Origin of the sequence: Veillonella dispar, from assembly GCF_900637515.1 — a bacterium.
GTDB classification, from domain to species: domain Bacteria; phylum Bacillota; class Negativicutes; order Veillonellales; family Veillonellaceae; genus Veillonella; species Veillonella dispar.
Genome location: NZ_LR134375.1, coordinates 1,901,029 through 2,016,371 on the forward strand (window position 1 = coordinate 1,901,029; position 115,343 = coordinate 2,016,371).

100 protein-coding genes, 2 tRNA genes, 2 pseudogenes and 1 riboswitch (2 of these 105 only partly in view) are annotated in these 115,343 nt (G+C 39.8%); of the genes and pseudogenes, 17 read left to right on the top strand and 87 right to left on the bottom strand.

The window, feature by feature from the left end:
* A protein-coding gene (locus EL171_RS08950) for a class II fumarate hydratase (protein WP_039968886.1) crosses the window boundary here: on the top strand, positions 1–158 show its final stretch. It extends 1,198 nt beyond the left edge of the window; the window shows 158 of its 1,356 coding nt (coding positions 1,199–1,356); its start codon lies beyond the left edge, outside the window; it ends in the stop codon at positions 156–158.
* A 260-nt stretch (positions 159–418) separates the two neighbouring features.
* Here EL171_RS08950 and EL171_RS08955 read toward each other — a convergent pair whose 3' ends face one another.
* From EL171_RS08955 to EL171_RS08980, 4 genes are all read right to left on the bottom strand, one after another.
* On the bottom strand, positions 419–859 hold the full coding sequence (locus EL171_RS08955) for a hypothetical protein (protein ID WP_005385180.1): 441 nt from the start codon (positions 857–859) through the stop codon (positions 419–421).
* 1,543 nt (positions 860–2,402) lie between these two features.
* Entirely contained in the window at positions 2,403–3,584 is a 1,182-nt protein-coding gene (locus tag EL171_RS08970; protein ID WP_005385173.1) for a metallophosphoesterase, read from the bottom strand.
* Positions 3,585–3,600: 16 nt separating this feature from the next.
* Complete coding sequence (gene mutY, locus EL171_RS08975) at positions 3,601–4,698, bottom strand: A/G-specific adenine glycosylase (protein ID WP_005385172.1); 1,098 nt, start codon at positions 4,696–4,698, stop codon at positions 3,601–3,603.
* Positions 4,699–4,756: 58 nt separating this feature from the next.
* Entirely contained in the window at positions 4,757–5,278 is a 522-nt protein-coding gene (locus EL171_RS08980; RefSeq protein ID WP_005385170.1) for an 8-oxo-dGTP diphosphatase, read from the bottom strand.
* A gap of 117 nt (positions 5,279–5,395) precedes the next feature.
* Here EL171_RS08980 and EL171_RS08985 point away from each other — a divergent pair, with 117 nt between their 5' ends.
* From EL171_RS08985 to EL171_RS08995, 3 genes are read left to right on the top strand one after another with little or no spacing between them, the layout of a single operon-like run.
* Positions 5,396–6,169: a DUF4931 domain-containing protein gene (locus EL171_RS08985; RefSeq protein WP_024066537.1), complete on the top strand. Its 774-nt coding sequence runs from the start codon at positions 5,396–5,398 to the stop codon at positions 6,167–6,169.
* A 54-nt stretch (positions 6,170–6,223) separates the two neighbouring features.
* Positions 6,224–7,036: a metallophosphoesterase gene (locus EL171_RS08990; protein ID WP_039968882.1), complete on the top strand. Its 813-nt coding sequence runs from the start codon at positions 6,224–6,226 to the stop codon at positions 7,034–7,036.
* Between the two features lie 9 nt (positions 7,037–7,045).
* Positions 7,046–7,276, top strand: coding sequence for a hypothetical protein (locus tag EL171_RS08995; RefSeq protein WP_005385164.1), 231 nt, complete (start codon positions 7,046–7,048; stop codon positions 7,274–7,276).
* Between the two features lie 89 nt (positions 7,277–7,365).
* On the opposite strand, the gene EL171_RS09000 is transcribed toward EL171_RS08995, so the two are convergent.
* Together EL171_RS09000 and crcB are read right to left on the bottom strand one after the other, a co-directional pair.
* Positions 7,366–8,346 carry a molybdopterin-binding protein gene (locus EL171_RS09000; protein ID WP_005385162.1) on the bottom strand — a complete coding sequence of 327 codons (981 nt, stop codon included), beginning with the start codon at positions 8,344–8,346 and terminating at the stop codon, positions 7,366–7,368.
* A 265-nt stretch (positions 8,347–8,611) separates the two neighbouring features.
* Positions 8,612–8,992, bottom strand: coding sequence for a fluoride efflux transporter CrcB (gene crcB, locus EL171_RS09005; protein WP_005385160.1), 381 nt, complete (start codon positions 8,990–8,992; stop codon positions 8,612–8,614).
* Positions 8,993–9,144: 152 nt separating this feature from the next.
* Between crcB and EL171_RS09010 the strand changes: the two genes are divergently transcribed.
* Entirely contained in the window at positions 9,145–9,534 is a 390-nt protein-coding gene (locus EL171_RS09010) for a helix-turn-helix domain-containing protein (protein WP_005385158.1), read from the top strand.
* Between the two features lie 85 nt (positions 9,535–9,619).
* Here EL171_RS09010 and EL171_RS09015 read toward each other — a convergent pair whose 3' ends face one another.
* Positions 9,620–10,327, bottom strand: coding sequence for a GntR family transcriptional regulator (locus EL171_RS09015; protein ID WP_005385157.1), 708 nt, complete (start codon positions 10,325–10,327; stop codon positions 9,620–9,622).
* Between the two features lie 216 nt (positions 10,328–10,543).
* On the opposite strand from EL171_RS09015, the gene EL171_RS09020 reads away from it, so the two are divergent.
* Positions 10,544–11,485: a diacylglycerol/lipid kinase family protein gene (locus EL171_RS09020; RefSeq protein ID WP_005385155.1), complete on the top strand. Its 942-nt coding sequence runs from the start codon at positions 10,544–10,546 to the stop codon at positions 11,483–11,485.
* Between the two features lie 116 nt (positions 11,486–11,601).
* Here the strand turns inward: EL171_RS09020 and addA are convergent, their stop codons facing one another.
* Together addA and EL171_RS09030 are read right to left on the bottom strand one after the other, a co-directional pair.
* A complete protein-coding gene (gene addA, locus EL171_RS09025; RefSeq protein ID WP_005385153.1) occupies positions 11,602–15,402 on the bottom strand; it encodes a helicase-exonuclease AddAB subunit AddA in 3,801 nt (1,266 codons plus the stop codon).
* Entirely contained in the window at positions 15,392–18,868 is a 3,477-nt protein-coding gene (locus EL171_RS09030) for a PD-(D/E)XK nuclease family protein (protein ID WP_005385151.1), read from the bottom strand. Before EL171_RS09030 ends, addA begins: the two co-directional genes overlap by 11 nt.
* 334 nt (positions 18,869–19,202) lie before the next feature.
* Between EL171_RS09030 and EL171_RS09035 the strand changes: the two genes are divergently transcribed.
* Entirely contained in the window at positions 19,203–20,180 is a 978-nt protein-coding gene (locus EL171_RS09035; RefSeq protein WP_005385149.1) for a hypothetical protein, read from the top strand.
* Positions 20,181–20,423: 243 nt separating this feature from the next.
* On the opposite strand, the gene EL171_RS09040 is transcribed toward EL171_RS09035, so the two are convergent.
* Entirely contained in the window at positions 20,424–20,972 is a 549-nt protein-coding gene (locus EL171_RS09040; RefSeq protein ID WP_005385148.1) for an SGNH/GDSL hydrolase family protein, read from the bottom strand.
* 143 nt (positions 20,973–21,115) lie between these two features.
* Between EL171_RS09040 and EL171_RS09045 the strand changes: the two genes are divergently transcribed.
* Positions 21,116–21,913, top strand: a complete 798-nt coding sequence (locus EL171_RS09045) for a hypothetical protein (protein ID WP_005385146.1) — start codon at positions 21,116–21,118, stop codon at positions 21,911–21,913.
* 138 nt (positions 21,914–22,051) lie between these two features.
* On the opposite strand, the gene EL171_RS09050 is transcribed toward EL171_RS09045, so the two are convergent.
* From EL171_RS09050 to EL171_RS09175, 26 genes are all read right to left on the bottom strand, one after another.
* On the bottom strand, positions 22,052–23,275 hold the full coding sequence (locus EL171_RS09050; protein WP_039968878.1) for an MFS transporter: 1,224 nt from the start codon (positions 23,273–23,275) through the stop codon (positions 22,052–22,054).
* Positions 23,276–23,408: 133 nt separating this feature from the next.
* Positions 23,409–23,497, bottom strand: a tRNA-Ser gene (locus tag EL171_RS09055).
* A gap of 160 nt (positions 23,498–23,657) precedes the next feature.
* Positions 23,658–24,611 (bottom strand): magnesium transporter CorA family protein, encoded by a 954-nt coding sequence (locus EL171_RS09060; RefSeq protein ID WP_005385143.1) that lies wholly within the window; start codon positions 24,609–24,611, stop codon positions 23,658–23,660.
* A 301-nt stretch (positions 24,612–24,912) separates the two neighbouring features.
* The gene (locus EL171_RS09065; RefSeq protein ID WP_005385140.1) at positions 24,913–27,045 is read right to left on the bottom strand and encodes a heavy metal translocating P-type ATPase; all 2,133 of its coding nucleotides are present in this window, start codon (positions 27,043–27,045) and stop codon (positions 24,913–24,915) included.
* Positions 27,046–27,302: 257 nt separating this feature from the next.
* The gene (locus EL171_RS09070; protein ID WP_005385138.1) at positions 27,303–28,835 is read right to left on the bottom strand and encodes an ABC transporter permease/substrate-binding protein; all 1,533 of its coding nucleotides are present in this window, start codon (positions 28,833–28,835) and stop codon (positions 27,303–27,305) included.
* Positions 28,836–29,115: 280 nt separating this feature from the next.
* Entirely contained in the window at positions 29,116–29,448 is a 333-nt protein-coding gene (locus tag EL171_RS09075; RefSeq protein ID WP_039969300.1) for a YolD-like family protein, read from the bottom strand.
* Between the two features lie 4 nt (positions 29,449–29,452).
* Positions 29,453–30,736 carry a Y-family DNA polymerase gene (locus EL171_RS09080; RefSeq protein ID WP_005385135.1) on the bottom strand — a complete coding sequence of 428 codons (1,284 nt, stop codon included), beginning with the start codon at positions 30,734–30,736 and terminating at the stop codon, positions 29,453–29,455.
* A 204-nt stretch (positions 30,737–30,940) separates the two neighbouring features.
* Positions 30,941–31,699: a DUF3969 family protein gene (locus EL171_RS09085; protein WP_005385134.1), complete on the bottom strand. Its 759-nt coding sequence runs from the start codon at positions 31,697–31,699 to the stop codon at positions 30,941–30,943.
* A gap of 338 nt (positions 31,700–32,037) precedes the next feature.
* A complete protein-coding gene (dnaB, locus tag EL171_RS09090) occupies positions 32,038–33,396 on the bottom strand; it encodes a replicative DNA helicase (RefSeq protein ID WP_039968875.1) in 1,359 nt (452 codons plus the stop codon).
* 69 nt (positions 33,397–33,465) lie between these two features.
* Complete coding sequence (rplI, locus tag EL171_RS09095; protein WP_004694699.1) at positions 33,466–33,912, bottom strand: 50S ribosomal protein L9; 447 nt, start codon at positions 33,910–33,912, stop codon at positions 33,466–33,468.
* On the bottom strand, positions 33,909–35,936 hold the full coding sequence (locus EL171_RS09100) for a DHH family phosphoesterase (protein WP_005385127.1): 2,028 nt from the start codon (positions 35,934–35,936) through the stop codon (positions 33,909–33,911). The genes rplI and EL171_RS09100 overlap by 4 nt, the downstream gene beginning before the upstream one ends.
* A 19-nt stretch (positions 35,937–35,955) precedes the next feature.
* Complete coding sequence (locus EL171_RS09105; protein WP_005385126.1) at positions 35,956–36,912, bottom strand: DUF2232 domain-containing protein; 957 nt, start codon at positions 36,910–36,912, stop codon at positions 35,956–35,958.
* A gap of 196 nt (positions 36,913–37,108) precedes the next feature.
* A complete protein-coding gene (locus EL171_RS09110) occupies positions 37,109–39,244 on the bottom strand; it encodes a ribonuclease J (protein WP_167774582.1) in 2,136 nt (711 codons plus the stop codon).
* A 390-nt stretch (positions 39,245–39,634) separates the two neighbouring features.
* Positions 39,635–40,714: a DUF805 domain-containing protein gene (locus tag EL171_RS09115; RefSeq protein ID WP_005385122.1), complete on the bottom strand. Its 1,080-nt coding sequence runs from the start codon at positions 40,712–40,714 to the stop codon at positions 39,635–39,637.
* Positions 40,715–40,881: 167 nt separating this feature from the next.
* Positions 40,882–41,673 (bottom strand): uracil-DNA glycosylase, encoded by a 792-nt coding sequence (locus tag EL171_RS09120; RefSeq protein ID WP_005385120.1) that lies wholly within the window; start codon positions 41,671–41,673, stop codon positions 40,882–40,884.
* A gap of 509 nt (positions 41,674–42,182) precedes the next feature.
* Positions 42,183–42,956, bottom strand: a complete 774-nt coding sequence (locus EL171_RS09125) for an ABC transporter ATP-binding protein (protein WP_005385119.1) — start codon at positions 42,954–42,956, stop codon at positions 42,183–42,185.
* Between the two features lie 11 nt (positions 42,957–42,967).
* The gene (locus tag EL171_RS09130; protein ID WP_005385117.1) at positions 42,968–43,720 is read right to left on the bottom strand and encodes an ABC transporter permease; all 753 of its coding nucleotides are present in this window, start codon (positions 43,718–43,720) and stop codon (positions 42,968–42,970) included.
* 10 nt (positions 43,721–43,730) lie between these two features.
* A complete protein-coding gene (locus EL171_RS09135; RefSeq protein ID WP_039968872.1) occupies positions 43,731–44,684 on the bottom strand; it encodes an ABC transporter substrate-binding protein in 954 nt (317 codons plus the stop codon).
* 446 nt (positions 44,685–45,130) lie between these two features.
* A complete protein-coding gene (locus tag EL171_RS09140) occupies positions 45,131–46,762 on the bottom strand; it encodes an ArnT family glycosyltransferase (RefSeq protein WP_005385106.1) in 1,632 nt (543 codons plus the stop codon).
* Positions 46,763–46,772: 10 nt separating this feature from the next.
* A complete protein-coding gene (locus EL171_RS09145) occupies positions 46,773–47,360 on the bottom strand; it encodes a DedA family protein (protein ID WP_039968871.1) in 588 nt (195 codons plus the stop codon).
* 161 nt (positions 47,361–47,521) lie between these two features.
* Positions 47,522–47,743, bottom strand: coding sequence for a DUF2922 domain-containing protein (locus tag EL171_RS09150; RefSeq protein ID WP_009352278.1), 222 nt, complete (start codon positions 47,741–47,743; stop codon positions 47,522–47,524).
* A gap of 236 nt (positions 47,744–47,979) precedes the next feature.
* Positions 47,980–48,186, bottom strand: coding sequence for a DUF1659 domain-containing protein (locus EL171_RS09155; protein WP_009352393.1), 207 nt, complete (start codon positions 48,184–48,186; stop codon positions 47,980–47,982).
* Between the two features lie 343 nt (positions 48,187–48,529).
* Positions 48,530–49,276 (bottom strand): BUD32 family EKC/KEOPS complex subunit, encoded by a 747-nt coding sequence (locus EL171_RS09160; RefSeq protein WP_005385100.1) that lies wholly within the window; start codon positions 49,274–49,276, stop codon positions 48,530–48,532.
* Between the two features lie 368 nt (positions 49,277–49,644).
* The gene (locus EL171_RS09165) at positions 49,645–50,520 is read right to left on the bottom strand and encodes a CoB--CoM heterodisulfide reductase iron-sulfur subunit B family protein (protein WP_005385098.1); all 876 of its coding nucleotides are present in this window, start codon (positions 50,518–50,520) and stop codon (positions 49,645–49,647) included.
* Positions 50,520–51,482 carry a succinate dehydrogenase/fumarate reductase iron-sulfur subunit gene (locus tag EL171_RS09170; RefSeq protein ID WP_005385096.1) on the bottom strand — a complete coding sequence of 321 codons (963 nt, stop codon included), beginning with the start codon at positions 51,480–51,482 and terminating at the stop codon, positions 50,520–50,522. Before EL171_RS09170 ends, EL171_RS09165 begins: the two co-directional genes overlap by 1 nt.
* Position 51,483: 1 nt before the next feature.
* Positions 51,484–53,202 carry an FAD-binding protein gene (locus tag EL171_RS09175; protein WP_005385094.1) on the bottom strand — a complete coding sequence of 573 codons (1,719 nt, stop codon included), beginning with the start codon at positions 53,200–53,202 and terminating at the stop codon, positions 51,484–51,486.
* Between the two features lie 885 nt (positions 53,203–54,087).
* Here EL171_RS09175 and EL171_RS09180 point away from each other — a divergent pair.
* Entirely contained in the window at positions 54,088–54,762 is a 675-nt protein-coding gene (locus tag EL171_RS09180) for a response regulator transcription factor (RefSeq protein WP_005385087.1), read from the top strand.
* A complete protein-coding gene (locus tag EL171_RS09185; RefSeq protein ID WP_005385085.1) occupies positions 54,740–56,155 on the top strand; it encodes a sensor histidine kinase in 1,416 nt (471 codons plus the stop codon). The genes EL171_RS09180 and EL171_RS09185 overlap by 23 nt, the downstream gene beginning before the upstream one ends.
* 67 nt (positions 56,156–56,222) lie before the next feature.
* On the opposite strand, the gene EL171_RS09190 is transcribed toward EL171_RS09185, so the two are convergent.
* The 8 genes and pseudogenes from EL171_RS09190 to EL171_RS09225 all read right to left on the bottom strand — a co-directional run bounded on the left by EL171_RS09190 (position 56,223) and on the right by EL171_RS09225 (position 64,222).
* The gene (locus EL171_RS09190) at positions 56,223–57,536 is read right to left on the bottom strand and encodes a DUF445 domain-containing protein (RefSeq protein ID WP_005385083.1); all 1,314 of its coding nucleotides are present in this window, start codon (positions 57,534–57,536) and stop codon (positions 56,223–56,225) included.
* Positions 57,533–58,768: a DUF445 family protein gene (locus EL171_RS09195; RefSeq protein WP_039968864.1), complete on the bottom strand. Its 1,236-nt coding sequence runs from the start codon at positions 58,766–58,768 to the stop codon at positions 57,533–57,535. The genes EL171_RS09190 and EL171_RS09195 overlap by 4 nt, the downstream gene beginning before the upstream one ends.
* Before the next feature lie 155 nt (positions 58,769–58,923).
* Positions 58,924–59,625: an MBL fold metallo-hydrolase gene (locus tag EL171_RS09200; RefSeq protein WP_005385079.1), complete on the bottom strand. Its 702-nt coding sequence runs from the start codon at positions 59,623–59,625 to the stop codon at positions 58,924–58,926.
* 134 nt (positions 59,626–59,759) lie between these two features.
* Positions 59,760–60,115, bottom strand: a pseudogene (locus EL171_RS09205) (winged helix-turn-helix transcriptional regulator).
* 261 nt (positions 60,116–60,376) lie between these two features.
* On the bottom strand, positions 60,377–60,919 hold the full coding sequence (locus tag EL171_RS09210) for a glutathione peroxidase (protein WP_005385076.1): 543 nt from the start codon (positions 60,917–60,919) through the stop codon (positions 60,377–60,379).
* A gap of 32 nt (positions 60,920–60,951) precedes the next feature.
* Positions 60,952–61,746, bottom strand: a complete 795-nt coding sequence (locus EL171_RS09215; RefSeq protein WP_039968862.1) for a hypothetical protein — start codon at positions 61,744–61,746, stop codon at positions 60,952–60,954.
* Positions 61,747–61,952: 206 nt separating this feature from the next.
* Positions 61,953–62,951 carry a phosphate acetyltransferase gene (gene pta, locus EL171_RS09220; protein WP_005385072.1) on the bottom strand — a complete coding sequence of 333 codons (999 nt, stop codon included), beginning with the start codon at positions 62,949–62,951 and terminating at the stop codon, positions 61,953–61,955.
* A 56-nt stretch (positions 62,952–63,007) separates the two neighbouring features.
* Positions 63,008–64,222 (bottom strand): ATP-binding protein, encoded by a 1,215-nt coding sequence (locus EL171_RS09225; RefSeq protein ID WP_039969295.1) that lies wholly within the window; start codon positions 64,220–64,222, stop codon positions 63,008–63,010.
* A 383-nt stretch (positions 64,223–64,605) separates the two neighbouring features.
* On the opposite strand from EL171_RS09225, the gene EL171_RS09230 reads away from it, so the two are divergent.
* Complete coding sequence (locus EL171_RS09230; protein WP_005385067.1) at positions 64,606–65,283, top strand: lactate utilization protein; 678 nt, start codon at positions 64,606–64,608, stop codon at positions 65,281–65,283.
* Here EL171_RS09230 and EL171_RS09235 read toward each other — a convergent pair.
* Positions 65,261–65,536 (bottom strand): helix-turn-helix domain-containing protein, encoded by a 276-nt coding sequence (locus tag EL171_RS09235; protein WP_039968859.1) that lies wholly within the window; start codon positions 65,534–65,536, stop codon positions 65,261–65,263. The two genes, EL171_RS09230 and EL171_RS09235, sit on opposite strands and share 23 nt — an antisense overlap.
* Positions 65,537–65,882: 346 nt before the next feature.
* Positions 65,883–67,235, bottom strand: a complete 1,353-nt coding sequence (locus tag EL171_RS09240) for an NAD(P)-dependent oxidoreductase (RefSeq protein ID WP_005385065.1) — start codon at positions 67,233–67,235, stop codon at positions 65,883–65,885.
* A gap of 451 nt (positions 67,236–67,686) precedes the next feature.
* Here EL171_RS09240 and EL171_RS09245 point away from each other — a divergent pair, with 451 nt between their 5' ends.
* Positions 67,687–68,880, top strand: a complete 1,194-nt coding sequence (locus tag EL171_RS09245; RefSeq protein WP_039968857.1) for a MalY/PatB family protein — start codon at positions 67,687–67,689, stop codon at positions 68,878–68,880.
* A 164-nt stretch (positions 68,881–69,044) separates the two neighbouring features.
* On the opposite strand, the gene EL171_RS09250 is transcribed toward EL171_RS09245, so the two are convergent.
* From EL171_RS09250 to EL171_RS09360, 25 genes and pseudogenes are all read right to left on the bottom strand, one after another.
* Positions 69,045–70,601, bottom strand: coding sequence for a DUF438 domain-containing protein (locus EL171_RS09250; protein WP_005385061.1), 1,557 nt, complete (start codon positions 70,599–70,601; stop codon positions 69,045–69,047).
* 320 nt (positions 70,602–70,921) lie between these two features.
* The gene (locus EL171_RS09255; RefSeq protein WP_005385060.1) at positions 70,922–71,278 is read right to left on the bottom strand and encodes a superoxide dismutase; all 357 of its coding nucleotides are present in this window, start codon (positions 71,276–71,278) and stop codon (positions 70,922–70,924) included.
* A pseudogene (locus EL171_RS10100) lies at positions 71,274–71,363 on the bottom strand (superoxide dismutase); the annotation flags it as partial. The gene EL171_RS09255 and the pseudogene EL171_RS10100, both read right to left, overlap by 5 nt.
* 242 nt (positions 71,364–71,605) lie before the next feature.
* A complete protein-coding gene (locus EL171_RS09260) occupies positions 71,606–72,145 on the bottom strand; it encodes a cysteine hydrolase family protein (protein WP_005385058.1) in 540 nt (179 codons plus the stop codon).
* 94 nt (positions 72,146–72,239) lie between these two features.
* The gene (locus tag EL171_RS09265; RefSeq protein ID WP_039968854.1) at positions 72,240–72,758 is read right to left on the bottom strand and encodes a phosphatidylglycerophosphatase A family protein; all 519 of its coding nucleotides are present in this window, start codon (positions 72,756–72,758) and stop codon (positions 72,240–72,242) included.
* 10 nt (positions 72,759–72,768) lie between these two features.
* Positions 72,769–73,164, bottom strand: a complete 396-nt coding sequence (locus EL171_RS09270) for a hypothetical protein (RefSeq protein WP_005385055.1) — start codon at positions 73,162–73,164, stop codon at positions 72,769–72,771.
* Between the two features lie 96 nt (positions 73,165–73,260).
* Complete coding sequence (locus EL171_RS09275) at positions 73,261–73,605, bottom strand: zinc ribbon domain-containing protein YjdM (protein WP_005385054.1); 345 nt, start codon at positions 73,603–73,605, stop codon at positions 73,261–73,263.
* 569 nt (positions 73,606–74,174) lie between these two features.
* The gene (locus EL171_RS09280; protein ID WP_005385053.1) at positions 74,175–74,672 is read right to left on the bottom strand and encodes an ECF transporter S component; all 498 of its coding nucleotides are present in this window, start codon (positions 74,670–74,672) and stop codon (positions 74,175–74,177) included.
* A gap of 112 nt (positions 74,673–74,784) precedes the next feature.
* Positions 74,785–75,078, bottom strand: a complete 294-nt coding sequence (locus tag EL171_RS09285; protein ID WP_005385052.1) for a DUF2695 domain-containing protein — start codon at positions 75,076–75,078, stop codon at positions 74,785–74,787.
* Positions 75,079–75,156: 78 nt separating this feature from the next.
* Positions 75,157–75,480 (bottom strand): hypothetical protein, encoded by a 324-nt coding sequence (locus tag EL171_RS10020; RefSeq protein ID WP_005385050.1) that lies wholly within the window; start codon positions 75,478–75,480, stop codon positions 75,157–75,159.
* A 144-nt stretch (positions 75,481–75,624) separates the two neighbouring features.
* Positions 75,625–75,900, bottom strand: a complete 276-nt coding sequence (locus EL171_RS10025) for a hypothetical protein (RefSeq protein WP_232013628.1) — start codon at positions 75,898–75,900, stop codon at positions 75,625–75,627.
* A 78-nt stretch (positions 75,901–75,978) separates the two neighbouring features.
* Positions 75,979–76,485: a YfbM family protein gene (locus tag EL171_RS09295; protein ID WP_005385046.1), complete on the bottom strand. Its 507-nt coding sequence runs from the start codon at positions 76,483–76,485 to the stop codon at positions 75,979–75,981.
* A gap of 31 nt (positions 76,486–76,516) precedes the next feature.
* The gene (locus EL171_RS09300) at positions 76,517–77,059 is read right to left on the bottom strand and encodes a hypothetical protein (protein ID WP_005385045.1); all 543 of its coding nucleotides are present in this window, start codon (positions 77,057–77,059) and stop codon (positions 76,517–76,519) included.
* Position 77,060: 1 nt separating this feature from the next.
* The gene (locus EL171_RS09305) at positions 77,061–77,657 is read right to left on the bottom strand and encodes a hypothetical protein (protein WP_039969293.1); all 597 of its coding nucleotides are present in this window, start codon (positions 77,655–77,657) and stop codon (positions 77,061–77,063) included.
* Between the two features lie 52 nt (positions 77,658–77,709).
* The gene (locus EL171_RS09310; RefSeq protein WP_005385041.1) at positions 77,710–78,516 is read right to left on the bottom strand and encodes a hypothetical protein; all 807 of its coding nucleotides are present in this window, start codon (positions 78,514–78,516) and stop codon (positions 77,710–77,712) included.
* A 26-nt stretch (positions 78,517–78,542) separates the two neighbouring features.
* The gene (locus EL171_RS09315) at positions 78,543–79,109 is read right to left on the bottom strand and encodes a hypothetical protein (RefSeq protein ID WP_232013629.1); all 567 of its coding nucleotides are present in this window, start codon (positions 79,107–79,109) and stop codon (positions 78,543–78,545) included.
* A 182-nt stretch (positions 79,110–79,291) separates the two neighbouring features.
* Positions 79,292–79,723: a hypothetical protein gene (locus tag EL171_RS09320; RefSeq protein WP_005385038.1), complete on the bottom strand. Its 432-nt coding sequence runs from the start codon at positions 79,721–79,723 to the stop codon at positions 79,292–79,294.
* A 20-nt stretch (positions 79,724–79,743) separates the two neighbouring features.
* Positions 79,744–80,559, bottom strand: coding sequence for a DUF2262 domain-containing protein (locus EL171_RS09325; protein ID WP_005385037.1), 816 nt, complete (start codon positions 80,557–80,559; stop codon positions 79,744–79,746).
* A gap of 119 nt (positions 80,560–80,678) precedes the next feature.
* Positions 80,679–81,509, bottom strand: coding sequence for a DUF6630 family protein (locus EL171_RS09330; protein WP_005385035.1), 831 nt, complete (start codon positions 81,507–81,509; stop codon positions 80,679–80,681).
* Between the two features lie 159 nt (positions 81,510–81,668).
* A complete protein-coding gene (locus tag EL171_RS09335) occupies positions 81,669–83,399 on the bottom strand; it encodes a YadA-like family protein (protein WP_005385034.1) in 1,731 nt (576 codons plus the stop codon).
* Between the two features lie 285 nt (positions 83,400–83,684).
* On the bottom strand, positions 83,685–86,831 hold the full coding sequence (locus tag EL171_RS09340) for a type I restriction endonuclease subunit R (protein ID WP_005385032.1): 3,147 nt from the start codon (positions 86,829–86,831) through the stop codon (positions 83,685–83,687).
* A 32-nt stretch (positions 86,832–86,863) separates the two neighbouring features.
* Entirely contained in the window at positions 86,864–88,081 is a 1,218-nt protein-coding gene (locus EL171_RS09345) for a restriction endonuclease subunit S (protein ID WP_039968853.1), read from the bottom strand.
* Between the two features lies 1 nt (position 88,082).
* Positions 88,083–90,827 (bottom strand): type I restriction-modification system subunit M, encoded by a 2,745-nt coding sequence (locus EL171_RS09350; RefSeq protein ID WP_005385028.1) that lies wholly within the window; start codon positions 90,825–90,827, stop codon positions 88,083–88,085.
* Positions 90,828–90,986: 159 nt separating this feature from the next.
* Positions 90,987–91,063 (bottom strand) — tRNA-Arg (locus tag EL171_RS09355).
* Between the two features lie 48 nt (positions 91,064–91,111).
* Entirely contained in the window at positions 91,112–92,089 is a 978-nt protein-coding gene (locus tag EL171_RS09360) for a 5'-nucleotidase, lipoprotein e(P4) family (RefSeq protein WP_005385026.1), read from the bottom strand.
* 269 nt (positions 92,090–92,358) lie between these two features.
* Between EL171_RS09360 and EL171_RS09365 the strand changes: the two genes are divergently transcribed.
* A complete protein-coding gene (locus EL171_RS09365; RefSeq protein WP_005385025.1) occupies positions 92,359–93,240 on the top strand; it encodes a hypothetical protein in 882 nt (293 codons plus the stop codon).
* Positions 93,241–93,488: 248 nt separating this feature from the next.
* On the opposite strand, the gene EL171_RS09370 is transcribed toward EL171_RS09365, so the two are convergent.
* The 7 genes from EL171_RS09370 to purB form a co-directional block, all read right to left on the bottom strand.
* The gene (locus EL171_RS09370) at positions 93,489–94,952 is read right to left on the bottom strand and encodes a catalase (protein WP_005385023.1); all 1,464 of its coding nucleotides are present in this window, start codon (positions 94,950–94,952) and stop codon (positions 93,489–93,491) included.
* A gap of 325 nt (positions 94,953–95,277) precedes the next feature.
* Entirely contained in the window at positions 95,278–95,562 is a 285-nt protein-coding gene (locus tag EL171_RS09375; RefSeq protein ID WP_039968851.1) for a hypothetical protein, read from the bottom strand.
* 109 nt (positions 95,563–95,671) lie between these two features.
* Positions 95,672–97,168, bottom strand: coding sequence for a DNA polymerase IV (gene dinB, locus EL171_RS09380; RefSeq protein ID WP_005385016.1), 1,497 nt, complete (start codon positions 97,166–97,168; stop codon positions 95,672–95,674).
* A 2-nt stretch (positions 97,169–97,170) separates the two neighbouring features.
* Entirely contained in the window at positions 97,171–97,515 is a 345-nt protein-coding gene (locus EL171_RS09385) for an ArsR/SmtB family transcription factor (protein ID WP_005385014.1), read from the bottom strand.
* Positions 97,516–98,057: 542 nt separating this feature from the next.
* A complete protein-coding gene (locus EL171_RS09390; RefSeq protein WP_039968849.1) occupies positions 98,058–99,341 on the bottom strand; it encodes an adenylosuccinate synthase in 1,284 nt (427 codons plus the stop codon).
* A gap of 115 nt (positions 99,342–99,456) precedes the next feature.
* Positions 99,457–100,605 (bottom strand): MFS transporter, encoded by a 1,149-nt coding sequence (locus tag EL171_RS09395; protein ID WP_005385010.1) that lies wholly within the window; start codon positions 100,603–100,605, stop codon positions 99,457–99,459.
* A gap of 210 nt (positions 100,606–100,815) precedes the next feature.
* A complete protein-coding gene (purB, locus tag EL171_RS09400; RefSeq protein WP_005385009.1) occupies positions 100,816–102,111 on the bottom strand; it encodes an adenylosuccinate lyase in 1,296 nt (431 codons plus the stop codon).
* Positions 102,112–102,457: 346 nt separating this feature from the next.
* Here purB and EL171_RS09405 point away from each other — a divergent pair, with 346 nt between their 5' ends.
* Positions 102,458–102,868: a hypothetical protein gene (locus EL171_RS09405; RefSeq protein ID WP_005385004.1), complete on the top strand. Its 411-nt coding sequence runs from the start codon at positions 102,458–102,460 to the stop codon at positions 102,866–102,868.
* A 58-nt stretch (positions 102,869–102,926) separates the two neighbouring features.
* Here the strand turns inward: EL171_RS09405 and EL171_RS09410 are convergent, their stop codons facing one another.
* The 8 genes from EL171_RS09410 to EL171_RS09445 form a co-directional block, all read right to left on the bottom strand.
* Positions 102,927–103,760: a hypothetical protein gene (locus tag EL171_RS09410; RefSeq protein WP_005385003.1), complete on the bottom strand. Its 834-nt coding sequence runs from the start codon at positions 103,758–103,760 to the stop codon at positions 102,927–102,929.
* Positions 103,761–103,764: 4 nt separating this feature from the next.
* Positions 103,765–104,169 (bottom strand): ExbD/TolR family protein, encoded by a 405-nt coding sequence (locus EL171_RS09415; protein ID WP_005385002.1) that lies wholly within the window; start codon positions 104,167–104,169, stop codon positions 103,765–103,767.
* Positions 104,166–104,771, bottom strand: coding sequence for a MotA/TolQ/ExbB proton channel family protein (locus EL171_RS09420; protein WP_005385001.1), 606 nt, complete (start codon positions 104,769–104,771; stop codon positions 104,166–104,168). The genes EL171_RS09415 and EL171_RS09420 overlap by 4 nt, the downstream gene beginning before the upstream one ends.
* A 201-nt stretch (positions 104,772–104,972) precedes the next feature.
* Positions 104,973–105,230 carry a hypothetical protein gene (locus EL171_RS09425; protein ID WP_005384999.1) on the bottom strand — a complete coding sequence of 86 codons (258 nt, stop codon included), beginning with the start codon at positions 105,228–105,230 and terminating at the stop codon, positions 104,973–104,975.
* A gap of 50 nt (positions 105,231–105,280) precedes the next feature.
* Positions 105,281–106,171, bottom strand: coding sequence for a DUF3829 domain-containing protein (locus tag EL171_RS09430; protein WP_005384998.1), 891 nt, complete (start codon positions 106,169–106,171; stop codon positions 105,281–105,283).
* A gap of 297 nt (positions 106,172–106,468) precedes the next feature.
* Entirely contained in the window at positions 106,469–107,713 is a 1,245-nt protein-coding gene (gene meaB, locus EL171_RS09435; RefSeq protein ID WP_005384994.1) for a methylmalonyl Co-A mutase-associated GTPase MeaB, read from the bottom strand.
* A complete protein-coding gene (gene scpA / locus EL171_RS09440; protein ID WP_005384992.1) occupies positions 107,706–109,895 on the bottom strand; it encodes a methylmalonyl-CoA mutase in 2,190 nt (729 codons plus the stop codon). The genes meaB and scpA overlap by 8 nt, the downstream gene beginning before the upstream one ends.
* A 4-nt stretch (positions 109,896–109,899) precedes the next feature.
* Entirely contained in the window at positions 109,900–112,062 is a 2,163-nt protein-coding gene (locus EL171_RS09445; protein ID WP_005384991.1) for a methylmalonyl-CoA mutase family protein, read from the bottom strand.
* Between the two features lie 294 nt (positions 112,063–112,356).
* Positions 112,357–112,532: riboswitch (cobalamin riboswitch) on the bottom strand.
* A 269-nt stretch (positions 112,533–112,801) separates the two neighbouring features.
* Here EL171_RS09445 and rarD point away from each other — a divergent pair.
* A complete protein-coding gene (rarD, locus tag EL171_RS09450) occupies positions 112,802–113,692 on the top strand; it encodes an EamA family transporter RarD (RefSeq protein ID WP_005384989.1) in 891 nt (296 codons plus the stop codon).
* A 237-nt stretch (positions 113,693–113,929) separates the two neighbouring features.
* On the opposite strand, the gene EL171_RS09455 is transcribed toward rarD, so the two are convergent.
* A complete protein-coding gene (locus EL171_RS09455; protein WP_005384987.1) occupies positions 113,930–114,832 on the bottom strand; it encodes a DUF3829 domain-containing protein in 903 nt (300 codons plus the stop codon).
* Between the two features lie 248 nt (positions 114,833–115,080).
* On the opposite strand from EL171_RS09455, the gene EL171_RS09460 reads away from it, so the two are divergent.
* A complete protein-coding gene (locus EL171_RS09460; RefSeq protein WP_005384986.1) occupies positions 115,081–115,257 on the top strand; it encodes a type II toxin-antitoxin system HicA family toxin in 177 nt (58 codons plus the stop codon).
* Between the two features lie 9 nt (positions 115,258–115,266).
* Positions 115,267–115,343, top strand: partial view of a type II toxin-antitoxin system HicB family antitoxin gene (locus EL171_RS09465; protein WP_005384984.1) — the start only. 301 nt of this gene lie beyond the right edge of the window; 77 of the gene's 378 nt are visible here — the first part of the coding sequence; its start codon is at positions 115,267–115,269; its stop codon lies beyond the right edge, outside the window.

Sequence of the window (115,343 nt, forward strand, 5' to 3'; positions counted from 1 at the left end):
TCATGATTGCTACATCCTTAACACCATATATCGGCTACGACAAGAGTGCTAAGGTTGTAAAAGAAGCATACAAACGCGGTTGTTCTATCAAAGAAATCATCTTGGAAGAAAAACTCATGACTGAAGACGAATTTGCTGAAGCAGTTCGCATGAAATAAAATCTCTCTCATCTCTATGACATATCTGTAACATCCTCTCATACCTCAAATGAACGGAAAATAAAAGGACGTAATAGTCTTGAAATCTTCAATAATACTTATTACTGAAGAATAGACTATTACGTCCTTTTTGTTTTATATGTCTTATAGCAATATTTAATTTAAACTAATGAAATTCTATAATAATGTACCTTTAAAAGCATCATTTTAAGCATAAAATATACTCCAATCAAAAAAATGCCTTATGCTATCCGCATTCATTATAATGATTTAAATATAATTCTATCCTCTTCACTAATTTGGCTCAGATCATCTTTTATAGATATAGATTTACCATAAATACGTTTTAAGTTATTAATGCTATCAATATCCTCTATTATACTAGCAGTATCATAAAATGAGTAATTGGGTATCTTTAAAATATCTGTACCTATTGGTGTTAATAAAACCCTAGTATAACCCGATTCCCCTTTTACATATAAATATGGAAATACCACCTTATGAGAAATTTTAGAAAATTCCAATCTAGTTTTATATGTGCTATCCTCTAGCATTCCACCAAACACAATTCGATAACGACCAAAACTATAAGAATCTACTAGTTCGGTATGTATCCCATAAAAATTTAAATAAATTATACTAAGTCCCACTAAAAAACATATGGCTAATATTTTATATATTGGAATCCTTATGTTATTCATTATATCTTACCTCATCTGTCTTAAACCCTAATACGATATAGTATCGGAACTTTTATTTATAAATTATGACTTCAATACATACTTAATAAAAAGAAAACCTAAAACATAAAATATTACTACACCAAGATATACATATGGTAATGAGCTTAGCAATTCATCAATTGGAATACCATTTAAAAGACGATATAAAATCTGAACTATAGGAAATAAAATAGCTACGATTATAATACTATAAAATAAAAACTTAAAAACACTTTTCACATTACTACTCCCACAAAACAAAAAACTCTATATAAATACTCTTTTATACTCCACTTTTTACTTCTCTAATATCTCATAAATTTTATAGCTATTAATACCATAAAAAATACAATTAGAAAAACATATTTCATATTAAATAGATTATTAATCTCTTTAAATCCATTTTTCTTAAATGCTTGTATTAACAGCTTTACTTGTTTACGACTTAATATATATAAAATTATATGCAATACTATCCCCGCTAGTATTGCTGCTTTTAGATTTCCTTCGTATCCACCAGTTATCATTGAGCAGATAAAAGCTATATCCATAAGAATAATTGGAATAGTACATATAATAACTCTGTAGATAAAAAATTTGCTATACATTAATCTACACCTATAAAATAGCCCTACAATATCAATGTTTCAATCTAATCAATCATTCAATTACATATCATCCACAATAATATAGCTGTTATGAAATATAAATAATACCGAAAAACCTTTGCATTAGAATAGCTTTTTGAGGATTTAAGTTTAAATGTTGCAATGATCTCAACAATAACTAAGATACCCATATTTACATAGAGTAAACTAAGATAATCAACTAAATCGGGAATAAAAAATGTCTGCACTATAAGAAAGAGGCTGATTGGAACCCCTAAACCTAAGAAAAGACCATATAGATTAGGGGATTTCAACTCCATATCACTTTTTAAAATATAGAGTCTAAACAACCTATATAAATAATAAGCCAAAAGACCTACAGGTAATCCGATTTTATAAATAGACAACGGAATCATTTATTAATACACTCTCTTCTTTAAGCAACACAACTAAAAATTTTAACTCTAATATATCACAATTATTATATAAGTTCATATAATAAAAAGAGGCATTGTATCTAAAATACAATGCCTCTTTTTATTTGTAACCTATGTTTTTCTAATATCTCACAAGTTTTATAGTCATTAACATGATCAAAGATATGATAAAAACCATCTGTTTCGTACTTAGCAGTTCATAGGTCTCGTTAAATGTATTATTCTCAAATGCTTGTATTATCAGTATTTCTTGCTTACTGAATTCTAGGTATATATCTAAATGGCATCCAATTGCCACTAGTATTGCTATTTTGAGATATCCCTTATATATATCCGCTGTCATTTCGTAGATTAAAGAGATATCAAATAGCATGAGCACAATAATACATATAAGGATTTTATAGATAAAGGATTTACTATACATGATTGTATCCCTATAATGAGCTCACTTTTATTCTAAGGAGCTCACCTTTACTTCTAAGCTACTCCGTCAAAGAATGTAATGACTGTAATTTCTCGTGGGCAGTTGATACGGATTGGGAACCAATGACCTGAGCCGTTATTAACATAGCACACGCTTTGTTCTTCTACGTAGCGACCTTTTGTATATGGTGTGCCTGTTGGTACCAACGGCATGCCCATGAAGACGATTTGACCACCGTGAGTATGACCAGAGAGGGTCAACGGAATTTTACGTTCAATGGCTTCTTCAAAGAATTCAGGGTGATGTGCCAATAGGATAACAAAGGCGTAGTCAGGAATACCAGATAAAGCCTTATCGATCATAGCTTCACGTTTTTCTTTTTCCCGATCATTGTCATACGCAACACCAGCAATGTATACAGGTTGCTTACCACCCATAATTTGAATATTGCTATTCACAAGGATGTTCATCGGTGTATTGTGTTTCAATTCGTCTAGTACCTTATTCACATCGTGATGGTACTCATGATTGCCCAAGATGAAATCGACACCGTCTGGAATTTGTTTTGCAAAGGTTGTCAGTCTTTCACAGACTTGTGGTAACCAAGCGATTTTATCGATTAAATCACCAGTGATGACAACGCGATTAGGCTTCTCTACAAGGGCTAGCTTTAAAATTTCATCAAGGTCATCTAAATCGATGCTTGGCCCAACGTGGATATCACTGAGTTGGACGATTTTATAGTCCTTTAAGCCAGGTGGTAAGTTCGTATACCCAAAGCTTTCATGAGTGACCTCAATCTCATGTTGCCCTACATAGGCTGCATAGCTAGAACCACCGATTGTTGCTAACGGCACCACTGTTGCTGCCGTTCTAAAGAAAGCACGACGGCCTGTTCTATTTTCCTCTGGCGTTTTGCTCCAAATCTTATTAACCGCCCAGTATAACAAGCTGAGAACGATGAATACAGGAATAGCCAAGAATAAGCCAAAGAGAAAACCGTAGCTTTCAGTACGGAACATATTCATCAACGGATAATACATCGTTCCATATAGATCTACTTGATTAAGTATATAGTATCGGATTGCGGCGAACCACGCACCGATAATGATTATATAGCCCACCCAGGCAGGCCATTTCTTTTTAGGCTTCCACAAGTTGAGAAATAGAGCCCAAAATCCTACCAATCCTATTACGAGGATAGCAGAAAAAATGATATTAAATAGAATTCTCATTCATTGCTCCTACAAATTATTTTGCAATCTCCGTCAATTTACCATGAGGACCTGCCCAAGCATAATCGGCGAACTCATCGCGCTTGATGAGCATCCAGTCCTTTGGCAATTGCTTTTGGATATCTCCGATCCTTATATTCTTAGCATCTCCTACGTACGTTAAATCGCCGCGGAATGCTTTCATGAACCATTTTCGATGAGAGAAAATATGTGTTATCTCTTTTACTAATACTGGTTGCAAGGACAGTTCAAAACCTAGGTCCTTAACTAACTCCTCAAGGCCTTGTTCCCCTTCGCCAAAGGCAGATACCATTTCCACAGATGGGAATTCCCACATGGACCGTAACAGTCCACGGTTAGGACGTTTGTGCAATAGATAATAGTCTTCGTATTGCAAGATCCCCACAAATAGAGGCACCTCTACTACCTTTGTTTTCTTGATACGTACTGGTAGTTTATCAGTATCTTTATGTTGGTATGCTTCGCACATGTTTACAATAGGACATTCTCCACAGCGTGGAGTTTTTGGAATGCACACGGCAGAGCCAAAGTCCATCAAGGCTTGGTTAAAGTCGCCAGGTCGATCGTGAGGCAATGTTTCCTCTACGATAGCAGTTATGGCCTTCTTGCCTTTCATGCTCAAAATATCGTCAAAGATGCGATATAAACGAGCATAGATGCGCAGTACATTGCCATCTACAGCCACCTCTGGTTCGTTGTACGCCATGGATAGAACAGCCCCAGCCGTATATGACCCTACCCCCTTCAAGGACTCCATAGTCTTGCGATCATGAGGCACGATACCACCGTAGTTTTCCACGACGTCCTTTACACCAAGGCGCAAGTTACGAGCCCGGCTATAATAGCCAAGCCCTTGCCAAGCGTGAACTACCTCATCTTCAGACGCCTTTGCCAAATCTTCTAAGGTTGGAAATAGTCGCATCCAGTTATCATAATAAGGCTTCATCGCCTCAATGCGGGTCTGTTGGCTCATCACCTCGGAAACCCAAACCTTATAAGGGTCTCCACAATCACGCCACGGCAAATCCCGCTTATTCACATCATACCACGCTAATAGCTGTGGCACCCACTTGGGGCTCTTTTTATCAGTCATATTACCTCAATATATTATAAATTTATTTACATTAGCTAATATATTCAATATCAATAAATTAACCATTAATATAGAGATCAATGCGCGCCAAGTGTTCACTTTCAAGAACGGTATCAACGGTGGTTAAATCCATTTTATCTACAGAGCTATTGTCTCGACCAAATACGATAGGTCCTTTTAATTTCTTACCTTCTAGCAGCATCGGCAACCATTGGCGATCACCATCCCACATGCGCTCGTAGGGAATTTCGTCTACTGTCAGCCAATGAGGCTCCATTTCGTCCGTTTCCTCTACATGGCCTGTGAAAGTACGCAAAAAATACACATAACCGACATGTGTTAAGCTTTCATCAAAAGGAAATTGAAAGTCAAAAGCCGCTACACATTCTAAATCTTCTGGGCGACCATGAAGGCCAGATTCCTCAAACAACTCACGGATGGCGCAGTCTCGGAAGCTTTCACCAGCCTCGAGTTTACCACCGAATCCATTATATTTATCAGCCCCGAAACCACGTTTTTTACGACCTAGCAATATACGATTTTGTTCATCAATAGGAAATACAAGCGTCGTCGGTTTCATAGAGCCTCCTTAATCATTTATATAATACCCTATTATTATACCATTATTTCATGTACGAATGGGCTAATTATGGTATGATTAAGAGTATAGATTTTCTTACGAGGAAGGAGGCACATGATGAATAAACCACTACGATTTAACATCGCACTAGGGCGTACTAAGCCTGTTAATATTCGGAACGAAGAAGTGCGCTGCCCCTTCTGTGATCGTTCAAAATTAACGGATATCCTAGATACATCGGGTCATATCATTTGGCTCATGAACAAATATCCTGTACTAGATAAAACATGGCCCACGGTTATTATCGAAACAGAAACGGATGAAGGTGAATTTTCCACCTTACCGGCTGATGAAGCAGCCCGTATTCTCCAATTCGGCCTTGATAAATGGCGTGAAACACGAGAACGTAAAGAGTTCAAATCCGTATTATTCTTTAAAAACCATGGTTATATGTCCGGTGGTTCCATTCGTCATCCTCACAGCCAAATCATAGGCCTTGAAGATTACGATTACCACGAAGATATTACAGCTCAAAATATGGAAGGCTGGCTCTTACACGAGGATCAAGATGTGCGCATCACCTTGTCCACGCAGCCCATCATTGGCTTTTTTGAGTACAATATACGCTTTAAACCAGATGCACCTGTGCGCTCCGTAGCGCTAAGATTACAGCAAGTATTGCGTTATGTATTGCGCAGCATCGCCAATTATAGCCAGTCCTATAACTATTTTGTATATAATCTTGAGGACGGCTACGACTATATCAAGGTTGTGGCCCGTTATGTAACAACACCACTCTATGTGGGCTACAAAATTCCTCAAACTTGCGACGAAGAGCGGGCTGCAAAAATCATCCAAGACATTGCGCCGTACTTCCACGCTTCAAAATAGTTTTGCTTATACATATTGTATCTAAATAATTTTGATATATTTGAAAGGATGTTTATGAAAGTATTTGCCATCGGCGATCTCCATCTATCTGGCAATCCTCCAACGAAGCCGATGGATATTTTTGGTCCCCATTGGGATAATCACTGGATCCGCATCAAAGAAGATTGGATGGCCCGTGTAACAGACGAAGATATAGTTTTTCTCGTAGGTGACATGAGTTGGGCCCTTCGACTAGATGAAGCAGCTTGCGATTTACAAGAAATTGCATCCATGCCGGGCAAGAAATATATGATCCGCGGCAACCACGATTACTGGTGGGCCTCTGCCAACAAGATGCGTAACCTCATGGGCGATGCGATCACCTTTTTACAAGGTCACGGTACAGCACAGATTATTCAAACAGAAGAAGGCCCTCGCATCATTGCTTTTGGTGGAACACGCGCCTACCTCTGTCCTGGAGACTCCCATTTCACTCCTGAAACAGACCAATCCATTTACGACAGAGAACTAATGCGCACCGAAGCAGCGCTGCAAGAAATGGATAAAGCTGTAGAAACACTAATGAAATCATTCAAATCAGAAATAAATGTAGATACTACAGACTCTGATAAAAACAATCTACCAACCATAGATATAAACAAGATACCAGTAACAAAAATCCTATTGTTACACTATCCTCCATTCAATGAATCCAATACACCCTCAGGCTTTACGGATCTCATGGAGACATACAATATAGATACGTGTATCTTTGGACATTTACACGATCAAATATCCTTTAAACGTATTCCAAAGGAGTTTGGCTTCACAAAATTAGAGCTAGTATCTGCAGACTATTTAGACTTTAGACTGAAAGAAATTATGTAAGGAGAGACCATGAGTCGCATTCATAAAGAACATTTACAAGCGGGCTATATTTTTGGTGATACTATTAACCAAGAATATATTTACTTGCCCTCTGGTGAGGTAGGCACCGACCATCCGTTAGCAGTTCTGGAAACACCGACAAAGCGTGAGGACATTACGTTGGACGAGGCAGTCCACATGATTGACACCCTTACGTTAAAACGTTGTAGCCATCCTACACTAGGGAAAAAATCATTTTAATACTATAATGGCACTAACAAATTAAGCGGGTAGATATCTACCCGCTTTTTGTATGGACTTATACAGTTTTTAGATGTTCTATAAAAGGATTATCCCAAGAAGCCACCATGGCCCATACGAATACAATCTTCTTTTGTGATTTCATCGTCTGCGACAAGGCGTGGCAAGATTTCATCAAAAGCAGTCGGTTTGCTGAATAATACGCCGCCTGGAACGCCGAGGATTGGCGTACCATCTGCGCAGTATGCAATACAAACCATGGATCCTGGCAATACAGGCAAACCATAAGTTACTACGCGGTCTGCATAGCGTTTAATGGCCCCTGGTGTTAAATCGTCAGGGTCAACGCTCATGCCACCAGTACAAAAAATAATATCAGCACCAGCTTGTTTTACCTTGTCTATAGCGGCCACGATGTCGTCTGTATTATCTGTTACGATTTCATGAGCTACCTTTTTTACGCCGAATTCAGCACAACGTTCTTCAATGATTGGTGTGAATGCATCTTTAATACGGCCTTCAAATACTTCGGAGCCAGTAGTAACGATACCCATTGTTTTGCGTACGAATGGTTTTACATTGAGTAAAGGATGACCATTAGCGATTTTCTTCGCATCCTCTACTTGTTGTTCCTCTAATAACAATGGAATACAACGCATGCCTGCTAATTTATCGCCTGCTTTCACAGGTGTATTGTTAAATCTCGTTACTATGGTAAGCTCGCCAATACTATTAATAGCATGTAAGCGATCTACATCAACTTTAAAGAGGCCGTCTACGTCTGCAATGGCTTCGATTTTGCCTTGCGCCATAGGTCCGTCATGCATATTTTCGCTACCTGCCATATTGTACAAGGCGCGTGCCACATCCTCTTCGTGTAAGAATCCTTCATCTTCAGGCTCCATCACAAAGATATGTTCTTTACCAAGGTCTAATAATTTTGGAATATCCTCTTCCGTAATAACATGGCCTCGGCGGAACGGTGTATCTTTCACCTCGCCGATAACAATACGTACTAAATCATGTATTAATGCATGCCCTACAGCATCTTGTGTTCTAATTGATTTCATTTCTTTCCCCTTTAATTCAAAATTTTATGTCATATATTGAATTCTAAATTCTATTCGAATATTAAATTCTAAATTCTACTAAAATGTAAAACTCTGAATTCTATACAATGTATGTTATAACAACAAAATGTATCTAATCCTATTCTGAATATCTTACAAATTAGTATATAAATATCTTCCGAATAAGACCTAAATAGTCTTATGTATTAATCATATAAAAACGGCTTTATATATGCTGTAACTCAAGTCACCTTATTGGCCAAGATCAGATCGCACAGAGTATACGCGCAAGTAATACACCAATCCAGCAAAGGATTAAGCCCCCTACAACTTGTACAAAGCCATAGAATAAAGCTTGTACATAGGACTCAGACATCATCAGTTGTAGCATTTCAAAAGCAAAAGTGGAGAATGTTGTAAATGCACCTAGCCCACCTACAACTAAGAAAAATCTCGCCAACTGTGGTAAGTCTGGCTTTTGCATGTATAGCCCTAGTACAAGGCCAATAATGAGGCAACCGATAAGGTTTACTACGACCGTTCCATACGGAAAAGAGCTCACCTTTGTCATAACCCATTCACCAAGAGCCATACGACATAACGCTCCAACGGCTCCACCGAGGGCAACTGCAATGTATTTTTCCATATTGCCTCCACTACTTACAGTACTATCCTACGATTTTCACAATACGTGTAATTATCTGAAATAACCGATAATTATCTAGTTTTCTATATTAGTCAATCACCAATAGTCTCAGTATACTATATTTAGAGAGCAGGGAAAAGGAAGGAATCCCTATGAAATCTGCATCGACACCTCTAACTGAGCTACGAATCAACACCTATGAAGATCCGGTCTTACAGCATCAGTATGTTTGTTTAGGCCATAAAATTGCCCATATTCGCATATCTCTAAACATGTCTCAATATGAGCTAGCACACCACGTGGGCATTAGCCGCAGTTATTTAAGCAAGCTAGAATGTGGTACAGGCATATCTGGCATGTCCTTAGAGATTCTATTTAAAATCGCTGAAGCATTCCAAATTGACGTAGCGCAACTCGTAAGGCTGCGCATCGTAGATTATAAAAGCTGTAATGCGCATCTTTCATCACACTACAAACGATTAGAGTTTCTAAATCATACGAGGAACAGTACACCAGCTAAAGCCGAGCCAAAACTAAGTTAAATTAATCAAATACTCTAAAATCGATCCTACAGAAAAAGCCCCGCCAACGGTGGAGCCTTTCATATAGTATGCCCAATTAAAGGCATTATACTTCATTAAGTTTTTTATGTTGTACCTCAGCATTTGCTTTTTTGAAGATAAATGCATTATTAATGTGCTGACGCATAGCATTTTCTGCTGCCACTTCATCATGACGCTCAATAGCATCTACGATATGATCATGTTCATCGTCGCAATCATGTGTACGCACTGCATTGAAGGAGCTGATGTACATATCGCGATTAACGCGTTCACGGAAGCTCGCAAGGTATTCTACAACGCGTTCATTACCAGAGTAATGAGCGATCATTGTATGGAATCGACTGTTTACTTCAACACGTTCTGTAGCATCTTCAATTTCATGCATTTCTTTACAAATCTCACGTAATTCTTTAATTTGTTCGTCTGTAGCATGACGTGCACAAAGTCTTGCACCAAGGCCTTCCATTACTTCACGCACTTGATACAACGCAACGATTTCCTCTGGAGTATCGGACTTTACAGTAACGCCCTTCCAAGGAACAATCACTACGAGATTATCCTTCGCCAATTTGCGGAATGCTTCACGCACAGGTGTAGCACTCACTTGCAATTGCTCTGCAATTTTTACTTCGTTAAGCTTTTCTTGCGGCATCAATTCGCCTGTTAAGATAGCTGTTTTTAATGTCAAATAAACTTGTTCACTGAGCGGCAAGCGTTCAATGGAATCCACTGCGGATAATTTATATTTATCTTTCGAATCTTGTTTTCCCATTACTATCCCCTAATCTTATATCCCGTTATATCTTTCATACTTTCAAAGAACGGCTAAAATGAGTATAATATATTGTACGATATATTTTTTATTTTGAATAAATATGTCATATATGATTTAGTGCATATAATACAATTATAGAGCCCATATCTAAGACTGTCAATTTAACGATAGATAATAGCTATATCTCATTTTTGAAAGTAAGGAAGTTATATCATGAGCCGTTGTTTGGTAATCATAAACCCTGTATCGGGTGGCGGTGCGGCGCGCCGATATGCCCTCGATTTACAATGGAAATTGAGCACCTTATTCGAAACGATTGAGGTCAAATTCACCACCGGTGAAGGAGATGCTACACGTTTTGCTAAGGATGCTTGCGAACGCGGATTCGATGCTGTATTCTGCATGGGTGGTGACGGCACCGTAAATGAAACCGTAAACGGTATTGCCCAAGGGGGCTTCAAATCTACCTTTGGTTTTATACCAGTAGGTACTGTTAACGATATGTCTCGTGCCCTTGGCATTCACCAAAATCCAACACAAGCGATCAAACGTATTAATATCAATCAAACTCGTACCATTGATATCGGTCGTTGCAATGATAAATATTTCTGCAACAACATCGCAGCCGGTGTTATTCCAAAGGTAATCGAAGAGGTTACTCCAAAGGAAAAAAGTATTTTAGGCCCACTCGCCTACTTCTTGCGCGCCGGCCAAGCATTGTTCACAACGAAGGACTATACCTATCGCATCCAAACAGAGAACGATGATTTTATTTGTAAATCCCCGCTCGTGTTAGCATTGCTTACCAATGTAGTATCTAGCTTTGAACGCTTTATGCCAGAAGCCTCTGTAGACGATGGCTATATGCGTATCATCATTTTCAAGGAATATTTCATTCTCGATATTCTCAGCGTACTACCACTCATCATTAGTGGCGCCATTTATAACTCCCGTTATACAACAACGCTAACCGTTAAAAAAGCTCATATTGAACTATTATCTAATATCGGTGATTTACCTACTAATATGGACGGCGATCAAGGTCCATCCATGCCGGTAGATATCGAAGTATTGCCGCGTGTACTAAAAGTATTTGCACCAGCAAAGCACAAAAAGAAAAAGGCTTTGAATTTGCCTATATTACCGCATATATAACACAAAAGCTCTCTATCAAAAGATAGAGAGCTTTTTTTATGTGTATTACATATCTAATTGCTACGACATATTACACACGAATAGAGAAATCCGCTAATCATATGTAGATGGCTAAATTAATCTACAACAATTGTATCATGCAAGCGGAAGCTATAGATATAGCATGCTTTCACTGGCATCCCCGTCAATCGCTGTAAGGCCTCTTTATAAAGGTCCATTTGGATTTTATAGCGCTTGATCAGATCTTCCCCAGATTTAACGCGGTCCGTCTTGTAATCTACGAGAACCCATTCGCCGTCCTCTTCAAAGGCAGTATCGATAATACCTTGAAGGAATAGATTTTCCCCATCTTCAAGCGTATCGTATACCCGTTTGCCTTCAAAGAGCATACTGAACGGCAGCTCTCGTTCAATGCGCTTAGCGTTGATAAGACGTTTCCCAAGATCAGAATTGAAGAATTTATATAAACTTGTATCACTTAATAAATTTCGTTCTTCCTCTGTGAAAGTCCCTTTCGTTACAAGTGCATCAAGTTCTTTTGTTAAAGAATCCTGCGTGTACTCAGCAAGAGGTAACCACTGCATAGCCTCATGCATTAAGGTACCCCATTGAGCCCCTGTTAACACATCCTCTTCGGACTGTAACGCCTGTGGTTTGCGACCGAATACAGAATTCGCTAAATCATCGGATTGACCTAAAATCGCACCTGAAACAGCTCGTTGAGAGCCAGCCTCTACCATATCTACTGCTTCAGTAGGTGTATTAAGAGTATCAATTGTCCCTGCTTCTAGTTCTCGTTCTTGGAATCGTCGTTTTAATTCACTAACAGAGATTTTAGCAGTCCGTCGTGTGGCATCGTTGTACGGATAGGTATAGTTAAAGCGGTCTACTATTTCCTGTGGTAATTCTACAGCATTAACAGCTTTTAACTCACGTACCTTGTTGATAGTGGTTTCGTCAATATCTGCTTTATAATCGAGATCACCATAAAGAGAGCCATCGTGAATTTCAACCTTGATACGACATTTCTTGTCTGGTAAGTCAAAATAGGTAGGCCCTTCGTACTCAATGGCTACACGCAATGGATTGCCGCCGTCTAAATGACGAGCAAAGCCCATAATGAGCCAATCTAAATACGTATTGGCTTGGGTAATAATATCTGTAGGTAGTTGTTGCCCCTCTACAGAGGCAGCATTTTTAATGAGTTCACCTAATGTGCTCAACCCACCCTTAGAATTTTTAAAGCCTTTCACAAAGCCCGTCATAAACAGCTTATCTCGTGCTCGTGTTAACGCTACATAAAGAATACGCTGTTCCTCGGCTTTCAGGGCCGCCTCTTTGACGTCTTTCACATAGAACCACGGCATAGTCGGGAAGGATACCCGAATATCTGTGAAGTATCCCTTTAAGCCAAGGCCTGCGTTCTTATCGATAAGAAGCTCAGAGCGAAGGTCCATCATATTGAATTTCTTTTGCATCCCAGACAGGAATACAACAGGGAACTCAAGGCCCTTACTCTTATGAATGGTCATGACGCGCACTACATTGTCCGCTTCACTGACCACATTGGCAAGTGGCATATCTTGATTGCTATCGCGCAAGCTTTCAACAAAGCGCAAGAATCTAAAGAGTCCACGGAAGCCAGAGGCTTCATACCCTTTAGCGCGGTCATATAAGGCGAGCACATTTGCTCGACGCACAAGACCATTCGGCATAGCCCCTACATAATTTACGTAATCTTGAGATTCGTAAATATCCCACAATAAATCGGTCACACCGTGACGACGCGACAAGGTACGCCAACGCTCCATATGTCCAATAAAGGATAATAAGCGCTCATCTTGAGCCTCTTCTGCATAAGCTGGCATGAGAGACCACAATGAACCCTCACCAGAGAGACGCAAAGCACCTAATTCGTTTGCATCAAGCCCAACTAATCCAGAGTGCAATACCGCTGCCATCGGCAAGTCTTGTTCAGGATTGTCTATGATGGATAGCAACGCTAGTAAAAGCTGAATTTCTTGGGCTTCAAAATACCCATCCCGTTCATTTACCACCGCAGGGATACCTGCTTGGCGCATGACCTCTACGGCACGGGTGCCCCACCCCGCCAAGGATCTGCGCAAAATCGCAAAGTCTCGCCACTCGATTTGACGGAATGTACCATCTGGATTTTGCACCTGCTTCTTAGCAGCGTGAATTTCCTTAATCTTTTGAATAATGAAATCTAGCTCGCGTTCGTTGTTCTCAGGGTCATCCCCTTCGTCTTCATCGCTTTCACTAGCACCGAGGGTATCCTTGCTCACATCTAAAAGCTGCAATTCAACATCGCCTCCAACCCAGTCCTCAGGCGCATTCTCTACGATACGGCCAGGAATGAGGGATTCAGCCTCAGTATAATTGAGCTCCGCCGCCTCTTCTGTCATAATTTGATAGAACAAGAAATTCGTGGCAGCCAAGATATTTTCGTGAGATCGGAAGTTCTTCGCCAAATCGATACGGCGTTCTACCGCATCATTACCACCGTAGGTGTTATATTTCTCCATAAATAGAGAGCTATCCGCCATACGGAAGCTATAAATGGCCTGCTTCACGTCACCTACGTAGAACCGATTGTCGACGCGAGAAATCAAGTTGATAATCGTCTCTTGCACACCGTTCGTATCTTGGTATTCGTCGACCATGATCTCTTTGAAAGTATCTTGCAGCTCCTTCGCCACGTCAGACGGCTGAGGATCATCCTCTGTACCAGGCTCAACGAGAAGGGCTAAACATAGATGCTCCAAGTCACTAAAGTCCATAATGCCTTGCTCTTGCTTCATGTCCCGATAGGCTTGGTGGAACGCAATGGTGAGCTCCACAAGACCTTCAATGATAGGATATTGAGCTTTGAACTGCTCTTGCAAGGTAGCTTCTGGCACTGTGAATACAGAAGCTTGCATGGCTTTTAGGTCATCCTTATTTTGAGCACCTAAGGATTTAAACTCAGCTACTAATATAGGGTCATAGGATTGAGCCTCTTTTGAACCCATGCGGAACTGATCTTTAATAAAGGTGTCTATATGCTTACACGCTTCGCCCATATCATCCCAGGTTTGAGCATTTGAAAGCATGCCTAGTGCAGCCAATTGGTTATCATATATGTTTTGCCATTTATGAGGCCCCACTGGATCTAGCAAGATTTGTTCCATCCGCTCTAAGCGCTCACGAATACGGTCTATAACAGCTATATGTTGATCCCACATATATTGGCCCCATAGCGTATCGCTTGGGTTTATTTCCATTGCCTCTTTATAAGGTGCTAATGCTTTACGTAGCCATCCATCAGGATTAGCAAGGGACATAGCGTAGTTATACAAAGACATAATCTTTGCCGTTAAGCCTGCATCAGATTTATCATCGCTGAAAAAGTCCGCCAATTCATAGATATTATAAAGGCCCTCTTCATAGGATTTAGTCAATAAATCGGCTAATACCTCTTGTTGTAAGAGTGCCATTTCTGCTTCGTTACCAATGCGAGCCGTTGGATTAATATCAAGCTTATAGAAATAGGAACGAATCACCCATTGGCAGAAAGAATGCAACGTAGAGATATGAGCAGATGGTAAGAGATTAAGCTGTCGTTCAAGACGCTGCTGCATAGCCTCATCATCAGTAGACTCCATGGCTTTTGCTAAGGCAAGCCCAATACGAGCACTCATCTCTTGTGCCGCCGCCTTTGTAAAGGTTACAACCATGAGCTCTTGCACAGATAAAGGATTATCCATATCTTTAAGACGCGTAATAATACGCTCTACGAGAACAGCAGTCTTACCCGAGCCAGCCGCCGCCGCTACGAGCAAGGTTTGATTATCTAAGGACGAATCCTTAGGCGCTATGATGGCAGACTCCTGCTCTGGCGTCCATTTAACACCCATGGTTTTCACCTCCTTCGTTAAGAACCTCTTTCATCCGTTCTAGTGCATCATCTTCGGATAATCTAGATAAGTAATTATATCGGTTACGGCTAGAGTCAAAACGGCATACAGTGTTGTAGTCACAATATGTACAAGGTCTGTTTTTATTTAACTGGTACGGCTGAATTGGGAATTGACCGTCCCCGATGTTGCGACCGATGTCAGCCATGACGTGGTTGGTATAACGGCACATTACATCAAACTCGCCGGTGTTCTTAACCTTATGTAAATCTCTGCTAGAAATCGTTTGATCCTTTTTCGTAGCAATCGGTACATATGGACCTCGTTTAGAACCGTAGGATAAGAACTTATTGTCTATATGCGTTAACAACTCAACATCATCAGAGAAGTATCCGCTATTTTGCCACGCATCGCTTTCTTTAGCCAAGGCTACTGCATCTTCATAAGATATAGGCGCGTCAGCAGGGATTTTAGGGTTCTTCACATAGGAATACACCACAGCTGCAGGAGTCATAGATTGTCCTTGCGTATTACCATAAGCGGATTCTAAGGCTAACAGATAGGTCATGAGCTGCAATTTAAGACCATAGTACACATCTTGGGCTGTTACATGAGCGCCACCCGATTTGTAGTCAATAACCATGCCGTAGGTTTGACCATCTCGAGTATATTCATCGATACGGTCAATTTGACCAATGAGGCGTAAATAACGATCTTCCCCAAGAGGCACCCGAATCGGATCCCAGCCGCCTTGACGGCCAAAATCTTGCTCCAAGTATTTTGTATCAAAATCACTGCGCTTGGACCACTCTACAAGGCGGTCTACCGTCACATGTAATGTTCGTTGTACACGCTGCTCGATAGCCTTTTGGTAGGCATCGCTCGTTTCCTCACCAGCCTGATTTTCTTGTAAAATCTCATCGGCCACAGAGCGACATAAATTTTGTTGCTCCTCTTCATTGAGATCACGCCATTGTTTATTATTTTCTAATAGATAATTGCCTAAACGCTCTAAATTAGCATGTAAAAATGTACCAATTTCAGGGGCTCCAAAGGAGCGTACACGACGTGGCTCCAGTTTCAAACCATATTGAGCATAGAACTTGAACGGACATTGTTGGTATCGCTCTAAACGCGTCACAGAACCAGACATGTAGCCTTTAGATAAGAACAATCCATTCACTAAATCCTTTGTAATGACCGGCACATCGTTATTATCTCGAATACCACGAGAAACCTCTGCTAAACGAGGACGGTAAGTATCGCTTTCACGAGCCCAGTTATAAAGCCCCCACCACAGTGGGTTAACTTCATGTCCACTAAAGAGAGCGCCCCAACGTTCAGATAACAAGGACAAACTTTGGAGAGGCCGCCATACATAATCAGCCTCAGTATCAGGCTCAATGGATAACGGAATATCTACAGCCTTACCGACGTAACCGAGGGACTCTAGTCGTTTCACCACGAGGGATGGCTCAAGACCGGTTCCATCCTCGCCAGAGCTTGCATAGGACAAGGTCAAGGAATCAGATGCCCGCGTCATAGCTAAATATAGTAGGAAGTTCTCGTTGAAAGCCTTCGGCAAAGCCCCTTCAGCCAAGGTAATGCCTGCATCGGCCAATTCTTGGCGTTCCTTATCCTTGATAAGTCCTTCATCGCCCATACTTTGTGGGAATACGCCTTGGTTGAGGCCCATGACAAATACCTTAGGCCACCATTGGCTGTAACCACGTTCGATGGTGGTAATCACTACATGGTCCAAGGACGGTGGAATCATGGAATAATTTACATCGCTCAAGCCTTCTTCGAGGAGCAACATCATCTCATCCAATGTCAACACTTCGTCCTTCATGACCATAGAAATTTCGTCGATGAAAGAAATAACAGCATTGTACATCTGTTCATGACTGGCTTTAGACTCTTGATCACCTACAGTTTCTGCGTCCTTCGCCCATTCATAGAGGCGCTGTGGCACTTGCAAGATTTCTAAGAGACCATAGAGTTGTTCGCCCCATTCTGCCCCCGTATGGCCTTCGCTATGAGCGGCAAAGTCAAACCACGGAGATAATATATCCATAATGGTCTGTCTTGCTTGATTAATACGGGCTCTACGAGGTGCATCTAAGTGACTTTCTTCATCTTGCCCCTCATGGAATCCTCGTAGATACGGCCAGCTTTCACGTTCCCATTTATAATGGTCGATACCAAACTCGAGCACATAGTTCTCTAATTCATCTACGGCCTCACGAGTAAGAGGCATCAAGTCCGTTTTCAGCAAAAGGAACATGCTGTCTCGGCTGTAACTATGGCGCACAATATCAAAGAGAGCCGTCAATAATTCGCCTAAGGGATGATTTTTCATAGGACGTTGGCGGTCGATAAAGTGCGGGATTCCGTAGCGAGTAAAGACCTTTTCCAAGGTATCTCCGTATGTTTCGGACTCGCGAAGCATAATACATACATCGCGGTAACGAGCCTCTGGAGAGGACTCCACATAGGCTAAAATACGGCGAGCCACCGCGTCAGCTTCCCGTTCTCTGTTATAGCCACGAATAAGCGGTATCGTAGTATCTGTAGAATTTTGCTTACTAGGGCTAGTAAAGTAGTTCGCCTCTAACTCTTGAACTATTTGAGGACCTCTCTTGCCGTTAAATCCGACCCAATTAATACGAGTACCATAACGAGCCACTAGGGTATCATAAATCTCCAAAGGACGACTAAAGAGATGTTCCCCTCGACGAGCGAGATTTAACGCCTTCGGAGCCATCGGTAAGTCAATGGTTATAACCGCTTCCTTAGCCAAATCAAACAAGGTATAGATCAACTCATAGTGTGTAGGTGTAAACCAATGGAATCCATCGATAAAGACATGGCTATTTTCCATCAGTGGAGACTGTGGCAAGGCCTCAACAATTTCCATGATAGGATCGATGTCACGCTCCCCATGACGGCTGATTTCCTCTTCATAGGCGGCCATACAAATGGCAAGTTCACGCAATTTCTTTTGTAATACTTTATTTTTTACGGACTCCGCCCCACGTTCTAGGTCAGTAGGACCTACGCGGAATGCGCGAAACTCAGAAAAGAGCTGTTGCAATACAGAGGAAAACTCAGGCCGTTTAGTAGCCTGTTCTAAGAGGCCTAATTCCTTTTGTTTTCGTTTCATAACAAGGCGCAACAACATAGACCGGCCAAAGCTAGATAAGCTTGATTGACCGGCCCCCTTAGAGCCTATGGATTGATATACTTGGTACCCCAAACGACCAAAGCCCACAACACGAACTGTGGTAAAGCCTTTTTCAGGCATAAACTCAGCAAGCTCCCGTTCTACCCGATAGGTCGCTGGTTCAGGAACGAGTAAGATTATCGGTTCCCCTGGACAATCGGTCATGACTTGACGTATCCGTTCATATACGGCACGTGTCTTACCAGATCCTGCTCGTCCATAATAGACGCTAATACTCATGAGACCTCCCTAGTGAAACTTTCACCATCTCAATTTATAGAAATCACAAACTTCATCTTATTTTTAAATTTCTTTTCCTCAGGTATAGATTTAAACTAATTTTTTCGATATAATATATTACTATACTACGTATTATTATATAGTAATATGATATTCTGTGCCTAATTATGGGGTAATTAAAGGCAAATTGTACAATATTTGACTCATTAGATTAAATTTGTTTATAATTAAGAAAATATTTTATATTTTATTTACAATTGACGGAATTTCATATATAATACAGATTAGTATTTGTGTTATTTGTAAAAAATCATGTATTTAGGAGTGAATTATTATGAACAAAAAACATTTAGCAGCTGCTTTCGCAGTATTCGCAGCTACAACTATGTCTTTCTCTGCTTTCGCAGCATCCGTTGATGCTAACGCACGCGCTTACGAACGTGCTGCAGCTGAACAATATACTTACGCTGCACCTCAAGCAGCTACACCAGCGTACCAATCTGGTTATGTAACAAGCGCACCACGCCCTGGTTACAAACCATTACCAGCAGTACCTTACACAGCAGGTGACATGGCTCAACAAATGCCTGTATCCAAAGAATTGGGCGACCCAATCTTTGTAGCACCTCAAACTACAGCTGTAGGTCTTCAAATCATGGATCCTATCGCTACTAACAACCAACCTGTATATCAAGAAACTGTAACTTCCGTAACAGCTAATGGCAACGGCAGTGCATATGTTTCCCGTTACAAAACTAACCAATTGAACGCATTCGACTTATTGTTGAACGGCAAATCCTATACATACGACTTGCCAGCATACACTAACGGCTACCAAGTAAAAACTGCTAGCTCCTACAACCGTGCTGGTGACGGCGTTGCAAACGTATTCTCTACAAACGTAATCACTGAAGCAGTTGTAAACAACAACTCCTTGCGTATCACTGTTAACATGACTCAACCAACAGCTGTAGCAGCTGCTAAATTGCGTTCCATGCAACAAACTGGTCAAGTAGCAGGTGGCGAAGTAGCTGCATTGTTCGCTTACAATGAAAGCTATGATGGTGTAAAACAAGCTGCTCATTACGATGTATTCAACAACGGCAACCGTTACATCGTTGTTAAATCCGGTGCTGTAACTGTTCCAAACGGTGCACAACACCCTTACGCAACTGCATTGTTCGCAGTAACTGACGACACTGTAGCTGCTGTAACAGTATCTGGCAACACTGCTGATGCTTACGATTTAGTTAAAGGTACTGCATACGCAATTGCACAATCTGCTCGCGTATCTAACGCACGTACTCGCTAATTTAAACTACAATTCGTTACGAATTAAATATAATAGTGAAAGCTACGAGCCTTCACACATAAAGACTATATAAATCACTAAATCCCCGAATGAGATATCTCATTCGGGGATTTTTTTTAGCTAGTTATAAAGCTCAGGATCTAAGGTCTAACCTTCATACCTAAGCAAATTAAGATGATGTATCTTACCAACTAGGTCCTTAACTTAATAAATTTATGAATTATTAGATTTATGATTCTTTAATTATAGTCTTGTAAATATCTCTAATGCCTTATAGGCCATCAAACGATAGCCACGCGCATTGGGATGTACTTCACCAGCAAAGACAATTTGGCCTATTTGATCTGCTTCATATAAAGTTGTATAGAAGTCTATAACCTTTAAGTCATGCTCTGTTGCATAGGCTTTTAATCGGTCGTTTACATCTCGCACAACAAGGTCTAACCCATCCATATCGCTATCGATTTGTGTTTCCAAACCAATTATTACCTTCCCCTTTGTGCTCGCTAATTCAATAGCTTTCACCAAGGTCTTGAACACATACGCACTATCTCGACCTTGTAAAATATCGTTGGTACCACACATTAAGAAGATGTGACGTGTTGGATCAGCTACCGCTGTAGCCCCCCATTCTTCAATATTATAAATCATGCCTTGCACAGAGCATCCATCTTCACCATAATTTGTAAAATGTACATTCTCTATAGATGCATCACAGATTTCAACCCACCCTTGGCCATAAGGCACATCATAACCACGGGTAATACTATCGCCAAAACAGATAATTTCCATATCAAGACCTCCTGTACTATGCAATAATCATATAACAAAAAGATGATTATACACAATATACATATTATGGAGTTTTATATGCATTTCTAATGGAATTACATGTATGACTATGGTATACTAATTCCACATAAGAGAGGTCTAACATGAGAAAACTTTATCCCTTTTTAATACTAGCATTGGCAACATTGCAATCTGCTAGTGCCATTTCACAATATGAATTAGAGAACAAGCCTACTCAATACCAAGTAGCTTATAATAGTCCTTCAGAGACTGTGTATATCGACTTAAGTACAATCAGTCTAGCACAGGCAGGTCCTACGTATAGCACGCTTCATGCTCGTACAATTAGTCTGTATAAAAATCAGAATATCATAGCCGATTATTCAACTAATTATACATATCATCGAGGTAATACATCTAAAGATATTTATCTTATGGATTGGCATGTGGCACCGGCGAAATTCTACCAAGTAAATGGTGCTCCTATAGGGGCTGCTAACAGTCAGCGTTCTGTTCTATCTACAGGTGCTCATGTCGCTACAAAGGGCTCTGCGGTGGCTGAAATAGGTCAATTTATTTTACATAATGCATTGGAAATGGAACGTATTACATATACTTCTACGAACCCCTATGTACCGCCTCGTCCATATAAGCCAATCAGTGCACCGGCTCCTACAGCAAGCAAGCCATTATTTGGTGTTCAACCACCACCAGGGGTATACAAACCGCTAAACCAATTAGAATCACCTTATACTTCTAATCAACCACGGTTAACACCATCTAAACTAGGTGTATATGGCCCTGTTCCACCACCTCCTCCACAAGGTCCAAGACCGAGTGACTGGATTCTTGATATCCAAAATCAAGATATGCCAGATCCTAATACACCTATGAGTGAATGGCGACCACAACCAGACTATCATGCACCACAAAAACCATAGTCATAAAATATAGTTACTCGTAACTTACAAAAAGAGACTGAACTGTCCCCTATTTAGGAGATCTAGTTCAGTCTCTTTTTTTCATATTTTATTTGTTTCGATACAATCAGATGAACGTATTATATTAATGCTTTCACATTATTTAAGACGTACAAAGAACAATGCGATAGCACCGATAACAGGAGCGATGGCAAGAGTCATCAATGCAGATTGATAGCTACCTGTAGCAGTTAACATGCTCCCTAAAATCATAGGTGCCAACATAACACCGATTTGGTTAAATAAGTTTACAAATCCTGCTGTGGTACCACGTAAATGAGGTGCTGCGGATTGAATTACGAGCGCATTTGTCAATGCACTATGCATGAAAGCACCGATACCAAGGATTGGACCTGTTATGAAGAGCATATCTGGATTTGTAGTGCTTGCAAAGAGGATCAATGCTGGTGCGAATAAGAACATAACAAGCGCTACTAAGTGGTTTTTCTTAATCGGTAAGATATCGGACAAAATACCGATGGTCGGCTTTGCAATAAGGGCTGCTAAACCAAAGGCGGACATTACATGACCTGCATAGATAGCATTAACACCGAGCTGTTTAACCATGTACAAATTTGACCATTGTGCCACAGCCCACGTAGCACCTGTAGCAAAGAAGCCTGCGAAGGCAAGACAACAAATATTGCGATTTTTCAAAACATGTAGCAAATTTTCCTTTAAGGAAGTCTTTTCGCCTATATGAGCAGATGCAGCACTCGCCTCTGCTTCTCGTTGTGCCAAGATTTCAGCACTTGGTTTACGAACCGTGAAATAGCTAAGAATGAAAACAAGGATTGGCAATACGGCTGTTAAAAGGAATGCATTTTGCCAACCATAATTAGTGGCTACATATGGTGCGTATAGATTTACAGTGGTCAAACCAAGAGATGTACAGGACATAAAGATACCCACTGCAGCACCACGTTGATTAGGACCAAAATAATCCCCAATAGCACTTAAGCAAGATGCTTGTACCGGACCAGATACGATACCTAATAAGAAGCGCAACACCCAACCATAGGTGTAATTATCGATGGTACTCATCAATGCCGTAATGAGCGCCATAGAAAGCAAGCTCACTAAAATAGTATAACGGTAGCCAATGCGATCCGCTAAGATACCACCTGGTAAAACCATGATGGCATAACCCATATAAAAGGCGGATAAATAAGCCGTACCCATTTGAGGAGTGAAACTCAACGCTTCATTAACAATAGGCATCAAGGATGCCCAAGATAGGCGCATAACAAAACTAATCAAAAATGTTAGCCATACGCTGACAAGAATTAAAATCTGAGTTCGTGAGAAACTAAGTCGATTCATACGAGCTCCTTTCTACAGAATAAAAACATATAAAGTAATCATACTATAAATACAGGGTATTTTACAAACTTCAAAGATTAACAAAATACAATAAAAAGCCCTCTAGGCATAACCTAAAGGGCTTTCTAAATTGTGGCGGAGAGGGTGGGATTCGAACCCACGGCCCCTTGCGGAGTCACTGGTTTTCAAGACCAGCTCCTTAAACCACTCGGACACCTCTCCATAACAGTATTATTATATCAGATTGGCCCAATAATAAGCAACAACGTAATATCGTACAAGAAAAAAGCTGGCTCAAAGCCAGCTTTTTCATGTGTATTTGTTGTTAAAGTAATGTTTCAACTACTTACTATTGAATTAAGTATTCACTAATTATCATAAATTAGAATAAATCTTTTTTCCACATACCGATAATGGCAATAATAGAGAATACTAATGCAACACCTATAACCTCATAGAATCCCTCTGGATCATCTTGGAATGGCAATGGCACGTTTGTCCCCCACAAGCTAAATACGATTGTTGGCACCGCCATAGCAATAGTAAGGGTCGCCAACATTTTCATAACCAAGTTAAGGTTGTTAGAAATAATGGATGTGAAGGCGTTCATCATGTTCATCAAGATATTGGAGTACATTTCAACCATCTCGATGGCCTGTTTATTCTCGATGATAACGTCCTCTAGTAAGTCCTCATCCTCTTCGTACATCTTGAGAAGATGTTTATAGGAACTATGACCACGCAAGCGCAATAGACGTTCCATAACGGTACCATTCGTGCGCAATGCAGATGTAAAGTATGTCATGGATTTCTGTAATTCCAACAATTGGAAGAAGTCTTTATTCTTTGTAGTATGACGCAATTGGACTTCAATATCGTCAGTACGGCGGTTGATTTGTTGCAAGTAGCGCAAGAACATAGTTGCTGTGCGATACAAGATTTGGAACAAGAAACGTGTCTTTTTGTATGTATAGAACGTAGAAATCTGATTAGAAATGAACGGATACAATACTTCAGATTCTTCGAGGCAGACCGTAATAAAGAAGTCTGGCGTCAAGAAGATACCCAGCGGCACTGTATCATACATATCGTTACCGCGGATAACCGGAATATTGATAACGATAAAGATGTAGTTATCCTCTAACTCCACGTGAGAACGTTCTTCCATATCGAGAGCGGTCTTTAAAACGTCCGTTGGGATTTCCGTCAAAATATTGATAAGGGATAACTCATCGGGGTCTGGGTTCACCAAATTTACCCAAGAACCTTTTGTGGCATCTGATACAGTGCTATCGGAAACTAACTCTTCTTCTATATGTTTATACACCGTAATCATGCTATCCCTCCTTCCAACGAACTTATAGTAATCATCTAATAAATTATATACTATTTTATAGCTATTATTCAATTCAATTGTGAAAGTTTTGTGTATCTAGAACATACATATGCAGTTTTATGTCTATTTATGATGTACAGATATATAGTAAAAGTATCGTAAATGTTTAATCCACGCAATAAAATAACCTCTAAGTTAGTCAGTTACTAACCTAGAGGTTATTTATATCAGTCCTAATCATTCAGATCAGGAGAATGTAATTTATTTCGTTCCTCTACAGAGCTATAAACTCTGCTTTCACCTAATTGCGGCGCAAGATACGAACAGAGTTCAAGATACAAAGGATGGATACGCCAGTATCACCAAATACTGCCCACCACATGGATGCATAGCCCATGAGGCCAAGCGCCATGATAAGGATTTTAACAGCAATAGCGAACACTACGTTTTGCCATGCTACGCGCAATGTCGCTTTAGACAAGTCAAGGATATGTGCAATAGCAGTCAAGGACGGACGCATGAATACAACGTCTGCCGCTTCGATAGCCGCATCAGCACCGCTACCCATCGCACCACCAACATCAGCACCAGCAAGTACCGGAGCATCGTTGATGCCATCCCCTACGAACATAGTTGGACCATATTCAGAGCGAATATCTTGTACTACGGACAATTTATCTTGTGGCAACAACTGAGCACGTACAGCACTTACGCCAGTTTCTTTAGCGATGTAATTTGCACTTGCTTCAGCATCACCTGTAAGCATAACAGTTTTAATATCTTGACCATTAAGATTAGCAATCGCTTCAGCAGAGTCTGGGCGAGCTTCATCGGCGATGATGATACGACCTAAGTATGTATTACCTTCTGCCACAAGAACTTCTGTGCCATATTCAGCAGCCTCTGTTGGATAGCCTTGAACATTATAGCGTTCCATAAGACGACGGTTACCAATAAGTACTTGTTGACCATCAGTCATACCCACCATACCTTCACCAGCTAACTCTTGAACGAAATCAGAAGGTTCCACTGTAAGGCCTTGATCTTTTGCTTCAGACACGATGCTTGTTGCGATTGGATGTGTAGAAACGGCTTCGATAGCTGCCGCCATGGATAACAATTGACTGGAACTTACATGAGAGCCTACAGTTTCTACGCTGTGAACTTTGAACTCACCAGATGTGATAGTACCAGTTTTATCAAGAGCTACTGCTTTCACATTAGCCAACGCCTCGATAACGCGACCACCTTTTAATAAGATACCGTGTTTAGACGCATTGCCGATACCGGAGAAGAATGCAAGTGGCACGCTAAGCACCAATGCACATGGGCAAGAAATAACGAGGAATGTTAAGGCTGTGTAGATCCATTTATGCCATTCACCAGTAATAAGGGACGGGATGATAGCAACAGCCAATGCAAGAGCTACAACGATTGGTGTGTATACGCGAGCAAAACGCGTAATGAAACGGTCGATTTTAGGTTTAGAAGATGCTGCATTTTCCACGGCATCAAGAATTTTAGTAACCATGGATTCTTCAAGAACCTTATCTACACGCATTGTAATGCGACCAGATTCGTTGATACAACCAGACATAAGTTGAGTGCCAGGTACGGCGCGAACAGGTACAGGTTCACCTGTTACAGGTGCTGTATTAACGCGTGTTTCACCTTCAAGCACTGTGCCGTCTAGAGGAATTAAATCGCCAGGACGAACTTCGATAGTCCAGCCTACTTCAACCTTTTCAGGAGCCATAACTACGATTTCACCACCGCAGTCTGTATCTACAACCCGCACCTCTTGAGGACGCATATCGACAGCGTTCATGATTTCTGTACGACTACGATCAGTTGCTTTTTCTTCGAAGAACTCACCGATACGGTAGAACAAGATAACGCCTACGGCTTCAGGCAATGCATCGATAGCAATAGCGCCCAATGTAGCGATAGACATCAAGAAGTTCTCATCGAACACTTGGCCTTTTAAGATATTTCGACCTGCGATACGCAATACAGGGAACGCAAGAAGAATATACGCAACATAGTAAATTGGAGTCTCAATACTCTCTGGCAAGCTGATGGATGGGACAAAGGATGACAAAACTTCATAAATCATGAATAACAAGCCTGCTACGATGACTGCAATTGTTACAGCATCACTACCACGATCCTGGTCAGGACCATGATCATCCATAGCCGCTTTAGATTTACGTTCATAATCTGCTACGGTTACGCCCTCTTCGATGGCATCACAAATGTCTTGAATGTCACGTTTAAGAGCTTCGCGGTCTTCCCAAGAGCCGGTTAATTTTAATTGATGTGTAGCAATTGTGAAATTTGCAGTCTCTACAACATCCATTTTACGGATGCGATCTTCAATTTTTGCTGCGCAGTTCGGACAGTTCAAATCCTTCAACAATAATGTTTCTTCCATAATATCTCCTTTTTGATAATAGTGAAAGTTTCTATCCTGTATTATAAGTTAATTTATTGTCTATTTCTAATACTTATTAGGCATATCTTGTTTCATATCTTGTTATATATGTTCCTAAACATTTTTCATCAGATATTTCTATTTATATGAATATCTGTTCATATTTTTATATTACATTAAAGGAGATTAAATGTCAATACAAAATCATATTTAACATATATTAAATTTTATTTACTTTAGTTCTAACTATATCCACCTTATATCAAATTTCGTTCTACCAGGAATTTATGTGCTACATCAGCTGGTAACTGATGCTCTGTTTCAACGGCGTAATTCATCTTTGCCATCTCTTGATCTGTAATTGTATGATTCAAACTTTCTAATACAGTCCGCAATTCAGGATGTGCGATTAATATTTCACTACGCACCACATTGCCAGCCATGTAGGATGGATATAGATGCTTATCATCTTGTAACACCGTAATCGGCGCCACACTGAGCTGACCATCTGTAGTAAATATAGGCATTACATCTACATCACCACGACTAATAGCCGCATACTTAAGACCGATATCCATATCTTTAGTCGCTTTAAATCTCATGTTATATACGCGTTGTAACCCTGCATAGCCATCTTCACGACCAAAGAAATCATATTCACCGCCTAATGTTAAAGATGGTGCTATGCGAGCAAGATCAGAATAGCTTTTTAGCCCATAGGTCTGCGCCAGTTCATTACGCACCCCGATGCCATAGGTATTATTAAATCCGTACATACCGACCCATTCGAAATTGTATTCCTCTTTGTATGCTTGTGAAAGCTCATTAAATAGACTTTCATCATAAGCATCAGTGCGTTTCAATACAGCAGACCATGCGGTCCCCGTATATTCAGGATATATATCAAACTGACCTGTACGCATAGCCGGCTGAATATTGGACGTACCACCACCTACTCCTTCTGTAACCTCTACAGTGAGATTGGTCTTATGCTCGATTAATTCTTTTAACACATTACCTAAAATGAGCTGCTCTGTCATAGGCTTTGTCGCAATATGGATAACATCAGCTTTCACATGACGACAATAGAGAGACCAACCACCAACAGCCATTGCAATTAAGGTCATGGTAGAAAGGAATATAATCGTATACCGTTTCATGTTAGGACTAATGCGCGTCACCCTTTCACCAAGAGAGAAGAGCGCATCCACGACAATCGCTAAGAGTGCAATCAACAAGCTGCCTGCAATAGTCAGTGCACTTTGATTCGTAGTGATTCCTCGATAAATCGCTACGCCTAGACCACCTGCGCCAATAAAGGACGCTATCCCTGTCAAGGCAATGGTCATAACGAGCATAGTCCGTATACCTGCCATAATCGTGGGCATCGCCAAAGGAATCTCTATATTCCACAACCGTTGAAGCCTCGTAAGGCCTAATGCTATGCCCGCTTCGCGCATATCCGATTTAATCTGATTGAGACCGGTAAAAGTATTGCGCACCATCGGCAGTAGTGCATAGATGACTAGTGCGATAACAGCCGTCGTATTGCCAACCCCCGACACATATAATAGGAGACCTAGCATCGATATGGAAGGGATGGTATACAGAAAATTAACGGCCAACATAACTGGCCCTGATAACCGCTTGTACTCATGTATAAGAACACCCAATAGTCCCCCTATAATAATAGCGATAATCGACGCCGATAAGGAAATCTCTATATGTTCCCATAACAACTGGAGAAAAAAATCTGAGCGATTAATTAATAATGATATTACTTCATGCATTACATACACCGCCTTTCTCTTGTACGTAATAAAAGCGATTGTATATGCGTCTTACGGCAAATCGCACCCTATAAAACACTCCATTAGAATACGATTAAATCATAGTCCATAATACCATTATATACTTAATTCCCTCCTAACTCTAGTTACAAAACATACCTAAAAGTAATTACTTAGTCAGGCATATCAAATAACTCTAAACATAAGCCATATTTCAACATAAGTACTTAGGTATCTATATCAGATAACCTAGCTAAGATATATATATAAACATAATTGCTTAGATATCCATATCATACAGGTTAATAGCCTTAATATCTCTAAATGAAATCTCAACCCCCTGTACAACTAGTATTTGTAAGCGCTTATTAATCACATCTACAGGACCGATGATTTCTGTATATTTGTGCTTGTCATAATAAACCACACGCACCCAATCTCCACAGCGTAAAAGCTGCAAGGCTTTATTTACTTCTTCGATTTGATCCTCCGATAGCTCTACTCGACTCTCCTTCGGCCGTGCTACAGCTGATAATAAAGCTTCAAAGCCCTTTAATGCCGCAAAGGGCATAAATTGTTTTGCCCGTTGTAAACGAGACATACGATGCTTCATTAATTTATTCTCCATTATGACCACCTACCAAGGTATTTCTAAAGCGCATTGTCCCTTCATCTTGCAAGCTAGAGGCACGTAAAATAGAGTTTTTACCGAACTGCTCCTTGATAGATAACATCGCCTCATGTACTTGCCGCTCCTTTTCCTCTTCCTCCGTCGCAAGAGAGCTAAATAAATCTACCTCTTGAGGTATAGCAGAGCGATTGACTAAATCCTCAAAGCTTACGCCTATACGCCGTATAAGTTCATTTTTATGGCAATGTTGTTCATATAATTTAATTACTGCCGTCGTTAATGCTTGCAATGAATCAGTGTACTGTTTAAGCTTTTTAGAACCCCCTGTGGAGCGCACCATATCATCTGCATAGCCGATATGAACGTGAATATGGTTCGTAACCCCTTTGATTTGTAAAAGCTCTAACACCAAGGACTCCACCATTTCTCGCATAGGCACGTATGCCTCTTCGTAAGTGTAGTTACGCAACAAAATCTGACTATGCGAGATAGAATGCTTGATAGGACGATACGCATGGATATCTGCAATCGTACACGGCTCACGACCCCAAGCATGGTCGATAATGAGCTCTGCATTAACGCCAAACTCCTTATACAACTTAGCCTCCGGCACCATGGTGATACCATGCAAATCATAAGCACCATATTTATGTAAGCGGTTAGCTATGCCTTTACCGATCTGCCAAATGTCAGTTAATGGCTGATGATACCAAATTTTCTCTTTAAAGAGGCTTTCATCAAGATATCCTATAAAATCAGGCGCATGTTTTGCCAGGATATCGAGAGCAATCTTGGCAAGGAACAAGTTTGTGCCAATCCCAACGGTGGCATAAATCTTGGTCGCCTCTAACACCGCATCAAGTAGCATCTGCGCTAGCTCTCGAGGCGTTTTCTTGTAGAGCGGTAAGTAAGGCGTAATATCAATAAAATACTCGTCGATAGAGTACACATGCACATCCTCAGGCGCCACATACTTGAGCAAAACCCCATAAATCTCAGCAGACACCTGCATATACCGCTTCATATGCGGCTTCACCGTCAAATACTCAATGTGCGGAGGAATCTCAAAAAGACGACTGCGATTCTTAACGCCTAACTTTTTTAAGGCCGGTGAAATAGCCAATGTAATAGCCCCTTTGCCACGAGACCCATCAGCCACCACCAAAGGCGTCGTAAACGGATCCAGCCCCAAATCGGCGCACTCCACAGACGCGTAAAAACTCTTCAAATCAATGCACATATACATTCGATCCGTATCAGCTGAACCCATACAAACACCTCCTTAAACCGCTAAATCACTAGATTTTACAAGAATCACAAGAAGAATAATTTCTATGATTAGTATAACAAAAATACTGAGTATTTTCAAACATATGTTTGTTATTATAGCGACAAATTTTGGACATAAAAATGAAAAAGTACCTACTATTAGACATCAAATCTAATAGTAGGTACTCTTAAGTACATGTATAACTTAATTCAATATGGTTTCTTTAGGCCTTCTATAATAAACTAATCCCTTCTCACTACGATACCTCATGCTAGACTCTTTAAGTCTAAAAAAGTGACCTCTAAGATCTATGGAAATCTTTCTTAACCACAATTGTTGTCGTTTATTGCTCAAAAAATCGTTCCCATTATCACAAGAGTCAAATAATTCAAGAGCTTCACTTAAAACCTCGGACTCGCCACGGTTTATGGCTCGAAGATTAGTAAGGTAGTTACGTTTAAAACTATCAAAGGCATCAGTGCAATACTCACCTAACTCAATCAAAAATACTGTATACCCTAGCATAAAAATCATCATGATTTGCTCAAAACTATAATGAGATACAAAAGAAATATAGAGATGCTCAACGCTATCAGTATTAGGTACATCAAACAAGGTGAAATCATTAATACAAGTATGATATGAGGGCTCCATTAATCTAGATATACAATCCAGTTCCAAGTAATCTATCGCATCACGCAAATGACTTTCCCAATCAAAGTCTTCAAACCACTCTGCTGCATCAACAATATCTTCCATGCCCATACCTTGGAAAACAATCTCCCTTAAGTCCTTTGACAACTGGTATTCATCAATTAAAACTATCATGGACAAATCATAATGCAGGCTCTCAAATACACCCAGACTAATATGCTTATATTTATAAGCCTCTGCAGCACCTAATCCAACCATCAACAAATAAAATTCAATATTTTGTTTTCCACTAATAGTTAAATTCATCATACACAGGATGGAAACCTTATATTCCATCTCACAATACTTACGTATTGTACGACACTATAAAATCTATCTAGCACTATTATACACTTTAATAAGACTTATTTTCTACTAACATAACCCAAAACTTCTCTTCCCAGTTCTCCAAACAATACACTGAAAACTATCTGGTGCCAATATATTGATGGGACACCTTCATATGTACAGTGATAAAAAGAAAGGACTATACTTATGCAGCGACATCAGGTCACGAGGAGCAAAGAAGTATAGTCCTTTCTTTTTAATTAAAATGTAGCTATGTTACGGGGCCCCATCAATATATAGGAACTAACCGATAGTTTTCATTATTGTTCCGGCCCCATGTCTCGGAATTCCACGTCTCTAAATTGGGTTAATTCCCCAATGAATTGGAGTTCCACGGTACCGACGGAACCATTACGGTGCTTACGAATGAGGACTTCTGCGTTGTCCCCTTTTTCGGAGTTTTCATCGTAATATTTATCGCGGTACAAGAAGATAACGATATCCGCATCTTGTTCGAGGGAACCAGATTCACGAAGGTCAGACAGTACAGGCCGTTTATCAGGTCTGCTTTCAACACTACGAGACAATTGAGACAAGGCGATGAGAGGCACATTGAACTCACGGGCGATTAATTTGAGGTTACGAGAGATTTCAGATACCTCTTGTTGACGGTTCTCGCTGCCCTTACCGGAGTTGCGGCCTTGCATCAACTGAATATAGTCGACGATAACGAGATCGAGACCATGTTCCACCTTAAGACGGCGCAATTTAGAGCGCATATCTTGCACGGTAAGGCCCGGCGTATCATCAATAAAGAGCTTAGATTTGCTCATGCGGTCCGCAGCGGCGATAACCTTTTCCCAGTCAGTAGGGTCCATGTTCGCACGGCGCAATTTTTCAGAACTCACACCTGCTACGGAGGATAGAATACGACCAACGAGCTGTTCCTTGCCCATTTCTAGGGAGAAGAACGCTACCGTCTTGTCGTACAACATCGTTACGTTTTGAGCAATATTCAAGGTGAAAGCCGTTTTCCCCATCGCAGGACGGGCTGCTACGAGGATGAGGTCAGATTTTTGTAGACCATTAAAGACATGGTCCACATCTTTAAAGCCTGTTGGAACACCTGTAATAGCACCATCATGCTGTTGCAATGCATTTAATTTATCTAAGTTAGATAATACAACCTCCCCAATAGGAGCAAATGATGATTCGGACTGTGTTTGACCACTTACGTCCAATACCATTTGTTCCGCCTTGTTAAGGATAGCCGTTGGCTCATCTTCGCCAGCGTACGTCATGCCTACGATTTTATTCCCTGCATCGATAAGGCGGCGCAACTGAGCTTTCTCACTAATGATTTTCGCATGTTCCTCTACATTGTAGGACACCGATTCATTAGCCAAAGATGTAATATATGCAAGACCGCCTACCGCATCGAGACGCTTACGACGATCTAGCTCTTCACCAACCGTGATAAAGTCCGCCGTCTTGTTAGCATGCACGATTTCTAAGATAGCATCATAAATAATACGATGCGCATCGCGGTAAAAGTCTTCAGATTTTAGAATACTCGTTACCGTATCGACAACGGCACCCGAGTTGGATCCATTCGTTAATAAAGCCCCCAAAACGGCTTTTTCCGCATCTAAATTATGCGGTGGAATGCGTACATCCATGATAATCCCCTTTATAAAACCACTATGGATAAAAGAATTCACCATACTCAAAGAGCATGGTGAACACTATTATTCAGCTACTACGTTAACCTTGATAGTACTTGTAATTTCAGGATGAACACGAACGAGTACATCATGTACGCCTAATGTTTTCAATGGTTCTTTGATTTCGATTTTCTTTTTATCGATATCTACTTTGTATTGCGCTTTAGCTGCATCGGAAATATCTTTTGCAGTAACGGAGCCGAATACACGACCTTCTTCGCCCATGCGAACTTTTACAGTTACTTCAACCTTAGTCAATTGAGCTGCCAAGATTTTAGCTTCGTCATTGGCAACAGCTTTATTGTGAGCGATGGATTCTTGCTTTTGTTTCGCATTATTTACGTTAGTTGCTGTACCTTCAAGGCCAAGACCTTTTTTGATTAATACATTACGGCCATATGCATCGCTAACTTCAACGATTTCGCCTTTTTTACCAACCTTTTTAACGTCTTCCAACAATACTACTTTCATTGTTCTTCCTCCTCTTTCTCTGCGGAATGAAGGGCTTCAAGAGCATGGTCTAAAATAGCCTTCTTCGCTTCCTCTATCGTCATACCTTGTAATTGGGCACCAGCCACGGTTCTGTGACCACCGCCACCCAAGGCTTCCATTACAACTTGTACGTTTACCTTGCCTTTGGATCGAGCGCTAACGCCGATACCGCCGTCATTCAAGGAATACAGTACAAAGGCTGCTTCAATATCTTCATTACTGATGAGCATATCCGCACTTTGCGCAGCTAATGCCATCATATCCTTCAAACCTTCAGGTGCTACGGAGATAGCAATCCCTTCGGTGCGATTGGCTTCAAATACTATTTTAGCACGCAATTGAACAGAATCGAAGGTTTCAATAAATAATTGTTTAACGCGTTCAATATCTGCCCCTGCACGGCGTAAGAATGCAGCCGCTTCAAAGGTACGTGCCCCAGTTTGTTGCACAAAGTTCTTCGTATCTAGAACGATACCTGCATAGATGCCTGTAGCTTCCGCTTTTGAAAGCTTCACAGAAACACCTGCATATTGTACGAGCTCTGTTACGAGCTCAGATGTAGACGATGCAGTAGGTTCCAAATAGGTAAGTAATGGATTTTCTACAAAGTCCGCTGCACGACGGTGATGGTCGATAACGATGCGTCGTTCAGAAATTTCAAGCGCCTCTGGGGCTGCTACCATTTCTTGACGATGCGTATCACATACGATAGTGAGCGTATTCGCATCCACCCACACCTTTGCACCTTCTATGGTGATAAAATGCTCTTGCCAGAACTCAGATTCATTGAGAACGGCCACCATTTTATCGATGGCACTCGTTTCTTTTGAAAGTACAACACGTACTTCTTTACCAAGTGCTCGAGCAATAGAGGTAACACCGATAATGCCACCTAACGCATCATAGTCTTCACGCTTATGACCCATCACAAGGATTTTATCGGAATCAAGCATAAGCTCATGTAAGGCTTGTGATACAACACGAGCACGAACACGGGTATTCTTCTCAATACCAGCTGTATTGCCCCCAAAGAATCGGGTACTTTCACCATCCATAATACACACTTGGTCACCACCGCGACCTAATGCGATATCTAAGGCGGCGCGAGCTCGGCTCGATACCTCTTTTACAGAGCCTACGTTCTCGCTAATCCCGATAGAAATCGTTGCAGGCACCTGACGCGGAGAAGGCAATTTACGGATTCTCTCAAGGATTTTAAACCCATCTTCCTCCATCTCATGAAGTGCACCACGAGAAATAGCAAAGGTATACATATCATCTTGGAAGTTACGAATGAAGCCTTCATGGCCGTCGATTTCATCTACGATGATATTGTTAATGTCAGACCAAACACTTGTATATTCCCGATCACTAAGACCTTTTGTCAATTCTTCGAGATTATCGATTTGAATCATGCCCCATACAGGTTGATCCTCTTCAGCCTTGATACGCGCCTTTTCTACTTCTGTAATATTTTTGAAGTATAGCGCCATCACTGCATGGTCAGCCAGTTCATCTTCACTATGAAGATCTGGACGTGTATCACGAGGATCAATGAATTTGTAAATAATTTGGAAGTACTTGTCTTCGTACTGCTCCGTCATAAATCCAGATTTTCCCCAGATTTTATCAATACGGAAGCCAGGCATAAGAGCAGACATTTTTTGAAGTTTATTCCAATCTACCTTAACCCAGTCTGCAAAGACACTATTATTCCATACGAGGGTACCTTGTTTATTAACAAGAGCAATCCCCATTGGCAAGTTTTGTAAAGCAAAGTTCGAAGCTTGTGTGACGTTTTTCATCATCGCCCCAAACTGTTCTCTTGCTAAACGACGCCGGTTATGAATGGTGTTATAGTTAACCAAATACGCCGCTACTACGATAATTAAAGCTAGAATTGCAATGGCCCAATTCAAGTAGGCCAACAATAATAACAATAATACGATAACGGTAATAATGGTAATTTCTAAACCTTCCCATTTCCGTTGAAAGGATTTCATAACGGCCTCCTTTCTATTACTATTGACGCGCTTTGTAACGTGTCCGTAAATCTAAAAACATATCTATGACACCAAATATAGCTAATGCTTGTCCAAAGAAAAAGGCATACACCCCAAGCAATATCCACTTCAATTTATTACTCATGCGGTAACTACTCATTAAATCTGCTAAAGCTGCAAAGCCATGAATAGAACACATAGAACTACCGAGGAGTAATACATTAGTACTAATGGCTATGACCCAGGAAGAGTCCATATTGATATGCGGCGTACCATATATACCAATAATACCTAAAGCGTATAGCCCTGCACTCCAGACAGGCATCCTCCATTCTTCAATTGGTAAAAATCGAGGTATGGAGATACGTAATCGCTTACCTAGCCATATAGATATCTGAATAGTTATATAACTGTATGATACTGCAGCTATAGCTACAGCCACAAAAAACGCATCCTTCAAACCAGTAGCAAGCTTATCTACATTTTTTACAAATAAATCAACTTGTTCCTGTGTGATATTAGGATTCGTCTGTAAGGCTTGATCAGCAATCATACGAGCTTGCTCGGTCATCTGTGTATCTATCATTGATAGAGTAATACCAGATACATATACTTGTGCCATTAAAGTTACTAATACAGCAACAAACATAGCAATACTAGGGAGTAGTAGTCGCTTAATCGTCCCTAAAGAAAGACGGTTACCTTCTCCTACCCCTACACCTACCGCAGCAAATAAGCCAACAGGTATACCATTCCATGGTCCAAACAAAACTACCGCTAAGAAAGTAGTAACAACAGCTGCCGATATACTATACTTGCGACCCCATTTTGTTCCAATTATGCCAATGGCTGCAGGTGTAACAAAAAATGATAAAAAAGCGAAAGCTGGTAAATACACACTAATAGCACTAAGGATGACACCTATAGCACTAACAAATCCTGTTTCTACCATCGCTCTAGTATTTGTTTGTTTCATAAATCTCCATTCTAAATAAAAGAAGATAGATTAATTGGTATCTTTTAATTATAACAGTTTAAAAAGGTAACTTCAAATACCCTATATAGTAGACAAATGCGATAGCACCGCTATTTATGGTAGATTTAAAAGGTTCCTTTTAACATGTTAAAAGTACCACACCTTGAGGTGCGGTACTTTTATATATTGTATTTGATTATACGTCTTGAATAATCGGCAAGATCATCGGACGACGGCGAGTTTTATCATAGAAGAATTTACCCAACGCGTCGCGTACGTTTTGCTTAATAGTAGTCCAATCTTTAATACGTTGCATTTCGCATTCTTCAAGGACTTGGTCTACACGATGTTCTGCAGCAATCATAAGTTCTTCTGCATCGCGTACGTATACGAAGCCACGAGATACGAGGTCTGGACCAGCTACGATTGTACCAGAAGCTTTATCCATCGCCATTACAACGATAACCATGCCTTCTTGTGCCAATTGTTGACGGTCACGGATAACGATGTTACCTACATCGCCAACGCCAAGTCCATCAACGAAGATAGCACCAGCTTGTACACGGCCACCTTTACGGCCACCATCTTTATCAAATTCAAAGATTTGACCATTGTCGCCGATAAGGACTTTCTTAGGATCTACGCCCATAGCAACGCCAAGTTCACCATGACGGCGCAACATGCGGTACTCACCATGAACTGGAATGAAGTATTCTGGGCGAACAAGGTTGAGCATCGTTTTAAGCTCTTCTTGGCTCGCATGACCAGATACGTGGATACCACGATCTTTACCATATACAACGTGACAACCTAATCGGAGCAAGTTATCGATAGTTCTACCTACAGCACCTTCGTTACCTGGAATTGGTGTAGCAGAGATGATAACTGTATCATTCGGCGCCAACTCTACAGTGCGGTGGTTGCTTGTAGCCATACGGGACAAGCCTGCCATCGGTTCACCTTGAGAACCCGTTGTTAAGATCATAATTTGGTCATCTGTGTAGTTGTGCATTACATCTACGTCGATGATTGTATTTGGTGGAATGTTCAAGTAACCGCGTTCTTGAGCGATTTCTGTAACATTTACCATACTGCGGCCCATAACGACAACCTTACGGTTGAACATAACTGCCGCATCAATAGCTTGTTGGATACGAGATACGTTAGATGCAAATGTAGCTAACACAACGCGGCCTTTTGCTTCTCCAACAGCTTGTTTAATAGCAGGGCCTACGGAACTTTCAGAACCTGTAGTACCTGGTTTTTCAACGTTTGTAGAGTCGGACATCAAGGCCAATACACCTTTATTACCGAGCTCAGCAAATTTGTGCATATCCATCAAACGACCATCAACTGGTGTTTGGTCGATTTTAAAGTCACCTGTATGAAGTACAGTACCGATTGGTGTATCGAAGTACACAGCACAGGAGTCAGGAATGGAGTGGTTTGTTTGGATAAAACCAACCTTCACTTGACCAATTTGAACTTCATCGCCTGCAGCAATAGTACGAAGACATTTTGGAGATACCTTATGTTCTTTAAACTTGCCTTCAATCAAACCACAAACGAGATTTGTTGCATATACTGGGCAGTTAATTTCTTTCATAAGGTATGCCAAGGAACCAATATGGTCCTCGTGACCATGGGTAATTACGACAGCTTTCACGCGATCCTTATTCTCAATGATATAGCTCATATCAGGAATAACGATATCTACGCCAAGCATATCTTCGCTAGGGAACGCAAGGCCAGAGTCGAGAACGATAATTTCGTCCTCATATTGGAAGATGGTCATGTTTTTACCGATTTCACCAAGACCGCCAAGAGGGATGATTTGGAATTTACCCTTATTAGCGCCATTTGGTGTACGACCTACTAATTCCACAGGAGCCTCTTGATTGTTGCGGTTTGTGGAGCGATTATTTGGACGGTTGTTATTACGGTTTTGACTATTGCGACCATTGTTAGAGCGCGTATTACGCGTATTTTCACTGCGTTCACCACGTGGTGCACGAGTTTGGCGAGGTTTACGTTCTGTACGTTCTTGACCTTCACCTTGCTCAGCATTGCGACGTGTATTTGTACGGCGAGTCGTGTTAGTACGACCACCATTTGCATTTGTACGAGTATTTGTACGGCGTTGGCGTGTTGTGCCTTCACCTTCACCAGTCGCGTGTTGACGAGTACGACCTTCGCCAGCAGGACGGCGTGTATTAGTACGGCGGCGAGTTTGTTTATGTTCGCCTTCAGCCGCAGCTGTACGAGTAGCAGTTTTCGCTACTGTTGGTTCTGCTTTCACTTGTGCAGTAACCTGATTATCTGTTGTATTCACAGTTCCTCCTAAAATTTTGTTCATTATTTTATTTAACATAGTTTCTTTTCTCACCTATCACTTGAATTGATCTATGCTATGGAGGCCACACAAAGAAAAAGGCGCTAAAATACTAGCGTCTCGTCAAATGGGCGCAAAAATGCGCTATCAATTTTTGCCGTTCCTAGTGTTGTTGTGACCATTTGCCATAGCAAATGAGTATATTGCCATCATTAGACATGTCAGCCGCGACGGGTACGTTCTCTTCGTTCCAATCTAATGAGTTTTGCAATATAATCCGATCGATTTTGATGAAAGCCTCGCTTTCATACGTTATGTCTATTGTAACATAAAAATAGCGTTAACAAAAGAGGGGAACCCCTATGTTAACGCCATTAAGCATATCCAACCCTATTTATCATCGTCTGGCATAGTTTTATAGAAGCCTTCGATACGCCAACTACCATTCTCTTCAATAACAGAAATATAGCGCTTCATCGGCGTAGATTCCACAAGACCGGCGCCTGTTGTTGTCGTTTGTAGGTTCGCCTCAAACACAATGCGTTTCAAATCTCCTGTGCGACTCACCCGTGTAGTACCTAAGGACACTACATCTACCTTTGGCGCTTGTTTCATAGATGCTAGCCATTTTTGTTTTTCTGTTGGATTTGTACTAGCTTGGCTAATGATATAGGTAAAAGCCTTATCATAATCCTTATTATTTACGGCATCAAAATAATTTTGTACAGCAGCTCGCGCCGCTTCCGCACTGCCTTCACCAACGATAGAGTTTGTAAGCCATCCATCAGGGAATACTTCATTAGCTGGGCCCATCGAACGTAAAGATATACCAAATACACAAATGACAACCACAAGTACACCTACAAGAACACGTGTTGTAAGAGCACTGCTCGTAGGAGATACTTTCATAATAGATGCCAATCGCTTGTCTATAACAAGATGCTGCAATGCACTACCATATTGATTGTCTTGAGGCTGACCTTTTAAGCATAATAAGCCTAATACGATCAGTGGCCCTACAAAGGGAATGAGAAATAGCAACAATGTAGCACTACTTTTACCCGTATCATGGAGACGTCGTACAGATAGCGCAATCAAAGGTATCAAAGAAACCAAACTAAGTATGGCAACGATAAGACCTACCAACCCGATTAGATACGGTCCCGTATGGAATATGGCTGTCAAACCATAAAACACCGCTAACAAGCCAATAATAGCAATATGCCACAATAATAGAAACTGGAAAAATTCCCTACGAGAGGCGCGTCCATCTGTATCCATGAACTTCGTGCCCATCACATAGAGGAATGTATCCTTATAGCTTAGCTGATAATGAGACAACGGATAGATGACATCGCCTTCTGGTGCGATGCGCTCCACCTCTGTTGCCACCGTATACTGTCCACAAGTAGGACAAAACATAGCCGCCTCATCACAATAATGACGGCAAGCATCACAATACCGTTTCATAAACTTCTCTCCAAAACTCTCGAAAACATGCTCTTAAAAGCTCTCTCCAAAATGCTCTCTTAAAAGCTCAAGCTCTTGAATACGTAAAAACTTATCATGAAAAGATAATATTATCTCATTAATTTGTATAATATATCTTTTATTGAACCATTATGTACCAAACTATATTATCTCAAATACGTATCTACCGCCTCAGCGAACCCTTGTCGATAGAGATTAGCGCCACCGTTTGCAGGGTGGCGCAAACCAATAGCAGACAGCCCAAATTTACCCATTGTATCAGCAGATTTTTGTCCTACGGCGAGCACAAGGGGTTCTACACCGCCTAGTTCAAGATGTAAATCTAACAAGCGTTTTGTATACTCCCAACCTAGTTGTTGCTCTTTATCCGTAGGTGTGCGATTCGTCAGTGGATTTCCTTCCTTATGTGGGTGGAAGGGAAATATGTTCCACAACAATGTATCATAGGGATCGATACCCTTTTCAACAATAGCACTCCACACCACAGTATCAGTAGGTTCATTAAAACCATCCTTTTGCTGTGTTCCTTTTAGCAAAGAGCTAGTAGGTGAACTAGTACGTTCCAATTGAATCTGCGTGATATCCTTCGCACGAATGGTTTTATGCTTATCTAATAGCATTCTCTCACAAGTAATAGCAATACCTGTGAAGCGTCCCCCTTGGTACCCCACAGCCTCGGCTACTACAAAGACCTTAGCTCGACCTAAGCGAGGCAATAAATAGGCTACCAAATTATCTCGACGCACTTGGGCCGCATCAAAACCCTCTGCAACGATTTCTAAATCGGGATTTACCTCACCCCAAGGATTATGGACGAGACTACCTTGATACTGTGCGAGCCAATCTACAAAACCGCGTACCTTCGCTACTCTCTCTGCATCAAAGGACGCTATATATTCATCAAAAGACATGCTCTTCTCTAACTCAAATAAAGACATACAGCCTCCAGTTTAAATTTCATATGTTATTACCGATATATATCTACTATACATGATAATTACACGAATTGCATAAGAAATATATAGTTATATGTACTACAATCAAGATGTCACCATCTCTAATCCGAGAAGTACGGTGCAGTGAGGAGGTGACACTATGGAAGAAATCTTCTTACTCTTTATAATACCTATTATGACAAATGTAATTAGCTACTACACTTGTAAATTGCTCGATAGGTATTTTAAATGGTGATGAGCATCGGGTTATCTCCGTAATCAGATAAATAAAGAACCACCCAAGGACGTCGAAATACTTGGGTGGTTCTTTTAAGGTGTACACTAATGGAACTCCTTACTCTTTTAGCTACTTATAGTATACATTATTTTAGGATTTTGTCCATTATAATTAAAGAAACCATCTAGGTATGTCGCAGTCCCTAGATGGTTTCTTTTGTGCACTCAGTGGAGCACTTACAATCTTTAGCTTCTTATAGTATACACCATAACAATTAAATATAGAACTCGATTTTGTCTTCTTTTGCTAATTGGAATTGTTCAAAGATGTGGTTCCGTATATTAACAAAGTTAGCCGATGTACGGTCTGTCCTATCGATGATGTTTACAGGGATAATAGTTTGTACACGACCTGGGTTTGCCGCTAGTACTACAACGCGGTCCGCTAGAACTACGGCTTCTTCAATGTCGTGGGTAACGAATACAACCGTCTTGCCTTCTTCACGGCAGATACGAGAGATTTCGTCTTGCAAGTTGATACGTGTCAGTGCATCAAGTGCGCCTAGTGGTTCATCCATGAAGATAATATCTGGATCAACAGCTAGTGCACGAGCGATGGATACACGTTGTTGCATGCCCCCAGATAGTTCTGCAGGGTAGCGATTACGGGCATGGTCGAGACCTACCATCTTAACGTATTTGTCGATAATAGCAGGACGCTCTTCTTTAGGTACCTTTTTACTTTCAAGGCCAAGCTCAATATTGCTTTCCACCGTACGCCACGGCAACAAGCCATAGTTTTGGAATACCGTTACATATCTGAGTTGAGGCGCTTTCACCTCTTCACCGTCGATAGTAATGGAACCAGATGTAACGAGCTCAAAGCCTGCTATAGCGTTTAATAGCGTACTTTTACCGGAACCAGAAGGGCCTAAGAGACAGATAAACTCGCCCTTTTCAATATCTAGATTAACATCTTCAAGAATGGTGAGTGGTTCCCCATCTTTCATAAATTCCTTGTGTGCATTGCGCACCGAAATGTAACCCATGAGGCCACCTCCTATTTCTCAATACCCCAACGTTTGTAAATCCATTTTTCGATGAGGGATACGCCCCAATCGAGTAAAAGCCCAACGAAACCGATGGTCAAAATGGCTACCATCAAGAGATCGTTACGCAAGTTATTTCTCATATCGATAATGAGGAAGCCAAGGCCTGTTTGGGAACCTACCATTTCCCCTGTTACAAGGAAGATCCACGCTGTACCGAGGGCGATGTGAAGACCAGATGCAATGCCTGGGAATACGGCAGGCAACACGATTTTGAATAATAGTTCTGGCTGTTTAATGCCAAAGTTACGGGCTACCTTGATGTACACTGGGTCAATATTTTGAATAGCAGACACGGTGGACAATAATACAGGGAAGAATGCTGCGATAAAGATGATAACGATAGCTGGTGCTTGACCGATACCGAAAAATAAAACGATGAATGGCAACCATGCTACTGGAGAGATTGGTCTAATGACTTGAACGATTGGATTGATGTAGTTCCAAATCCCTTTGTACCAACCCAAGATAAGGCCAAAGAATACGCCAGCTACAACAGAAATAAGATAGCCCATAAAGAACCGTACTAAACTGTCTGCAATATCCTTAAATAGAACGCCATCTCCGATGAGCTCTCCAAACCCAAGCAATACCTTATATGGCGTTGGCAATAGCGCTTCGTTGAAACCACCGAGGCGAACGATTAATTCCCAAATCAACCAAGCCGCAATAAACGAACCTGGCACATATGTATATTTCTTCATAGTCCCCCTCCTATGGTAACAATGATTGATCTACAAACTCTGAATAGGTCGGCACTTTTTTGATTAAATCAATATGTGTCATGTGATGCACGAGCGCATTATAACGGTCCTCTGTAAGGGCTAAATCTTTAAACCCAATCACTTTGAGGGAACGTTCAATAACTGGATCATTAAATTTCATGTACTTTAAGGAAATCTCCTCTTGTGCCTTTGGATGCTCATCTAGGTATTTACCTGCATCGAGATAGGCTTTTGTAAAAGCTTTCGCCAAATCATGATGTTCATCGACGAATTGACCATTAAACACAAGAGCACAGCAAATATTATCATGCCAAAGATGGTCAGGATCTTCGAAGACCTTCCCATTTCCCATTTCAAGAGCTAGAGAGCCAAATGGTTCGGCCACACTATACCCAGCAATTTGTCCTACCGATAAAGCAGAAGGCATTTCTGGAGGGCTCATTTCTACGATTTGTACATCTTTTTCAGAAAGCCCCGCTTGTTCAAGCATGAGGTCTACGAGAATTTTTTGAGTAGACTGTTTATGAGGGATAGCAAAAGATTTACCTTTTAAGTCTTGAACAGAGTTAATATCCTTATTTACGATGATAATATTACCCTCTGTATGACCAAGTGCAGCAGCACGAACATCAATACCTTGTTCACGAGCCTTTACACCAAGCTCAACGAGAACTGACGCAGCGTCTACCTTACCTGTGTTGAGTGCATCCATAAGCTCTGGCCAAGATCCATACTTAACAAGCTCTACATGAACAGATCCATCTGCTGTTTCTAGTTCTTTTGTAGCAAATACCGGCAATGCATGGGTAATTGGTAAATAGGCTACGCGTACAGTCTTTAATTCTTGGGCCGTTTTTGGTTTATTGTGTTCATGATAGCCATATACTATTCCACCAATAACCAAGAGAACCACCGCAATGATTAGATACCAAGTTTTCTTCATAACTTCCCCTCTTTCTACCTCATAACAAGGGGCGTTTTTGACACATGTCATTTTTCGCACTTTTCTAAAACCTAGATGAAGTCTGGCTTTAGAATACCTCGTCTTCTAAACTTATTTATACCCTACTATAACAATATGCATTAATTCTGTCAATAAAACACAGTAATATTGTAGGTATTATTGCTTAGGTGCGAAAAGTATCAATATAGGCAGTCCACTACACATATAACAATAAGCATACTAGCTAATAGCTAATAGCTAGTAGCTACTAGCACAACAAACAAAAGATACTCACGAAATACAAAACAGGTAGTATCCATCAGATACTACCTGTTTCTATATGCGCGTTATTCACACATTGTATTAAGTTATTTCATATATATTTAGTTATACTCTATATATTTAGTTATACTCTATATATTTACTGATATCGCATATGTATATATTTACTTGAAGAAAGACTTTTTATTTAATACATATACCTCGGATGTACCAGCTTCGCTAGACTCAGATACATTTGGATAGATAGTAGACTGACGGAAGTGCTTGATTTCACCTTTTGGAACGATGAGCATTAGAGGTTTACCAGAGGCGATTATCTTGTTGAATTCCTCTTCGTTAACTTGTTCCATAAGATATTTCTTTGACCACTCGGCACTGCGTTTTTTAATTTTATCTCGATCATCCCAGCGACTTTCATCACCATTGATTTTAATAATCTTATGACCTGTATAGTATACAGCGGATGTACTGTATCCGTTGTAGTAATAGATATCCCCATCATAGGAGTCTACCACAGGCACTACATCGATATTACTACGCTGTTTTACAAATGGTTCTAACCCTTCTACCACAACAATGGAAGAAATAACCATCGTACCTAGGACAATGACACTAACAAGACGATACCCTTTTTTCGTATACCATGCGTGGAATAAAAGGATTACGGCTACAGCCGCCACAACATAGAGCAAGAAATAGAAGCCCCATGGAGCGAAGAATGATCCCGCTACATAAGCAATCCATAAGAGTAAGGTAGGTCCCATAATGACCCATTTAACCGCTCTAGATTTACCTTTACGTATAATCTTCATAACGCCCATAGCGCCGATGGCACTAAAGGGAACTAAGCTCACGAATGTATATAAAGGATATTTTGTAGCCATTAAGGTGTAGAACAAAACGACCCCAACACCCCAAGTCATGTTATAGATAAAGGCTGTATGACGCTGTTTAAAACCATCAATCATACCGTAAATAACAGCACCAGTCCACGGCAAAGAAGCACCTAGGAAGATTGCGATATAATACCACCACACATTATCTTCAGGATGTTCAGATTGTGTGGCCCGTGTTACATTGTGAAGCCCTAAGAAGCCATTGATAAAATCTTGACCGTGAACGCTGTACATATACACATACCACGGCAAGCAGACTACACAAAAGGCAAGAATGCCACGCCAATCAAAGATAGCTTTCACCATCGACCAAGAACGATTGATCCCAGCAAAAACGAGTAAAATCATACCAGGCAAAACGAGTGCTACAGGCCCCTTTGTGAGCACCCCGAGGGCTGCAAAGATATAGGCCACAATCATAGCATGTGGTTTCTGTTCCACCATCCCCTTATAGGAATAAATCATGACCATGATCGTCGTATAAAGTAGCACCATGTCCGTAATAACGCCATGAGCTACGGTCCAGAACATGAGGGATGTACCAAGAACACCGGCCGCAATTAAGCCGAGGGCCCACTTGCCGCTCATAGTACGCGTCGATTGATACATAGTCGCTACAGATAAAGCGCCAAAGATAGCACTTGGTAAACGAACCACCCAATCGGCAATACCAAAGATTTTAAATCCAATGGCAATGAGCCAATAAATCATAATCGGTTTATCGTACCAATAGGTGCCGTAAATTTGAGGTGACAACCAGTCTCCGGAGAGAACCATTTCCTTAGCAGTTAACGCATAGTTAGATTCCACAGGATCCGTAACAGGCAACATATTATTGCCAAACAGATAAAAAACAAGCCATACAATAAATACAACTGGCGTTAATCGTGAAAGTTTCATAAGGGCCTCCTTATCGGCGATTACGATAGTATTTAAAGCCCAATACAGCCGCTATAATAACGAATACAACAATCATAACAATCAAGAATTCATGATTGTATTGGATAAGATCCTTCCAATTTTCACCGAGTACTTTACCCAGGTAAACAAGAAGGATGGTCCAAGGAATCGTGCCTAGTACAGTCCAAATGACAAAATGCCACATAGGATAACGAGCCATGCCAGCGGGGAAAGAAATAAATGTACGAACACCCGGCAACAAACGGCCAAAGAACACCGCGGCGCCACCATACTTATTAAACAACTTTTCAGCGAGTTCAAATTTATGTTCATTAAAGAATATGTATTTGCCGTATTTCAAAAGAAGTGGACGTCCGCCATGCTCACCCATCCAGTAGGATAAGATAGAGCCTACAATCCCTGCTAAAATACCTACAACCATAGTCGTATGTAAATCAAATATGCCCTGAGCAATCAGATATCCTGCAAAACCTAAGACGATTTCACTAGGAATAGGAATGTTAGCATTTTCCAAAACCATTGCAATAAACATGGCTCCATAGCCATACGTTTCCATAAATGAAATGATATATTCCACTGTTTTACCCCTTTTAAATCCCCATATGGGTTCCATATGTACAAAATTTTGCACATAGCATTTTCATTGTTATCATACCTATTCGGTATACCTTATATTTTACCATAATAAAAAGGCCCTCACCACAGGTGAAAGCCTTTTTACTATTTAACTGTATACGATTATTGCAATTCAGTAGTTTGAGTTGTTACTTCACGAGCCGTAGTAAATGCAGCTAGTTCTGCATCACCAGAACCAAGGATTACTTTGTTAGCTACTAGCGCGTTAGCCGCTGTTTTAGCATCTTGTAAAGTAATTCCAGCACGAGGAGCACTAATTGTGACTGATGTGCTTTTACCACCGACCGTAGAAAATGTAAGATATACAACGCGTTTTTCCGCCATGTGGGCGCCTCCTTTCACGTTTCATAAACAAGTTCTCAAATCTAGATAGACTAAGATAAGCTTTGAAATTCTGTAATTTCCTTCAGATCAAATATATCTATCTACGATTCATATCAATAAGGATGGGAATGTGAGGGTTTGCTATCTCTATATCCTGTTACGACTATGGGAGGATATAAGGAACTAGCAATAAGGATGTGTTTGGATCACCTACAAAAGTAATTTAATCATTGTGATTAATGTCCTAAGGATACTTCATTGACGCGGACCACGTCGGACAAGCTGTGGTCATACAAGGCTGCCAGCGCATTACCAACGGTTTTCACATTATCGTCGGACGCTTCTTCTGCAACACGAGTATAGGTTACGTCTTTGTACTTCGGCGCATCTTCGGTGCCGATGTTAAAACGCAACACCAATTTAGTGCGTTTAATGTTAGCCATCGTATCACCTCCTTTCACCCTCTTATATTCCTGAGGGTCCCTCTCGACAACCCCCTCTAGAGTAATTATGGTAATCATTGTGAAAGTCTAGGAACTACGGCTCTAACTCTGTACTTATGGCAGTAACTATATACTTCTTATACCAACTATATAACTTCAAAAGTAACTATATAGATTTCATTAAACTTCTAGCAGTATTAAAACAATAAAGTTCTTATAAATGCAAAAAGACCTTTACCAATTCCTAGTTATATATAGGAACCGTAAAGGTCTATAAGATCTATGAGTACTATAAAGCGCCATTAAAAATAGTACTGGTATGTTAAACCGCTTAAGTTCAACACTATTCAGTTTTCAATGCCAACATAAAGTCATAGGCTTTAACGGCTGCTTCTGTATCCACAAAGTGTAATGGATTTAACATACGACAGAATTTAAAGAGACATTCGTGTTTACGTAAAACATCTTTCACATGTAATACAGTATCTCGAGCCGTACGAGCAGAGCTATAACCATTCATCATGGCATATAGGTAAGAAATCGGCAAATTATCTTCGCGCAAGTAGCTGTGAACGAAGATAAGTAAATCCCAACCTTGCGGTGTTAGTTCAGGCCAACGACGGCCATTTTCCCAGTCTAGCAAGGTAATCTTATCTGTATCAGGATCATAGGTAATATCTCTCATGGCAGGACGACCATGAGATAAACCGTAGTCATGGAGTTGTCCCAATGTTTTACCAAAGATATAGAAGATATGAGTCACCATATCTTGTAAGCTATCATCATCAGGATGTTGAGCCGGCAATTCGCTATAATAGGTTAATGTTTTACCAGACCCTTCTGTAACGAAATAATGCTCTCTAAAACCAGCAATTACAGGCGCTACAGGTAGCTGTGTATTTATAAAGGATATTTTATAGAACTCATAATCAAAGGCAGCTCTAGGAGATGGTTTAATCCAACTAGAGCGGCGATTACTGATATCTTGCTTTACATAATAGGTTTTATCGTTAAACTCTACAGGAAAAACACGATGGTCTTTCTCTTGATCAATCATGCGATCGATATATTCTAATAACATATCATTCATTATGGCCTCCCCTTGTATAACACTCTACAACACTAATACTCCCATTTATACAGAATCTAAATTATTGAATACAAAACTCTCCATCTAGGCTAAGTAAGTGCACTCATTACACATAGCCTCATATTTGTTCATATCCATTCTTATTCAAATAGATTATATATCTCTATAATTAATTAAAAGTAACAACACATTAGTTGTTACTCATATAAGTGTATACAATTAATGTTTTTATTATACTACAATTATGACCTGATATCAAAAGAAAAACCCCCTAGCCTAAGCTAGGGGGTTCTTCTGGTAATTATGATAATAGGTTTAGATTTAAGACAGTACGAGGACCAACTGAGGTCATGTCTAAATCAAACAAATTAACCAACGAATTTAGTCACTGCTGCAGTATCAGTTAAGTGACGTTTAGGCATGCCCATTTCTTCAGGGGAGATGCCAAGAGCAAGACCCACTAATTGGGACATGTGCAAGATTGGCATATCTTTGCCACCGCCAACAACTTCTTTTGCTTCTTTTTGGAACATATCAAGTTGCATTTGGCAAAGTGGGCAAGGAGTTACTACGCAATCTGCGCCTTCTGTAGCTGCATCTTTGTTGATGGAGCCAGTCATTTGCATTACGGAATCATGTGCAGGGTATACAGCATGGAAACCGCAGCAATCAAGTTTACGGGAGAAGTCGATTGGTGTAGCACCGATAGCAGAGATCAAATCTGCTAAGGATGTAGGCATTTGATAATCTTCGAAGCCCAATTCAGTTTGAGGGCGAAGAATATGGCAACCATAGTATTCAGCTACACGTAAACCAGTTAAAGGTTTAACAACTTTAGCTTTCAATTTATCCAAACCGTAATCGCGGATCAATACCCATAAGAAATGAGTAATATCAGTTGTACCGCGGTATTGTTTACCGATTTGAGCTAATTTTTTGTTAACTTCGTTCTTTTCTTTTTCGTTGTTATCAAGCTCGTTTTTAGCTTCACGAAGCATCAAAGTACAAGTGTTACATACAGTTAAAAGGTTCAAACCTTTTTCTTCCGCCAATGCAATGTTACGAGCATTTGTAGCAAGTGTAATTTCTGGAGCGATGTCTTGAACGTGGGACGCGCCGCAGCAAGTCCAACCGTCAAGTTCTTCCAACTCGATGCCTAATTTTTTAGCTACAGCAACTGTTGCTAAGTAGTCTTCTTTGGCAGCGCTTTCAAGAACGCAACCTGGGAAAAATGCGTATTTCATTATTTGCTTACCTCCTCAGCTGCTTTCATAAGTCTGCGAACACCATCAATACCATTTACTGGTTTTTGAGGTACTACAAGTTCGAATGGATTGATTTTGCTGTGTTTCCACAAACGTAAAGCATAGAATGCTTGTTTAGCGGAATCAACAACACCATCAGATTTCAAGCTCATAGAAACTTCTTTCAAGCGACCAGTTTTGTAGAGATCGTCTTTGAAAGCAACTGCATGGCGAACGCCTTTGCTGTTAGTAAGACCAGCTTTTGTAGCTTCTTTACGCAAGTTGGAAATATCTTGAGCAGGTTTTAAGTGTTTAGGGCAACGGGAGATACAGTTCATGCAGTGAACGCATTTCCAAAGACCGTTGTCGAATGCAGGTTGAATGTGAGCCATAGGTGCATCATCACGGCTATCCAATACGAAACGGTTAGCTTTTGTGAATACATATGGTTCTAAGAAGTCATCTTGACGTGCAGTCAATTTGTTACATTCAGATGCGCAGCAACCACAAAGGATACATTCTGTACCAGCAACGAATTTTTTGAAGTCAGCTGGAGTTTGGCGAACGATTTTGTCACCTTCGTTGAATTCTGCTTTAAGGAAAATCCAAGGAGCAACTGTTTTCAAACGATCAACTTTTGCTTCCCAGTCAACAACTAAGTCACGGATAACGCGGAAGTTGCCGATAGGTGCAATTGTCAATTCATCAGTACCATAACGTTCTGTTAATTCGTCGATTTTAGCTTCGCAACCAAGCATTGCTTCGCCATTTACGCGAATGGAGCAAGCGCCGCAAACTGCGGAACGGCAAGCTGCCAAGAATGTTAAAGTTGGATCTTGAGTATCTTTAATTTTTTGAAGGCCCCAAAGAATTGTACGGTCAGCTTCATAGTCGAATTTGAAAGTCTGTACAAACGCGCGACCTTGTTGGTAACGGTGAATATGGTAGGTGATTTGTCTCATCTTAGTACTTCCTTTCTTGTGGTTCGTATTTAGTGAACACTACGTCGCGTTCAGTCAATTCGTACTCGCCGTTAGCACCCAATTTGATCAAAGAGTGTTTTAAGTATCTTTCATCATTACGTTTTGGATGGTCTTCACGGATATGAGCACCACGAGATTCACGACGGTGTAAAGCGCCCATAGCAATAGCTTTAGCTACTGTTAACATGGAACCGATTTCACAATAGTTAACGAATGCCATGTTGTAAGTACGTTCAGGGTCACCTACATAACAAGTTTTGTAATCTTCAATCAATTGATCGATTTCTTTTAATGCTTCAGTAATACCGTCTTCATTACGGAAGATACCTACTTTGTTCCACATTGCATCAGCCAATGCATCGCGGATTTCAACTACAGGACGACCGCCTTCACGAGTTGTTACTTCAGTGAATTTAGCTTCCCAAGCTTTTGCAGCTGCAGCTAATTCTGCATCTACGTTAGGTTGTTCATGTGTTTCAGCATAGTCAGCTGCGCCAGCACCGGATACTTTACCGAATACTACGCCGTCTGCCAAGGAGTTACCACCTAAACGGTTAGCACCGTGGATGGAGATACAAGAAGCTTCGCCGGAGGAGAACAAACCAGGCAATTCACATGCACAAGTTTTGTAATCAACTACGTCGATACCGCCCATTGTATAGTGACATGTAGGACGAATAGGTACTGGTTGTACTAATGGATCGCAATGTTCGAAAGTCATAGCCAAGTCACGGATACCATGAAGTTTTTCAATGATAACTTCAGGACCTAAGTGACGAAGGTCAGCTACTACGTATGCGTTAAGACCAGAACCGAAACCACGACCTGCAGCGATTTCATCTTCGATTGCTTTCGCTACAACGTCACGGGATGCTAATTCCATTTTATTAGGCGCATATTTTTTCATGAAACGTTCGCCTTCAGCGTTAAGAAGGTAACCACCTTCACCACGAACCGCTTCAGACATCAAGATACCAGTACGACCAAGACCAGTTGGATGGAATTGGATCATTTCCATATCTTTCAATGCATTACCAGCGCGGAATGCTGCTGCCATACCATCGCCTGTGGAAAGGAATGGGTTTGTAGTACGAGTCCAGAAAATACGACCTGCACCACCAGTAGACAAGATAACTGCTTTTGCTTTAATTTGTTCTACGCGACCTTCTTTCATGTTCCACACAACTGCGCCACCAACGTGACCGTTTGCGTCTTTAACAAGATCTAAAAGGTACCATTCTTGTAAGAAGTGTACGCCTTCTTTCAAGCATTGTTCGTAAGTTGTGTGCAAAATAACGTGACCAGTTTTATCCGCAGAGTAGCAAGTACGTGGATAGGATTGACCACCGAAGTTACGTTGCGCAATTTTGTTTTCTTGAGTACGGGAGAATGGAGCACCCATGTGGTCCATTTCAAGTACGCCTTCTGGACAACGAGAGCAGAAGAATTCGATCGCATCTTGGTCGCCAAGATAGTCAGAACCTTTTACTGTGTCGAAAGTATGTGTTTCGATTGTGTCTTCAGCTGCAACGTTGTTCAAACATGCATTTACACCGCCTTGCGCCATTGCTGTTGCAGAGCGAGTTGGGAAAATTTTAGTAATAAGAGCTACATTTAAGCCTTTGCGACGACCAACTTCAAGAGCCGCGCGTTGACCAGCGCCACCGCTACCTACTACTAGAACATCAAACTGTTCCATAATGACCTCCTCATAACTACCTATTAATAAGAAAACTTGTTAGACTATCTCATTTCAAAAACTTATAAAAATTTTTGATAACCTAATCATTTTTCTTTCAAGAAAAGCCCCATACTTATGCGACTTTTCTTATAGCTTTACATATAATTATAGAGAGCATTTTGTATGATGTCTAAACCCTATTATGCATAATTAATTTCGATTAATCTAACTGATAATTTATTTCACTTAGTATTTTTCTTGTTTACTTATGAACATTTAAAATAGATTTATGAATATTTCATACAGGAAGTTAAGGATATTACGAAAGTAATTCGGTTCCGAAATTTTTGTATATTTTTATTTCCGCTAGACCCTTAACAAGTCTTATTAATACTGACTTTATAAGATTACCAAACTGTTCATAATAATTAATATCCGTTAAATTCCTACTAAAACTACCTAGATTTTAATCATCGAAAATCATCAAATTTCTACGGCTATTATTGGTATTTAACTCTCTGATAATTATTATCATAAGTTTTTTTAGTGATTTCTTTCACACTCGCTAAAATTGGCAAAATCCTGTTCATCTATGCGCATACGGCAATCTTCGATATAGTTCATCTTCATTCATTAGCAGAATTCATTAAGTTTCAAGTTTTCTTCGTTTTTAAGCTCTCAAAACATGAAGAACAGGCTTATAAACTCGCATATACATTCATCTTTTGCTCATTCCTGTTGTATAAGGTATGATAATAGATAAATAAGTTATATAATATTATATATATAGTCAACTCTATATGGTGTTGTGGCTTTCACCAAAATGAAAGCATATATATATAATGACTATATTAATGTAGTTGGAGAGCTATATTTTTAACTCATACATAAGGAGAACAGAGAATGAAAATTTTACTTGTAGAAGACGAAGAAATGCTGAATGGCATTACGGCCAAATATTTGCGTGCAGAGAATATGACAGTTGATACATGCTTCAATGGTCAACAAGCCATCGATTATGTAAATACATCTAGCTATGACGTTATCGTTATGGATATCATGATGCCAGTCCTTGACGGCATTAGCGCTCTTGCACAAATGCGCAACGACGGCAATACAACACCTGTATTGCTTTTAACTGCAAAAGATTCCTTACAAGATAAAGTTACAGGCCTCAACACAGGCGCTGACGATTACCTTGTAAAACCTTTCGATCTTGAAGAATTAACAGCTCGTATTTATGCATTGGCTCGTCGTAATGCGCGCCATGCACAAAATGATATCCACGTAGGTCCGCTTACAATCAATGTGCCACAACGTACCGTTAAACGCGATGGTGAAACAATCACATTGACTGCTAAAGAATTCGACCTCTTATTCTATTTAGCAAGTAACGAAAACATCGTATTATCCCGTCAACAAATCCTTGACCATGTTTGGGAATACGACTATGAAAGCTACTCTAATCTTATCGATGTATACATCAAAGATTTACGTAAAAAGATCGATACTGATGAGAATGTAAAACTCATTCAAACAGTTCGTGGAGTAGGGTATGTCCTCAAAACAGAAAACTAATGATCCTCACCGAGATCTAGACACCATGTCTGGGGCAGCTACCGATTTATTTAATCGGCTGCCCCTCACTTTTAAAATTATGTCTTGGTATACCATCTTTTTGCTCATCATTTTGATGGTTGCCTCTGCCTGGATTTATGCATATACGCACGAGTCCGATAACAAAGAAGTACGTGAGCGCTTGCAGCAGCAAGCAATGATCATGGCTACGGATATTCGCAAATTTAAACCGTACCAAGATAATACATTCTTCTTTGTTTCCACCCAAGACGGCTATATTATTAAAGGCGCCTTACCAGACGGCTTCCCAAACCAAACAGTCCTTTCCTTAGGACAGGTTGGAGAAATTGCTGTAGGTGACGACACCTTCTATTACTACGATACGCCGGTTAACGAACCAAACTATCGTGGTATTTTGCGTGCTGTTACAAAGGTAAAAACAGCCTCTAAAAAGACTGAAAATCTATTATATAGTTTATTATTAGGTGATGTTATCTTCTTGTTGATTTCATCACTAGGTGGTTATCTATTCATCAAAAAAGGCCTCAAGCCGGTCCGAACCTTGACGAAAACAGCTAAGGTTATCGGCAAGAACAATGACTTGAGCCGCCGTATTGATATTCCATCCCGCACAGCGCGAGATGAAATCTACGAGCTTACCACCACATTCAACCGCATGATTTCAGGTCTGGAAGACTCCTCTAATCGGGAGAAACAGTTTAGTTCTGACGTATCTCACGAGTTGCGTACACCAATTGCTGTTATTAAAGCAGAAAGTGAATTTGCTTTAAAATACGGCCGTACAGAGGACGATTTACGAGAAGGCTTAACACATATCTTAGAACAAGCCAAGTTTATGACTAACCTCGTAAGTCAATTGCTCGATGTAGCACGCCTAGAGAATGCGCATGAACTCAACTTAGCACCTGTAGATGTATCGTTGATGTTAACCAATATGGTTCATGACTATACGCGACTCGTTGCAGAGAATACAGAAAAAAGGATTTCCATCACCTCCAATATTCAACCGCATATGAGTATCGTGGCTCATGAAGTGTCCTTACGTCGTGCCATTACAAACTTGGTAGACAATGCTATCAAGTTTACGAATTCCACCATCGACATTTCAGCCAAGCTTGCCGGCGGTGAACTTGTTATTACGGTAACAGATAACGGCATCGGTATCGAGCCAGAAAACCTTGAGCATATTTGGGATCGCATGTACCAAACAGAGCAATCTCAAAATAAGAAATCAAATCACGGTATTGGACTTGGCTTATACTTTGTAAATAAAGTTATTAGCTTACACCACGGCACAGTAACAGCCACAAGCGAGCCACAAGTAAAAACTACATTTACAGTACGATTACCGTACAACAGAACAGAAGAATAAACTAAAGGGACTGACCAACGGTCAGTCCCTTTTATTATGAAGCGCTTAATTATTAAGCATTTAATTTTTAGCCTATGAATTGTTGCCATAATGGCATATATACATATTCGAGGAAGGTCCATACAACGAGCCCTGCAATAGCACCAACAATGGCACCATTGATACGGATCCAGCTGAGGTCATCCTCTACCTTAGATTCGATAAAGTAAATAAACTTATCTGTGCTAAGGCCGCCTAGAACCTGGCGTATGATGGTTTCAATAAGATCATAGCCCTGTTCAAGCACATATATACCAATATTGTGCAATGTATCTTCTATACGGTTTCTCAAATCTTCGGATTGGCCATATACAGTCCACAATTCAAGAGCAATATTCACGAGAACTTGTGCAGGTGTTTCCCCATTTTCATCCCCTACAAGTAATAATTCCTCTACATAAGGGCATAAATGGTTTTCAATGACAGATTCCCAATCTTGTTCACGAATCCAACGTTCCCACGCTTCATCGAGAGCATCACAAACCTCGCGGTTCTCTTCTATGTGGCGAATTGGGTCTACCCATTGGCGCAGCCATGCAGTCCGTTCCGGACTATTTGGGCGCTTCCAATTTTCAAGCATAGCATAGGCCTCTTGAACGATAGCCTGTGCCAGTTCATGGTAGTTCACCACATCGGTCGCTTCAGACATAGAGATGAGGAAATCAGACCAGAAGCCTTTTCGCTTTTTCTTATGCGCCTCTTCTGCTACAACCGCTGTAAGCCACGTAACCATAGCTGGATGGTTAATACGTTCTTGAATTACATTCAATACCTGTACAACCATACCTTCATAACGATTATGTTCACATAAGTCGAGCAACACATGTTTCAAAACCGGTACAAGAGAATGTTTTTGAAGCAATCCACGGATGCGTTTTGCCCCCCATTGTGCCCATTCCTCGTTCGTTTGAGACTTCCATAAGAGATGTAACCCTTGATGGATTACAAGGCGTGCTGCTCGTTGCCCTTCTGGAGATAGCAAGAATTTTTCAAACAATGGTACAAATTGAACATTGCTCAACAATACTTTACACCGTTCCTTCGTAAGCATCTTTGTCTCAACGAGCTTAATAACACCGTTGATGAGGCGATCCTTATTGCGAGGAATTAACGCTGTATGATACGGGAATCCTAGTGGCTTACGGAATAAAGCAGTTACGGCAAACCAGTCCGCCACACTGCCGATAAGTGCTGACTGCACCGCCCAATAAAGCGGCTGATACCAGCTTTCATGGCCATAGAAAAATTGACCTATGAAAACAAAACAGTACAATACAGCGGTCAAACCAAGGATGCCGTTAGCACGCTGCCGTAAGGTAAGGGATTTCAAATACTGAATCATTTGAGCACCCCCTCTACTAAAAGATATAAACCGTAGAATATACCGCCTAAAACAGCCCCTACGAGGGAACCATTGATACGAACCATTTGAAGGTCATAGTACATCTTGCCTCGTACAATTTGGGTGATTTCATCAGGGGAATATCGAGATAACTCTTGCCCTACCACCTTATCGATGAGAGGGTTTAATTTTTGTAACCACGGAATACTGCGTAACAAGAAAAATCGTTCAAACGGTGCTTGCTTGTCTGGGTTCAGCAAAATCTCTGTACCGAGCACATTAAAGCGGCCGATAACGATGTCCATGAGACGTTTCCAGTCCACAGTATCACCATCGATGAGCTTGCCTTCCCATTCTTCGAGAACCATCTTGATCCATTGATCCTTATGCTCTTCGATGAAAGCTTGCCACTCTGCATTGGTTTCCAAATTATTGAAGAAGCGAATGGCTTGGCCCCATACGTAACGACCTAAATCAGAGTCGATGGACTCATTATCCTTAAGGAATTGAACAGCCTTTTTCTGTACTGTTTCTACCAATCGTTCTGGTGAAAGCCCATCCCCGCCAAAGGCAATAGCCAATTCACGAAAGAAGGAATCCTTCGTATAGGTTTTCATAATGTCTAACATTACGCGGTACAAATACGGATATACCTGATTTGATGCAATGACGCGCTGACAAGTACGATTAAAGTAAAGCCAGAAAATGCTAGCCGTATGGCGTTCTAGCATACATCGGCCAAACAAGATAACGAGCGGTGTCGCCTTCCAGTTTGTAACGCCTTTATATATGGCTTTATTGATTTCCTGACGCATCGGTTCAATGTCCATATGGGATAAGACCTGATTGCCTACACCGTACAAAATATCCCGCATTTGGTCTTGTCCTACATCGCTCATGCCATATTCAATAATGCGGACCATAACCCGTTCTTTTTTGATGGCATAGTACATTTGAGGCACGCGCAATAGTTCTTCACTGAGCATAGTGCGCCCCATTTGTATAAGACGTTCCTTACTGCGTGGTAAGATAGCAGTCTTAAAAGGTATCCCCAAAGGTTTTGTAAAGAGCGCCGTCACCGCATACCAATCCGCCAAGCCACCGATCATAGCGGCCCCAGATACGTGCATGATAAATGCCCAAAACATATCTTGCCGTTGTGGATATGAAATTAAAAATATAATAGCCATGACAACCAATAGGGTGGTTGCCACTGGTTTAGTTTTCATCATCACTTGATCCTAACTTACTGAATTACGTATATAGACTCTCCCCATATAACGTAGTGACCATAGAGGCCACGAACTTTCACGGACTACAACAACTTGTGAAAGTATATTTAATATGTGTATCAATCATCTGCTAGAGCATCCGATTAACACTTTAGTTAAAATGTGCATTCATCGCCTTCTTTTTGAGGTTCCCATACAGGGACATCGCCGAAGAGAGCTTTAAAATACACAGATGGTGTCCATAGTGGTCCATTTAGATGCATCGGAATAAAAGCTTTTTTCACCTCTACACGGCGCAAAAACTCAATGGCGCCCCACTCCATAGCGTCTTCCAAACGATTATCTACAGGGAACATCGCTACATCGACAGATAAACCATCCAATTCTTTGAACTCACGCCACGCCATGCGCTTTGCATCAGCATTATTCTCTGGCGTGTCACCAAGCCAATGCCACCAATTGAGGTCACCTGCGTGGAAGATAGAATCAGAATCGATGTTAGCAGTATTTGTCTTTACGTAGAAAGAACCGCCTTCATCGGTACTACCATACATATGAATGCCTACATCATCTAATGTAGCATCATGACCTGGACGCATGGTAATGCATTTCTTTACCTTGCCTTCTAAGGGCACATCTTGATGGCAAATGTAGCGCGTTTGAGGACCATCAAACTCTGTAATGGATGGATTAAAATGATCCGCATGAACATGGCTTACAAAGAACCAAAGCTCACGACCACGCTTTGCTAATTGCCAAACAATATTGTTAGGATCTTTATAATAATCAAACACATAGCAACGCTTACCGTCGTCTACAAGAAAGCCACTATGCGCTAAAAAAGTAACATTTAACATTATTATCAATACCTCTCATTTATTGAGAATTTATATCATTCGTATTGTTTATTATACCATATTTTTCTTAATACATGGCACAAACAAATGGCTATTTATATCATATATAAGGGCAGAAATGCCGCTGTCGCTTCTTAAATGCGGCCAGCGGCTTTCATATAGTCGATATATTGGTTCCCCCATTTTTCAAGAGATGCGAGAACCGCTTTAAACTCTGCCCCACTTCGGTAAGGCTATATTCTACCTTAGGTGGAATAGTACCATATACTTCACGATGAACTAAACCGTCATCCTCCATTTGTCGCAGAGCTCTAGTAAGAGTGGCTTGCGTAATTGGATATAAGCGGCGCTCTAACTCACGGAAGCGCACAGGACCTTCAGATAATTCGTGCATGATCAATAAAGACCATTTGCCGGCTAATAACTTTTGGCTCGTTGCATAGGGACAGCGGCCCACTAAATCATGAACATTTACGAGTTGCTCTGCCATGGTGATTCTCCTTTTCGCTCTAATATAATTCAAATGTTATCACATATTTTTACTATTTCAAGCATTTTATGGTATCTTTTTTTAGGGTACAAATATTTATGTTCGCTAATATTACTATATACACAAAAGAACCGCTAGTTACAAAACTAGCGGTTCTTTTCTTTACCATACTAAGTACGCTACTAAACGAACACTTTTAAGAAGCAAGAGATATTATAAATCAATGTCACTTATTCCCTAAAATTTAGTCGTCTGCCAAAATCATAATAATGTTTTAATAAAAGATTCCATTTCCATCGGTTTTACAACAGGCTCAAAGCGCCCTACCACATTACCTTTACGATCTATAACAAACTTAGTAAAGTTCCACTTTACCTCATCGTCCTTTAGATAGTTAGGATCAATGCCATTGAGATAGTCTGTAAGCATTTCTGTCTTATCACTAGGCGGGAACCCTTTAAATGGTTGCTCTTTAATCATATATTTGAATAAATCCAAGGCACTTTCATCACGCACATCAGATTTACCCATCACAGTAAAAGTAACCCCATAATTTACCTTGCAAAAGGATTGAATTTCGGTATTAGAACCAGGCTCTTCCTCGCCAAACTGGTTGGAAGGGACCGCAATAATTTCTAAACCTTGTTCGTTGTATTTCTTATAAAGAGCCTCTAACCCCTCATATTGGTGAGTAAATCCACACTTACTTGCCGTATTAACAACAATAAGAACTTTGCCTTCAAAATTTTGTAGCGATTGCAATTCACCAGACTTATTAGGCAGAGAAAATTGATATACAGACATAGTAACTCCTAACTTTCACAATAAAACTAATATTATATTAATAATGTTTTTACATCGTAATTAAATTTAGCTGTAGTCTCAGCCGCAGTTTTTTGCCACTCTGTAGGTGCTGTACCGTCTTTTTCTAGGAAGAATCCAGAGTCAAGGTAACGAATGATGATATAGTTGGAGTCCTTTTGATCAAAGCCATTACCACGACTAAAATCGATACCATGACCTGTATTGCGCGTTACGATGGCTTCTAATAATGGCAGGGTAATGGCATTCAACGTGATTTTCATATCACATTTGTCGAAAATCTTTTTGAAGAAGGAGCTAGGTTTTTCTTCCTTATAGACTAACAATTTGCTAATCGTACCATTAGAGGCACATACTACGCGGCGAATTTCATTAATAGGGATATCTACCTTACCATTTGAGATAACACCATTTTTAATGGTAATTTCTCGTTTTCCCATGTAGGAGTAATCAAGTGGCAATTGAAGGGTATCTAAATTTGCAGGAAAATCCGCTGTCAATTTATGGCGAGCAAAGGCAGCAATGATTGCTTTTGTTTCACGAATATTATGACCAGCATTAGATCCTTTACGGTCAGTGTCTAAATCTTGACCTTCTATGTTTTTCCAATTATGGTCTCTAAATATAATCGAATAGTTACTATTTGAATTTAAATATCTTGTAAGATATAGCTCATTTACGTCATCAAAATCAATATCAGTCGTAACAGTACCATTTGCATCTTTACAGAGTACACCATTGTAACTAATTGTTAACGTACGATCATTACTTTCAAAAACAACAGGATTTGTGTCGAATACAGAAATCATAGCCCTCTCCTTTTCACGACTCCAAACAGAATAATACTTGTATGTATCAAGTGCATTTACGTAATACATTGATTAAGTACATTAATCAACTTTATTTAACCTAATCATACACCTTCTATATAGATTTATACAAACAAAAAAGCTGATTCCGAAGAATCAGCTTTTTCTATTTCATTGAAATATTTCAAATGAAGTTGTAGTTGAAATTAGATGCTTTCAACAGCAGCGATAGCAGCAACGTCTACAACGTCTTGAGCAGAGCAGCCACGGGAAAGGTCATGAACTGGTTTAGCCAAACCTTGAATCAATGGGCCAAGAGCGTCAGCGCCGGAGAAGCGTTGTACCAATTTGTAACCGATGTTAGCAGCTTGAAGATCAGGGAAGATCAAGATGTTAGCTTTACCAGCTACGTCGGAGCCAGGAGCTTTCTTTTCTGCTACGGAAGGAACGATGGAAGCGTCCAATTGTAATTCGCCGTCGAATTTGAAGTCAACATTGCGTTCTTTCAAGATGTTAACAGCTTCTACTACTTTGTCTACTTCTGGAGTGGAAGCGGAACCTTTAGTGGAGAAGGACAACATGGATACGCGAGGGTCAGCCATGCCAACAACTTTGCGAGCTTTTTCTACAGTGGATTCTGCGATATCAGCCAATTGTTCGCTAGTTGGGTTAGGCAATACGCCGCAGTCGGAGAATACGAGCATACCGTCGTCGCCATATTCTTTTTTGCTTGTGAACATGAACATAGAAGAAGATACTGTTTTAAGACCTGGTTTAGTACCTACAACTTGTAATGCAGCACGCAATACGTTTGCAGTTGGGCAACCGGAACCAGCAACCATGCCATCTACTGCGCCAAGACGAACGAGCATAGCGCCGAAGAATAAGCAGTCACCTTTCATAGTTGCGTCAGCTTTTTCAGGAGTCATGCCTTTTTTAGCGCGCAATTCTACGAATGTATCAACCATTTCTTGGTAACGATCGTAGTTAGCTGGATCGATGATTTCAGCACCTTCGATGGACACGTCAACAGCTTTAGCAGCTTCAGCGATTTCTGCAGGGTTACCAACGAGTACAGGTGTTACGAAACCTTCTTTCAAAATGATTTCAGTTGCTTTCAATACGCGTTCATCTTTGTATTCTGGCAACACAATTTTTTTACCTAATGGTTTTACTTGGTCTTTTAATTTTTGAATTAAATCCACGATTTTTGCCTCCTTAACATTGGCTTATGCCATATCAATACTATTATTATAGCAAGTTAACAGCTCTCTAACAACCATTCTAAAACATTTCGTTGTTGAATTCCGTCATAATTTGCATTTTTATTTAATTCATCCAAGGTGAGCAAAAACTTAGGATATTGATCTTGTACAGCCTCAAGAGGCGCAAGTTCACGGCTTAATGTATTAGGATCTAGTACAGTTTCACTTACTTGATAATATTCTGGAACACCTGCTTTTTGTGCCACAAAATCAATTTCGCCCTTAGCTAATTGGCCTACATATACTGTATAGCCACGACGGATGAGTTCAAGAAAAACAATATTCTCTAAAATATGGCCCGCATCACGACTAGCATTTCCCACTAATAAATTGCGCAATGTTACATCTACACTATAATACTTTGCATTAATGCGTAGCAATTCTTTTCCACGCACATCATAACGATTTACCTTATACAGCAATAAGCTATCCTGTAAGCCTTGCAAATAACGTTCTACTATTTTGTTGTCAATTTTACGACCAGCACTAACAAGAGAGTTAGCTATTTTATTGGGTGAAAGTAGGCTTCCCACATTGGCCATAATATATCGCACCATATCTTGTAAAATGGTAACATCATTTATCTTTAATCGAGCTACAACATCATGTAATAACAATGTATTGTATAAACCGCGTAGATATTCCTGAATATCAAAATCTTCGCCTCCTAATTGCTGAGTATAAGGGAATGAACTTTCACGAAGATAAGACTCATACGCAGGAATTAAAGAATATTGATTACCATCATATTTACTATGGTAGAACTCCCTAAAGGATAGTGGTAACATCTGAATTTCTACATACCGTCCAGTCAATAATGTAGCGATATCAGAAGACATAAAATATGCATTGGAGCCCGTAATATATAAATCTGTATTTTCTTTTACAAACAGGCTATCTACGACACGATGAAATTGATCTACATGTTGAATTTCATCAAGAAAAATATAGTTCATTTCATCAGGCTGCATGCGTTCTAAAATATATTGATACAACGCATGGTAATCTCGCAAATGCTCGTATTCCAATTCTTCAAAATTAATGGAAATAATCTGTTCAGGCTTCACATTATCTGCCAATAGCTCATCTTTAAACAGCCTAAACAATGTAGATTTACCACAACGACGTATTCCAGAAACAACCTTAATAATAGGCCGCTCTCGATTACGCCGTAAAAAATCTAGATATCCTTGGCGCTGAATTAATTTCATAAGGGCCTCCGCATCTATGTATTTTCTCATAGATGGAACCCACTTATTAGTAGTATTAGATATCATACTAGCCACCTAATAAATTTGGATTCCATTCCAACTTTATATTAATTTTATCATAAAGTTGGATTTCATTCCAAAGTTTTATTATTTAGTACTCAAATATGGATTCTATTCCAATATTTTACATCAAAAACAATCTATACTATCGGTATCATTTTTGGCCTAAAAAAACGCTCTCCATTTGTTGAATAACCACAATATAAAACAGTACAATATTAGTAACAGAAATACTTTATATTACTTATAAAGTAAGTTTTACCTTATATAAACTAAAAAAATATGGTTTGCCTCACTAGTTTATATGTAATATCGGAGGACTCATGGCCAATACAGAAACGACAATCAACGCAGTTATCAATCCCCAAATCAATGATGCTCCCATCGATATAGAGAAAACGATTAAAGCTTTAGAGCACAATAATTTCGTAGTTCATTATTTTGAAACAGGCACTGAGGCTGTTAATTATTTACAATCTCGCATTCAAAATAAACGAGTGGCTATCGGCGATTCCCGCACCTTATTAGAGCTCAAGGTTCATGATGCTTTATCCAAGGTCAACGACGACATAACAGATATCCAACGACCTCTCCCTGGTGAAAGTTTCCGCGACACTGCATTACGCACCATGGGCCGTGATGTATTTCTCACATCTGTAAATGCATTGTCTCAAACGGGTGAGATGGTCAATATCGATGGCACAGGCAATCGTGTAGCAGCTTCTTTATTTGGTTCCCAAGAGGTGTTCTTTGTGCTAGGGATTAATAAGATTACCCCTGACTTAGCGTCCGCTATTTATCGAGCACGGAATGTAGCAGCTCCATTGAACAGTAAAAAGAATAAGAAAAGCTCCCTCAATCCTTGTGCCAAATTAGAAGAAAAGTGTTATGACTGTGGTTCTCCGGATCGCATTTGCAACGCCTTAACAATCTACTACAAAAAGATGCGCAATATGCAAACCATGGAGATTATTATCATCAATGAATCCTTAGGGTTCTAATGGTTTGTGGCCCATTTAGAAAGTCTTGTACGCTCATCTGCCCTAATCCAGATACAACTCTATAAATAGTAGACCATCGAGGGTCGATAGCACCACTTTCAAGATCACTAATATAAGATTGGGCTAGACCTGACTTATCTGCCAACTGATACTGCGTCATGCCCAATTGTCTACGCCAAAGTAAAATTAATACGCCTAGTTTGTGAACCTCTTGTCGAATCTGTATATCACGACAACATAGAATAGAATTCATAGCAACCTCTATCTACTTTCACACTCAACACATGGTTATGCCTTTACTATACTGATTTCGTAGGTGCACTGCCTAGTAGCAGTTGAAAAGTAATAACACAAAAGCCTTACTAAAAACTAATGTATCAATTAGTTCTAGTAAGGCTTTTTTCTATGCATATTACGTTCTGTATGTTTTCAACAATTCGTGTAATTATTGTATATATAGAGATAATTAGTACTAAACATGTACTATATTACACCAATCAGCATAGATAATATCTAGATTTGTATAGTTTCTATACATTATCCATTCATTATGAATACACTTGAATAGTAATGTTGCCATATCATTACTAGATATAGGATTATTGGTTAGCACTTTCTTGAGCTTTTTTGATTTCCATGTATTTAACCATGCCATCCACAGCTTTTTTAGCTTCGCGCATTGCCAATACTACAGTAGCCGGTTTATGTACAACGTCACCACCAGCGAAGACGCCGTCACGGTTAGTCATACCATATGGATCTTCAGATGTAATGATGTAGCCTTTTTCGTCTACTTTTAGGTTATTACCTTCGCCGATAAGACGAGCATTTGGTTTATGACCAGCAGCGATGATGATTTTATCTACAGGCATAACTTGGAACTTACCAGTACCGTGGATGCCTGCGCCATCTTCGTTAAGAGCCATCACTTCGTATTTGAAGCCTTCTACCTTGTCTTTACCTTCTACGCCTACTGGAGAAGCGAACCATTGGAATTGAACGCCTTCAGCACGAGCTTCTTCGTATTCAGACAACAATGCTGGCATTTGTTCTTGGCTACGACGGTATGCTACAGTAACAGATTCACAGCCTAAACGTACGCATGTACGAGCCGCATCCATCGCTACGTTACCACCACCGATGATAATTACGCGATCACCTTTTTTAACAGGGATTTGAGCTTCATCAAGCTCGCCATTATCTACCAATTGTACATTCGTCAACAAGTACATTGCTTGGAATACACCATGCACTTCATCATTTTCCATGCGTACTTCTTGAGGAATATGTGTACCAGTACCGATAAAGATAGAGTCAAAACCTTCCGCGAAGAGTTCATCCAATGTTTTATCTTGACCGATAAATGTATTACATACGAATTTAACGCCTAAACCTTCAAGACGCGCGATTTCACGACGTACAACGGATTTAGACAAACGGAATTCTGGAATACCGAATAAAAGTACGCCACCTGGTTCAGATTGACCTTCAAATACAGTTACATCGTAGCCAAGTTTAGCGATGTCGCCTGCTACGGACAAGCCTGCAGGGCCAGAACCTACAACGGCAACCTTACCAAGATCTTGTTTAATCTTCTTAGGTTTACGAAGTTCATTGATGCTTTCAAAATCAGCAGCAAAGCGTTCCAATTTACCGATGTTAATAGGCGGTTTTTTCGCCTTGTTCATGATACAGTTACCTTCACATTGGTTTTCGCGCGGACATACGCGGCCACAAATGGATGGCAAGTTTGTACGTTCTGCCAAGATATCATTGGCTAAACCAAAGTTACCGTGCGCGATAGCTTGGATGAAACGAGGGATTTCGTTTTCAATAGGGCAACCCATACGGCACAATGGTTTTGGACAATTTAGACAACGTTTCGCCTCAGCGAGCGCTTCCTCCATTGTATAATCCGCATCAAAATGTAGTGGTTTTAATTCGTTACTCATGGCACATGCCTCCTAACAAGGATCCAGTACTATACTTATACAGCGTTGCATGTACCTGAACAATCCGATGAGCCCTCTCACATAGGGATGTCGCCACATGCTGCTAAGATTTATCTTTTGTAACCATTCGATAGACGTGTGGTCACTGGTCAGACACACACTATTCTATAGTATATTCTAAATTGTGAAAGTCCCAACAGTCAAGCAAATAAAGCACCTTTTGTATACGAATATAGCCCCTATTCATGCAAGGATTGCATAGAAACGAAAAATATGGTAACAGTGATTTTTAAGTGTATATTTACATATATATCTATGCATGTATACTGATAATAGACAGAATAATTGATTTGCACCACATTAACATACACTCATAGATGTTGGTGACACCGAACTGATATATAATTACACAAGATTTCTTATGAATCTAGCAGAATGTAAGAGGTTCACCATGAACACCATAGAATTTACTAAAACATACTATATCGATCGCCGCGGTTCTCATTCCCGCAAATGGGATGGCGAGCATTTAAAATTCAGCCGCACTGACTTATTACCACTATGGGTGGCCGATATGGACTTTATGCCTCCTCAGTGCATTCAAGAAGCCATTTGTAGCTATGTGAAAGCTAACCCTCTAGGTTACACCATGACAAATCCGGATTATATAGAGGCAGTTATGAGCTGGTACAAACGCCGGCATAACTGTAGTCTTAAGCAAGAATGGCTCACCAGTGCGCCCAATGTCATTACAGGGATTATGTGGTGTATTGGGGCTTTTACCAAAACCAATGATGCCATCGCCGTTCTAAGTCCTGTATATGGCGCCTTTGATACAAGTGCCAGCGATGCCCAACGTCAAATTATCGCTGTTCCTATGAATCGCACCGAAGATAATCGCTACTCCGTAGATTACGATGCCTTTGAAAGAGCTATTTCCGAACACGATGTTAAATTGTTCATTCACTGCAATCCGCACAATCCTGTAGGCCACGTATGGACAGAACAGGAAATGGATCGATTATTCAGAATCTGCCAACGGCACCATGTGCTCATTATAAGTGATGAAATCCATCAAGACCTGATTACGGGACCAACGGCCTTTACATCTGCCTTGACGGTAAGCAATGGGGCCTATGCGGATAACATTATTGCAATGTCCTCCCTCTCGAAGTCGTTCAATATGGCTAGCTTGCACCACGCAGAGGTTATCATTCCTAACGAACAACTGCGAAGCCAATTCAACGCCTATAAAGCGCATGTATACCATACGGACTCCGACGTTATTGCCGAAACGGCTATCACTGCAGCCTACACACATCCAGAGGCAGAGGCATGGCTCACAGATGTACTAGCTGTTATACGTGAAAATTATGAATATCTGTGCCGAGAGCTTTGTACGGCATTACCACAAATCCGCATCAGCCCTATGGACGGCACCTATTTAGCATGGATTGATTTTGGTGCCTATGTAAAGGCGGAAAATATGCATGACCTATTTGAAAATAAATGCCGCATCGCACCAAGCTTTGGCGAATGGTTTGGAGGCAAAAACTACACTACCTTTGTACGCCTAAACTTGGCTACTAGCCTTGAAAATATCAGGACTGCTACCCATAATATTATCAAGTACGTACACCCTTAATGGGTACCTCTTATCAAAAAATACATTAATTCAGGAAATACATTAATCATATTAGAGAATTCATTTCGTCCAAATAAAAGAGGCTGCTCTAGCATCATTCAATGTTAGAGCAGCCTTTTGTATCAAAGTTTCACTGTATCACACAACTAGTATTACACTAGTTTTTATTTAATTCTAGCGAAATGTTCCTTTGCAAATTGCATGTCTTGTACGAGTTCTAATGTACCAATATAGTTATTGTTTTGATCGCGTACAGCCATGTAGTTTACATAGAATGGACGACCTTGTTTTTCAAGCCATACTGCCACATTATCGCGGTCACCTTTACGGAAGGAATCGATAATGCCGCGTACAATTGGTTCAACCTTTGGTGGATGGCAGGAGTACACATCACGACCGATAGCTGTAGTAGGACGTTTGAATACCTTTTCACCATCATTGAAGTAACGGTTGATATCTTCATGGTCAACGAAGGTTACTTCCATTGGCATTGTATTGAGCATAGCATCGAGTTGATCTACAGTTAGCGTACCACCAATTAAACCAATAGCATTGTCATCACCACTTGATTTTGAAGTTTGTGTAGCTAATGCTGCATCAGCCTCTGGCCATGCAATGCGTTTTACGCCAAAGATTTCTTCATACTGTGCTGTATCTTTGTAGATTTGGTACCATTCTTCTTTACTGAAGTTTTCTGCACAGATTGGGAACAAGATATTTTGTTCTTTGTAGATCATTTCTTGAGCACGTGTAAGAAGCTCATCAAAACGTCTATACCAATCATCTACACTTTGACTAGATTTTGCTAAGTCCCCTAGTTGGTCGCGGATATCGCCATCAACAGTCCACATAACCATGGATGGACCACCGATTGCATAATCCACCTTCAATTTTGGATATAATAAGTCGCCTTTTTTAGCATAATGAACAGATACTTGGCGCACTGTATTTACATCATCAATAGTGGCTGTTTTATCTGCCACTTTAGGGCGAATAGATTCAATCAATGCATCGAGAGCTTTATTTTCCTCTGTTAATTGGTTGAGTGGATGACCTACAGTCTCTACCAAAGTCACTACACTCTTGCTCTTTTCTTGAGCTTCTAGGACAGCCTCTACCTTAGCATGTTCAGCATCCATTTGTTCATGAATGGTAGAACCATGGAACAATGCAGAGTGAAGGTCACATAATTGTTGTACCTCTTCTAAAGGTGTACCTTCGCGCATAAGCCCTTGTTCGGCTTTCATGATTTCGCTAGCTTCAACATGCTTGAATTGGCTCGCAAAATCTTCACGAACAGAACCAAGCTCTTCGCCTGTGCCCAAACGTTTCAAGAAACCTTTCAATTGTTCTACACGTTCGCTATCTGTAACAGTGTCATCTTCATTAGTTTCTGTATTTTGGCTAGCTTTAGGCTCCTCTACTTGAGCAGCCACAGTCTCTACAGGAGCATCTTTAGCAGATGCTGCTTCATCACCGTGTAGATTTGGCATTTCACCTTCCAAGGTAAAACCAGCTTTCATGAATGCGCTCACGATATCGATCATGGATACGCCCTTCATTTTAGCCCCTTTAGGAATGGTCATGATTTTACCAACAGAGTTCAACATCACCTTATTTGTGATTTCACTGAACCCTAAGCTTTTCATAATCTCTGTTACTTCAGGATATTCTGTTACCAAATCATATACGGATTTGGACAAATCTAATTTCTTTTCCATTTTGATCCCCTCGTGTCAAAAATATTGTTTATTACATATGTGAGTAATCCTCTATACGTCTTCGTATACAAGGCAATTTACATTCTGAAAGGTTTATCTAAAATAACCTATGACACTATGATAAACGATATCGATTGGAAAATCTGTATCCATGGCTATACTTTTGAAAGATATTTCCAAAATATCGAAATTTCATATAAAAATAACGGATAGCTAAGCATTCAAAGTCATCTAATCATTTAGAACGCTTTGAACCAACTATCCGTTATCTATTAAATATATATCTAGTTTTTAGAGAGATGAAAGTTCTGAGAGATTTATTAGTTTTGTTTCAATGCTTTTTCGTAGTTTTCAGAAACTTTGTCCCAATTAATAACGCGGAAGAATTCCTTGATATAGTCTGGGCGACGGTTTTGGTAATGCAAGTAATATGCATGTTCCCAAACATCTAAGCAAAGGATTGCTGTTTTACCTTCTAGTAGAGGGTTATCTTGGTTTGCAGTAGATGTCACTTCTAGTTTGCCATCTTTGTTTACCACAAGCCATGCCCAACCAGAGCCAAAGCGTGTTGCTGCTGCAGCGGAGAAGCTTTCAACAAAATCATCATAACCACCAAGATCAGCGTCGATAGCCTCTTTCAAAGGACCTTGCAATTTGGAAGTGTCTGGTTTTGTCATGGTGCAATTTCATTGTTTCTGCGTCGATAACAGGCTCAAGATAATCATAAGCATATGGTAATGGTGCGAGTTCGAAAGGTTTCATAATAGTCCTCCTTAAATATAGGGCGCGAACGATAGTAAATACTATATCGTTCTTGTGAAAGCGTTTCGATACACCTGCATCGGTATTGTTTTTAATTGATATAAATTATCATTCTTTATTTATTGTACATTTTATATAGAAAATCGTCAATATATTTCCCATAGAAAAGGCTATAGGATTTCCTATAGCCTTTGAGTTCGTTTACCAATATAAAGCACTCTAATATAGCTAGAACACGATAACTACTCAACAATACATTGGCACATTTTCATTGTTGTTAATGCTGCTTGGTGAGATTCTTCTGTCACACCTGCACAGCAGCTAGAATCTACGTAAACAGGAATTTCTGGTAAGCCAGCTTTCAGTATAATCGCATTAGACACAACGCAAATATCAGTGCATAAACCAACGAGCGTAATAGACTCAATAGGATTTACCAAGTTCATCCCTTCCAAACGAGATAATAGTTCAAAGGATCCGAAGTTTGGCTTGTCTATAAAGGATACAGGGCTCATGATAGGACGACCTTCTGCTGCTTCGATTAAGCCCGGCACAATATGCCAACCCTCTGTATTCTTCACGCAATGTGTGACAGGCAAGAACTTACCCTCTTGGCTTTCAAGATAATCAGTATCATGCGTATCGCGTGTAAATATGATAGGCCCGTCAAAGTTCTCAATTTTGTTGCGCACATTATCTACGATTAACTGCGCTTGCGCTGAACCAAGGGCGCCATCTACGAAATCTTTTTGCATATCGATAACAACTAGAACCTTTTGCATAGTTCCTCCTGTATATAGTCTACATAGAATACATTAATTATTCATTTCACTACTAGTTATACTCTTAATTTTTAATAACATCAACGACAAAAATTTATGCTTTTTCCTCAGCTAGCGCATGACGTACGCGATGAGGTTCATTATGAGCTAATTTCCCCGCTGCAGCAGCTGCCACAGCACCTACTAAATCATCGAGGAATGTATTACAATGACCACCAGCCTTGCTATCTAACTTTTTAATGATGCCAGGCTTAACCTTATCTAGATAGCCATAGTTCGTAAACCCTATGGAACCGTATAAATTAACGATGGAAAAGGCTAAGATTTCGTCGATACCATAGAGGCTTTCATCATTTTCTACAATACCTTGCAAGGGCTGAGATAATTTATTTTGTTCCGTCAACTTGTCTAGCTCAATGCCCGTAATAATTGCATTATGTACCTCTCGTTTTGAAAGGACCGACGCCACATGTTCACGGCATTCTTCAATTGTTAGATTGGGCATATATGGTTTTTGAACATATAAAACGAGCTCTGCAATATCCTCTAACGTAACGCCACGCTCTGCCAGAAGATTGTAAGTATATTTCTCTAAATCCTTTGTAGATTCCATAACCGCTCCTTTATTTTTTATGAGGATGATCACCTGATACGATTACAATGCTAACTGGAATTGTCACAACTAATGCTTCATCAGTATCCACATGTTTCGTATGCCAAGCGGCTTCTTTTGCAGCCTCTTCAAAGATCGGATATGCATCGCGATCTAATTTCCAATTATTAGGCCCCGCTTCAACGGCTACAATATTCCCTTTATCATCTGTTTTAATTTCTAGAGGAACAATCAATGTGCCATCGGCACTCGTCTTGAAAGCCTCGCTAGGAATGACTACATTATAAGAAATTTGTTGCTGTAATTCATATGTACGCTTATCTGTGGGCTTTAAATCTGCCGCTAAAGAGCTAATATTCCCCATCATAGACGCCAATACAGCTAATAATACAACCCTTTTAAACATAGTTTTTCTCCCCCAAGTACTTTCCACTACACGCAGTATACGTTGATTATACCACGAAAAAATCCCTACCGAACGTATCGATAGGGATTTCTTAAATTAGATTTTCTTAACCATTTCAGATTTCAATGCCATCGCACCGAAACCATCGATTTTACAATCGATATCATGGCCATCGCTCGCATCAGTGATGAGGCGAATGTTTTTAACGCGCGTACCTTGTTTCAATACGCCAGCGCCTTTTACTTTGAGGTCTTTTACAACAACAACTGTATCGCCATCAGCTAGCTCGTTGCCGTTAGCATCGCGAATGATACCTGCTTCAGCTGCAGCTTGTGCATCAGCCGCTGTCCATTCATGTCCGCACATAGGACAGATAAACATATGACCATCTTCATATGTGTACTCGTCGCCACACTTAGGGCAGTTAGGTAAATTTGCCATTTAGATCTCCTTTTCTCACTACATAATGAAAGTATTATACCATATAAAACTTTATTCCACTAAAATATTATAACCACTCTATAAAATAGTTATATCTCTATTAATCAATGCTTATTGTATCGCATATTAGTTCGCATTATAATAATAATGTAGCCGACGAGGTTGGGAAAATTAAAATAGCCCTTCGTTACAGCTCGTAGCTAGATAAAACGAAAAGGCCATTTCCTGATTTTTTCAGTTTTTTGAGATGAGCCTGACGTCTCTACTCGCTCGGCTATCTACTCATATTATAGGTTGAATACCATATATCGTCAAATTATGATTAATAGGAGGCAGGTTGTAATAACCTGTCTCCTATTTTTATACTAATAAATATATACTAATAACAAAAGAGCCATTAACGTGAGTTAGGTAAAAAATAAACCTAACGTTTAAGACTAAGTACTGCAATACTTAGACACGTTAGGTTTATCAAATTCCTAATTCTTTGATGAGCCTAACGCCTAGAACACGTTAACTGGCTCTTTTGTACTTATAGTATAGTCTGAATTCTAGTGACTGTCAATTTGCTATCCAAGGCGTTTACGCAAGATAGCATAGAGAATAATGCTGACGATAACGCTCATAACGGCTTGAATGGCATTCGTCAAAATACTAGCAATGGCTACGCCTGGATCGAATACGAAGTATTCAGCGATAAAGTAGCCTGCTACGATAACAATACCACCTACAATAGTTGCTACCAATGCAGAGGTAGTTGTCTTATGGTTATAGACAGTACCGATAAGATAGCCTTCAATGCCTTTCACCACGAAGGTGATTGGTACAAAGACTGCATAGCCGAGGAATAAATCAGCTAGCGCCGGGCCGATAGCACCAATATAGGCGCCGTATTTTCGACCTAATAACAGAGCTGATGTCATGATAACGACATCTCCAACATTGAAATAGCCGCGAATGCCAGGTACTGGAATTTTCGTGTACATGGTAAACAGTGTTGCGAGGGCAATCAATACGGCTGTGAGTACTAACGCGGACGTAGTACTGCGGGTTTGAACGTGTTGCATAGCGTCCTCCTTATAAAGAAAATAGGCATGTGAATAATTACATCACATGCCTTTACTATATACCTTTACGATAACATCTGCAAACAAAGGGAATTAACTATTTAAAATACAGTTAAGCGTACTCCTCAAAGCGTTCTTCCACATTGTAGAGAACCTCGCAGTCACAGCCGCCACCTTCGTTAACGATCCAATCTAGTACACTTTCCACATCTACCTTTTGTTTTTCCAAGAATTCTCTGGTGAAAGTTAAACTATGGTCGCAACCGTCATTTGCCTCTAATTTCTCATCTACATAGTCAAAGAGATTCCAAAACAACTCTTCGTCCATAGGCAAACTATCTTTAAACGATTGCTTTTGCTTATCTGCATAAGCTTTTAATAATTCCTTTTTACGCGCTTTATCCATTATAATTGTTCCCTTTTATGTCTTATAAGTTATAGCTCATGACTTATATCTCAAGCACTATTTCTCATATAATTCTGGTCATTCTAAAACTGTGCCGTATTTTAGTTTTGGCAACTTAACTAACTGAGGATACAGCTGTTTAACCTCTTTACAAGATCTTAATGTAAGATGTTCTAGATTATGGAGTTCTAAAATTGGAGAATAGTCTGTATCCATCACTTTAGCGGTCAAGAAGCTAAAAAATCGCAGCTGTTTCATATGACGTAGGAATCCCAAGGATTGAACCTTAAGAATTTTAGGAGCCGCAAAATCACCTTCTAGAGCAAGACTTTCAAGGTGCTTCAGATGCGCTAATGGCGTATAATCATCAATTTTTTGAAAGTTCTCAATCGACAAAGCCACTAAATTTTCTAATTTTAATATAGGCTCTAAACTCGATACACTTCTACCGGATCCAATGTGTAAATATTCTAGTTCTTGTAAGTTCTCTAATTTTGAAATATCTGGATAGACGCCCCATTTTATATGTAATTTTTTAAGTCTACGTTAGGCACACACTGCATCAAATAAATCCTGTGGCATTCTTGTGCAAAACATTAGCTCTGTAAAAGTATCTGGATTATTTACTAGGAAATCACACCACTCCATCCAAATTCGCTTCTTATCTTTAGCAGAATAATCTTCATCGAGCTGTGTGCAGTTGATTATCAACTTGTCTTCACCATCATATTCAGAGACCTCTACAACAGACTTAGGTCGTGTATCAACCTTATGATAGTAGTCAAATCCATATTTAATTTGCTTTTCTGTTAACACTGCCATGTTACAATTCCTCTTCTTCGCCAGTCGCATAATTGGTTAGGCTATAACTAGATCCATAGCCAACAAATTTTAACGACCTTAGCAAATCGATACAAGTACGTTCCCATTAGCGTCTAGCACTTGTTTATAGAAGCGTTTCATTTGTTCAAAATCATGAAGAAGTTCATCTTTGATTTCTTCCTCTTCCTCATCGTAGTCCCAGATATCTGGATATAACTCAGCCTCTTTGCAGGCTGCCATATCAAAAGTTTCGAGAGCTTCTTCCATGTTAAACTGTTCTAGAGCCGCCACGATATCTGCTAACTTATCGTGTTCGGTATACGCTAAGTAATCCGATATTTCTTCAACAGCTGTTATGCCAAGTACAGCTTGGCTAAGAGGGTTATTATCATCCTTATGGTCTGTTCCTACGCCAGTTAGCACAAAGTGAAGTACATCCCACATCTTATCGATATCGAGCAATAATTCATCATCGTCATTCCACTCTTCAACGCTTTCAAGAATTTCCTCTTCTTCTGAGCCCATAGCTTTAAGCTCTTTTAAATTCGCATCGCTTAAACAGCTATAATTTGCAATTAGTCCCATAATTTATTCCTTTCATAAATTCTTCTAACCATTAGAAAAATAAATTTTCCGATTCTGTAACGCTTCCATCATCTTCATGGAAATAGCAGGTATATACAGGTTCACGATGCGCCGCGTCATAGAATTTCTGTAAAATAGGTGAAAGTTTCATTTCTATTGGTATATGTAAAGCTTTCATAATGGGTTCCCAAAGTTCCATTGGCGAATAAGAGATAATATGAGACTGCTTATTCTGACCATATTCTTCAAGTGTTGCCGCATCAGAATACTTACTTGAGTCACAGTAATCATGCCAACAAATACTAAAAACGATTAAATGAAATAAATCGTCCATACTTTCAGCTAAACGACCGGCGGCACCCTCGCTACTCCAATACCCTATGGAGCCGTCCTCCAATAGATGATATTCACCGCCAGCGCCATCTACAGCAAATGCCATACCGGGCACAGAGAACGTGCAGCGACCTTCAGCCGTATCTCGTTCCTCCAGCGTATCTAGCAAGCGAAAATCGAATAGCGTATCAAAATCTTCAGCTAACTTGGCATCATTTCGCAATATATCTAAATAATCCATCTTACACGCTCCTATTAGCAGAAATTATTCCGAGCAATTTAGCCTCTCCTTCATTAGATGTATCTAATAGCGGAATAGCTAATAAAAGCACTTGCTGGGAGTAATAATAAAAGCTAAAAAATAAATCATCAGGAAATACGTCTTCTTCCTCATATCTAAGAACATCATCGTCTTCATCATATTCTTCCGACCAAAGGTATTCTTCGTTGAGCATATCCTCAAAGTTCGGCAATGGATCTACATGCTCTAGCATAAGACCATCTCGAATGCACTCAGCAATCACAGTAAACAACTCAACCAACTGTTCTGCTAAATACTGAGCCACCTCATTATGAGCTCTCTCTTCCTGAGCTTTCTTAAAAATACGAAGCAAGAAAATCATGGCAAATGGTGTAGCATGCCACAATGTCAATTGGTGCTCAATATTCTGTGCTAATGCCTCACCAGCCGCATCAACAACTTCTATGCTTTCCATATTCCACAACACATCAAGCTCTGTAGGAAAGTCTGTAGCACGGCCGTAGGTTGTGGTTAACCGGTGCCACGGTATATCACTGACTTTTACAGTTTCTATATATTGTTTCGTCACAGTATCCATTATAGTTATACCTTTATATATACGCCCTTGTAGTAACGCCTTCGACCAATGATTATTTCTCAATAACCTCTTTCACCAGTTCATAGGTATCTATGAGACGTAGTTTTCCAATCCGCGGATTATCTGTAATCTCCTCATAGATATCCTCTAGCGTCCCTGCTGGTGCTAGTTTCCATAGTTTACACGGATATAGTTCAACGCTTCCAATGACTTCCAAATGATCTAGCAATAGGCCTAGGTCTTTATGGTTAAACCAACAATCTGTATCGATGCCGAAATTTGTATTGTCTTTCCGGCAAACGATTTTACTATTTAAAAATTGCTCCATTGTTGGTGTTTCTTCTTGTAAAAGCCGCGTACAGGCTAAATGATATTCGATTTTCCGCGGCGATTGATCCACCTCAGAAACGAATATAGCACCATAGTTTTTTTCAAACTTAACAGCTAATACATCGCCCACCTTAAAATGAGGTTCTCTCTTCGTTTTAGATTTACGAACCTTAAGCGGCTTCGGATTTTCGCTTTGTAGCTGCGTAGCTAACTTATCTAATACCTTTTGACGCTGCTTAAGAGCCTTATCATCGATTTCTAGCCAAAACTCATGAGGACCCTGAGCGATGATGTCTAAGGCTTTCTGTTTAATGTCAGCTGATAGATGCCCTATCTTCCACAACGAATAGGCCACTGCAGTCCAATAAATCTCTGTGTAAAACTCATCAGTACAAAAATTTTGTTCCTCACTTAAGATTTCAGAAATTATGGTATCAACACTGACGCCATCCTTGTACCGCTCAACAATGGCATTATAAATATCATGACCGTCATCACTATCTATGATTTTCACACCGTCAATCGCCATAAACGTCTCCTTTAGGACAACAGCTCTTATTCCATCTCGCCGTGAGTCGCTATAAATTCATCCTTAATCTGTTGCAGTTCTTGCTTAGCAACCATGTATTGTTTTAAATCAATTTGTCCCTTTTCTTTTTGTTCAGTTAAGGCTTTTTCTTTGTTTTTGATTGTAATCCAATCTAACTGTACACTAAAGTCAGTATTCACTCCGTCACTATTTTCTCGTAATGCCAGTAATGCAAATACTTCGTCCATATCAAGATTAAATATGTTACTTTCAAGATTGATAGGTTCAAAATAGTAACGAACTGTATCTGCACCAAATTCATCGTTTAATTTGGCCCATTCTGCCCCTGAAAGCACGGTAAACCCAAGCGTATCGTTTCCAAGGCTTTCAGTAAACCAACGCACCTCATAATCAGGCTGAACGAAGTCGTTGAAGTATTTGATAGTTACATCCCGATCTTTCTCATCACCGTAAGGAATTAAGAGTTCATTATCGCCCTTTTGTAGCACAATATCGTCACCATAAGGCTTGCCATTACTAACGGTTTGAATATCGATTGGCTCATCCATCATATCATTGAAATAACGAACCACATCTTCGTCATCCTCGCGCTAGTCAATCCAAATAATAGCCTCAGAATCAAATAAATCATCTAAATCCATATCATGACTAAAGAAATCTTTAACTAATGTATACATATCTTCCATAATCTCTCCTGCATATCACTTATTTTTTAGATAGTCTACAACACCCGTGTCACCAATTTAGTACAACTCTATAAGGTTTCGTAAATCACATCTTGTTGAGCCGTAAAGTCTTCATCAAAACTAACTAATATATACAAATGCCCTGCCGGGGATTCTCCCACATCATAGCCTAGTGCAAATGCATCGTAACAACCTGACTTATCTAGCATAATATCGGTTAAGATTAGTACAATAGACTCTTCTTGCGGTATTTCCTGTTGTATGAGTTCCTGTGCTAGTTGATCTAATTCATCTAATTCAACAGATAATTGTTTCCACATTGGTAGTGAAAGCACCTCAGTCTCAGTATAACTAGTACAACTAATATTGATTTTTTGAAAGGCTTGTCCTTCATTCTCTAAACGATTAATGCCCAATCTGCGAGATACAAAGTAAACGCCATACGGTTCTTCAGACCAGCTTTCAACATTCCATAATGTCATTAATTCCAATTTTCTCATCAGGACGCTCCATTAGTTAATCATCCTGCAATATCCGCATCAACAGGGTTCCCATCCGCATCAATATGAGCTATGATACAGTGCCCCCAGAAGATATCATCGTCGTCATAATATACCTCTATGGTGCCATCGTTGCGAAACGCTAATTCTCCCATCGTAATACGCTTGGCAAATACGTCTGATGTAATCGGATCTTGGTCGTCATTATCGAGCCAATCATTAGCAAGGTCTAGCAATTTTTCACTAATATAGGTACTAATTCGTTGTTCAAATGCTTTGAAATTATCGATTGTATTGAAAGCAGCCAATGCTACTGTGCAGCTTTCATCAGACCCCTCATCCACATCAAGGGTGAATGCATAATCATCAATTCTCGCTGTGTAATATTGATACTCTCGATTTAACAGGAAATCACCCCTGTCAGTATGAAGGTATTTAGGTGTTTTCAAATAAGCCGACAACGCCTCTAACTCACTATGTTTAGCATGCTCCTCTAACACCTCAAGCACATAATAGCGATTATTCCAAGAAGGACGCATATAGCCCAAATCCTCTAAAGGCTTTGCTTTCTTAACCAACAATTTGTAAACGCCATGGGGCTCAAAACTATACCCCCAACCATTGTCAAAACCTTCAATAATCCACGTCAAAATGCCTTCGCTACGGTCAAGCACGCCAGTGCGAGTATCTAGGATAGCATCGGTAGACACAAGCGGTCTATGGTACTTCTCTAAATAAGGACTAGCCCCATTTGCATCACTGCGCGGCAATGCATAAATCTCAAACGCTTCCGCTTCAAACTCTGCTTCATATTCTGGTACACGTACAATACTCATATGACTCTCTCCTGTTCATCACATTTTACGGTGCAAACTATTTACAGTTCAGAACTACATCCTTTTATAGATGATGCCATAGCATAATTGTTTCTATAACATTAAAATGTTTTATTGTATCACAAGCGTTCAGCTACATCGATTCTATGTAATAGCTCTTTCGCTAGTTCTTGGGCTGTTTTAAATTCCTCATTTGAAAGCACCATAAGTACAAAGCTATCTGTTCCTGTGTCCATGCCTACTAACGTATAGTTTTCCCACGTAGAATTAAGACTAGCACACCAGTCCATAATAACTTGATCTTCATCTAATGCTGCTGTATCAATAGTTAGATTTTCTTTAGTATCTAAAGACTTATTACATATTAACTTCTGTACATAATAAATAAAATCCTCTAGTTCACATTTACAGTCTAACTCTACGGCATATCCTTTAGAGACTAGTTTCTCATAGAGGTTCCACCAACTATCTTCTAATTCTTCCAAGGAGCGCAACTTAACCTTGGTCATAAACGACTTAGCTTGTTTAGCATCGCCTAACAACAACGTTGCTAACTCTGTAAATGTCGATCGCATCTGATCGATATCTAGATACACTGCTACTACACACAAACTACAATCAGGTACTCTGCGTTTTTTCATAAAAGCCCGCATCATCTTCACTGCATCAGGATAACTTACATCAGCCATACGATACGTCTTACCATCTATGTCTAAGAATATATCTACTGCATCTGGTGTTTTACCTACACGTGCTTTCATGGCTGTACATCCATCGATGGCATGAGGTGGGTATACCTCCATGTACATATAAAATCCATCATGCATAGCCTGTAAAGTATTATCTATTCCGACTATATTAAAACCATTTCCATTAGAACCAGGGCTCTTCAAGCACCATTCTTCGTATTCATCAAATAGTTTTTCTTGAATCCAATTGTAAAAGCTCATATACTACTCTCCACTATATACTGTCGCTTACATTTAATGTTTAACGGAATATGTAATTGAATATGTATCTTAATTATATCATTATTAAGGAATACTTATAATAAAAGCATAGGATAAAAAAACTCCTACAAGAGAAACCTTGTAGGAGTTTTGATTCTATTATTTAGATTCTAATTTAGCTGCCAATTCAGTATATTTTCGTTCTAACTCATTATATTTTTCAGATAGGTCTTTCATATCTTTCTTAAGTTGTGCTGCATCTTCAGTAGTTACCTCTTCAGAGCTTTTACCAAATTTGAAATTAGCACCTAAGCTAATAGAATTACGGCCGTTACCAACGGTAGTAGCAGCATTAAACATTGTGTTTTTATTAGGGCGATAGAACGCACCTAACGCCGCTGCATTAGCATTTTTATAATTACCAAAGCCAACGGAGTAAGACCATTTGTCATGTTTATCGAAATCTAATGGATGCAAACCAGCGAGTGCTGCAGAAGCGGCCGCTACGCTAGACACTTGTTGATCAGTGTAGGATTTAGCTTCATTTAAGCTATTAGCGCCACCATTAACAATACGATTATTTAATGTATTAATATCGCCTTCTATAGTAGTGATACGGTTTTCATGATTATCTACCACGTCTTTAATGGCATGTAATTGGGAGCCATTGACTGCATCAGTAGATGTAGCAGATACACGGCCTGCCGCTACATTTGTAATCGTACGTTCTGCACCACTATCACCAATGCTCAATGTACCAACCGCACTTCCACCAGCAAAGTTATAGGTTCTACCGCCGATAACACCAGAGTTAGTAGATACAGCTGTAGCAGTAACAGACTTAGCACCTAAAGCAATACTATTGTCTGTAGCAGCCATCGCATTTGTACCGATAGCGATACCATTTTCCTTAGTTGTACTTGCACTATGACCAATTGCTAAAGAGTCCTTTTCTGCTGCATTCGCTAATGTACCAGCAGCAAAGGCACTTTTACCAGCACTAGTAGAATAATTGCCTAATGCCACAGCGTCTTCATTAGAAGCCACTGTTTTAAAGCCTAATGCTGTGGAGTACGCACCACTAGCATTTGCATAGGAACCAACTGCAGTTGTATTCATAGCCGTTGCCTCTGTATTAAAACCAAACGCAGAAGATTGATTGCCTGTACCACTTGCACTATAACCTACTGCTGTAGCATAATCATTTTTTGCTTTTGCATTATAACCAATCGCTGTACCCATATCGTTATTGGCCTTTGCATTATTACCGATAGCAACAGTATTTTGAGCAGTTGCTTCGGCTTTACGACCAATTGCATACGCATCATCATACGTTGCTTTCGCACTGTCGCCAAAGGCAATAGCATTATTACCTTGAACCTTGGCACCAGTACCACCTACCAAAGCATTATTGCCTTTAATGGTGTTATTCATGCCCAAAGCTACAGAGTTCTGACCATCAATACTATTACGGTTACCAATTAATAAAGAGTTAATTGCATTGTCATTATTAGCATGGTTAAAGCCACCTGCGATGTTATTAGTACCACCAATAGTATTGCTAGTACCTACTACCAAGCTGTGAGTAGCAGAGTTTGTATTATACCAACCTGCTACGATACTGCCTGGGCCAGATACAGTATTATTAGTACCAGAGGTGATAGTATCATTAGCGGAAGGTCGAACGGTATTCTTGTCGCCACCAAGCAATATATTTTTTACAGGAGAGAACATACCCTGCTCAACTTTATTATCCCCACCATAGGCAATAGAATTTTGCATATTTAATGGTGCAGCAGTGGTAGCGCTAATATCTAAATTAGATGCGGCAAACGCTGTTGTAGTAATACTTGCGGTAATCATAGCCGTTAAAAGTAATTCTTTTTTCATGTGTTTTACCCCTTTTTAAGACAACACAAACAATGTACTCAAAAAAAGATTCAAAGTTACCTAATGAAACCTGAATCGTATAGCGCCTCTCTATGCACCATTCATGATTTAACATGAATAAAATATGAATATCACTCTAATATTATAATTCTAGCTCATAAGAATTGCAAGAAAATGCAATTTCCAATAAAACAGATAAGTGTATGCCTCACGACCAATCCACAAAGCAGTCTAAAGACGACAAAGAAAAGAGCCAAGATTTAAATCTTGGCTCCTGGAATTATATTATTTTAACTCTACGGGTATTTCAATATCGATACCACCACTCAAAATGAACTCTCGAAGTAGCTTATCTGCTTTAATTAATACTTTTGGCGATATAATGGTTTTACCTTCAATAACTTCAAAATATTTTCTTGCTTTTTCTGTATCAATAGTTTTTTTCAAATCATCATAGCGACCAAATTCATTAAGGTTATTCTCATTCAAGTTTAAATCCATTAAATTTAACAATAATGTTTCATCTAAACCAAGGAACCAACAAAGATCTTTTATCTGCTGTTTTTTTAGATTAAATCCATACTCATTAATATAATCTCTTAATGTTTTGCCTGGTACAATTTCAACGTCACCTCTCTGAATATCATGCAAGAAAATATTAGCATACTTCTGTTCCTCTTGCGTCAATGTAGCAAAGGTCTTATGTAATTCATTCATAGCACGCTCTATATCATCAGGGCTTGTGCCTTCAGTTCTTAATAACTTAATATATTTGTCAAATCTTGAGTTCATATAGTCTGAGTCAATAAGTCCAGTATCAATCTCTGTAATATAACCAACCAGATCATAAGGTACATTATCATCAACGAGACCTTCACCTTTTCCTATCAACTCTTTATACCGAAGAACCAAAATCAAATAAGTCTTTTCGTCTAATAAAACTTGAACGGTTTCATCAATTGACTTATCAACGTATGTTAATGTATCCCATTTGAAACCTTGAATTTTAGCCGCCTCTAAATAGCCATTAAGTTCATTAAAATCTTTAGCAAATTTTTTACGAGCTTCTATATCTGCTGGTAATTTTTCAAAATTTACGATACCTGCACTATCAAATATATCAGATATTGATTCAAAAAGTCTGTTCACTCGTTTTAAGTTCTCTACAAGATGACAAACAAATAGCCCAAATTCTTTGTCACCTGAATACAACTTAACTGCATCGTTGATTGCTTGTTCCATAGTATGAGGTCTACGGTAATATCGAATTGTACCAAATGGCTTCTCTGGACCAAAAAGTCTATTAGTTCTTGAAAATGCTTGAATAATATTTTCATAACGTAATATTTTATCCATATATAGAGTATTAACCCACTTAGAGTCAAACCCTGTAAGCATTTGATCAACTACAATAAGTAGATCAATTTGTTTATCCGGCTCATTTTCAATTCGTTTAAAGGGAGTTTTATGTGCTAATCGGGCTGCTATTTCCTTTTTCATTTTATAGAAAGTAGAAATTGTAAAGATTTGACCATATCTTAAGTTATAGTCATTAATAATTTCTTCTAAGCCATCTTCTTTGAACTCGCTATCTCCATTATTATCAATATTTGGATCAAATAAGGCTGTAACTTTTAAGCTTGGCATCATTTCTTTAAACAAACGATAATAAACTATGGCCTCAGATATACTATTTGTAGCAAATATAGCATGAAATTTACTATTACGACTTAAAGTCAGCCAATTTTCTTCAATATCCTTAATAACAGTTTTAACATGTTCCTCAGTTGTATATTGTGAATTAGGAATATAGTCTTCAATACCTTTTATATATTTACCGCTCTTATTATAAGAGCCAACCATTCCTATCTTACTTGGATCCATATATTTGTAATATACTTTACTTTTTCTAGGATCAGAAATCGCTTCCAGTTCTGTTTTTGCTCTTGCCTTATCTAATGCAACACATTTTCGTAAATCTCTATCTTTGAAGGTTAGTACCTTATAAGGGTCAAAACCTAAAACATTTTTATCACGAATGCCATCTGCAATACTATATCTATGCAATTCATCTCCGAACACTGTAGATGTAGTATTCTTCATTTTCTGATTCTCTTCATGAATTGGTGTACCAGTAAATCCGAAGAACATTGCATTTTGGAAGGTATCTTTAATCGTAATTAGCATATCTCCAAAAGTTGATCGATGCGCTTCATCAACAATGAATACTATACGTTTATTATTGATCAGCTCAATATCACGAGCACTTAAACTTGCATCTTCAGATTTAATATTGCTCATCTTCTGAATCGAAGTAACAATTAGAGTATCAGAAGGATTGGTACTTTTTAACTTACTAATCAGAACATTAGTATTCTCTGTCGCTTGGACAGACTCAGTTTCATCAGCAAATCCCCTATATTCTTTAAGTGACTGTGTTCCTAACTCAATTCTATCCACTAGAAAAACAACTTTATCTGCATCCTTTGAACTTGCAATCAGTTGAGCAGCTTTAAAGCTCGTCATCGTTTTACCCGATCCTGTGGTATGCCATATATAACCACCAAGTTGATTATTTCCTTCCCATTTTGCCTTTGCAACCTTATCAGAAATCGCACTTGCTGCATAATATTGATAACTTCTCATTACTTTTAGCACGCCATCTGAAGTATCTGCTACAGTATAAAACCCTATTAGCTGATGTGCCATTGGAATCGAAAGAAGTGTTGATGCTACTTTACTCCATTCATTAATAGGCTCATTATTAAAATCTGCCCAGTGAAAATAAAAGTCAGGATTAAACTTACCTTCTGGTCCAGGATTAGCAAAGTACACTGTTTCATTTGGCTCCATAGCAACAAAAATTTGTACTAAAGAGAAAATTCCAGTAAATGCGCCTTCACGTGAATATTTTTCAATTTGATGATACGCTTGACTGACAGGAATACCAGTCTTTTTTAATTCAATATGAATAACTGGCATACCATTAATAAGAAGCAACAAATCACCACGACGATTATTTAGTATATCAGATTCCGTTCTAAACTTAGGTTGTTGAACGATTTGATATCTACTTTGTCCAGCAGCAATTTCTCTTCGATCATAGATCTTCAAACTTACTTCTTTACCAAAATGTACTTTATCATCAGGGTTATCCCTTATGATAGTAACGCTTTTACCATTAATAAAGCCATTGAGTTTAACTGGAGTCTTTAGTGTTACAATCTGCTCTAGAATTTGTTGCATCTCACCATTTGTAAGAGGATAATCATTGAGTCTATCAATATCCCGGTTGTTCTCAAAAAGAATATCCGCCCAATTTCTTAATAAATCTTCTTCTGAATAGTTTTTTAAAACATTCTTTTCCCAACCTTTTTCAGATAATATTTTTATTAGGGCTGCTTCAAAATCAGCCTCTTTATTAAAAATCACCGGATTCTCCTCCTTACATGATACATATAAGCTTAAACAAACATTTTCTGTAAAAGACCCTTTTTGACATTTTTAAGCATATCTAACTTACGCTGATGAAGGGTGATAAGACTCTGTAGGCTCGAGAAAAAAACTCCTATTCTTTCTTGTTCTTCAATATTTGTGCTAATCATATACTCGACATTTACAAGCTGTGAAACCTTAATACTCGGTTGTACCGCAACCATTGCAATTCGTTTTGCCTTATATTGATTATCTTCATTTGAAAACAATGCATACAGGTATTCAGGAAGGAAGTTTTCTTTTGCTCTAAAAGCTACTATGTTTTGTGCAATTGCTGCTTCTTCTCTAGAGTCCATTAGACTTACAAGACCTATACTTCCGACAGTAGTAAATAAAATATCATCTTTTTTAATATAAGCCCTTAGGTTAGTATTAAAAACATCATCACTAAGATATTTCTCAACTTTTGAATAATCTGGATATACTCCACCAAGAGCTGCTACTTCAATAAGTGGATGTGCCCCATTTTCGTCTAATGGAGGAGTTTTCCCTCTATTGTCTACAGCCTTATCAACAAACTCTGACAACTTACGCTGTTCCCAAGCATCAGTAAACCCTTTAAATCTAAGCTCTGGAATGTTACTTCCATGTTGGGGAAATAATTTTTGTAATAATGCCTTCTTAATTAACTTAAGTTTTTCAAGCTTACGCTGATGAAGGGTAATGATATTATCAATTCCTCTAAAAACTTTACCAATCTGATTAGCTTCTTCGTCATTTGAAGGAATTTGAACAGTAATTTTGCCTAACTCACTTCCATTAATAGCAGGATAGCTTGTACCCGTACAATTATCCAAAACTACTTTAACAAAATTATCATTCTGAACTAAAGTAAGTAAAAAATAGCTATCTAATTTAGATCGTAACTGAGCATATCCAGTAGAGAACACCATGTCTTTATCAATATTTTCGAATAAATAATTGTTACGTTGATAAGGTCTTACTGTTTGATAAAAAACATCACCATAAGAGGCTAAGCGCTGAGCACGAGATGGTGCATTTTCCTTTTTAATAACTTGAAATCCTAATAAATTTGTTCCCACAACAGATTCTAAATCAACATACTTAAATTTATCAGGTAATTCAGTTTTGGGGTTTATCGTAACAACCTCACTTAACTTACGCTGTTCCCAAGCATCAGTATATCCGGAGAATCGAATAGCTGGCATTTTATTATTTTTAGCCATTTTATTCACCTCCAAGAAGTTTTTTCAGTTCAGTTAAGCCAAGCATATCAAACTCATTACCTTCTAACTCATCAATCAGAGTGGATAGTCTAGCCTCAGTTTTATTTAGCGCATCATCAATTTCAATAAGATTAGTCTCATATTTTTTTAAGAGTGCATCTATTTGAGTTACAAGCACCGATATAACCTTATCAGGAATACCCTGAATTTTATTAATTAAAGGAGTAATCCACTTTTCTTCTAAAAGTTGTCTAACTTGTTCATCGGATAAGCCTTCTATCGTCGATTTCGTTTTTAGATGTAATTGTTCTGCTTGCTCTTTTATAGTTTTCTTTAAAACTTTCTCTTCATTAATAAGATTTCTTACCTCTTTTACAATAAACTCTAACGATCCTTCCTCAAAAGAAATATCTGCTTTGATATCAGCTATATACTTTTTAACATCTTTCTTTCCATATGTTCCACTTTTATTTGGAATCATCCGATTCCAATCTATCTCTGGATGACGCTCAATAAAATCTTTCCTCTCTTTAGCTTTAGAGAGCACAAGATAGGTTTCAAGCGTACTTGTTTCAGACGTAGAAATTTCTTCCATTATACTTTTAAAAGTATCATTAATTTCCTTTTCTACAAATGCTATATTATCGTCATTCAATAATTTTTGTTTATCATCTTCAGATAATAAATCTATTAATTCACTATACTCGGAACTAATCTGATCTAATCTATTTTCAGCTAATCTTAGATTACTTATATCATCACTTAAAAGAGACTCTTGCACCATTTCAAATGGAAGAATACGACCTTTCCAGCCTTCTTGAACCTCTTCCTCCTTACCATCTTTTTTCTTTATTACCATATTAGGATCTACAACTTTGGTGGCATTAAATCCTTCGGTTTGAATAACCTCTATATCGCTAGAAATATCTATCCATTCATCAGCAAAGAGTTGATAAGCTTCATATTTATCTACAAGCGGAATATTTGAAAGTCTATTGAAAATATCCTCAGTAATAATATCTTTTATTTTAACTATATTTTGAGATTCCACCTTCTCTATCAACAAATCATATAAGAATACTTTAAAGTTTCGGAAATTCCCTTTAAAAGCTTCGTCAAATGCACTCACATCGGAAGACTCTCTAATCACTTTGGTTACATTATCAACAGCAATTTTACAATATGCAGAAGATGTATTTTTAAATAAGCTAGCCCTTAGTGTTGGAAACGCCTTCCAATACTCACTTAATTCATCAACTTCAGAAATAGGCAGTTCTCCAAACATAGACGCAAATATATCCCATATTTCAAGATTTTCTGAAGAATCCACATATCTTGGGATATTTAAATTGTAATCATTTTGCCTAATTTCATCACGGGTAACTACACGAGAGAATTTATCTATATTTTCTCTATTAATAACGGTATCTACGATTTTCTTAATGTCGGATGAACGAAGTTTATTATTTTTCCCGTCCTTAATAAAACCTTTAGAAGCATCAATAAACAGCACATCGGTATTCTCTCGTTTTTGCTTTAAAACCATGATAATAGTAGGTATACTAGTTCCATAAAAAATATTTGCTGGTAAACCAATAATTGCGTCAATCTTATTCTTTTCAATTAAATTCTTACGAATCATACCTTCTTCATTACCACGGAATAAAACACCATGAGGAAGAACAATATTCATAATACCGTCAGGTCTAATATGATAAAGATCATGAAGCAAAAATGCATAATCAGCTTTTCCTTTTGGTGCTAAGCCATACTCCGCATAACGAGAATCCGTTTCTTTATCACTAGGGTCCCATGGCTGAGAATATGGTGGATTAGATATAACTGCATCAACATAAAGGGGCTGATATGTTCCCAATGGATCATTTTCATCAAAGTATGGCCAATCCTCTTCTAAAGTATCACCATTTCTAGTAACAATATTATCTGCTTCAATCCCACGCATAACAAGATTCATACGTGTAAGATTATAAGTATTACGTTTTAACTCTTGCGCATAATATTTTATTTTATTTTCTCCAGTTACATACTTTGATACACTTTGTCCTATATTAATCATTAGAGATCCCGAACCACTTGTTGGATCATATATTTCAATTTTATTTCTATCTTTAAGATGTTCTGCTACAATATCAGACATTAAAAGTGATACTTCATGTGGAGTATAAAACTCTCCGGCCTTCTTCCCTGCATTGGCGGCAAACTTTTCAATCAAATATTCGTAAACAAAACCAAGCACATCATAGTCTTGCTTTCCATCCATAGGAATATCTTTAATAAGATGTATCAATTCACTAATAGATTTTGAACGTGATGCATCAGTCTCACCTAATTTACTTAGTCCAGTTTGTAATGTCTCAAATATTCCTTCAAATACACTCTTATGGCTGGAATTTATATTGCGATTAAAAGCATTTAAAGCGACAGTAACATCTTGAACACTAAAATCTCTACCTTTATTTATCCATGTAGAAAATAAATTTTCATAAGCAATAAAATACCCTATATTTTTCTTTACACTTGTAGCTACTTCATGATCGGATTCATTAACCTCAGGTAGATATTCATCAGTCCAGCCTGTAGACTTTAAATATTTAACTTCTTTCTCTGAAAGGAATTTATAAAACATGAAACCTAAAATATAATCCTTATATTCATTGGCTTCTATTTTGGACCGCATCTTATTAGCAGATTCCCAAATTTTTGCAGCTAATTGTTGCTTGTTCATTAAATGCCTCCACTCCCTAAATTATGGTTCAACTTCTACGAAAGTACTAAACTTATATAGCTAATAAGAATCAACATAATTATTATATTTTGAATTAGTAGCTATCAATATACAAAAATAGGCATAAGGCAAAAAGCCTTATGCCTGATTCATCTTCTATGGTGCGCCTAGAGGGAATCGAACCCCCAACCTACAGTTTAGGAAACTGACGCTCTCTCCGGTTGAGCTATAGACGCATGTATACTTTATTATATCGTTTTTAATAAAGTATACGCAAGGCGTCCTTATTGTTGTAGGTATTGGTTATTCACTTGTTTTTGTTCTTCTGGGCTTAGGTTTTGGTAGCCTTTTGCTAATGCACTCACCCAAGATCCGTAGGCAGGGTTTGGGAATACAACAAAAGTAGTACCAAAGTCTTCTTTATGTTCATCGATGATAGCATTTCGTTCAGCTAAGGTCTTACCTTTTGTGCCGATTGGGAAGTCCCCTGCATTATCACCCATATACAAAATGACGTTGTATTTCTTAGTGATTGCATCAAAACGAGGTTGTTTGTCTGAGTCTTTTTCAAATAGTAGTACATGGTCTTTATCGACGGATGGGAATCCTAGTTCCTTAAAGTTTTGTACTGTTGCATCATAGTTAACAGGTGCATATCGGTTTGAAACGTAGAATATTTCAACACCTTGTTTATGTACTTCATTTAGGAACTCAACAGCACCAGGCATAGCTTGCGATTTACCTTGATGCACAGCTTGACGCCACCAAGGAGCATCGAAGCGACCATTGCCATTAGCAACGCTTTCACCCATCAGTTTAGTATTATCTACTACGGTTTCGTCCGCATCAAGAACGATAGCAAGAGGTTTTCTTTGATGAGATGGATCAGTAACAACCATCTTAACAAGATTTAGCGCCACATTGTACCCTTGATACGCTAGTGCTCTGTACTCTGCAGAGGTGCGCATCCATAAGAGACCCATTGTTTCTGTTTCGGCTTGGTACTGCTGTTTTTGCTTCAATGCTGCCTGCTCATCTAGCGGTACTACAGCTTTTGTGGCCTCACTATTAGCAGCTACCGTATTCGTAGCCACTATACTATTAGTCGGTTGAGTTGATTGAACCTGCGTTACCATCACTGTAGGAACTACAGGATTTGCTTTCACCGTCGTCGGAGAATCCGCCTGCACTACAGAACCTACGCAAAGACTGCCGCCAAAGCAAGCCACCGCTACATACCATGCCAAACTACTACGTTTCATAATTGCCTCCTATCCACATTGGCTCTCTGTATACATACAATACATAGTGTAATTCTACATAGTTATGCAAAATCCCTCTATGGATTTGTATGTATTCCCAAAATAATAAAGAGTCTATACATAAAATCTCCAGTCAATTCAGTTTAGGTAGCTGTATAAACTCTTTTAGAGATACGTAAATACATCTCTAAATCTGTCTACGCAAAGAATATGCTATAATACAGCTGTTGATAGTATTAGAGAGTTCTTATAAAAAAGAGGTATATGTAATGAAACTATGTAAACGATCGATTATTACCAGTTCACTATTTGCTGTATTGGCTATATCATCTGCGTACGGGGCTACACCAGTACAGCCAAGTGAAAGCACAGATACTGCAGTGGTTGATATGGATTATTCTAATATTCCAGAGTTAAAAAAATCTATCGAGAGCGCAACACCTGCTATGATACAATCTACGCTTGATGCTTCTAAGGGAAAACCTACTAAAGATAAGCCCATCTATTCAACAGTGACTATGTCTGGTAACCGTGTTGTATCCGTAAAAACTTACAAAACTAAAGAAGAACAAGAAAAGGCCATGTTAAAAGAGCGTAAACGCTTAGACAAGGTCACTGCAGAACGTCAGGCTAAAAGAAAAGACGAAACACGCACAGATATGCTAAAAGGTTTAACACCAATACCGTCCTATCCACCTGTTAGTGAAACACGCGTATTACAAAGTGAAATGTTCTCTAGACCATTTGGTAGACAACTCGATTTGCGTTTAGTAGAGGCCTATACACAAGATTATGACAAGGCAAAACCTGGCGATATTTATGTCTATGCAGATTATGTGGACTACACATCTAAACAGCTATTAGGTGAAAAAGATGGCACCACTGCTATTTCAGCTATGATTCTACGTGTACTCATGAGAAAAGACGAAAATAAAGCTTTCAGCATCGATGTAAATGCGTACTTCATAAATCCAACAACACATACCATTTCCATAAGTCGTTCTGAAGATGCAAAGGGTATCGATATCAAGAAAGAGGAAAGAGCTGAAGCTGTATTTAAACTACCATCACACCAACTACAAGCCGGCGATCCACAGTATGAAATCGCTAAGCTTATGTATCAGGACCTAACTAATAAAAAATTTGATTAACAATATTTAAATACACTCACCACGACAAAAGCCCCACCTTACTATGAACTACATAGCAAGGAGGGGCTTCGTTTTAGTTTAAGGAAGTTCTTTTAGTCGTTTATGTTGTTTAGATAGAATATCATTTACATAAATAGTTATATAATGTGTGCAAGTTTATAGGATTGTTTTATGTTCTTTTAAGGGGTTATTTATGTAAATATAAGAGAGTTTTGTAAGGGATTTATTAGTTAGAGAGATCTATTAATTTATTTTACATCGCTGAAATCGATGTTCATGCCCAAGGCTTTAGCTACGCCTTCACCATAAGCTGGATCACATTGGTAGCAATGTTTTGCATGGCGTTCTTTAATGAAATCAGGTACACCATCCATAGCTGCTGCTGTGTTTTCAAACAAGATTTGCTGTTTTTCAGGGCTCATGAGACGGAACAATTTACCTGGTTGTGTGTAGAAGTCAGAGTCATCTTCGTAGAAGTCGTATTGGTATGCTGCACCAGATACGTCTAGACCAGGGTTTTTGAATTGTGGTTGTTCAGCCCATTCGCCAAAGCTATTTGGTGCATAGCCAATTGTGGAACCATGGTTACCATCTACACGGCCTTGACCATCACGATGGTAGCTGTTTACAGGGCATTTAGGCGCATTAACAGGGATTTGATGGTAGTTTGCACCTAAACGATAGCGTTGTGCATCGGCATAGGAGAACAAACGACCTTGAAGCATTCTGTCAGGGGAGAAGGATACGCCAGGAATGATAGTAGATGGTGCAAATGCAGCTTGTTCTACATCTTGGAAGTAGTTTTCAGGGTTGCGGTTAAGCTCCATTACGCCTACTTCGATCAATGGGAATTCATCATGGTACCATACTTTTGTTAAGTCGAATGGATTGTATGGCATGTTATTAGCTTGTTCTTCTGTCATCACTTGGATGCATAATTTCCATTTAGGGAAATCACCGCATTCGATAGCATCAAAGAGATCGCGTTGATGGCTTTCACGGTCATTAGCCACAATCTCAGCCGCCTCAGCATTGGAGAGATTTTCAATCGGTTGTTGGCAAACCCAGTGGAATTTAACCCATACGCGTTCATCGTTTTCATTGATAAGACTGTATGTATGGCTACCGAAACCATGCATTGTGCGGTAAGATTTAGGAATACCACGGTCACTCATTACAATTGTCACTTGGTGAATAGCTTCTGGCAAGCTAGTCCAGAAATCCCAGTTTGCTGTCGCATCGCGAAGATTTGTCTTAGGATTACGTTTTACAGCGCGGTTTAAATCAGGGAATTGCAATGGATCGCGGATGAAGAATACAGGTGTGTTGTTACCTACGAGGTCCCAGTTACCTTCTTCCGTATAGAATTTTACAGCAAAACCACGAATATCGCGCTCTGCATCAGCGGCACCACGCTCACCGGCAACGGTGGAGAAACGCACAAATAACGGCGTTTGCTTGCCTACTTCAGAGAAAAGTTTTGCTTTTGTATATTTAGTAATATCATTAGTTACTGTAAAAGTACCGAATGCACCGGAACCTTTAGCATGCATGCGACGTTCAGGAATTACTTCACGCGCAAAATGACCTAATTTCTCCATCAACCAAACGTCTTGCATCAAAACAGGACCACGTTTACCTGCTGTTGCAGAATTGCGATTATCCGGTACAGGAGCGCCAAAGGCTGTTGTTAATTTCTTTTCTTCACTCATGTTACAACCTCCTACTTAGAAATACAATATATGAATCATCTATACTTACATATTAAATAATTATCCATCAGATAATCATTAGCAACGGATAATTATTATTGATATATAAATCATAACATAGTTTTGTAGGAATAACAAGATTAACTTTCCATAAATCATATATACATAATCTTAATGAATATACCTATCAACAGCCTAATAAGTAATATAAAATCCTATCATACCACCTTTGCCATCTAGTATTTTAAGATACACGCCTACTTAATTAAGCATATATAAAGAAAAAACACCTTATAATCAACAAAGTGATTATAAGGTGTTTTTATTATGCTGGACGACTCCAATCAACTTGCACGTCGATAGCTTCCCACATGCGTGTCAAAGCTAATTTAAAATTATCCAAAGATTCTAATGGTTTTACGTTCAACCGTTCATACGTATCAAGACCTGTAGCATGCTCAATAGCATGTTCATCGTTCAAGTAAGCGAGAACCTTATCTGCCCATTCTTGTTCAGGTAACTCTACGGATACTGTTTTTGCTTCTGTGTCATAGGATAAGAAGCCGTTGCTGTTGATACCATAATGGATGGCTACACGAAATAAACTCATATCTATACCTCTCTTGCGGTAATTTTTAAACACTATATCCATATTGTAACATGAATAAATATATTAGCGAAAGTATTCAATATAAACTTTATGAGTCTATTGTATCGAGTTATATATCCTTGTTAATGTCGCCTACATCACCATTCTTATCTAGGTCAAAGCCCTTATCCATTTTAGTAGATTCCACATCCTCATTAGTAGACTGTGCATCTACTGCAGACTTGAGTTCTGATCGTTTTCTACGCATTCCATTCTCTCCGTGAAAGCGTTGCCACAGCGCCCCGCTCATGATGACAGTCTCCCCAAATTTAGACTCTAACGAATCTAGTACACCAGCTAGCTTGTCTTCTGTTTCATCCTGTGGTGACTCAAAGAGGCTATCCTGCATAGGCACTTCTTCATCAAGACCACTTACTGTGAGGCCTAATAAACGGATAGGACCTGGAGGCTCCATAAAATTACGCTCACTTGAACCACTAAGTTTAGAAGTACTATGATTAGAACCAATATAGTTAGATTTACTATCTTTGGAACTACTATATTTAAAATGAGTAGATCTTACCTTTGTAGTCGCCCCTAGTGCTTCCACATCTTTCTTTATACCTTTAGGTTGTTTGCTCGTCTTATCTTGCATCAGTTTATTCCACAAAAGCAATGCGGTTTCAAAAAACACATGCTCATGATCTGATGGCGTATCTAACCGCTTTTGGCGGGATACGGTGGTGAAATCATCATAACGAACCTTAATGGACACGGTGTGACCTAACAGGTTACGTTTTCTCAATCGTTTTGATAAGCGGTTTGCAAAGTATCTAAACTCTAGTTCAATGGCACTGCCATCCGTTAAATCTTCTTCGTAGGTTTCTTCAGCTCCGATAGACTGTATTTTGCGATCCGTCTCCACCGGTCTATCGTCAATCCCGTTCGCCAGTTCCCATATGCGGCGCGCCTGATTGCCCACAAGAGGAATTAAACTGCTTTCATCAGATAATGCTTGAATATGACGCATCAAGTGAAAGCCACCAGCTTTCAATCGTTTTTCCGTATGAGGACCAACACCCCAAATACGTTTAATAGGTAGTGGCGCCAAAATCTCTTTTTCACGACCATAAGGAATGACCACAAGACCATCTGGTTTATCTAAATCAGAAGCCAGTTTGGCAAGGAATTTATTCGGTGCTAGCCCTGCAGAGATAATCAGACCGGTTTCCTCAAACACTCGATCTTTAATGGCTCTGCCCAGTGCCTTGGGTCCACTGTACATGGTGGACATGCCACTTACCTCGAGAAAGGCTTCGTCGATAGATAGTGGCTCAATGCGAGGCGTGAATTCTTTCATAATGGAAAAAATCTGTTCCGATACCTCTTTATAACGGTCCATCCGTGGATATACGTAGATACCATCGGGACAAAGTTTTTTAGCCCGTGAAATAGGCATAGCCGAATGAACACCAAATTTGCGGGCCTCATAAGAGCAGGTAGCTACGACACCACGTGAAGAAAGACCACCCACGATAACGGGGTGGCCTTTATATTCTGGATGATCCAGTTGTTCGATGGACGCGAAGAATGCATCCATATCAACATGCATAATCCATCGTCTCATTGTTACGCTTCTTTTTCGTGCTCAGAAATACGGCAGTATTTAATTTGTGCGCAAATACACTCATCCTTAGATTTATATAATTGAGGGATGATATCTAAAATATCCTCAAATGTAGCTTCATTAATGGAATAACGAGTCCATAAGCCATTACGTTGAGAGTTAACTACACCTGCATCAATTAAGATTTTCATGTGGTAGCTCAACGTAGATTGAGACAAATTGAAGCTAGCTAAAATATCAGCTGCACATAATTCATTGCAAGACAACATATCGATGATGTGTAATCTTGTTTCATCGCTTAATGCCTTGAAAATCGTAGCTAAACGTTCGTAAGAAACTTCAACCATATCTTTCAACTCCTAAAATCCGTATCAAAAAATGTCAATCTACTTTCTTGACTCTATTATATACTATTTCTTAATGTAAATCTATTTTTTTCTTTATATTTGTATCTTAATAATTTATTATGAATGCCAATTTTACATGAGTGAGTAATTTTTACCACATTATAAACTAATTTTAGCACAATATAGGCTATTCGCTATGAATATTTTAAATAAATTTTCATCTCATAGATTTATTTAGTTATACATCGTACTGCATATATAAAGATTTTACGCAATTTTCTTCTACAGAATTTTCGATATACACATTTTCTGATAACCTTATAGCATACTTCGATATACCGCACTACATTAGCAACCGAAAGGATTAGATATAAACTATATCGATTTAGTGTTCTCATAACTTTCAATACAAAAGACCCCTCATGGAGGGGCCTTATCTGTATAATTCTATAAATCGATTGCATAGTAGAAAAACCATAGAATTTATAATGATAAATTCTAGTCTACTCTAGAGGAATCCTATTATATCAAATTGATATAGCTTAGAATACGTTTACTAAATCGATTGTTTGGTTACGGTTAGGACCTACGGATACGATACCCAAAGGTACACCTGTTACTTCTGCAATGCGTTCTACATATTTGCGAGCATTTTCAGGAAGTTCTTCGTATTTACGGATACCAGAGATATCAGTTTCCCAACCTGGCAATGTTTCGTACACTGCTTCGCATGCTTCAAGATCTTTCAAGTTAGCTGGGAAGCCTTCTACGTCTTTACCATTCAATTTGTAACCTACGCAGATTTTCAATTCTTTGAAGGAATCAAGGATATCCAAGCGTGTAATAGCGAGGTAATCTAAGCTGTTAAGACCTGCAGCATATTTTACAACCATAAGGTCTAACCAACCACAACGACGAGGACGACCAGTTACAGTACCGAACTCATGACCAAGTTCACGAAGGTTATCGCCAGTTTCATCAAGAAGCTCTGTAGGGAATGGGCCTGCACCAACGCGTGTTGCGTACGCTTTTACAACACCGAAGATATTTTTCAAGTAGTTTGGACCAATACCAGCGCCTGTGGAAGCACCACCAGCGATTGGATGAGAGGATGTTACGAATGGATATGTACCATGGTCAAGGTCAAGCATAGTAGCTTGAGCGCCTTCGAACAATACCTTTTTGTCCTCTTTAACTGCTTTAAGAACAGCGATGTTAGTATCTGTTACATATGGTTTCAATGCTTCAGCATATTTGATGTAATCCACTAAGATTTCATCATAGTTAACTGGTTCAGCATCATAAACTTTAGTAAGCATTTTATTTTTGAATTCTACATTGTATGCTAATTTTTGTTTGAATGTTTCAAGATCATACAAGTCGCAGATACGGATGCCGATACGGTTAATTTTATCAGCGTAGCAAGGACCGATCCCGTTTTTAGTAGTACCGATTTTAGCATCACCTTTAGATGCTTCCTCTGCATTATCTAAAGCGATATGATATGGCATGATAACATGCGCACGGTCAGAAATATGAAGGGATTTTGCAGATTTACCTTGTTTTTCGAGGCCTTCAATTTCTTGTAACAATACTTTAGGGTCGATTACAACACCAGTACCCACGATATTTTGTTTGTTATCGTACAAAATGCCGCTTGGTAAAAGTCGAAGAGCAAATGCTTTGTCATCTACCACAACAGTATGACCTGCATTATTACCACCTTGACTGCGCACTACAACGTCTGCACGTTCCGCGATCCAGTCAACGATTTTACCTTTACCCTCGTCACCCCATTGAGTGCCGATAACCATACTTGTTGCCATATCTATATCCTCCATGTGAAAGTCTAAATAATTCACTAACATTATACAACAATGTTCGGACTCTGTGAAAGTATTTATACAAATTCAATCTTTAGTTTCTTCCCAAAAGCGTGAGCTATTTTGGTTCTTTCAGCCAAAAGCTCATGAGTAAACCTATAGCACCAACAGGGATCAGTGTCATCAATGCGGTTTGTACGTCATAGATGTCGGCTATATGACCTACATATGGCGCTACAAGGCCACCTAAGGTAATGCCAAGGCCTAGTGTAATACCAGATGCAAAGCCTGCATTTTTAGCCAGGTATTTTTGACCTAGTACAGTAATCGGCCCGTATTGTGAGAATACACCAAAGGCCATTGGAATCATGGCGCCGAAAAAGCCCCAGATGTTAGGCACAAAGATAAACACTAAGACAGATGGCAAGAAGATAAGATTGCCTAAGCGAACTGTTTTAAGGAAGCCTAATTTATCTGACAACGCCCCGCCCATATAGGTAAGAACCGCGCCCATTGCAAAGTACATCGTTAAAGCTAAACTCGATGCACTGGCTTCTCCGTTGATAACTGTAATATACAGAATAGGGATAAAAATGGATAGTACAGAGAATAAAATAGATCGAGAAGCAATAACAAAGAATAACTTGCCGAAGCTAACCCAATCGTTAGTGCCACTATTAGTAGATTTAGCAGAGCTTTTACTTTCACCAATAGCATCGGTATCTGTAGAGCCAGTAAATGCATACACATACAGCAACACGCCAATCAATGCAATCGCCGTGAACAACCAAAGGAATTGACCGCCAAAGACGTATACACCACCAGCAAGGAGTGGACCTAGTGCAAAACCAGCGCTGCCACCAACCGCAAAGCGTCCCATGGCATTACCAAGTTCATTAGATTGCGTGCGGTTCACGAGAAGAGCCGCCTCAGGATGGAACAATGCGGCCCCAATCCCTGCAATGAGCGATAGAGCCAATATCATTTCATAGCTCGACGCCAGCGCAATGGCACTGATAGAGACTAACGTTACGGTAAACCCTACAGGAATGAACCACGGCACGCGCCACCGATCCGCCACATAGCCCAAGATAGGCTGCGCGATGGAAGCCACCACGGTGTTACAGAAAATAATGGACGCCGATTGATAGTAATTAAGGCCAAAATTAGCGATAAAGAACGGTATGAGCGCCGCTAGTGAACCTTGTCCAAAGTCATTAATACAATGAAAAATAGGCGGTCCGTACTTTCGTATAATACGTTTCATATAACCTCCTAATACAATAGCTAATTTCCCCTAAGATACAGAGATGCTTACTAGGAAATTTGCTCGTAATTGTTCGTAAAATAGTGGAAATAACAGGTTGCTTTCAAAATAAAAAGGTAGATATAGCCAACAGCCTAATGTATGTGCTATAGGCTTGTTGGTCTATACCTACCCTAGTCTTTCATATGTTATATGGGAAGTACCCTACAATTATAGGCCAAAGCGAGCCATGATTGTATCAACATGTTTTAACAATTTATGAGGATCGAAGCATGCATCGATTTCTTCAGCAGTCATATATTTCTTGATGTTTTCATCAGATTTAAGACCTGTTGCGAAATCTTTGCCTTCAAGCCAGCGTTCCATAGCGTATTTTTGAACCCAACGGTATGCTTCGTCACGTACTGCACCTTTGTCTACAAGGTGAGTCAAAATTGTTTGGCTGAATACAAGGCCGCCTGTAAGGTTGAGGTTTTTAAGCATTGTTTCAGGATATACCAACAATTTATCGATAGTGCGAATTGTAAGGTGAAGCATGTAGTTCAATGCAATTGTTGCATCTGGCAAGATAACACGTTCTACAGAACTGTGGGAAATATCGCGTTCATGCCACAAAGCTTGGTCTTCGTAAGCAGATTGAGCGTAGCCACGAAGCAAGCGAGCCATACCGCAAATTCTTTCACATGTAATAGGATTACGTTTATGAGGCATTGCTGAGGAACCCTTTTGTTTAGGGCTGAAGTATTCTTCTGCTTCGCGCACCTCTGTACGTTGCAAGTGACGGATTTCCAAAGCGATTTTATCTAATGTGCCACCTACAACAGCAATAGTGGACAACAATTCAGCGTGACGGTCACGTTGTACTACTTGCGTAGCGATTTTAACAGGCTCAAGACCTAATTTTTCGCATACATATTGTTCTACGAATGGATCGATGTTGGAATATGTACCAACGGCGCCGGATAATTTACCAACAGCAACGCTTTTACGAGCATGTTCCATGCGTTCGATGTCGCGTTCTACCTCAGCCATCCACAATGCTAATTTCAAGCCAAATGTAGTTGGTTCGCCGTGAATACCATGTGTACGGCCAATCATAGGTGTGTATTTGAACTCAGCTGCGCGACGACGCAATACTTCGTGCAAGCGTTTCAAATCTTCAATCAAGATGTCGCAAGCTTGTTTCATCATGTAACCAAGCGCTGTATCTTTAACGTCAGTAGATGTAAGGCCAAGGTGGATATATTTAGCCGCTTCAGGACCTACGTATTCGCCTACTGCTGTTACGAAGGAAATGATATCGTGGTTTGTTTCCTTTTCGATTTCATGAATGCGTTCAACGTCGAAATTGCCCTTTTCGCGAATGGCTTTAGCCGCTTCTTTAGGGATAACGCCCAACTCAGCTTGTGCCTCGGATGCCAATGTTTCTACCAATAACATTGTGTCGAACTCGTTGCGTTCGCTCCAAATATGGCCCATTTCTTCTCGTGTATAACGTGGTATCATGATGTCTCCTTTGCATGATAAAAGCTAGATTTCTTATACAATAATTGTACCATATGTGAAAGCTCCATTCAATGAATGGACCTAAATTTTCCGAATGATAATTATATTAAATTTACTAATCGTTCGTATTTATTGAAAGTGACAGCCATTCATTAAAGTCTTATGATACGTTTCGACTTATAATGACTTTACTTATAATGACCTTACTTATGATGTCTTTTCTAAGTAAACAATTAATAGAATTGAGTTATATTAACTCCGTCTCTATGTATTCGTGCTAATAAAATGATATACTAGAATTATCTGAAATATACATAAACTTGTATATCATTATGGGGAGGCTTTCATGGCAAATTTAAATCGCAAAGAGCGTCGTGCGCAGCGCAATGAATCGAATACTATAGGCATGCTATTGCGCCTATTCTTTGGACTCAGCTTTATCGGCTTGGCTGTAGTTCTATTTGGAGAGTTTGATCTCAATTATGTGTTCTCTATCTTTACAGCAGATATTATCGTATCCTTAATTTATGTAATACTCAACAAATCTCGCATTACTACATCCTTAGCGGTTAACACCAATGTACGCGTTATCATTGCGTTTCTCATCATGCTAGTGACAATGTTCTTCTACGCCTTCGCGTTATGGCGTGTCGATCAATTTAGTGCACCTATGCAAATCACATTATTTATCGGTGGTGCTATCGTATATCTTGCAGTGTTCAACTCTACCAAAACAATGCTTACAAACCAAGATTAATAAGATATACAAAAGTAAAAGAGGCATATCTTACATACATAGTATGTGATATGCCTCTTTATTGTCCCATAACGACAGGGATTGTTAAGGTTTGTATACGTCCAGAGTTGTTGACGATGCTACCACTGGTTTTAACAATGCGCAGTGCTTCTTCCATCACATCAGGCGGCACGCCGTCCACCACGATGCGCGGTGTGTTCTGAGCAACAATGACATGTCCATCTTCACCAAAGTTTACCTTCACCGTAACAGTTCCTGCCACGGAAGATCTCGCCCCTTGTTCTTGCACGCGACGAAGATATGCACTTGGATTGATAGCTGGTTGTCGTAATAGCTCTTGCTGACCTGGGGTCAACAAACTCCACGCAAGATCTGATAGGAATGACAAGTCAGCTGATTCCGTACGACCATCACCATTGGCATTAGGGTCAGATGTAACATCCTTACCCATAGGTGCCTCTTTCGGTTTTGATTGTTTATCATGAGTCACAACTGCTTGATCTACGCCAGCCGCTTCAGATTCGATGGCCTTAGGAATAGCCCATTCTCGTCGCTGCTCTTGTGTACTAGCATTTGTATCTAATGTTTTAGTTCGTTCACTTTCATCAGGCGTCACGGACTCCACCATAAGTTGTGACTGAGATTTAGACTTTGGTTCTGTACGTTCTGGCACAGCCTCTGCAGGTGCTACCTTCTCCTCCGGTTGTGGCGTTGGTTCGGTTACCTCTGCGCTACTTTCACCATCATCAGGCAAATCAAAGCTAATTTCAGCCGCATCATGAGCTGCCCCAGTGCCCGCCATGCCTCGCAAGGAAAGCCCCATCCCAGAGACGAGTATCGTCGTAATACCTAAGGACACGATGAACGGTTTCAAATAATGCGATTCAAACATAGAATCACTTCCGTTCCGTTGCGACACTAATATATTTAGCGCCATTAACCTTGAGCATATCTAACAGAGCGATAACCTCGCTGTAGTATACATCCTTAGATGCACGGATAACAAAGGCTTGTCGCGGTGCTTGTTTAACAATAGAGCGTACCTCTTCCGCCAAGCGTTCCGAAGAAATTTCCTGATTATCAATATATAACGTATGCGTTGTAGTTAAGGTAATCGTAATAGGCTCGATAGATTTTGCCGTAGAAGTGGATGCAGATGGCAAATTAAGCGGAATTTGCTGCTCTGTATTCATGTACAGCGTACCCACCATGAAAAATACCAATAAGAAGAATACGATATCGATCATAGGGATAATCATGATGGTCGGTTCTTTTTTAACCCCTAATGTGCGTCGTCTCATATATCATGTTCCTCGTTGTACGCATCGAGGATATTACCACACTCATGCTCTAATGTAGTAATAGAATCGTTGACCTTTGCCGCACAGTAACTGTGAAAGCCTAGTGCAATAATGGCCACCGTCAAGCCTGTCGCCGTTGCTACCAAGGCTTCGGATACACCGCCTGTAATAATGGTAGGAGCCCCAATATCGCCACCTACGACAGCAAAGGCGCGAATCATGCCAAGCACGGTACCCAACAAGCCCAATAGTGGAGCCATTGTTACAATCATGCTAAGCCAGCTAAGGCCGCGTTTTAATCGCTCATCAGCATAGGATACGATATCTTGCAAACGATTTTCCAAGCTATTGTAGTTCTTAGCACTGCGAATAGCACGAGCAAATAAGGATCCTAACTCCAAGGTGTCGCGTTCCAATATGCTCGGTAACATAACCCAGCTTTGGTTCTTTTCTAATACCTTATTAAAGCGACGCAAGTCCTTCGTAAACTTGCGATATAAAACGATACGCTCAATGCCAATCATCAACGCAAAGAGCAAAAAAATTACTAGCGGATACATTACAAATCCACCAGCCACAAATAAATGCGCTATGCTACTCATACTAACCTCCAAAAGCCGTTACCCTCTAGGCCCCATTAGAGTTAATTATATCACGTTTTAAGGCATCTAAAAATATGTATGGGACAAAAAAAGGCTATACTAATAGTGATATATCTATTAGTATAGCCTTTAATGTAAGCTTGATTTAGCTATAGTCCAGATTAAATTCAACCTAGAAGGCTTATAATCTCTTACATCCTATTAATCTTTTTTAAGGAATTTTACAAGTATGCCACCGATTGTTAAGGACACGCCAAAACCAGTAAAGAACATACCGAGGGAATACATCCATGCATAGGTTTGATTATTAGAAGAAATCGCTTTAGCTGCCTCTCGCGCATTAGTAGCGTTTCTTGCAATTTCCAAATTCGTTGTAGCTGGATCTGGATTTAATAATAGGATAACAATACCTATAATTAGAACAACTACACCAACGGGTAATAACATTTTCTTGCTCATTTAAATGTTCCTCTCCTAACATTACATAACATGGTATATACGATTAGATATTATTTATCAAGTTTATTCATATCCAAGCGATTTACACTGCCAATAAAGCTATTGTAGGATTCAATCATATCATTGTAATGATCAGCTGTTTGGTCACCTAAGAATGTACGAATTCTACCAATAGTTGTATTTAAATGATTTTTAGCAGAGTTATAGTCCGGACTAGTAATGCTGCTGGATACATCCATGATTCCTTGCAACTCTTGGTTCGCCGCATTTACATCGATTTGCTTGCCTTCTTCAAAGCTATCCAATAATGCAGTTAAACGTAAATGAACTTCTTGAGCAGCAGCTGCATTTTTCTTACCGGAATCTTTAAGTTCTTTCAACTGTTCTTGTTGATTTTCCGTATTATGTTTGTGAATTACTGCGTCTAACTGATTATATGCTGCATAGAATTGATCATATAGTTGAACGTATTTAGGTCCTAATTGTTGTTCCTTAGCATAATTATCTGCTTGATATGAATTAGTTTGGTAGTACGTATCCAATTCATTTGCTACTGGTACAATGTCCTTTAATACGGCTAATACGTTATCAAGAGGTTCCTTCATATCATCATATGGTATGCCCGCATCTTTAGCGGCTTGTAATTTTTGTTGTAAGCTATCAAACTTTGGTGCCATAAAGCTTGATAAATGTTGACCCTCTCTTAGTTTTTGAATGGAAGGATTAATAGCATATCCAAAGCGTACGGTACCACTGTTAAAATTACCAACTGCTTCAATATACTGATTAAAGACTTGAATGTCTTTTTGCGATGCCTTTTGAGCGCCTTGCTGCACCCCATTGGCAATCTTAGAAAAACTACAACCACTCAAAAATAATGGAGCTGTTAGAGTAGATGCACACAATACGGCTGTTAACATTTTCTTTACTAGTGGTTTCATAATGAACCTCTCTTTTTAATCACACACACAAGTAACAGTTTATGATTAAATTATATATCATATATGTTATTTATGAAAGTATCAACCGTATTTTTTATGAAATTTGTTTCATGAATATGCTTTCACAAGCACATAAAAAGGCATAGTATACATCTCCATTGGGGTAAACCCAATAGTAATGTTTATACTATGCCTTTTCTGGATACATCTTATATGTCTAAATCAGTATGATAGCTAATCGGAGTGTCTTAATAGATAAGTTATGCCAGCTTATCAAATAGGTATGTAGCTATCTACTTATTTAATGGACTTATCGAAAACACCAATTAATTCTTCAACGGCTTGAGATTCGCTCATTTCACCGTCTAAAACGGCTGCTTCCACTTCGCCCATACGACCTTGAATGACGACATTATTAAAGAATAGGTTGTGCAAGTGTTCGTCAATCATATCACGTACCCAACGGAGAGATTGTTCTTGACGGCGTTTTAAGAATACCCCATTGTCTTTACCTTGTTCAGCAAACTCTTGGATCACATCCCACAATTCATCGAGACCATCCTTCGTCACTGCAGAACAAGTGTAGGCTTGGGTTTTCCATTTTTCCGTAGCTGGACGGATGTAATGTAGCATCCGATCATAATCGCTACGAGCGATGAGAGCACGCTTGAGGTTGTCCCCATCAGCCTTATTGACCACAATCGCATCAGCCAGTTCCATAACGCCTTTTTTGATGCCTTGCAATTCATCGCCTGCACCAGTTAAGACGATGAGCATAAAGAAGTCTACCATGGAGCGCACAGTGACTTCGCTTTGCCCAACCCCTACGGTTTCGACGAGAATAATATCGTACCCAGCAGCTTCGCAAAGTAGCATCGTTTCTCTACTTTTACGAGCCACACCGCCTAGTGTACCGCCAGCCGGCGACGGACGAATATAGGCTTCAGGATGTTTCGTCAACGTTTCCATCCGCGTTTTATCGCCCAAAATACTGCCTTTTGTGACTTGGCTTGTAGGGTCTACAGCGAGTACGGCCACCTTGTAACCAGCTTCAATGAGCATGTTACCAAAAGCTTCAATAAATGTACTTTTACCGGCCCCAGGCACACCAGTAATACCGATGCGCAACGCCTTGCCCGTACGAGGCAATACGGCTTGCAATACTTGTTGAGCTAGTTTGAAATGGTCCTTATTATTACTTTCTACTAATGTGATAGCCCGTGAAAGTATAACGCGGTCCCCCTGCTCGATACCGCGTACATAATCAGCGACAGTTAACTTCTTTCGCCGCTGTACGGGACGTACCGACGGAGCCAGATGCGCGGAGCTAGATAAGAGGCCATCGTGCATTTCCTTGACGCCTTTCATCACGTGAGACGCAAAGGTATCATCTTTCTTCGCATTTTCTGGCACCCAGTCCGGACGATACGTACTACCCTCGGCGTTTGCGTTTTTTACACCTAATTCGGGAGCGTTACTGCCACCAGCAACGCTTTGTGCATTGCGCAATTCATCCGGAGTAGGCCGTTTATTATCAGTCATTGTCTTCGTCTTGAACGTGGCTAGTCAATGTTTCTAGTAATTTTTTCGCCGCTACTGGCAAAACTGTACCAGGGCCAAAGATAGCCACTGCGCCATGTTCGCGTAGGAACTCATAGTCCTGAGCAGGGATTACGCCACCGATGGCAACCAAAATATCTCCACGACCACGTTTATTAAGTTCTTCCACAAGTTGAGGTAACAATGTTTTGTGACCTGCTGCAAGAGAACTGAAGCCGACGATGTGAACGTCATTATCCACAGCGTCTTGTGCTGTTTCTTCTGGAGTTTGGAACAAAGGTCCGATATCTACGTCAAAGCCCATATCTGCGAAGGATGTAGCAATAACTTTAGCACCGCGGTCATGACCGTCTTGACCCATCTTCGCAATCATGATACGAGGGCGACGACCTTCGAGTTCTTCGAAATCATCTGCCATTTGACGTACTTCTTTGATTACATCGTCATCTTCATATTCACTGGAATATACGCCAGAAATAGAGCGGATAACTGCTTTATGACGACCACAAACTTTTTCAACAGCAAAGGAAATTTCGCCCAAAGATGCACGAGCACGAGCAGCTTCAAGTGCAAGGGCAAGCAAGTTGCCTTCCCCAGATTCTGTAGCATTGGTAATCGCTTCGAGACAGGATTGAACCTTATCTTCATCGCGGTTAGCGCGCAATTGTTCAAGACGACGAATTTGCGCTTCTCGTACAGCTGTGTTATCTACGTCGAGGATATCCAATGGATCTTCTTTGTCTAGACGATACTTATTAATACCGATGATAGCTTCACGGCCAGAGTCGATACGAGCTTGACGACGAGCTGCCGCTTCTTCGATACGCATCTTAGGAAGACCAGTGTCAATTGCTTTCGCCATACCACCAAGGGATTCGATTTCTTGGATATGACCCCAAGCGCGACGAATCAATTCATCAGTTAATGCTTCTACATAGTAGGAGCCGCCCCATGGGTCGATAACCTTACATACTTTAGTTTCATCTTGGATATAAAGCTGAGTATTACGGGCAATACGGGCAGAGAAGTCCGTAGGCAATGCGATAGCTTCATCAAGTGCATTAGTATGTAGGGATTGAGTATGACCCAATGCAGCACCCATCGCTTCCATACATGTACGAGCCACGTTGTTGAATGGATCTTGTTCTGTTAAGGACCAACCAGATGTTTGACTATGTGTACGAAGAGCCATGGATTTTGGATTTTCAGAACCGAAGCTCTTAATAATCTTAGCCCACAACATACGAGCTGCACGCATTTTCGCTACTTCCATGAAGTAGTTTTTACCGATTGCCCAGAAGAAGGACAACCGTGGGGCGAATTTATCTACGTGAAGGCCTGCATTTACACCGGTACGGATGTATTCAAGGCCATCGGCCAAGGTGTAACCTAATTCGATATCTGCCGTAGCACCTGCTTCTTGCATATGGTAGCCAGAAATGGAGATACTGTTGAATTTAGGCATGTACTGAGAAGTGTACGCAAAGATATCACCGATAATGCGCATGGACGTAGCTGGAGGGTAAATATAGGTATTACGCACCATGAATTCTTTCAAGATATCATTTTGGATTGTACCAGCCATAACCTTTTTATCAACGCCTTGTTCTTCACCAGCTAGGATATAGAACGCCATGACAGGCAATACGGCGCCGTTCATTGTCATGGATACGGACATTTGGTCGAGAGGAATACCGGAGAACAGAATTTCCATATCGAGGATGGAGTCTACCGCAACACCGGCTTTACCAACGTCACCTACTACGCGCGGATGGTCGGAGTCATAGCCACGGTGTGTAGCAAGGTCAAAGGCAATGGACAAACCTTTTTGGCCCGCTGCCAAGTTACGACGGTAGAACGCATTAGATTCTTCTGCTGTGGAGAAACCAGCGTACTGACGTACTGTCCAAGGACGAGTTACGTACATTGTGGAATAAGGTCCACGCAAGAATGGAGGTACACCAGCCATGTAGTCAAGGTGTGTCATTCCTTCATAATCCATCTCTGTGTAGAGAGGTTTTAGTTGGATTTGCTCCATTGTCGTATTATATAAATCTTCAAAGCTTTTTCCTGTTTCTTTTTGAAGTTCAGCAAGCCATGCATCGCGAGATGTTGCGGACTGCGTACCCAAGCCAAGAGAGGAGAAGTCTGGATTTTTAAACATGAGCTCACATCCCTTTCTTATCTTGTAACGTATGTAAGATTTCGTAGCAATTTGCACGAACGGAAATGAAGTCGTCTACGCCAGCTTCACGGTATACAGGCTCAAGGTCCTTAGGAGGCGCCCCTGCCAAAATAACTGTTACATTCGGCATAGTTTCTTTCAACTCTTTAGCGAGTGGTGGTACTAATTCTGGATATGTATCATCTGTGGAACAGATAACGACAACATCGGCACCACTTTCACGAGCAGCCTTCGCCGCATCAGCCGTTGTTTCATGTCCATCATTTTTAATAACTTCAAAAGCACCTACTTCGAAGAAGCCTGTGGAGAAGTCCGCACGAGGTTTATGTTGAGGGATTGGGCCCATATTAGCCAAGAATACCTTCACATTGTCTTTCGTACGTTGTTTATACGCTTCCGTGCGCATGCGAAGGGCTTCGAATTGTTCAGTCCAGCGATGTGCTGTAATTGGTTCGATTGTTTCAGAAGCAATATCACCGGCATCTAAAGCCTTACGGATTTGACGGATTGTCAATTTTTGTAATGCACCAAGCTCAATAAGTCCAATCAACGCACCTGGTTCTGTTGTACTTGCTTCTAGAGTAGCCTGTGCTTTCACAACCGCATCAGCCTCTGCACCTGCCAAGTACTCATCAATTTGAGCAGCACGTTTTTGACGCAATGTTTCTTGATTTTCTGGTTTTGGATCAAGCAATTCTTCCGTCATGTTCGCATACATGTTGTTACCAACTGCAACGTCCTTACGGAATGCAAGGTTCTTGAAGCGTTCTTCGAGGATTGCTTTCACTTGAGCTTGAGGATAGCCTTCTTTCAAGGCTGCAATAATGCCTCCTTTAGACTCGATGGTTTGGAACTCAGCCCAAATTTTTTCACATAGTTCAGCAGCCAATGTTTCCACGTACCAAGAACCGCCTACAGGATCCACAGGTTGACGCAACTCGAATTCAGTTTGCAACATAACTTGGATGTTACGGGCAATACGGCGAGAGAAATCATCCGCTTTGCGAATTGGTTGGTCAAATGGAGATACTTCAAGGCTGTTCAAACCGCCTACAACGCCAGAGAATGCTTGTGTCGTATTACGCAACAAGTTTACATATGGGTCGTATACAGTTTTTGTGAAAGCAGATGTTCTGCCGTGTACATGAACGGCGCGGTCCGCTTCTTCAGCACCGAAAGCTTCCATAATACGAGCCCAAAGTACGCGTAAGGCACGTAATTTAGCAATTTCCATAAAGAAGTTAGCACCTAAGGAGAATGTGAACATCAAGCTCTTCGCGATGGTGTGAATGTCGATGTTACGTTGTGCTAATTGACGCACGTAGCACACAGCCGTTGCCAATGCATAGGCAACCTCTTGCACATCGTTAGCGCCGCCATTAGCGTATACATCGCCGGATACAAGCACTGTTTTAAGCTCTGGTGCCTGTTCTTTAGCCCATACAACAGTATGTGCCATTTCATCAAAGGCTGTATCTAAGGAAATGTGCAAAGCACCGTCTTTCGCCATAACGCCGATAGGGTCAGCACCAACGAGACCTTTCAAGTCAGACGTTTGTTTTTTAGCGCCTTTCACTGTAGCCGCTAACATGCCAAGCAAGATGGCTGCAGAAGCACCAGTTTCAATGTACAAAGGGTTTTCCTTCAAATTGAAGCGGTCGATTAATTGTTTGCAGTCATCCATGGTGGATACAGATGTACCACCAACGCCAACAGATGCGCCTACTTGCACGTCTTGATCATGACGTGTTGCTTCATCGAGGCGGATATTGTGAATAGTGCCACCTTTTACAATCTCGTATAAACTTGCATGATTAGCATCTTTAGGCAAAGAGTCATCTACATATTGGGATACACCCCAAGAGTCTTTAATATAACCACTTGCCTTAGTGCCACGTAAGAACTCACCTGCCCCAGGGTATACGCCCTTTGGAATTGCTTCTGCATGCAATGCAGGTGTGTAAATCGGCTGCAACGTAATACCTTCATAGGTTTTCGTGAACATCTTCTTGTGGAAGTCGCCACCCTTTAACGCCTTTTCAACCTCTGCCTGCCATTGTTCATACGTAGGTTTCTCAAATTCATCAAAGGATACAGGAGCTAATAGATCGCGTTCAGCATCCTTTGAAGTCTTTTTGTCAGACATATATGTGCCTCCTTTTCAACTCGAAACCATACCGAGAAACAGCGCACCGTACCTACAATTGTTATGCTTATACACCACCAAAGCTTTCCTATCTATGGATCACATCAACCTCAAATCTGTGTCCATCAGTTTACTAACAATAAAGCCTGATGTATATGCTCAACAGTCACTTTCAAGGGCAACAAAAAACGTGCCACCCAAAAGTGACACGTAAGGTTCCTTGTTGAAAAGTATGCCAAAAAAACACTGAAACCAGCATACCTCAATCCCCTTCCTATCGCTCGTAGGTACATAACGGTGATTATCAAATAGGCAGTTCTCCTGGCTCGGGCTCATCGCCTTACTTTCGCCTTCCCAGATTGCTCCAGTGACATTTTTGAAAGCAGGCTCGTCCTTACAGTGGCGGGACCGCATCGGCTTGTACCGATTTCTCTATTAAGTCTTGCGACACCTATTCTCTATATTCGTTGTTCTAAGTCCAATATAGTGTAAGATTATGCACAAAGTCAATGAACATAACAGTTAATCATAAGTATCAAATTTTAGGTTATAACTAATGCATATTTAAAATGATAAAAACTCATCACTTTCAAATATACGTATTCATCGCTATCAAATATACGTATTCATTGTCTGCAAATCGAGTTATAAATCGAGTACAAATCATCATAAAATCTAAGCCTACGCACAAATGCAAACACAATGCGTGATATAATGTATACAATCACAAGGAGGCATTATGGAGCATACAAGTAAAAAAGGTCTAATAACAGCCCTTAGTTGCTATATCATCTGGGGCTTACTCCCTCTCTATTGGGCATTATTAAACCATGTTTCACCATATAATATACTGGCACAGCGCATTATCTGGTCAGGCATTTGCATGGCCATCGTCGTATTTGGCCTACATTTTAAACAGTTCAAAAAGGACTTTCAATTACTAAAAGAACAGCGTTCACAACTATTACTACTGTTGATGGCATCAGTCATCATCAGCGTAAATTGGTTTACCTACATTTGGGCCATCGCCAACAACCAAGTTATGGACACGAGCCTTGGCTATTACATCAACCCACTCTTCAATGTGGTGTTAGGTGTCATCCTATTTAAAGAGGTTCTATCTGTACCAAAAAAGCTAAGTGTTCTCATCGCTACCATCGGCATCGCCTTGCTCACCTATCAAGTGGGATCCTTGCCGTTAGTGTCGATGATCCTCGCCGTTTCCTTTGGCCTCTATGGGGTCGTCAAAAAGAAACTACTCATCTCTCCCTTTACGAGCATCGCCTTTGAGGCTTGGCTATTAACACCGCTAGCCTTACTCTATACGACCATGATCGATAATACAGTATGGTCCTATTTCAGCACAGACTGGTATACGTCCATGCTACTCATAGCCTGCGGTCTAACAACATCGGTTCCATTGGTGCTATTCTCCTATGGCGCTCAACTATTGCCGCTCAACCTACTAGGCTTCCTACAATATGTCTCCCCTACCATTGCCTTGTTGCTAGCTATTTTCTACTTTGGTGAAAGCTTTGGCACACCACAAATGATCGCCTTTGGTTGTATCTGGATAGCCTTAGTGTTGTTCTCATTATCAAATCAAATTACAACCATTAGAAAAATGTAGTTAAGTACAAGAGAGCGTATGCCATCTGCATGCAATCTCATAAACCATTTTAGAAACTATATCTAACCTATAAACTCATAAAAGCTGTATCAAATGATATCCTCATTCGATACAGCTTTTTTATATAATACTTACATTAACTTATGCTTATATAATACTTACACTAAGTTACGCTTATATGATGCTCATACTTATATTAACTCATATATAACGTATCCGTCTTAATCCGTATTAACTCTATTGATCCAATTCATTCATATTGGTTGTATTCATATTGGAAATGTAACGGTTATAGGCCTCAACCATATGTTTATAATCGTTATCTTGTTTGGATCCCATATAAGTACGAATGGCACCAATCGTAGAGTTTACAGAAGTCTTAACAGTGTCATACTGAGGGCTAGCAATACCATTCGCTAAATCACCAATAGCTTGTAGCTCTTGATTGATAGCATTTACATCTGGTTCTTTTTCACTATCTAGCTTTTCTAGGACTGCAGTAAGTCGCAAAGAAACCTCTTGTGCAGCGGCTGCATTTTTCTTACCTGCATCACGCAATTGTTGTAATCGTTGTTGCAATCGGTCCGTGTTAATCTTATGCATTAAATTATCAAAGTCAGCATAAATAGGAATAAATTGTTCATACAACTGAACATATTTAGGTCCTAATTGTTGCTCCTTAGCATAGTTATCTGTAGTATACCCTTTAGATTTATAGTATGCGTCAAGTTCTTCCGCAACCGGTGTAATTTCGTTCAATTTTGAAAGTAGCTTATCTAAAGGCTCCTTCATTTCATCATACGGAATACCTGCTTGCTTAGCCTCTTCTAATTCTTTTTGTAGCTGTTTAAAGTTCGGTGCATTAAATACAGTTAAATGCTGCCCCGCTTTTAACTCATTAAGAGTTGGCCTATTCGCATAATCAAACATTACCGCCATGCGGTTAAATCGGCTTATGGCTTTCACATATTGATTAAATAACTGTACCTGATCCTGCTCAGACCGCTGTGCAATTTCCTTGCGACTCTGTTCAGTGCCCTGCCATAGCTCCGACATACTACAACCGCTCAACAATAAGGGGGATGTCAATGTGGCCGCACACAACACAGCCATTGCAATCCGTTTACCCAATGGTTTCATGATGAATTCTCTCCTTTCATCAATATACAACCCGATTTATATACCTTAATTATATACCAATATGATTTATATAAATAGAATTAATGCATATAAATCATATATCTATTTTGTCAAGTGACTAATAGAGTCAGGGGTGACCAATGGTCACCCCTGTTTTCCTTTATATACGGTTAGACTAGAAATATAAGAAATATAACTCCTGTCAATTGTTTTATACGTGTACACGTGTTACTATAAAAGGAGAGCATATGAAAGATAAAGATCTACTAAAACTGCTACTCAAAAACGGCTGGAAGGATGTACGGCAACGCGGCAGTCATCATCGTTTGAAAAAGGATAATCAAGTTGAAGTAATTGCCGTACACGGAAAAGATGTACCTGTCGGCTTATTAAATGCAATTTTAAAACGTACAGGACTAAAATGAGGAGGATCTATGAAATTTATATACCCTGCTATAATCCATGATGATGCTGATGGTTTCTGGGCTGAGTTTCCAGACTTAGAATATAC

Coding starts and splice junctions, on each gene's coding strand:
- EL171_RS09275 (WP_005385054.1), bottom strand. CDS start 73,605: ATGGCAAATTTACCTAACTGCCCTAAGTGTGGCGACGAGTACACATAT.
- EL171_RS09105 (WP_005385126.1), bottom strand. CDS start 36,912: ATGAAACAAACAAATACTAGAGCGATGGTAGAAACAGGATTTGTTAGT.
- EL171_RS09010 (WP_005385158.1), top strand. CDS start 9,145: ATGAAATCTGCATCGACACCTCTAACTGAGCTACGAATCAACACCTAT.
- EL171_RS09260 (WP_005385058.1), bottom strand. CDS start 72,145: ATGCAAAAGGTTCTAGTTGTTATCGATATGCAAAAAGATTTCGTAGAT.
- EL171_RS09385 (WP_005385014.1), bottom strand. CDS start 97,515: ATGGTTGAAGTTTCTTACGAACGTTTAGCTACGATTTTCAAGGCATTA.
- EL171_RS09140 (WP_005385106.1), bottom strand. CDS start 46,762: ATGAAACTTTCACGATTAACGCCAGTTGTATTTATTGTATGGCTTGTT.
- EL171_RS09350 (WP_005385028.1), bottom strand. CDS start 90,827: ATGAACAAGCAACAATTAGCTGCAAAAATTTGGGAATCTGCTAATAAG.
- EL171_RS10025 (WP_232013628.1), bottom strand. CDS start 75,900: ATGGCAGTGTTAACAGAAAAGCAAATTAAATATGGATTTGACTACTAT.
- EL171_RS09425 (WP_005384999.1), bottom strand. CDS start 105,230: ATGAGCAAGAAAATGTTATTACCCGTTGGTGTAGTTGTTCTAATTATA.
- EL171_RS09050 (WP_039968878.1), bottom strand. CDS start 23,275: ATGAATCGACTTAGTTTCTCACGAACTCAGATTTTAATTCTTGTCAGC.
- EL171_RS09165 (WP_005385098.1), bottom strand. CDS start 50,520: ATGAAATACGCATTTTTCCCAGGTTGCGTTCTTGAAAGCGCTGCCAAA.
- EL171_RS09415 (WP_005385002.1), bottom strand. CDS start 104,169: ATGAGACGACGCACATTAGGGGTTAAAAAAGAACCGACCATCATGATT.
- mutY (WP_005385172.1), bottom strand. CDS start 4,698: ATGACTGATAAAAAGAGCCCCAAGTGGGTGCCACAGCTATTAGCGTGG.
- EL171_RS09390 (WP_039968849.1), bottom strand. CDS start 99,341: ATGGCAACAAGTATGGTTATCGGCACTCAATGGGGTGACGAGGGTAAA.
- scpA (WP_005384992.1), bottom strand. CDS start 109,895: ATGTTTAAAAATCCAGACTTCTCCTCTCTTGGCTTGGGTACGCAGTCC.
- EL171_RS08990 (WP_039968882.1), top strand. CDS start 6,224: ATGAAAGTATTTGCCATCGGCGATCTCCATCTATCTGGCAATCCTCCA.
- EL171_RS09255 (WP_005385060.1), bottom strand. CDS start 71,278: ATGACAAAACCAGACACTTCCAAATTGCAAGGTCCTTTGAAAGAGGCT.
- EL171_RS09185 (WP_005385085.1), top strand. CDS start 54,740: ATGTCCTCAAAACAGAAAACTAATGATCCTCACCGAGATCTAGACACC.
- EL171_RS09180 (WP_005385087.1), top strand. CDS start 54,088: ATGAAAATTTTACTTGTAGAAGACGAAGAAATGCTGAATGGCATTACG.
- EL171_RS09325 (WP_005385037.1), bottom strand. CDS start 80,559: ATGAGTATTGTACGTGTACCAGAATATGAAGCAGAGTTTGAAGCGGAA.
- EL171_RS09015 (WP_005385157.1), bottom strand. CDS start 10,327: ATGGGAAAACAAGATTCGAAAGATAAATATAAATTATCCGCAGTGGAT.
- EL171_RS09075 (WP_039969300.1), bottom strand. CDS start 29,448: ATGAAGCATCGTATGTCTCGTTTACAACGGGCAAAACAATTTATGCCC.
- EL171_RS09175 (WP_005385094.1), bottom strand. CDS start 53,202: ATGGAACAGTTTGATGTTCTAGTAGTAGGTAGCGGTGGCGCTGGTCAA.
- EL171_RS09270 (WP_005385055.1), bottom strand. CDS start 73,164: ATGTTTAAAAGGGTTGTATTATTAGCTGTATTGGCGTCTATGATGGGG.
- EL171_RS09120 (WP_005385120.1), bottom strand. CDS start 41,673: ATGTCTTTATTTGAGTTAGAGAAGAGCATGTCTTTTGATGAATATATA.
- EL171_RS09295 (WP_005385046.1), bottom strand. CDS start 76,485: ATGGGACTAATTGCAAATTATAGCTGTTTAAGCGATGCGAATTTAAAA.
- EL171_RS09070 (WP_005385138.1), bottom strand. CDS start 28,835: ATGCATGAAGTAATATCATTATTAATTAATCGCTCAGATTTTTTTCTC.
- EL171_RS09395 (WP_005385010.1), bottom strand. CDS start 100,605: ATGAAACGTATTATACGAAAGTACGGACCGCCTATTTTTCATTGTATT.
- EL171_RS09215 (WP_039968862.1), bottom strand. CDS start 61,746: ATGATTTCTGTATTCGACACAAATCCTGTTGTTTTTGAAAGTAATGAT.
- EL171_RS09320 (WP_005385038.1), bottom strand. CDS start 79,723: ATGAGAAAATTGGAATTAATGACATTATGGAATGTTGAAAGCTGGTCT.
- EL171_RS09150 (WP_009352278.1), bottom strand. CDS start 47,743: ATGGCGGAAAAACGCGTTGTATATCTTACATTTTCTACGGTCGGTGGT.
- EL171_RS09280 (WP_005385053.1), bottom strand. CDS start 74,672: ATGCAACACGTTCAAACCCGCAGTACTACGTCCGCGTTAGTACTCACA.
- dinB (WP_005385016.1), bottom strand. CDS start 97,168: ATGAGACGATGGATTATGCATGTTGATATGGATGCATTCTTCGCGTCC.
- EL171_RS09360 (WP_005385026.1), bottom strand. CDS start 92,089: ATGAAACGTAGTAGTTTGGCATGGTATGTAGCGGTGGCTTGCTTTGGC.
- EL171_RS09195 (WP_039968864.1), bottom strand. CDS start 58,768: ATGATGAAAACTAAACCAGTGGCAACCACCCTATTGGTTGTCATGGCT.
- EL171_RS08955 (WP_005385180.1), bottom strand. CDS start 859: ATGAATAACATAAGGATTCCAATATATAAAATATTAGCCATATGTTTT.
- EL171_RS09330 (WP_005385035.1), bottom strand. CDS start 81,509: ATGAGCTTTTACAATTGGATTCAAGAAAAACTATTTGATGAATACGAA.
- EL171_RS09335 (WP_005385034.1), bottom strand. CDS start 83,399: ATGAAAAAAGAATTACTTTTAACGGCTATGATTACCGCAAGTATTACT.
- EL171_RS09035 (WP_005385149.1), top strand. CDS start 19,203: ATGAACAAAAAACATTTAGCAGCTGCTTTCGCAGTATTCGCAGCTACA.
- EL171_RS09265 (WP_039968854.1), bottom strand. CDS start 72,758: ATGGAATCTACAAAGGATTTAGAGAAATATACTTACAATCTTCTGGCA.
- EL171_RS09200 (WP_005385079.1), bottom strand. CDS start 59,625: ATGTTAAATGTTACTTTTTTAGCGCATAGTGGCTTTCTTGTAGACGAC.
- EL171_RS09345 (WP_039968853.1), bottom strand. CDS start 88,081: ATGGCTAAAAATAATAAAATGCCAGCTATTCGATTCTCCGGATATACT.
- EL171_RS09125 (WP_005385119.1), bottom strand. CDS start 42,956: ATGGGTTACATTTCGGTGCGCAATGCACACAAGGAATTTATGAAAGAT.
- EL171_RS09135 (WP_039968872.1), bottom strand. CDS start 44,684: ATGAAGAAAACTTGGTATCTAATCATTGCGGTGGTTCTCTTGGTTATT.
- EL171_RS09460 (WP_005384986.1), top strand. CDS start 115,081: ATGAAAGATAAAGATCTACTAAAACTGCTACTCAAAAACGGCTGGAAG.
- EL171_RS09235 (WP_039968859.1), bottom strand. CDS start 65,536: ATGAATTCTATTCTATGTTGTCGTGATATACAGATTCGACAAGAGGTT.
- EL171_RS09430 (WP_005384998.1), bottom strand. CDS start 106,171: ATGAAACCACTAGTAAAGAAAATGTTAACAGCCGTATTGTGTGCATCT.
- EL171_RS09085 (WP_005385134.1), bottom strand. CDS start 31,699: ATGATGAATTTAACTATTAGTGGAAAACAAAATATTGAATTTTATTTG.
- purB (WP_005385009.1), bottom strand. CDS start 102,111: ATGATACCACGTTATACACGAGAAGAAATGGGCCATATTTGGAGCGAA.
- EL171_RS09210 (WP_005385076.1), bottom strand. CDS start 60,919: ATGTCTGTATATCAATTTTCTCTGCCTAATAAGTCTGGTGAATTGCAA.
- EL171_RS08980 (WP_005385170.1), bottom strand. CDS start 5,278: ATGAAACCGACGACGCTTGTATTTCCTATTGATGAACAAAATCGTATA.
- EL171_RS09080 (WP_005385135.1), bottom strand. CDS start 30,736: ATGGGTTCAGCTGATACGGATCGAATGTATATGTGCATTGATTTGAAG.
- EL171_RS09040 (WP_005385148.1), bottom strand. CDS start 20,972: ATGGAAATTATCTGTTTTGGCGATAGTATTACCCGTGGTTATGATGTG.
- rplI (WP_004694699.1), bottom strand. CDS start 33,912: ATGAAAGTAGTATTGTTGGAAGACGTTAAAAAGGTTGGTAAAAAAGGC.
- EL171_RS08985 (WP_024066537.1), top strand. CDS start 5,396: ATGAATAAACCACTACGATTTAACATCGCACTAGGGCGTACTAAGCCT.
- EL171_RS09405 (WP_005385004.1), top strand. CDS start 102,458: ATGGCAAATTTAAATCGCAAAGAGCGTCGTGCGCAGCGCAATGAATCG.
- EL171_RS09030 (WP_005385151.1), bottom strand. CDS start 18,868: ATGAGTATTAGCGTCTATTATGGACGAGCAGGATCTGGTAAGACACGT.
- EL171_RS09100 (WP_005385127.1), bottom strand. CDS start 35,936: ATGAAATCCTTTCAACGGAAATGGGAAGGTTTAGAAATTACCATTATT.
- EL171_RS09300 (WP_005385045.1), bottom strand. CDS start 77,059: ATGGATTATTTAGATATATTGCGAAATGATGCCAAGTTAGCTGAAGAT.
- EL171_RS09225 (WP_039969295.1), bottom strand. CDS start 64,222: ATGAAATTAATTCAGCGCCAAGGATATCTAGATTTTTTACGGCGTAAT.
- EL171_RS09230 (WP_005385067.1), top strand. CDS start 64,606: ATGGCCAATACAGAAACGACAATCAACGCAGTTATCAATCCCCAAATC.
- EL171_RS09130 (WP_005385117.1), bottom strand. CDS start 43,720: ATGAAGAAATATACATATGTGCCAGGTTCGTTTATTGCGGCTTGGTTG.
- EL171_RS09115 (WP_005385122.1), bottom strand. CDS start 40,714: ATGAAACGGTATTGTGATGCTTGCCGTCATTATTGTGATGAGGCGGCT.
- EL171_RS09155 (WP_009352393.1), bottom strand. CDS start 48,186: ATGGCTAACATTAAACGCACTAAATTGGTGTTGCGTTTTAACATCGGC.
- dnaB (WP_039968875.1), bottom strand. CDS start 33,396: ATGGATGTACGCATTCCACCGCATAATTTAGATGCGGAAAAAGCCGTT.
- EL171_RS09455 (WP_005384987.1), bottom strand. CDS start 114,832: ATGAAACCATTGGGTAAACGGATTGCAATGGCTGTGTTGTGTGCGGCC.
- EL171_RS09190 (WP_005385083.1), bottom strand. CDS start 57,536: ATGATTCAGTATTTGAAATCCCTTACCTTACGGCAGCGTGCTAACGGC.
- EL171_RS09310 (WP_005385041.1), bottom strand. CDS start 78,516: ATGGCGATTGACGGTGTGAAAATCATAGATAGTGATGACGGTCATGAT.
- EL171_RS09170 (WP_005385096.1), bottom strand. CDS start 51,482: ATGAGACAAATCACCTACCATATTCACCGTTACCAACAAGGTCGCGCG.
- EL171_RS09160 (WP_005385100.1), bottom strand. CDS start 49,276: ATGAATGATATGTTATTAGAATATATCGATCGCATGATTGATCAAGAG.
- EL171_RS09375 (WP_039968851.1), bottom strand. CDS start 95,562: ATGAGTTTATTTCGTGTAGCCATCCATTATGGTATCAACAGCAACGGC.
- EL171_RS09410 (WP_005385003.1), bottom strand. CDS start 103,760: ATGTTTGAATCGCATTATTTGAAACCGTTCATCGTGTCCTTAGGTATT.
- meaB (WP_005384994.1), bottom strand. CDS start 107,713: ATGACTGATAATAAACGGCCTACTCCGGATGAATTGCGCAATGCACAA.
- EL171_RS09445 (WP_005384991.1), bottom strand. CDS start 112,062: ATGTCTGACAAAAAGACTTCAAAGGATGCTGAACGCGATCTATTAGCT.
- rarD (WP_005384989.1), top strand. CDS start 112,802: ATGGAGCATACAAGTAAAAAAGGTCTAATAACAGCCCTTAGTTGCTAT.
- EL171_RS09420 (WP_005385001.1), bottom strand. CDS start 104,771: ATGAGTAGCATAGCGCATTTATTTGTGGCTGGTGGATTTGTAATGTAT.
- EL171_RS09020 (WP_005385155.1), top strand. CDS start 10,544: ATGAGCCGTTGTTTGGTAATCATAAACCCTGTATCGGGTGGCGGTGCG.
- EL171_RS09365 (WP_005385025.1), top strand. CDS start 92,359: ATGAAACTATGTAAACGATCGATTATTACCAGTTCACTATTTGCTGTA.
- EL171_RS09045 (WP_005385146.1), top strand. CDS start 21,116: ATGAGAAAACTTTATCCCTTTTTAATACTAGCATTGGCAACATTGCAA.
- crcB (WP_005385160.1), bottom strand. CDS start 8,992: ATGGAAAAATACATTGCAGTTGCCCTCGGTGGAGCCGTTGGAGCGTTA.
- EL171_RS08995 (WP_005385164.1), top strand. CDS start 7,046: ATGAGTCGCATTCATAAAGAACATTTACAAGCGGGCTATATTTTTGGT.
- EL171_RS09245 (WP_039968857.1), top strand. CDS start 67,687: ATGAACACCATAGAATTTACTAAAACATACTATATCGATCGCCGCGGT.
- EL171_RS09060 (WP_005385143.1), bottom strand. CDS start 24,611: ATGATTACGGTGTATAAACATATAGAAGAAGAGTTAGTTTCCGATAGC.
- EL171_RS09370 (WP_005385023.1), bottom strand. CDS start 94,952: ATGAGTGAAGAAAAGAAATTAACAACAGCCTTTGGCGCTCCTGTACCG.
- addA (WP_005385153.1), bottom strand. CDS start 15,402: ATGGGTGTTAAATGGACGCCAGAGCAGGAGTCTGCCATCATAGCGCCT.
- EL171_RS09000 (WP_005385162.1), bottom strand. CDS start 8,346: ATGAAATCAATTAGAACACAAGATGCTGTAGGGCATGCATTAATACAT.
- EL171_RS09240 (WP_005385065.1), bottom strand. CDS start 67,235: ATGAGTAACGAATTAAAACCACTACATTTTGATGCGGATTATACAATG.
- EL171_RS09285 (WP_005385052.1), bottom strand. CDS start 75,078: ATGGATAAAGCGCGTAAAAAGGAATTATTAAAAGCTTATGCAGATAAG.
- EL171_RS09250 (WP_005385061.1), bottom strand. CDS start 70,601: ATGGAAAAGAAATTAGATTTGTCCAAATCCGTATATGATTTGGTAACA.
- EL171_RS09305 (WP_039969293.1), bottom strand. CDS start 77,657: ATGGATACTGTGACGAAACAATATATAGAAACTGTAAAAGTCAGTGAT.
- EL171_RS09065 (WP_005385140.1), bottom strand. CDS start 27,045: ATGGAAGAAACATTATTGTTGAAGGATTTGAACTGTCCGAACTGCGCA.
- EL171_RS08970 (WP_005385173.1), bottom strand. CDS start 3,584: ATGAGAATTCTATTTAATATCATTTTTTCTGCTATCCTCGTAATAGGA.